At 38.0% G+C, this 115343-nt stretch carries 98 protein-coding genes and 1 tRNA gene (1 of these 99 cut by a window edge); 46 read left to right on the forward strand and 53 right to left on the reverse strand.

All coding sequences use genetic code 11. The features are described 5' to 3' along the window. The first annotated feature begins 235 nt into the window (after window positions 1–235). From ACZZZC_RS20285 to ACZZZC_RS20310, 6 genes are all read left to right on the forward strand, one after another. A complete protein-coding gene (locus tag ACZZZC_RS20285) occupies window positions 236–3265 on the forward strand; it encodes a ligand-binding sensor domain-containing protein (RefSeq protein WP_463483787.1) in 3030 nt (1009 codons plus the stop codon). Next, the gene (locus ACZZZC_RS20290; RefSeq protein WP_463483788.1) at window positions 3255–3905 is read left to right on the forward strand and encodes a response regulator; all 651 of its coding nucleotides are present in this window, start codon (window positions 3255–3257) and stop codon (window positions 3903–3905) included. Before ACZZZC_RS20285 ends, ACZZZC_RS20290 begins: the two co-directional genes overlap by 11 nt. Before the next feature lie 181 nt (window positions 3906–4086). Next, entirely contained in the window at window positions 4087–4578 is a 492-nt protein-coding gene (locus ACZZZC_RS20295) for a T9SS type A sorting domain-containing protein (RefSeq protein ID WP_463483789.1), read from the forward strand. Between the two features lie 29 nt (window positions 4579–4607). Then, on the forward strand, window positions 4608–5750 hold the full coding sequence (gene porV, locus ACZZZC_RS20300) for a type IX secretion system outer membrane channel protein PorV (RefSeq protein ID WP_463483790.1): 1143 nt from the start codon (window positions 4608–4610) through the stop codon (window positions 5748–5750). A 29-nt stretch (window positions 5751–5779) separates the two neighbouring features. Next, on the forward strand, window positions 5780–6034 hold the full coding sequence (locus tag ACZZZC_RS20305; RefSeq protein WP_463483791.1) for a hypothetical protein: 255 nt from the start codon (window positions 5780–5782) through the stop codon (window positions 6032–6034). Between the two features lie 106 nt (window positions 6035–6140). Beyond that, the gene (locus tag ACZZZC_RS20310; RefSeq protein ID WP_463483792.1) at window positions 6141–8330 is read left to right on the forward strand and encodes a tail fiber domain-containing protein; all 2190 of its coding nucleotides are present in this window, start codon (window positions 6141–6143) and stop codon (window positions 8328–8330) included. A 77-nt stretch (window positions 8331–8407) separates the two neighbouring features. Here the strand turns inward: ACZZZC_RS20310 and ACZZZC_RS20315 are convergent, their stop codons facing one another. From ACZZZC_RS20315 to ACZZZC_RS20330, 4 genes are all read right to left on the reverse strand, one after another. Beyond that, entirely contained in the window at window positions 8408–11323 is a 2916-nt protein-coding gene (locus tag ACZZZC_RS20315) for a DNA gyrase/topoisomerase IV subunit A (protein ID WP_463483793.1), read from the reverse strand. 160 nt (window positions 11324–11483) lie between these two features. Next, complete coding sequence (locus ACZZZC_RS20320; RefSeq protein WP_463488047.1) at window positions 11484–11912, reverse strand: EamA family transporter; 429 nt, start codon at window positions 11910–11912, stop codon at window positions 11484–11486. A 333-nt stretch (window positions 11913–12245) separates the two neighbouring features. Further along, window positions 12246–12749 carry a cupin domain-containing protein gene (locus ACZZZC_RS20325; RefSeq protein WP_463486284.1) on the reverse strand — a complete coding sequence of 168 codons (504 nt, stop codon included), beginning with the start codon at window positions 12747–12749 and terminating at the stop codon, window positions 12246–12248. A gap of 362 nt (window positions 12750–13111) precedes the next feature. Then, the gene (locus ACZZZC_RS20330) at window positions 13112–13606 is read right to left on the reverse strand and encodes a cytidine deaminase (RefSeq protein WP_463483795.1); all 495 of its coding nucleotides are present in this window, start codon (window positions 13604–13606) and stop codon (window positions 13112–13114) included. A 147-nt stretch (window positions 13607–13753) separates the two neighbouring features. Here ACZZZC_RS20330 and ACZZZC_RS20335 point away from each other — a divergent pair, with 147 nt between their 5' ends. From ACZZZC_RS20335 to ACZZZC_RS20345, 3 genes are read left to right on the forward strand one after another with little or no spacing between them, the layout of a single operon-like run. Then, window positions 13754–18751 carry a translocation/assembly module TamB domain-containing protein gene (locus ACZZZC_RS20335; protein WP_463483796.1) on the forward strand — a complete coding sequence of 1666 codons (4998 nt, stop codon included), beginning with the start codon at window positions 13754–13756 and terminating at the stop codon, window positions 18749–18751. Continuing rightward, a complete protein-coding gene (tamL, locus tag ACZZZC_RS20340; protein WP_463488048.1) occupies window positions 18735–21035 on the forward strand; it encodes a translocation and assembly module lipoprotein TamL in 2301 nt (766 codons plus the stop codon). Before ACZZZC_RS20335 ends, tamL begins: the two co-directional genes overlap by 17 nt. Before the next feature lie 8 nt (window positions 21036–21043). After that, window positions 21044–22075: a YihY/virulence factor BrkB family protein gene (locus ACZZZC_RS20345; RefSeq protein ID WP_463483798.1), complete on the forward strand. Its 1032-nt coding sequence runs from the start codon at window positions 21044–21046 to the stop codon at window positions 22073–22075. Window positions 22076–22139: 64 nt separating this feature from the next. On the opposite strand, the gene ACZZZC_RS20350 is transcribed toward ACZZZC_RS20345, so the two are convergent. Both ACZZZC_RS20350 and ACZZZC_RS20355 read right to left on the reverse strand, forming a co-directional pair. Further along, window positions 22140–24284 (reverse strand): ATP-binding protein, encoded by a 2145-nt coding sequence (locus ACZZZC_RS20350; protein ID WP_463483799.1) that lies wholly within the window; start codon window positions 24282–24284, stop codon window positions 22140–22142. Between the two features lie 41 nt (window positions 24285–24325). Further along, a complete protein-coding gene (locus ACZZZC_RS20355) occupies window positions 24326–26194 on the reverse strand; it encodes a DNA topoisomerase IV subunit B (protein WP_463483800.1) in 1869 nt (622 codons plus the stop codon). Between the two features lie 262 nt (window positions 26195–26456). On the opposite strand from ACZZZC_RS20355, the gene ACZZZC_RS20360 reads away from it, so the two are divergent. From ACZZZC_RS20360 to ACZZZC_RS20370, 3 genes are all read left to right on the forward strand, one after another. Beyond that, a complete protein-coding gene (locus tag ACZZZC_RS20360) occupies window positions 26457–27893 on the forward strand; it encodes an APC family permease (RefSeq protein ID WP_463488049.1) in 1437 nt (478 codons plus the stop codon). Between the two features lie 465 nt (window positions 27894–28358). Next, window positions 28359–29693, forward strand: a complete 1335-nt coding sequence (locus ACZZZC_RS20365) for an MFS transporter (protein ID WP_463488050.1) — start codon at window positions 28359–28361, stop codon at window positions 29691–29693. A 276-nt stretch (window positions 29694–29969) separates the two neighbouring features. Beyond that, entirely contained in the window at window positions 29970–31274 is a 1305-nt protein-coding gene (locus ACZZZC_RS20370) for a DEAD/DEAH box helicase (protein ID WP_463488051.1), read from the forward strand. A 901-nt stretch (window positions 31275–32175) separates the two neighbouring features. Here the strand turns inward: ACZZZC_RS20370 and leuS are convergent. Then, entirely contained in the window at window positions 32176–34962 is a 2787-nt protein-coding gene (gene leuS, locus ACZZZC_RS20375) for a leucine--tRNA ligase (RefSeq protein WP_463488052.1), read from the reverse strand. A gap of 257 nt (window positions 34963–35219) precedes the next feature. After that, window positions 35220–35642 carry a lipocalin family protein gene (locus tag ACZZZC_RS20380; protein ID WP_463488053.1) on the reverse strand — a complete coding sequence of 141 codons (423 nt, stop codon included), beginning with the start codon at window positions 35640–35642 and terminating at the stop codon, window positions 35220–35222. Window positions 35643–35822: 180 nt separating this feature from the next. Here ACZZZC_RS20380 and ACZZZC_RS20385 point away from each other — a divergent pair, with 180 nt between their 5' ends. The 10 genes from ACZZZC_RS20385 to ACZZZC_RS20430 all read left to right on the forward strand — a co-directional run bounded on the left by ACZZZC_RS20385 (window position 35823) and on the right by ACZZZC_RS20430 (window position 44959). Continuing rightward, complete coding sequence (locus tag ACZZZC_RS20385) at window positions 35823–36701, forward strand: cell division protein FtsX (protein ID WP_463483807.1); 879 nt, start codon at window positions 35823–35825, stop codon at window positions 36699–36701. Beyond that, the gene (locus ACZZZC_RS20390; protein WP_463483808.1) at window positions 36701–36931 is read left to right on the forward strand and encodes a DUF3098 domain-containing protein; all 231 of its coding nucleotides are present in this window, start codon (window positions 36701–36703) and stop codon (window positions 36929–36931) included. The genes ACZZZC_RS20385 and ACZZZC_RS20390 overlap by 1 nt, the downstream gene beginning before the upstream one ends. 36 nt (window positions 36932–36967) lie before the next feature. Next, entirely contained in the window at window positions 36968–37171 is a 204-nt protein-coding gene (gene vapB / locus ACZZZC_RS20395; protein WP_463483809.1) for a type II toxin-antitoxin system VapB family antitoxin, read from the forward strand. Then, window positions 37172–37558: a type II toxin-antitoxin system VapC family toxin gene (locus ACZZZC_RS20400; RefSeq protein ID WP_463488054.1), complete on the forward strand. Its 387-nt coding sequence runs from the start codon at window positions 37172–37174 to the stop codon at window positions 37556–37558. It abuts the gene before it with no gap. A gap of 15 nt (window positions 37559–37573) precedes the next feature. Next, window positions 37574–38374: an undecaprenyl-diphosphate phosphatase gene (locus tag ACZZZC_RS20405; protein ID WP_463488055.1), complete on the forward strand. Its 801-nt coding sequence runs from the start codon at window positions 37574–37576 to the stop codon at window positions 38372–38374. A gap of 27 nt (window positions 38375–38401) precedes the next feature. Next, window positions 38402–39133: a tRNA pseudouridine(55) synthase TruB gene (gene truB / locus ACZZZC_RS20410; protein WP_463488056.1), complete on the forward strand. Its 732-nt coding sequence runs from the start codon at window positions 38402–38404 to the stop codon at window positions 39131–39133. After that, a complete protein-coding gene (locus tag ACZZZC_RS20415; RefSeq protein WP_463488057.1) occupies window positions 39130–39990 on the forward strand; it encodes a YitT family protein in 861 nt (286 codons plus the stop codon). The genes truB and ACZZZC_RS20415 overlap by 4 nt, the downstream gene beginning before the upstream one ends. A gap of 131 nt (window positions 39991–40121) precedes the next feature. Beyond that, on the forward strand, window positions 40122–41132 hold the full coding sequence (locus ACZZZC_RS20420) for a bifunctional riboflavin kinase/FAD synthetase (RefSeq protein WP_463488058.1): 1011 nt from the start codon (window positions 40122–40124) through the stop codon (window positions 41130–41132). A gap of 456 nt (window positions 41133–41588) precedes the next feature. Next, window positions 41589–43802: a cation:proton antiporter domain-containing protein gene (locus ACZZZC_RS20425; RefSeq protein ID WP_463488059.1), complete on the forward strand. Its 2214-nt coding sequence runs from the start codon at window positions 41589–41591 to the stop codon at window positions 43800–43802. A gap of 122 nt (window positions 43803–43924) precedes the next feature. Next, the gene (locus tag ACZZZC_RS20430; protein WP_463488060.1) at window positions 43925–44959 is read left to right on the forward strand and encodes a DUF2157 domain-containing protein; all 1035 of its coding nucleotides are present in this window, start codon (window positions 43925–43927) and stop codon (window positions 44957–44959) included. Window positions 44960–45371: 412 nt separating this feature from the next. Here the strand turns inward: ACZZZC_RS20430 and ACZZZC_RS20435 are convergent, their stop codons facing one another. After that, window positions 45372–46025 (reverse strand): LysE family transporter, encoded by a 654-nt coding sequence (locus ACZZZC_RS20435; RefSeq protein ID WP_463488061.1) that lies wholly within the window; start codon window positions 46023–46025, stop codon window positions 45372–45374. Window positions 46026–46033: 8 nt separating this feature from the next. Then, a complete protein-coding gene (gene uvrA / locus ACZZZC_RS20440; RefSeq protein ID WP_463488062.1) occupies window positions 46034–48847 on the reverse strand; it encodes an excinuclease ABC subunit UvrA in 2814 nt (937 codons plus the stop codon). 258 nt (window positions 48848–49105) lie between these two features. Between uvrA and ACZZZC_RS20445 the strand changes: the two genes are divergently transcribed. From ACZZZC_RS20445 to recA, 5 genes are all read left to right on the forward strand, one after another. Beyond that, a complete protein-coding gene (locus ACZZZC_RS20445) occupies window positions 49106–49690 on the forward strand; it encodes an RNA polymerase sigma factor (RefSeq protein ID WP_463488063.1) in 585 nt (194 codons plus the stop codon). 87 nt (window positions 49691–49777) lie between these two features. Next, window positions 49778–49972 carry a hypothetical protein gene (locus tag ACZZZC_RS20450; protein ID WP_056851528.1) on the forward strand — a complete coding sequence of 65 codons (195 nt, stop codon included), beginning with the start codon at window positions 49778–49780 and terminating at the stop codon, window positions 49970–49972. 243 nt (window positions 49973–50215) lie between these two features. Then, entirely contained in the window at window positions 50216–51403 is a 1188-nt protein-coding gene (locus ACZZZC_RS20455) for an MFS transporter (protein ID WP_463488064.1), read from the forward strand. A 43-nt stretch (window positions 51404–51446) separates the two neighbouring features. Then, a complete protein-coding gene (gene nth, locus ACZZZC_RS20460; RefSeq protein WP_463488065.1) occupies window positions 51447–52112 on the forward strand; it encodes an endonuclease III in 666 nt (221 codons plus the stop codon). 133 nt (window positions 52113–52245) lie between these two features. Continuing rightward, window positions 52246–53259 (forward strand): recombinase RecA, encoded by a 1014-nt coding sequence (gene recA, locus ACZZZC_RS20465; protein ID WP_056094982.1) that lies wholly within the window; start codon window positions 52246–52248, stop codon window positions 53257–53259. A gap of 81 nt (window positions 53260–53340) precedes the next feature. Here the strand turns inward: recA and ACZZZC_RS20470 are convergent, their stop codons facing one another. Next, window positions 53341–53538: a hypothetical protein gene (locus ACZZZC_RS20470; RefSeq protein WP_463488066.1), complete on the reverse strand. Its 198-nt coding sequence runs from the start codon at window positions 53536–53538 to the stop codon at window positions 53341–53343. 145 nt (window positions 53539–53683) lie between these two features. Further along, window positions 53684–54685, reverse strand: coding sequence for a tRNA (adenosine(37)-N6)-threonylcarbamoyltransferase complex transferase subunit TsaD (gene tsaD, locus ACZZZC_RS20475; RefSeq protein WP_463488067.1), 1002 nt, complete (start codon window positions 54683–54685; stop codon window positions 53684–53686). Window positions 54686–54837: 152 nt separating this feature from the next. On the opposite strand from tsaD, the gene ACZZZC_RS20480 reads away from it, so the two are divergent. Beyond that, window positions 54838–59205, forward strand: coding sequence for a translocation/assembly module TamB domain-containing protein (locus tag ACZZZC_RS20480; RefSeq protein WP_463488068.1), 4368 nt, complete (start codon window positions 54838–54840; stop codon window positions 59203–59205). A gap of 97 nt (window positions 59206–59302) precedes the next feature. Here the strand turns inward: ACZZZC_RS20480 and ACZZZC_RS20485 are convergent, their stop codons facing one another. From ACZZZC_RS20485 to ACZZZC_RS20495, 3 genes are all read right to left on the reverse strand, one after another. Next, the gene (locus ACZZZC_RS20485; protein ID WP_056851522.1) at window positions 59303–60514 is read right to left on the reverse strand and encodes a bifunctional 3,4-dihydroxy-2-butanone-4-phosphate synthase/GTP cyclohydrolase II; all 1212 of its coding nucleotides are present in this window, start codon (window positions 60512–60514) and stop codon (window positions 59303–59305) included. A 139-nt stretch (window positions 60515–60653) separates the two neighbouring features. Then, window positions 60654–62078 (reverse strand): LptF/LptG family permease, encoded by a 1425-nt coding sequence (locus ACZZZC_RS20490; RefSeq protein ID WP_463483824.1) that lies wholly within the window; start codon window positions 62076–62078, stop codon window positions 60654–60656. Between the two features lie 29 nt (window positions 62079–62107). After that, on the reverse strand, window positions 62108–62488 hold the full coding sequence (locus ACZZZC_RS20495; RefSeq protein WP_029284154.1) for an START-like domain-containing protein: 381 nt from the start codon (window positions 62486–62488) through the stop codon (window positions 62108–62110). Between the two features lie 136 nt (window positions 62489–62624). On the opposite strand from ACZZZC_RS20495, the gene ACZZZC_RS20500 reads away from it, so the two are divergent. Beyond that, window positions 62625–62698 (forward strand) — tRNA-Met (locus tag ACZZZC_RS20500). Here ACZZZC_RS20500 and ACZZZC_RS20505 read toward each other — a convergent pair. The 24 genes from ACZZZC_RS20505 to ACZZZC_RS20620 all read right to left on the reverse strand — a co-directional run bounded on the left by ACZZZC_RS20505 (window position 62658) and on the right by ACZZZC_RS20620 (window position 82426). Beyond that, window positions 62658–64271 carry a recombinase family protein gene (locus ACZZZC_RS20505; RefSeq protein WP_090985752.1) on the reverse strand — a complete coding sequence of 538 codons (1614 nt, stop codon included), beginning with the start codon at window positions 64269–64271 and terminating at the stop codon, window positions 62658–62660. The genes ACZZZC_RS20500 and ACZZZC_RS20505 overlap by 41 nt on opposite strands. A 43-nt stretch (window positions 64272–64314) precedes the next feature. After that, window positions 64315–64509 carry a hypothetical protein gene (locus ACZZZC_RS20510; RefSeq protein WP_090985754.1) on the reverse strand — a complete coding sequence of 65 codons (195 nt, stop codon included), beginning with the start codon at window positions 64507–64509 and terminating at the stop codon, window positions 64315–64317. A gap of 139 nt (window positions 64510–64648) precedes the next feature. Further along, window positions 64649–65446, reverse strand: coding sequence for a hypothetical protein (locus ACZZZC_RS20515; RefSeq protein WP_090985756.1), 798 nt, complete (start codon window positions 65444–65446; stop codon window positions 64649–64651). Window positions 65447–65497: 51 nt separating this feature from the next. Next, window positions 65498–66307, reverse strand: a complete 810-nt coding sequence (locus ACZZZC_RS20520) for a DUF4099 domain-containing protein (RefSeq protein WP_090985758.1) — start codon at window positions 66305–66307, stop codon at window positions 65498–65500. 61 nt (window positions 66308–66368) lie between these two features. Continuing rightward, the gene (locus ACZZZC_RS20525; RefSeq protein WP_159435272.1) at window positions 66369–66857 is read right to left on the reverse strand and encodes a M23 family metallopeptidase; all 489 of its coding nucleotides are present in this window, start codon (window positions 66855–66857) and stop codon (window positions 66369–66371) included. 4 nt (window positions 66858–66861) lie between these two features. Next, the gene (locus tag ACZZZC_RS20530; protein WP_090985760.1) at window positions 66862–68820 is read right to left on the reverse strand and encodes a type IV secretory system conjugative DNA transfer family protein; all 1959 of its coding nucleotides are present in this window, start codon (window positions 68818–68820) and stop codon (window positions 66862–66864) included. A gap of 10 nt (window positions 68821–68830) precedes the next feature. Next, a complete protein-coding gene (traN, locus tag ACZZZC_RS20535; RefSeq protein WP_090985762.1) occupies window positions 68831–69670 on the reverse strand; it encodes a conjugative transposon protein TraN in 840 nt (279 codons plus the stop codon). Between the two features lie 6 nt (window positions 69671–69676). Further along, window positions 69677–70873 carry a conjugative transposon protein TraM gene (gene traM / locus ACZZZC_RS20540; RefSeq protein ID WP_090985764.1) on the reverse strand — a complete coding sequence of 399 codons (1197 nt, stop codon included), beginning with the start codon at window positions 70871–70873 and terminating at the stop codon, window positions 69677–69679. A gap of 10 nt (window positions 70874–70883) precedes the next feature. Further along, window positions 70884–71312, reverse strand: coding sequence for a hypothetical protein (locus tag ACZZZC_RS20545; RefSeq protein ID WP_090985766.1), 429 nt, complete (start codon window positions 71310–71312; stop codon window positions 70884–70886). Continuing rightward, complete coding sequence (gene traK / locus ACZZZC_RS20550; protein ID WP_090985768.1) at window positions 71290–71904, reverse strand: conjugative transposon protein TraK; 615 nt, start codon at window positions 71902–71904, stop codon at window positions 71290–71292. Before traK ends, ACZZZC_RS20545 begins: the two co-directional genes overlap by 23 nt. Before the next feature lie 17 nt (window positions 71905–71921). Then, the gene (locus ACZZZC_RS20555; protein WP_090985769.1) at window positions 71922–73070 is read right to left on the reverse strand and encodes a plasmid transfer protein; all 1149 of its coding nucleotides are present in this window, start codon (window positions 73068–73070) and stop codon (window positions 71922–71924) included. 11 nt (window positions 73071–73081) lie between these two features. After that, complete coding sequence (locus tag ACZZZC_RS20560; protein WP_463488069.1) at window positions 73082–73858, reverse strand: hypothetical protein; 777 nt, start codon at window positions 73856–73858, stop codon at window positions 73082–73084. Window positions 73859–73870: 12 nt separating this feature from the next. Next, a complete protein-coding gene (locus tag ACZZZC_RS20565; RefSeq protein WP_090985773.1) occupies window positions 73871–74536 on the reverse strand; it encodes a hypothetical protein in 666 nt (221 codons plus the stop codon). Continuing rightward, on the reverse strand, window positions 74533–75198 hold the full coding sequence (locus tag ACZZZC_RS20570) for a hypothetical protein (RefSeq protein ID WP_090985775.1): 666 nt from the start codon (window positions 75196–75198) through the stop codon (window positions 74533–74535). The genes ACZZZC_RS20565 and ACZZZC_RS20570 overlap by 4 nt, the downstream gene beginning before the upstream one ends. Then, window positions 75195–75857: a hypothetical protein gene (locus ACZZZC_RS20575; protein WP_463488070.1), complete on the reverse strand. Its 663-nt coding sequence runs from the start codon at window positions 75855–75857 to the stop codon at window positions 75195–75197. The genes ACZZZC_RS20570 and ACZZZC_RS20575 overlap by 4 nt, the downstream gene beginning before the upstream one ends. Before the next feature lie 13 nt (window positions 75858–75870). Beyond that, complete coding sequence (locus tag ACZZZC_RS20580) at window positions 75871–78336, reverse strand: TraG family conjugative transposon ATPase (RefSeq protein ID WP_463488071.1); 2466 nt, start codon at window positions 78334–78336, stop codon at window positions 75871–75873. Next, window positions 78314–78622 carry a plasmid transfer protein gene (locus ACZZZC_RS20585; protein WP_090985781.1) on the reverse strand — a complete coding sequence of 103 codons (309 nt, stop codon included), beginning with the start codon at window positions 78620–78622 and terminating at the stop codon, window positions 78314–78316. The genes ACZZZC_RS20580 and ACZZZC_RS20585 overlap by 23 nt, the downstream gene beginning before the upstream one ends. A 2-nt stretch (window positions 78623–78624) precedes the next feature. Next, entirely contained in the window at window positions 78625–78933 is a 309-nt protein-coding gene (locus ACZZZC_RS20590) for a DUF4134 domain-containing protein (RefSeq protein WP_090985783.1), read from the reverse strand. 69 nt (window positions 78934–79002) lie between these two features. Further along, window positions 79003–79299 carry a DUF4134 family protein gene (locus tag ACZZZC_RS20595; RefSeq protein WP_090985785.1) on the reverse strand — a complete coding sequence of 99 codons (297 nt, stop codon included), beginning with the start codon at window positions 79297–79299 and terminating at the stop codon, window positions 79003–79005. A 2-nt stretch (window positions 79300–79301) separates the two neighbouring features. After that, window positions 79302–79619 (reverse strand): hypothetical protein, encoded by a 318-nt coding sequence (locus ACZZZC_RS20600; protein ID WP_090985787.1) that lies wholly within the window; start codon window positions 79617–79619, stop codon window positions 79302–79304. After that, window positions 79616–79972, reverse strand: coding sequence for a hypothetical protein (locus ACZZZC_RS20605; protein WP_090985789.1), 357 nt, complete (start codon window positions 79970–79972; stop codon window positions 79616–79618). The genes ACZZZC_RS20600 and ACZZZC_RS20605 overlap by 4 nt, the downstream gene beginning before the upstream one ends. A gap of 12 nt (window positions 79973–79984) precedes the next feature. Continuing rightward, entirely contained in the window at window positions 79985–80623 is a 639-nt protein-coding gene (locus ACZZZC_RS20610; RefSeq protein WP_090985791.1) for a ParA family protein, read from the reverse strand. 17 nt (window positions 80624–80640) lie between these two features. Further along, a complete protein-coding gene (locus ACZZZC_RS20615; protein WP_090985794.1) occupies window positions 80641–81768 on the reverse strand; it encodes a relaxase/mobilization nuclease domain-containing protein in 1128 nt (375 codons plus the stop codon). Between the two features lie 247 nt (window positions 81769–82015). After that, window positions 82016–82426, reverse strand: coding sequence for a plasmid mobilization protein (locus ACZZZC_RS20620; RefSeq protein WP_316845006.1), 411 nt, complete (start codon window positions 82424–82426; stop codon window positions 82016–82018). Between the two features lie 1257 nt (window positions 82427–83683). Here ACZZZC_RS20620 and ACZZZC_RS20625 point away from each other — a divergent pair. Continuing rightward, on the forward strand, window positions 83684–84127 hold the full coding sequence (locus ACZZZC_RS20625; RefSeq protein WP_090985798.1) for a hypothetical protein: 444 nt from the start codon (window positions 83684–83686) through the stop codon (window positions 84125–84127). A gap of 67 nt (window positions 84128–84194) precedes the next feature. On the opposite strand, the gene ACZZZC_RS20630 is transcribed toward ACZZZC_RS20625, so the two are convergent. After that, window positions 84195–84470: a helix-turn-helix transcriptional regulator gene (locus ACZZZC_RS20630; protein WP_090985930.1), complete on the reverse strand. Its 276-nt coding sequence runs from the start codon at window positions 84468–84470 to the stop codon at window positions 84195–84197. Window positions 84471–84765: 295 nt separating this feature from the next. Between ACZZZC_RS20630 and ACZZZC_RS20635 the strand changes: the two genes are divergently transcribed. From ACZZZC_RS20635 to ACZZZC_RS20650, 4 genes are all read left to right on the forward strand, one after another. Beyond that, window positions 84766–85887 carry a hypothetical protein gene (locus ACZZZC_RS20635; RefSeq protein ID WP_090985800.1) on the forward strand — a complete coding sequence of 374 codons (1122 nt, stop codon included), beginning with the start codon at window positions 84766–84768 and terminating at the stop codon, window positions 85885–85887. A gap of 147 nt (window positions 85888–86034) precedes the next feature. Then, window positions 86035–86607, forward strand: coding sequence for a cyclic nucleotide-binding domain-containing protein (locus ACZZZC_RS20640; RefSeq protein WP_090985803.1), 573 nt, complete (start codon window positions 86035–86037; stop codon window positions 86605–86607). A gap of 136 nt (window positions 86608–86743) precedes the next feature. After that, on the forward strand, window positions 86744–87181 hold the full coding sequence (locus tag ACZZZC_RS20645) for a MauE/DoxX family redox-associated membrane protein (protein WP_090985804.1): 438 nt from the start codon (window positions 86744–86746) through the stop codon (window positions 87179–87181). A 107-nt stretch (window positions 87182–87288) separates the two neighbouring features. After that, window positions 87289–87675, forward strand: coding sequence for a hypothetical protein (locus tag ACZZZC_RS20650; protein WP_090985806.1), 387 nt, complete (start codon window positions 87289–87291; stop codon window positions 87673–87675). Between the two features lie 57 nt (window positions 87676–87732). Here ACZZZC_RS20650 and ACZZZC_RS20655 read toward each other — a convergent pair whose 3' ends face one another. Genes ACZZZC_RS20655 through ACZZZC_RS20665 form a run of 3 tightly spaced genes read right to left on the reverse strand, consistent with a single transcriptional unit; the run spans window position 87733 to window position 92948 of the window. Beyond that, a complete protein-coding gene (locus tag ACZZZC_RS20655; RefSeq protein ID WP_159435273.1) occupies window positions 87733–89091 on the reverse strand; it encodes a RagB/SusD family nutrient uptake outer membrane protein in 1359 nt (452 codons plus the stop codon). Window positions 89092–89116: 25 nt separating this feature from the next. After that, on the reverse strand, window positions 89117–92371 hold the full coding sequence (locus ACZZZC_RS20660; protein WP_316845005.1) for a SusC/RagA family TonB-linked outer membrane protein: 3255 nt from the start codon (window positions 92369–92371) through the stop codon (window positions 89117–89119). 10 nt (window positions 92372–92381) lie between these two features. Continuing rightward, a complete protein-coding gene (locus ACZZZC_RS20665) occupies window positions 92382–92948 on the reverse strand; it encodes a TlpA family protein disulfide reductase (RefSeq protein ID WP_090985812.1) in 567 nt (188 codons plus the stop codon). A gap of 610 nt (window positions 92949–93558) precedes the next feature. Here ACZZZC_RS20665 and ACZZZC_RS20670 point away from each other — a divergent pair. The 4 genes from ACZZZC_RS20670 to ACZZZC_RS20685 all read left to right on the forward strand — a co-directional run bounded on the left by ACZZZC_RS20670 (window position 93559) and on the right by ACZZZC_RS20685 (window position 96605). Next, the gene (locus ACZZZC_RS20670) at window positions 93559–93822 is read left to right on the forward strand and encodes a helix-turn-helix domain-containing protein (RefSeq protein ID WP_090985814.1); all 264 of its coding nucleotides are present in this window, start codon (window positions 93559–93561) and stop codon (window positions 93820–93822) included. Window positions 93823–93933: 111 nt separating this feature from the next. Next, on the forward strand, window positions 93934–94662 hold the full coding sequence (locus tag ACZZZC_RS20675) for a LytR/AlgR family response regulator transcription factor (RefSeq protein WP_090985817.1): 729 nt from the start codon (window positions 93934–93936) through the stop codon (window positions 94660–94662). Window positions 94663–94855: 193 nt separating this feature from the next. Beyond that, a complete protein-coding gene (locus ACZZZC_RS20680; protein ID WP_139222304.1) occupies window positions 94856–95992 on the forward strand; it encodes a sensor histidine kinase in 1137 nt (378 codons plus the stop codon). Window positions 95993–96041: 49 nt separating this feature from the next. Further along, complete coding sequence (locus tag ACZZZC_RS20685; RefSeq protein ID WP_090985821.1) at window positions 96042–96605, forward strand: hypothetical protein; 564 nt, start codon at window positions 96042–96044, stop codon at window positions 96603–96605. A 166-nt stretch (window positions 96606–96771) separates the two neighbouring features. Here ACZZZC_RS20685 and ACZZZC_RS20690 read toward each other — a convergent pair whose 3' ends face one another. The 8 genes from ACZZZC_RS20690 to ACZZZC_RS20725 form a co-directional block, all read right to left on the reverse strand. After that, a complete protein-coding gene (locus ACZZZC_RS20690; RefSeq protein ID WP_090985931.1) occupies window positions 96772–96951 on the reverse strand; it encodes a histone H1 in 180 nt (59 codons plus the stop codon). Window positions 96952–97195: 244 nt separating this feature from the next. Further along, entirely contained in the window at window positions 97196–97987 is a 792-nt protein-coding gene (locus ACZZZC_RS20695; RefSeq protein WP_090985823.1) for a PRTRC system ThiF family protein, read from the reverse strand. Then, window positions 97984–98700: a hypothetical protein gene (locus tag ACZZZC_RS20700; RefSeq protein WP_090985825.1), complete on the reverse strand. Its 717-nt coding sequence runs from the start codon at window positions 98698–98700 to the stop codon at window positions 97984–97986. The genes ACZZZC_RS20695 and ACZZZC_RS20700 overlap by 4 nt, the downstream gene beginning before the upstream one ends. Then, window positions 98675–99832, reverse strand: coding sequence for a hypothetical protein (locus ACZZZC_RS20705; RefSeq protein ID WP_316845004.1), 1158 nt, complete (start codon window positions 99830–99832; stop codon window positions 98675–98677). The genes ACZZZC_RS20700 and ACZZZC_RS20705 overlap by 26 nt, the downstream gene beginning before the upstream one ends. 19 nt (window positions 99833–99851) lie before the next feature. Continuing rightward, window positions 99852–100070: a PRTRC system protein C gene (locus ACZZZC_RS20710; protein ID WP_090985829.1), complete on the reverse strand. Its 219-nt coding sequence runs from the start codon at window positions 100068–100070 to the stop codon at window positions 99852–99854. Window positions 100071–100088: 18 nt separating this feature from the next. Continuing rightward, window positions 100089–100625, reverse strand: a complete 537-nt coding sequence (locus ACZZZC_RS20715) for a PRTRC system protein E (protein ID WP_090985831.1) — start codon at window positions 100623–100625, stop codon at window positions 100089–100091. A 264-nt stretch (window positions 100626–100889) separates the two neighbouring features. Then, on the reverse strand, window positions 100890–101975 hold the full coding sequence (locus ACZZZC_RS20720) for a DUF932 domain-containing protein (RefSeq protein ID WP_090985835.1): 1086 nt from the start codon (window positions 101973–101975) through the stop codon (window positions 100890–100892). Between the two features lie 68 nt (window positions 101976–102043). Continuing rightward, complete coding sequence (locus ACZZZC_RS20725) at window positions 102044–102499, reverse strand: single-stranded DNA-binding protein (RefSeq protein ID WP_090985837.1); 456 nt, start codon at window positions 102497–102499, stop codon at window positions 102044–102046. A gap of 382 nt (window positions 102500–102881) precedes the next feature. On the opposite strand from ACZZZC_RS20725, the gene ACZZZC_RS20730 reads away from it, so the two are divergent. Further along, entirely contained in the window at window positions 102882–103517 is a 636-nt protein-coding gene (locus ACZZZC_RS20730) for a hypothetical protein (protein WP_090985841.1), read from the forward strand. Between the two features lie 133 nt (window positions 103518–103650). Beyond that, window positions 103651–104988 carry a toll/interleukin-1 receptor domain-containing protein gene (locus tag ACZZZC_RS20735; protein WP_463488072.1) on the forward strand — a complete coding sequence of 446 codons (1338 nt, stop codon included), beginning with the start codon at window positions 103651–103653 and terminating at the stop codon, window positions 104986–104988. A 454-nt stretch (window positions 104989–105442) separates the two neighbouring features. Here ACZZZC_RS20735 and ACZZZC_RS20740 read toward each other — a convergent pair whose 3' ends face one another. Further along, complete coding sequence (locus ACZZZC_RS20740; protein ID WP_463488073.1) at window positions 105443–106228, reverse strand: hypothetical protein; 786 nt, start codon at window positions 106226–106228, stop codon at window positions 105443–105445. A 143-nt stretch (window positions 106229–106371) separates the two neighbouring features. Between ACZZZC_RS20740 and ACZZZC_RS20745 the strand changes: the two genes are divergently transcribed. From ACZZZC_RS20745 to ACZZZC_RS20770, 6 genes are all read left to right on the forward strand, one after another. Next, the gene (locus ACZZZC_RS20745) at window positions 106372–106584 is read left to right on the forward strand and encodes a YozE family protein (RefSeq protein ID WP_463488074.1); all 213 of its coding nucleotides are present in this window, start codon (window positions 106372–106374) and stop codon (window positions 106582–106584) included. Beyond that, window positions 106565–106855, forward strand: a complete 291-nt coding sequence (locus ACZZZC_RS20750; RefSeq protein ID WP_463488075.1) for a hypothetical protein — start codon at window positions 106565–106567, stop codon at window positions 106853–106855. Before ACZZZC_RS20745 ends, ACZZZC_RS20750 begins: the two co-directional genes overlap by 20 nt. 284 nt (window positions 106856–107139) lie before the next feature. Beyond that, a complete protein-coding gene (locus ACZZZC_RS20755) occupies window positions 107140–107463 on the forward strand; it encodes a hypothetical protein (protein WP_463488076.1) in 324 nt (107 codons plus the stop codon). Window positions 107464–108208: 745 nt separating this feature from the next. Beyond that, window positions 108209–108550: a hypothetical protein gene (locus ACZZZC_RS20760; protein ID WP_463488077.1), complete on the forward strand. Its 342-nt coding sequence runs from the start codon at window positions 108209–108211 to the stop codon at window positions 108548–108550. 852 nt (window positions 108551–109402) lie between these two features. Then, entirely contained in the window at window positions 109403–110050 is a 648-nt protein-coding gene (locus ACZZZC_RS20765; RefSeq protein WP_463488078.1) for a P-loop NTPase fold protein, read from the forward strand. Between the two features lie 315 nt (window positions 110051–110365). Beyond that, entirely contained in the window at window positions 110366–111292 is a 927-nt protein-coding gene (locus tag ACZZZC_RS20770; RefSeq protein ID WP_463488079.1) for a hypothetical protein, read from the forward strand. Window positions 111293–111588: 296 nt separating this feature from the next. Here the strand turns inward: ACZZZC_RS20770 and ACZZZC_RS20775 are convergent, their stop codons facing one another. Then, window positions 111589–115343, reverse strand: the 3' portion of a protein-coding gene (locus ACZZZC_RS20775) for a YobI family P-loop NTPase (protein WP_090985857.1). The gene runs 100 nt beyond the window's last position; 3755 of the gene's 3855 nt are visible here — the last part of the coding sequence; its start codon lies beyond the right edge, outside the window; its stop codon occupies window positions 111589–111591.

Raw genomic sequence — 115343 nt, forward strand, 5'->3', positions numbered from 1 at the left:
GTAATCTCAGCCTCTTGATTGCAACAGAAATTGCAGAACAAAAAGCACCCCTTTGAGTGACGCAAATATAGTTTTATTTTTCCCATGGCAAATAATAAAAATCACTAACCAAAGCAAGTAGCTGATTATTAGTACATAACTAAAGATGTAACATTATATTTTCTATATTTAAGATAGAAACCGATCAAATAAATTTAATATGCGATTTAATAACGCTCTCCAGAGATTAAATTTTATGATAAAGCTTTGTAGCGTTTTCTGCCTTTTCTTTGGTGGATTGATCGGCTATTCGCAAACTAAACCTACCCTTTTATTTAAACATTTAACCCTTGAAGATGGACTTAGCGATCCGACGATCAGAGCCCTGCACATCGATAGGAATGGCTTTTTATGGGTTGGAACTGAAAATGGTTTAAACCGCTTTGATGGAACAACTTGTTACACCTACAAAAACATCAACAATTCTAAAAACTTTCCTGGCAATTATATTACCAATATTATCGAAGACAGCGCAGGCGATTTAATCATAGGCTCGCAAAATAATCTGGTTAAATATAACAGGCAACAAGATAATTTTACCAGTTATAAATTTCCTGAAAATCCGAACTTAAAAGATAATTACTATTCTTTTCCATTTTACATCGATCATCGGAAAGATTTGTGGGTTTATCTTGCCGGAAATATTTACAGGTACAGTAATCAAACTAAGAAAACCAAATACATTACAACTTACTCTAACGGTTTTCAATTTGTTCCTATTCCATTCTATCACGAGTTAGATTGGTTTATAAGCCGTGGAGTAAAGGGAATTTATATCAATAAAGCTAACGATACAAAAGAAGAACATGTTCAGAAATTTTTGATGAATAACGATTCCCCTCCGTTAAATAGCCACGTTGAAGACGTTTACGTTGAAACCGACACGTCGCTTTGGCTTGGAACGGATAAAGGTTTAATTCTTCTCAATCCCAAAACTAAAAGCCATCAAATATTCAGCAATTGTAAAACAAACAAGAAAATAATCGCGACTGCAATTGCTAAATATCCAGACCAACCCTGGCTATTAGTTGGCACAAGAAACGATGGTTTGCTCTTATTCAATTTAGTATCAAGGAAATTTTTTGGCTGGTATAGCCACGAGTCGGACAATTCTTTAAGCCTTTCCGGTAACTATATCAGGAGAATTTACATCGATCAAAAACAAAATCTTTTTATTGGTATTGACGGCCATGGACTAGATTATACCAATTTGAATAAGGTGATATTTACTCGGCTATTAGAGAAAACGAACACTGTACCCACTGGATTTGATAATGATGTTGTGGCCATGCTGAGGCTTAAAAATGGACAGCTGTGGTGTGGCACAAAAAATGGAGGCTTGTACATCTACCTAAAAGATTTAAAGAAGCCATTTAAAAATGAATTTGCAAAAATAGGTATCTCAAAGCTTGTTGAAACGAGCAACGGGGATGTATTATTAGAGCTTGCCGATGGACGATTTTTTCTTTACGAAAGTAAGATTGATAGGTTCATCCCATTAAAAATAAAGTTTTCTGAAAAGCAAAATGGAAAGGTGCAGATTAACCAGATTGTGAAAATTAATAACACGCTATTTGCCGCTACAGAGTACGGAGTAGCTAAACTATCCATAAGCGCAAGCCATGAGCTTTTGTTTGCTGCAGACAAGGGTTTTAATCAGTCGATTACCTGGCCAAATATTCAAAGAATTATACCCTTTAATAAAGATGAGGTATTGGTTCAAACCTATTATACCTCGCTTTATTCAGCTAAATTAAAAGGTGATCGATTTGTTCTGGATCAGAAAATAGCGCCAACTCCATTCGGCATAAATGGAAACATTACTATTGATGAGACCATTTATTTAGGGACTAGCTCCGGGCTGATCAGGTTTAATACGGTTACTAAAACATTGGATAAGTACAGCCTATTGGATGCGAATTGCACCAGTATACTCGCCGATCGAAACAACAATTTATGGCTTGGAACCAATCATGGTCTTTATTTTTACGAACCTAAACAGGCAAATCAAACCCGTTATGTTACTGCTGACGGTTTACAAAGCATGGTTTTCAATATTAACTCAGCACTTTCCTGTAACGATGGTTTGCTCTATTTTGGAGGAATAAACGGCATAAATGTAGTGAACCCCTCAAAAGCGAAGGTTTACACCAGCGTTGCCAAACCTCAAATTACATCTATATTAATAAACGATAAAACGTCCTCGCTAGTTGGTATCCCAACTACAATATCCAAGCTAAACTTAAAACACAACCAAAACACGATTACAATTGCATTTAGTCCGATGGATTTCACCAATCCAAAACAAAGAAAAATTGTTTATCAAATGGTTGGTTACGACGATAAGAAGATCACTGTTATAGGCAGTAACAGTATTCGTTTTCCAAATATGCCATCCGGAAAATTCAAGTTAGTGTTAGTTGATGTGTATAGCAATAAAAGAACCGAACTACCCATCTACATCAGCGCTCCATTCTGGCAAAAGTGGTGGTTTTTGGTGATTTGTTTATTGAGTCTGATCATCATCTCTTTTATGGGCTTTGTTATTTATTTAAGGTGGATAAAACATCTACAAATACTTCAGCTTCGTCAAATGATCAATTTCCAAAAGGCAGACCGAAAAAGAATAGCTGATGATCTTCATGATGATGTCGGTTTGCGCCTATCATCGTTGAAACACTATCTTCTGGCAGGCGACATCAATAAAATGATAGATGGCGGTGAACTACGCAAACTTTCATCAGAATATATTGATCAGGCGGTTAGCGTATTAAGATCGACGTTGATCAACTTAAGCCCCAAAACTATTGATGAACATGGATTAATTACAGCACTTGAAGACCTGATTGAGAATATCAACAAACTCAAAATCATTACCATACATTTTGATTATGCAGGCTTCAACATCGCACTTAAAAGTACACAACAGTATTCGCTCTACAGAATTTGCCAGGAGTTGATTAACAACACCATCAAACATGCAGGCGCTAAAAACATTTACATCGCAATTATTAATCGAGATGAAAAAGTGATCATTTTATATGAAGATGATGGCATGGGTTATGATACTTTACTCGTAAAAAGAGGATACGGGCTTTACAATATCGAGGCTCATATCAAAGCTATAAAAGCAGATCTGGCTATTGATACGCAAATTGGAAAAGGAGTAGCGGTGACCATCACAATTAATTTAAAACAAATTTTAAAGTTTAAAAATGGCAGTTAAAATTTTGATAGCCGACGATCATAAGGTGTTGATTAATGGGCTCAAACTCATTTTGGCCGTAAGAAATGATTACGAAGTAGTTGCAATTGCAAATAACGGCATGGAAGTGATTGATTTACTACTACACCAATCTCCAGATGTTATCTTGCTAGATATCAATATGCCCATATTAAACGGTTATCAAACCATCAAGCTGATAAAAACGAATCACCCTAACATTAAAGTAATTGTGCTATCAATGCTTAATGATAAGCGAAGCGTTCTTAATATGCTCGAAGCTGGGGCAAATGGCTTCCTTTTTAAGGATACGGACGATAAACACCTCTTTAAGGCTATTGATTGCGTGATGAACGAGGAATACTATGTATCAGAAAGTCTTAATGATATTCTCGATGAATTTTTGAATAACATCAAACATAAAAAACCCAAAACGAAACACACACTTTCGGCAAGGGAGATGGAAATTGTTAACCTTATTGTTGAGGGAAATACAAATGCACAAATAGCAGACCTACTTTTTTTGAGTACGAGGACAGTAGATACTCATCGAAAAAATATTTTTCACAAGCTTGATTTAAACAATACTGCATCGTTGGTTAAGTATGCCATGGAGAATAAAATGTTTTTAGGCTACGAGTAAAATCCCTTCAAAAAATACCGTAAAAAGCGTATTGAATTAACAAATTGATTTATGTCAATTTGTATAGTTCGATCATTAACGCTGCTCTAAAAATCCCTAAAAAAAATAGAGAAATAGTGATTGGAAAATAAAAATCAGTAATTGATTTTACGAAAATTAACTAGTCAAACTCCTACGCTCTATGAAAACGGTATCTCTACTTTTGCTATTTTTATCTATTGCTATTTCAAATTCAAAAGCTCAAACCATGCTTACCAGAAATGTGGTGGCCAGTACTGGCGGCAGTGCGCAAGTAGGCAATGTTCTTGTACAATATACCGTAGGCGAAGTCGCAATACTCACTCAGCAGACTGCCGGTATTTTACTTACTCAAGGTTTCCAGCAACCAGAATTCACTATATCTAACATCATTGTACCCGCTGTAGGTAACATGAGGGTTTATCCAAACCCAGCTGTTGGCAGAACAAAGGTAGATTTCGATTTATTTAGTGATAGCAAGGTTCTAATCAACCTGGTTAATAACGCTGGTCAAATTGTACACTCCAGCACTGTAACGAGCCTGGCAGGAAAGGTAGAATACATTATTCCACTAAATGGATTGGCCTCCGGAATGTACCATGTAGTACTTTATGCCAACTTCAGAACCTATTCTGAAAAGCTTGTAATCCAATAAGACTTTAATCTCTTACTTAAATACTTTCCATGAAAACGCTTATCAAAACCTCATCAGTTTTATTGCTTTCGCTTTGTCTGGCAATTTATAGTAAAGCGCAGGTACAAAACCAATACCGCACAGTAACAACAGCTGCTTCTTTTTTATTAGTTAGTACTGATGCAAGGAATACGGGAGTGGCAGAAGCTGGAACAGGACTTGTTAGCGATGCAAATTCCAATTATGTAAATGGCGCCAAACTTTCTTTTGCCAATACAACTGGAATCAGCGTTTCTTACGTTCCCTGGATGCGTGAAGTAGATAAAAACCTGCACCTCGGCAACTTAAGTGCTTATCATAAATTTAGCGATAAAGATGTAGTCGGCCTTTCATTGAAATATTTCGATTTAGGGACTATAAATTTTCGAAATGACGCTGGAGGATTGCTTCAACAGTATCAGGCAAGTGAGTTTTCAATCGATGGCACTTATTCCAGAAAATTTGGAAATGATTTAGCTATAGCCTTGGCAGCAAGATACATCAGAAGCGATTTAGGCAACGGAATGTTTAATGGTTTGGAAGTGAATGCTGTAAATGGTTATTCTGCAGACATTAGTATTTACTCTGAAAAAACCTTAAATACCTCCAGATATGCTTGGGGGGTAAGTTTAACCAACATAGGTACAAAATTAAAATACTCATCAGTATCTGCCGGCGAATCATTTCTGCCAATGAATTTGAGAATCGGTGGTGGTTACACGATACTAAAAAGTCAAACCAATAGCATCACTTTTCTAGTTGACCTCAATAAGTTGATGGTACCAACTGCTCCAAGGTATAAATTGGATGCAAATGGAATAACAACTACAGAAATTGAAAAGGGAAAAGATCCAAGTAGAAGTGTTCCAAGCGGATTGTTTACTTCTTTATTTGATGCTCCCGGTGGATTTAGGGAAGAGATATCAGAATTCACCATTGCTGGAGGAATAGAATTTTCTTACCAAAATCAATTGTTTGTACGAACAGGATATTTTTATGAGGATCCAGAAAAAGGAAACAGGCAGCACTTTGCACTTGGGTTAGGACTGAAATTAAAGCCTATACAATTTGATATGAGCTACATAGCGCCAACTGCCAAGCGATATGTACTTAGAAATGGGATAAAGTTCACCTTAAGTTATGCCATCGATTAATCTATAACACTCAACTTAAAATTAAAAAAATGAAAACATTAATTTTCTTGCTTATACTGATTTTTATCGGTATCGCAAATGCAAAAGCTCAATCTACACCAAGCAGCATGCCTGTTCAACAAAATACAGATGTTAAAGTTGCCAAGACAAATGTTCACATCCCTGCAACAATAGCGGGCCAAAACCTGTCATCTGATCAACCCACCCTCGCTCCAGCTCAGAAAATGGCTAAAATAGATGCTATTAAACTGCCATTAATTCAAAAAGAACAAGTTAAACTATAAAATACTCCTACCCTGTCCAGGTATTCAAATTAAACAAGTGAATCTCTTTCAATCAAGTTATAGGAGCTCATGTATTATCTAATTGACCTAATCAAATTTTAGCAAAATGAAAAAAATTACGCTTATCCTTGCCCTAGCAACCTTTTTATATGTAGGCAACGTGCTTGCTCAAAGTGGTCTTACTGGAATAAATTATCAGGCAGCTGCCAGAAATAATGATGGAACAGTTTTGGCAAAACAAAATGTAAAAGTGCGCATATCTATCCTTGGCGGAAGTACCAATGGTACAGTTCAATATCTTGAAAACCATGATTTAACCACAAATACATTAGGTTTATTCACTTTGCAAATAGGTAAAGGGACACCCTCTCAAGGAACTTTAGCTGGAGTGCCTTGGCAAAATGCGAATCAATACTTAAGGGTAGAACTAGCCATTGGAGGCGGGAGTTTTACTGATTTGGGTACTACTCAATTAATGAGTGTACCCTATGCTTTATACTCTGCAAACGGAACGCCTGGCCCAATAGGACCAGTAGGCCCAGCCGGACCAACAGGTGCACAGGGCCCGATAGGATTAAACGGTCCTGCAGGGGCTACGGGGCCGATTGGTTTAACAGGACCCGCTGGACCTATGGGACTGCAGGGCTTGACTGGACCAATTGGCGCACAAGGCCCAGTTGGTGCAATAGGACCCGCCGGCCCACAAGGACCTATTGGCATTCAGGGACCGATTGGTGCAACAGGCGCAAAAGGAACGCAAGGACCAATTGGACTAACCGGACCAGCAGGACCAATTGGGATACAAGGCGTGCCGGGGGCAGCTGGACCTCAAGGAGCGGTTGGTGCAACAGGGCCTGCAGGTCCAATTGGACCACAGGGGATTCCAGGAACCATTACTGCATCACCCGCTGGTGGAGACCTTACTGGAAATTATCCAGATCCAGTTGTATCAAAAATCCAATCAGTTGCGGTTGCCAATACTGCCCCAACTTTAAACCAAGTACTCAAATTTGATGGTACGAATTGGAAACCAGACAATGTTTCTGGCGATGATTTAGGCAACCATACCGCAACCCTTCCGTTAAAATTAAATAATCAGCCTGTTACCAATAATGGCAGTAATGGATTAACATTAGAGGATAATGGTGCTTTAACGCTTAAGACTAGCATAAACAATACTATCAATACAGCCAAATTCGATAATTCAGGAGGCCTTGTACTACCTGGTAAATTTTTAACAGGTACAATTCCAGTAGAAGGACCAGGTACTCGCTTGATGTGGTACCCTAAAAAAGGTGCACTCCGAGTTGGAAATGCTGTTGCAACGGAGTGGGATGATTTGAATATCAAAGACTATTCTTATGCTTTTGGAAATCAGGTAACTGCCAGTGGATATGGCTCTGTTGCTTTTGGCGACCAAGTTAAAGTATTATCAACAGTTGGCGTAGGATTTGGTTCTGCCGTCACAGTTACTGGAACTGCGGGTTTTTCTGCAGGAGCGAGCAATACTGTTGGTGGATTTTGTGGGGTGGCTCTAGGTTATACCACTATAGCAAATGGTCAAGGTTCTGTTGCTATTGGTTACAGAGTAGAATCTCTGGAAGATTATGCCGTGGCTATTGGCTACAGAGGCTTAGCTAGACACGAGGGTGCGTTGGTATTGTCTGATGCATCTAGTTTGAGTGGAAACCGTGCGGATTATACTACTTCAAGTGCTGCCAACCAGTTTACCGCTCGTTATGCTGGTGGTTTTAGGTTATTTACAAACGATGATATGAATGTAGGTGTTTCTTTAACTCCTGGAGACAACTCGTGGAATATCATATCCGACTCCACCAAAAAAGAAAGATTTATATCATCTAACGGCGAAGAAATGTTACTAAAATTAAGACCTATGAGATTGGGATCCTGGAACTATAAAGTTCAGCGTGGTGCAAATCACCGCCACTATGGCCCAATGGCACAAGATTTTTATGCAGCTTTTGGTAAAGACAAATATGGAACAATTGGTAGCGATACAACCATCGCCCAGGCAGATATGGAAGGTGTTTTAATGATCATGGTTAAAGCCCTTGAAAAAAGAACTGCCGAACAATCGGTAGAAATTGCCAAACTAAAAACGCAGAATCAAGAGCTTGCATTATTACTTTCAGAGACAAAAAAAGCAAATGAGGAATGGAACCAGCTGAAAACGCTTTTAAGCAAGCAATTGGAAACGAAAGAATTAAGCGAAAAACTAAAAGCAATTAATAGTGAACCAAGAAAGAACAAGCCAGAAATAGCTAAGAGTAAATAGCCAATTCTACTTGAAACAAAAACAGCCGCCTGATTAAAATCAAGCGGCTGTTTTTGTTTGGAGCTGAGAAAATGCTTTTAAAATAAGCCTAATTGTCCTTTTTCATCAATTTCTATATCATCTGGATTGGTGATTTCAAAATCAACTTTCTTAATAGGCTTTTCTTCTTTTGGTTTCTCCGATTCTTTAGCTGACTGATTTTTAACCGTATCTGCTTTAGGTTCATTAACTGGTTCTTCAACAGCTTTGGCCTCATCGACTGCCTTTTGAGCCAGTGGCTTTTCCATCACGCTTGGCTTTTCAGCCGTCAAATCAGGCTTACGCTCAAATTTAGGCTTTTGCTTTTCCTGTGTAGACTCGTCACCTTTATTAGGACCTACGTTTTCAGGAGCCGCTTCCTCGTTATCTTCTTTTATCTCCACAGGATTCTCTTCAACCGAAGTTTCATCTTCTCCACTACCCTCATTTTCATTAGCTTCTTCTGCTTCAATTTCAGGCTCTTCTAAAACTACCTTTTGAACATCGTGAGGTGATAAACGATTGCCATTAGCTTTCAAACCTTTTACATCAATCAGGTCGGACAATGTTAAGTCAAGTGTTTCCGGAATTTGTGTCTTGCCTTTCAATACATCAAGCAATACTTTAGCGGCAGGATTTGACGTGAGAAATAACAGCTTGGATTTTGGTTCTTCGCTAATAAAAACGACTTTTTTACCATTCGTCTGTAATTCAAAATTGAAGCGTTTGATGAAATAATTTTGTGCTTTTCCTTCAAAATGAACAGCAGCAAATATCTTATCGGCATCAAACTTCTCAATCAAAATTAGCCCATCATCAAAGTGATTACTAAGTTCAAAAGAGCTTAGCTCGTAATATCCATCTTTATGAACCTGCAAAATTCTGTCATCGCCGTCAAATTCGCCTAGGTACTTACCTCGTCCATCAACATTTAAACGCTTCAGTAAATCATCGTACCAAATTTTTAGTCCTGATAAAGTGGATACCCCTTTGCTTTTCAGAATGATTTTCTTGACCGGATATTTGGAAATAATATTTCCTTGCGAACCACGACCTTTTATGGCAACTTCTGCAAAATCTTGATCAAATTGCAGTTTACGTAACTTTGAATGCGGCTTTAAAGCAACGTTAACCACTTCGGCCTCACCATTTGGATTAGCAGTGAAATATAAAACCTTCGAACCTTTCGAACCCTTAGTTAAATCGTATTCCTTATCACGGGTAACCCCAACAACCGCGAAACGTTTAATGTAAGACGTGCCAGAAGAACCATCTTTATAAACCATATTGTAAATTGTTCGCTCGTCGTTTTTCTTAAAAACCTGCGCATGGATAATCCCCTTGCCAACAAAAGTTTTATCAGCAACCTTAGTAATCATGCATTTTCCATCCTCACGGAAAACAATTACTTCATCAATATCAGAGCAATCGGCAATAAATTCATCCTTACGCAAACCTGTACCAATAAAACCATCCTCGCGGTTCATATACAACTTAACATTCGCCAAGGCCACTTTTGATGCCTCTACCCTATCAAATAAACGGATTTCTGTTTTTCGTTCTCTGCCTTTGCTATACTTATCTTTTAGTTTCTGAAACCAGGCGATGGCATAATCGGTTAGATGTTTCAAGTGATTTTTAACTACTTTGATTTCATCCTCCAGGTTTTTCATCTGCTCATCTGCCTTTTTCACATCAAACCTGGTGATGCTGCTCATCGGTTTATCGATCAGTTTTTTAAAATCCTCTGGTAATATTTCTCGATAGAGCGATGGCTTAAAAGGATCAAAAAGCAAGTGTAAAACTTCAACTACCGTATCAAAGTTGGCCGAATTTTCATATTCAGGATTTTTATACATTCCCTCCTGAATAAATATTTTTAAAAGCGAACTGAAGAAAATTTTCTCCTGCAACTCGTGCAGGCGAATCTCCAATTCTTTTTTCAATAAACTTTTAGTATGCTTTGTATTTTCAATTAAGATATCATTCACACTCATAAAGTGTGGTTTGTCACCTTGAATAATACACGTATTTGGAGAAATGGAAACTTCACAAGCGGTAAAAGCATAAAGTGCATCGATGGTCACATCCGGCGAAATACCCGGTGCTAAATGCACAATAATTTCTACATGAGCCGCTGTACTGTCCTCAATTTTCTTGATTTTTATTTTACCCTTATCATTGGCGGCCAAAATACTATCAATGATGGAACTTGTAGTGGTACTATAAGGAACTTCTGTTATAACCAGTGTCTTTTTATCCTTTTCGGTAATTTTAGCACGAACACGAATTTTTCCACCCCGCTGACCTTCATTATAGTTTGAAAAATCGGCCATTCCACCAGTAAAAAAGTCGGGCAAAATATTAGGCCGAACGCCTTTCAGGGCATCAATGGAGGCATCTAACAATTCGATAAAATTGTGAGGCATCACCTTTGTAGCCAAACCAACTGCAATACCTTCTGCCCCTTGTGCCAATAATAACGGAAATTTCACCGGTAAAGTAATCGGTTCGTTGTTACGTCCATCATAACTTAACTGCCACTCCGTAGTATCAGGATTAAAAACAACTTCATTGGCGAACTTGGATAACCGGGCTTCAATATATCTCGGTGCCGCAGCGCTATCGCCAGTAATCGGATCGCCCCAGTTACCCTGCATGTCAATTAGCAAATCTTTCTGCCCAATCTGCACCATCGCATCTCCGATAGAAGCATCCCCGTGAGGGTGATATTTCATCGTGTTACCAATTACATTCGCTGCTTTATTGAAACGTCCATCGTCCATTTCCTTAAGCGAGTGCATAATACGACGTTGAACAGGCTTTAATCCATCATGAATATGAGGAACTGCCCTGTCCAAAATTACATAAGATGCGTAATCGAGGAACCAATTTTCGTACAAACCGTTAATTGGTGTAATGGTGTGTTTATGCTCTTCGTTTGGATTTAGGTTTTGATCTGATTCTTCACTCATTTATCTACAGAAATTGGCAGCCGTAAATATAATAAAAATGATTGCACAGTGTAAAAACAGGTTATTCACATTTAAGTGCCTAGGAATATCGGCAAGGCAGGCTGTAATTAGGTTAGAAGTACATCAAAACCTGTAAAAAACTCGGTAAATTGTTTGAAGATTACTCAGCAGAATCTGATAAAGCGATAAGTACCGCACCGGCAATCATCACGGTGCCACCAACTACAATTTGCCAGGTGATTTTTTCTTTCAAAAAGATGATGGATAAAACAATAGCAATCACTAACGACGTTCTTTCAATAGTAGCCACATAAGATGCTGGGCCCATTGATAACGCTTTATAAGAAAACAAAGTTGACAATGATGTAAAAACCCCTGCCGAAAGCAGAAATATCCATGCATTTTTTTCGATTCCCTTCCAATCGCTAAAATTGCCCTGGTAAAAAACTACTCCCCAGGTAATGAGTAAAATCAAGACGGCTTGAATGGCAAAAGCCAAGCTGGAATCTACATTTTTTAATCCCGCCTTTGTTAGTACAATTACCAATCCAGCTGATATTGCTGCAAGCATAGCCCATAAAACCCACATAGTTATTTTTGTTTATAGCTTAACAGCAAAAATTCAAAATAGATTGTAACAAAAAACAATAGGCAAAACTTTATTATTTAGGTGATAATGACTTGCACTACGTTGGAAGTTGAAAGTTTAACCTGCGTTGCGCCACGCTCCTGTTTATAATCTCCTATTAACTCATAACTGCGTACTCCTGGAATTTTAACCGGCTGAGTGATCCGAATATAAGCTTGTGGCGTAAATTCATCAGTTTTTTCAAGTGTTACCTTTAAACCATTTTACGATTCTTATGGCCGCCACTCAGTTTATTTGGATGTGACTTTGAAATAAACCTTTCTTGCTCTTACACTACAAATGAACTTTATATTTATCCATGATCTCTTTTAACCTTGGCCAATCGAAAGTGATATCATATTGTTTCGCCAGTCGATCCAAATCACCAGGTTTTGGTCGTTGATTGTTAATAAACAAGTCAGCCAAATCGCTCATATATGCTTCGTGGCCAGCAGGACTGTACAATTCTATAAACTTTACGGTTTCTTTGCCAGTGTTCCAAAAGCTATGAACAATTCCTCGTGGACGTAAATGCCAATCACCAGCTTTTACCTCGAATAACTCATTGCCTACCATAATGGTTAAAACGCCTTGTGTCACTCTACAAATTTCATCGAAAGTTTTATGATAATGTGGCGGGGCGCCCAAATAACCAACAGGTAGTGTAGATTCAGTTATGCCAACATGGCCATCGGTTTGGCTTTTATTAAGTTTAAAACTGATGTCTCCATCACCGATTTTGCCTTTTTTACCAGCATTTTCAGGTACGAAGATAGGTTTCTTAATATCATCAAAAATATCTCATGGCGATTTAATATCGGCAAAAGCTTGAGAAGGCAGTGCAGCTGAACCAATCGAAGATATTGCAAGCAATTGTAACAACCTTCTCCGAGTTAAAATATTGTTCTGTTCATTCTCCATACTGATGATTTTTTTACTAATTTATTGAATATCAGAGAAGAAAAAGCATTTTATAAAGAATAATATTGTGGGTGGGACTTAACCTAACCCAAGAACATCAGCCGAAAAATATAAACCTGATTAAAGCGAAAAGCCCGCAGCGAATAAAAGCATTTTCTGCTTTTATAAAAGCGAGGACTTGCAGCGATAGCAGGGCTAAAATGCCGAAGGATTACAGAACTGCCAATTTCCAAATATTTTTAAGCTTTAGCCCCTAAGCGATCTTCTACAAATGAAAATGGCAACAAACTTTGTACACTGGGCACTTTTAAAACTTCGCCGTTTAAACAGTAAAATATTACTTCAATTGGCGATGCTTGCTTCCTTTCAAACTCGGCCATTACCTGCAAACAACCACCGCAAGAGGTAACTGGCTTCAAAATTTCAAAGGCATCGGTTTGCGCTGTAATGGCCATACTTTCGATCACTGCATCTGGATACGCCGAACCAATGGAAAAGAGTGCAACACGCTCGGCACATAAACCAGAAGGATAGGCCAGATTTTCCTGGTTGCTGCCCAATATTATTTCACCAGAAGCCAAACGGATAGCGGTTCCTACCCGGAATTTTGAATAAGGGGAATACGAACTTGCCAACGCTTTCTCCGCGTTTTCACAAAGTATGGCATCTTGCTCATTTAATTCACTAACTCCATTGTACTGTTCGAAGGTTATATTAAGATTTAATAATTTCATTTTTAATACTTTAATAAATCGCCAGTGTTAAATTTTTATAGCGGGCGAACAATTTAGTTTAATTTTTGTAGTATTTATAAATAACTGCCTTAAATTTAATTTTAATGGCATGCTTTTGGCATTTAACAACCACCAAACACATTCGCTTTGAATAAATACGTACGTAAAAGTTTAAAAATTTTGCTTTGGGTAATTGCATCTATCATCATTTTGGTGGTGGCTGTTGCCCTTTCGCTCAACATTCCTGCAGTGCAAAATTTTGTTAAGGGAAAAGCTATTGATTACCTTAAAACGAAAACAAAGACTGAAGTTAGCCTTGAAAGTATTAAAATCGCATTACCCAAAGATGTGGTTTTGAACAAGTTTTATATCGAAGATTTAAAAGGTGATACTTTGTTATATGCTGAAAAACTAGCCGTTGATATTAGTTTATTTAAACTATTGGACAATACTGTTGAGATTAACAGTGTTGAGCTAAAAAACATACGGGCTAACGTTAAAAGGATTGCGCCAGACACAACTTTTAACTTTTCTTTTTTAGTTGATGCTTTTATGAGCGATCAAAAAAAACCTGAAGAAAAGGTGGATAAGGATACCACATCTACTATGAAATTTTCTGTTGATAAGGTTTCTTTTGAAGATATAGGCATTAATTACCGTGATGATGTAGCGGGTAACGATGCCAAAATTTACCTTGGCGCATTTAAGGCAAAACTAAAAACTTTCGATTTAGCTGGCCAACATTACGTAATTCGCGATTTGGCACTGAATAATACATCGCTTAGATATTTACAGCAAAAACCTTTGGTAGAACTGGTCCAACATGTTACCAATAGTGTAGATAGCAGCCAAAAGGAAACTGGAAAACTGCCATTGATTGAGGTGGAAAAATTTGCTTTCAACAATGTAAAAGTGAATTACGACGATCAGATTTCTACTACGAAAGCAGTAGCTGATGTTAACGAATTGGGCCTGGTTAACCTTAAAGTTGATTTAACGAATAGTAAATATTCGGTAGAAGATGCCAAGTTAAATAAATCGAATATTCTTTTTGCTTTTAAACCTGCTCCAAGTAACGATTTAAAGAAGGTTAAAGACACCGTTGTTGCTGAAAAATCGGCGCTCGGCCTGATGATTAAAAACATTAGCCTGGCTGATAATAATGTGCAATTTGACAACCTAGGTGCAAAAGCTGCGCCGAAAGGAATGGATTTTAATCATTTAAAAATTACTGGTTTAAATTTTGGCGCTGGCGACGTAAGTTACAGTGCCGATGGCATTAAGGCCAATGTTAAAAATGGTTCGCTAAAGGAGAAAAGTGGCTTTGCTTTGAATGAGTTAAAAGGAAACGCTGTCTATAACGACAAGCAAATTAAGCTAAGCAACTTTGTTTTAAAAACACCAAATACCACCATTGAAAATGCTACGGAACTGAACTTCACTTCGATGGATGATTTAACTAAACATCCGGAAAGAGTGAAACTAGCATTAAGCTTAAAAAACACAACCATCGGACTAAAAGATGCGGGTTATTTTAGTGATGCCATCCCAGCGAATTACCGCAATGAAAAAATAAAAATAAATGCAGATGTGAATGGCTATTTAAATAACCTTAACATTCCTCGCCTGCAAATCACCGGATTAAAAAATACACAAATCGATATTAGCGGAACGGCTAAAGGTTTGCCCGACATAAATAAAACTTTCCTTGATTTAAATATTAAAAAGCTCTATGTTACCAAGAGTGATATTTTAGTTGCCGTACCAAAAAAATCCCTTCCACCTACAATCGAATTGCCAAATGTGATTAATGCCAATGGTAAATTTAAAGGTTCGATAACGGATTTTAACACCAACATGAATATTCAAACTGATATGGGAGGTGCAATTTTAACTGCAGCAATGAATGGACCAAAAGGGAGAGAGCGTTATAAAGCTGATGTTTCTTTGAACAATTTTAATGTTGGCCGCTTGTTAAAGATGCAACCAAAATTAGGACGAATAACGGTTAAAGCAAATGTGGCTGGAACGGGGCTTGATCCTAAAAAAATAAATGCCAAATTTAACGCCCGGGTACTAAACGCCTACTACAATAAATATACTTACCGAAACTTAAATCTGGCAGGAACTTATGCTAATCAGAATGTTACCATTAAAGGTAACATGCCAGATAGCAACGCAAATTTTGTTCTGGATGCCAAAGCAAATCTGGCGGGGAAATATCCTGCGGTAAAGGCCAATTTGAACTTAAAACAGTTAAATCTTCAGGCCCTTAACTTTAGTCCGACGTTGTTAAGCGCTGCTGGTTTAATAAAAGTTGATTTAGAAACTGCCGATGCAGATTATTTAAATGGTTCGGTAGATATTACAGGCTTACAGTTGGCTAAAGATGCGCAAAGAATTAATGTTGATACCATTTCAGTTCGGGCAAAATCGACAGCTACAGAAAACGAGCTTTCGTTGAAGTCGGAAATTATATCGGCAAAAATTGATGGGAAGTACGAGCTGACAAAAATCGGTAGTGCATTCATTAACGAAATCAACAAATATTATTCTTTTGGGCAGGTAACTAAAATTCCCGATCAAAGAATGCGGTTCGCTGTTCAAATTTACGATTCGAAATTACTGAAACAGTTTGTTCCAGAGCTGAGTGTTTTCAAGCAATCGCAGTTTTATGGTTTAATTGATACCCAGAAAGATAGTTTACAGATTAAAGGAAATTTCCCGCAGGTGGTATATGGAGATTTTAAAATTGATACTACTTCAATCAACATCAATAACGAAAACAATAAGCTCGATTATGCCCTAAGGGTGAAGAGTTTACAAAGTCCTTCCATTGCCTTGTTCAATACCGAAATAAGCGGTGAAGCACTAAACAACTTATTAGGTGTTAATATCTTCCTTCGGGATAGACAATTGAAAGATAAATATGTAATTGGCGGTAATTTTCAATCTATAAACAAAGATTTTAAGTTTACCCTTGATCCGCAGAAACTTTTATTGGATTATCAAAAGTGGGTGGTATCGCAAGATAATTTTATTCAATTCGGTCAATCCGGAATATTAGTTAATCAGTTTGCGATTAGCAATAGTGGTCAGTCGCTATCAATAAACAGTAATCCAACTCAGCCTAATGCACCTTTAAGTGTTGAGTTTAAAGATTTTCAACTGGAAACTTTAACGAAATTCGCAGAAACGGATACTACTTTAGTTGGAGGCCGTTTAAATGGAACTGCCAATGTGAAAGATTTGGCATCGACGCCAAAATTTGAAGCGAACTTAACGATAGATCAGCTCCGTTACCAGAAAGACCAACTTGGGACTTTGCGTGTGGCTGTTAACAACAATACACAAAATGCCTTTGAAGTTAATGTGGCTTTAGCAGGCGTTCACGATTTACGAGTGAATGGATTTTATTACACCGCCCCTCAAAGCGCCTTAGATTTAACGGTGAACATTGATAAAATTGAGATGAAAAATATCGAGAGTTTATCTCAAGGGCAGCTGAAAAATGGTACGGGAACACTAACTGGTGCACTAACAGTTAAAGGGGAATTAACTGCTCCAAAAATATTAGGCGATTTAACCTTTAACAACGCTGGAATAAATGTGGCTTATGTAAATTCCTATTTCCGTATGCCGAACGAGAAGATATCTTTTACCAATGAGGGCATTGCCTTTAATAACTTTACATTGATCGATTCTTTGAACCAGAAAGCAACCATAAATGGAAAGGTTTTAACTACAGATTATAAAAATTATCGCTTTGGTCTGGATATCAGAATGAATAATTTCCGGGCAATTAATTCTACTGCTGCTGATAATGAGATGATTTATGGTACGGTTTATCTAACCAGCGACATTAAAGTTCGTGGAGATTTAAATCAGCCAGATGTAAACATGAATATCACTGTAAATAAAGGCACTAAGTTTTTCTTTGCTTTGCCTTCGAGTGATCCATCAATCATTGATCAGGATGGAATTGTTCAGTTTATTGATGCAGATGCACCGCCTTTTAACGGTCAGAAAGCACTCAAGGTAGATAGCATTAGCAAATCGCCAATAAAGGGAATAAACCTAGTTGCTGCAGTGAAAATAGATCCTGAAGCAGAATTAAATGTAGTTGTCGATCCATCAAATGGTGATGCGCTTAATATCAAGGGAGATGCGGATTTGAATGCAACCATGGATCCAAGCGGAAAAATAAGCTTAACCGGACGTTACGAGGTGGTGGATGGTTCTTACAATTTATCTGTTGGACCATTAGGTAAAAAGGAATTCCGAATCGTGAAAGGTAGTACAATCATTTGGACAGGCGAACCAACTTCGGCTAATGCCAACTTAACGGCAATGTATGAAGTTAACGCTGCTCCAATTGATTTGCTTAACCAACCCGATTTAGTACAGGCCAAAACCAAAATTCCATTTCAAGTTTATTTAATGATGAAAGGTGAATTATTAAAACCTACTATTTCATTCAGAATTGATTTACCTGAAAATGAAAGAGCTACAGAAATCGGGAGCTTGTCTTATACCCGACTTCAAAACGTTAATCGTGATGAAAGCGAACTAAATAAACAGGTTTTTGCTTTATTAGCACTCAATCGGTTCATTGCTAATAATCCATTCCAAAGCTTGTCTGGCGGTGGTGGTGGTGTTTCTACCCTTGCCCGATCGAGCGTGAGTAAATTATTAACAGAACAATTAAATAATTTAACTTCGGATTTAATTCAAGGGGTTGATTTAAACTTTGGTGTAAATTCATCAGAAGATTATTCTACCGGATCTCTGCAGCAAAAAACGGACTTGGAAATTGGTTTATCTAAAAAATTATTGAACGATAGGCTAACTGTTACCGTTGGAAGTTCATTTGCATTGGAAGGACCACAAGCACCAGGAGAAAAATCTACCGATATTGCGGGTAATGTAAATGTAGAATATGCCTTATCTGCCGATGGAAGGTACCGTTTAAGAGCTTACAGACGCAACCAAAACGATGTAATTGTACAAGGACAGATTATTGAAACCGGATTAGGTTTTACTTTAGTGGTTGATTACAACAAATTCAGAGAAATTTTCCAGAAAAAACGCAATAGAAGAACAAGAAACATTGAACAGAAAGCACAAAATGAGAAAACTAACTAGACCTATTTTATTTGTATTGGCCTGTTTAGTTTATGCAGGTTGCAGTAGTACGAAATCCTTAAAACCTGGACAAATTTTATATACGGGAGCAGATGTGATCATCAACCCAGATTCAGCAGGAAAAATTGATGATGAGAAACAAGTTAAGGCTGATTTAAAAAGTAAAACCCGACCCCGCCCAAATAACAAACTTAAACTGGCTATCTACAACTTTGCTGGTGAACCTAAAAAACCTAAAGGTTTAAGAAACTGGATCAGGAAAAAAGGTGAGCCGCCGGTACTTTTGAGTGAAGTTAAATTGAAATACAATAACGATGTATTAACCAGCTATTTATTGAGTGAAGGCTACCTTCAAGCAGCTGTAACCGGAGATACAGTTGTTAAAGATAAAAAAGGAAAGGCAATTTATACTGCTGTTACTGGCGAGAGGTATAAAATTAATAAAATCACTTTTCCGCCTGACTCTGGCGTGTTAACTAAAATCATTAATGCCAATAAAGATAAAACGCTGTTAAAAGTTGGAGACTTTTATGATTTAGATGTTTATAAAAACGAGCGAATCAGAATTGATAACGACTTAAAAGAAAATGGATACTTCTATTTCAGTCCTGATTACTTGATTATGCAGGTTGATAGCACGATCGGCAAAAACCTGGTAAATGTTACCGTTAAGGTTAAAGATATTGCTCCAGACGCGGCGTTGAAGCCCTATACTATAAAAAATATTAAAATTTATCCGAATTACTCGATCCGTAGAGATAGCACACTTCGTAAATTGAAGCCTTTGGAATATCATGATTTCAATATTTACGATGACCGCAATACCTTCAAGCCCAGATTATTTGATCGATTGGTTTTCTTTCAAAAAGGGGAAGTATATAACCGCAAAGACCATAACCAATCCTTAAACAGGATGGTAAATATCGGTGCCTTTCAAGATGTTAGAGCTGAATTTTTACCGGTAGATAGCTTCAAGAATAATGAACTCGATTTGAATATTTATTTAACACCGCTAAAGAAAAATTCACTTACCTTCTCAGTAACGGGGACCAGTAAATCGAACAATTTCGTAGGTTCTGAAGTAAAGGTTACGCAAACTACAAGAAACCTTTTTAGGGGGGCTGAGCAATTGGATGTGAGCGTGAGTGGTGGTTTTGAAACGCAAACCAGAGGTACTTCATTAGGTAAAAATTCACTGTCTCTTACAGCTGAAGGAAAGTTGACCTTTCCAAGGTTTATTGTGCCGTTTTATAAGCCCAATAGTACAACAGCCTTTATCCCCAAAACAATTGCTTCATTGTCTTACCAGATGTTGAACCGAGGATCAGAATATACATTGCATGCTTTTAAAGGAGAGTTTGGCTATAATTTCAAAGAAAATCAATACAAAGAACATAATTTTAACCCAATTTCGGTAAGTTATGTTTCAACAACATTTCCATCTGATACAACAAGAGATCGGTTATTTGCTGAAAACCCTTTACTTAGAACAACATTAGAGAATCAGTTTATCATTGGTAGTAGCTACAACTTTACCTATACCAACCAAATGGAAACCAATCGCAGAAACAACACATTTTTCTATGGTGCGCTAGAAACTGGTGGTAACCTTTGGGGAACATTTGTTCCAAAAGATGAGCAAGGCAAACGTTCTATTTTCAACGTTCCTTTATCGCAATTTGTGAGATTAGAAGCAGACTTAAGAGATTACTACAAAGTGACCAGAAATGTAACCTGGGCAAATAGATTGAATTTAGGTTACGGTTATGCTTATGGAAATAGTACCTCACTCCCATTTGTTAGACAGTTTTTTGCTGGTGGAAGTAACGACATCAGGGCATTTCCGGCCAGAACCTTAGGTCCCGGAACATATAAAGTACCAGATGATGCCATTTTTGCTGATCAAGGTGGCGACATCAAATTAATGCTGAATTCGGAACTGAGATTTAAAATTGTAAGTATTTTATATGGCGCCTTATTTGTTGATGCTGGAAATATTTGGTTACGCAAAGAGGATATGGGCGTTCCTGGAACTTCAAATACCGGCAGGCTAGGTTCGGAATTTAAATTAAAAAATGTGCTTAACGAATTAGCTGTGGGTACCGGAGCAGGATTGCGTGTTGATGCTTCAATTTTTGTAGTTCGCCTGGATGTAGCATTTCCTGTTCGTAAACCGTATCTTGCAGAAGGTCAGCGCTGGGTGTTTGATGATATCGCATTTGGAAATAAGGACTGGCGCAGACAAAATTTAATTTTTAATATCGGGATTGGTTATCCTTTTTAACTTTTTAAATGAGATTAATCAAAAAAATCAAACAGTTTTTTATTGCACTTTATCATCTTTTTATAGCAGCTGGGAAGGGTTTTGCTGAAGATAGAATCACTAAATTAAGTGCTTCTTTAGCATATTATACCATTTTCTCCCTCACCCCACTAATCATCATTGTTTTATCTGCCGCAACCTTGTTTTTCGGTGATAAAATGAATACAGAAACCAGGAATAAGTTTTTTGCGCAAGTAAACGATATGGTTGGCCCCGATGCGGCGATGCAAATTCAAGGCTTTGTTGAACACGCTAACAAAAGCGGTCAATCTTCGATAGGACTAATCATCGGAATTGCAACCTTAATTGTTGGTTCGACAGCTATATTTATTGAAATTCAAGACAGTATCAATATGATCTGGAAGGTAAAAGCAATCCCGAAAAAAGGCTGGCTAAAAATGATTACCAACAGACTACTCTCCTTTTCTTTAATCGTTTCGATGGGATTTTTATTACTGGTTTCATTAGTTGTAAATAGTGTGGTAGTAGGCTTGGGCGATAAACTCATTTCATTGTTATCAAAAACTGAAATAGATAAAGTTGTTCCTGTGGCTGATGATACCATGGCATTAATCATTTATATTTTGAATAACGTGATTACTTTGGCCGCGGTAACTGCAGTATTTACGGTAATTTTCAAGGTTTTACCAGATGTGATCATCAAATGGAAATCGGCTATTATCGGCGCACTATTTACTGCAGTACTCTTCAGTTTAGGAAAGTACTTAATTGGCATTTATATCGAAAAAGGAAATCCAGGCTCTGCATTTGGTGCGGCCAGTTCCATTATTGTAATTTTACTTTGGATCTATTACACCTCTATTATTTTATATTTTGGTGCAGAATTTACCCAGGCTTACGCCGAAAAATATGATGGCGGAATTGCACCTAGTAAATATGCTGTTTTTACGAAAATTACCATAGTAGAAAAAAAGGTGGATATACTGCCTCCCCAACACCCTGAAGATACAGTTGATGAACCGGAAAAGAAGAGTCTTTAGTCTTTAGTCTTTAGTCTTTAGTCTTTAGTCTTTAGTGCAAATCTTCTTTGATAGAATTTGTTTGTTATTTGCGAATATATTTCAGAATTTTCTCTAATAATTCTTGCTCTAAAAATGGTTTGAGCACCAACTCATCCATGCCAGAAGCAAGGTACTTTTTGCGATCTTCCTGCATTACATTTGCCGTAACACCCAGTATTGATACGGATCTTTTGTTCATGTCTTCGCAGCTTCTAATTTTTTGAGTGAGTTCTATTCCACCCATTTCAGGCATTTGGATATCTGTTAATACCAAATCGTAATCATTTTCATTAAACAATTCTAACGCTTCCCTCCCATTATAGGCGGCATCAAAAGTAACTTTATATTTCTTTAGAATGGTACTGGCAAGCAAAATGTTCAGCATATTATCGTCGGCCAGAAGGACTCTTTTTCCTGCCAAGATTTGAAGTTCGACATCCCAGTTAGATACTGGTAAATCTTGGCTAATAGGTTTATTTGTAATTTGATATGGCAACTCAAATGAAAAAGTAGAACCTTTTCGTTCAACGCTTTTTACATCGATAGTTCCGCCCTGAAACTCTACAATTTTTTTGCAAATGGCTAAACCAAGCCCTGTACCCTGTTGCTTTTCTTTAGTAGAGGCATAATAAACTTGTGCAAACTCATCGAAAATAATTTTTTGGTCAACAGGGTTTATACCCATCCCCGTATCAACAATACTAACCTTTAAGCTTGTATTGTTTCTTTCAAGATGCTCGAGACTTGCGTTTAAACTTACTTTTCCTTCTGCCGTAAATTTTATTGCATTGCTTAATAAATTCATTACTACCTGCTTCAACCTCAACGGATCGCCCAAAATGTACAGGTTTTTATCAATATCCATATTCATAACAAAGCCGATTTTCTTTTTATCAGCTTGGATTTTCATGCTATCAAAAACATCTTGAATAGCCACAAAGGGAGAAAATGGAACACTTTCTAGAGTAACTTTTCCTGTTTCATATTTCGAAAAATCAAGTATATCGTTCACCACATCAAGTAGCATTACAGACGAATTTCTGATGGCGCCAACCTGCTCCTTCTGTTCGGCTTGTAATTCAACCTGCGTTAGCTGTTCAGAGAAACCAACAATTGAGTTCAGCGGGGTTCTGATCTCGTGGCTCATATTGGCTAAAAACCTACTTTTCGAAAGGGCATATAATGCGGCCTTATTGCTATAATCAATTAATGCCGTTTCATTTCTATAAAATTTATAAACCATGTAAAAAACGAATAGCAGTAAGCCTCCAGCCAAAGCAAGTAAAACCCAGGTAAATTTATCCAGGTTTTCTACCGTGCTAAACGCTGTTACACTAATAACTTGTTGTACAGATGAATAATAATCCTTCTCTGTGGATTTGTATTTCTTCAGCCCATCAACAATTGTCGAAATCAAGAGGTGATTTACATCGAGCAACTGTTTTTCCTTGTCTTTAAGTTTTTTATTGGTACGATAAAGTTTTAAATAGTAATCGTTAATGGCTTTAAGTTGCAATTTGTTGTATGCCAAATTGAGTGAGGAGGTATCGGCAGTAATAATGGTTTTAATAAATGTTGATTTAGAACTGTCGACACTATTTTTACCCTTATCATTTATGGCGGCAATAATTCGTCCGAAAAATTTCTTCTTTGGCTGTGCGGCAACACTTGGTTTTATCGTATCAATTTTTACAATGCTTTTGAATTGCCTTGCGGTAAAAAGTTTGCTCTGAGGATTTATCTTTTCTACGTCTTTATCTACCTCAACTGAAAAATTAATTAAGCTATCAGAAAGCCTTTTAAGCTGAATAAATTGGGCGGTACGAAGCTTTTTTTGAAGAATGAGTTGATCAAAGTTATCGGAACTAAAAGCTCTTTCGCTATTATTCTGTTTCTCTATTGTATCCATGATTAAGGAAATTTCCTTAATCTCTTTTACGAACTGTTTGTAATAGCTTCTCTCTCCACTAACAACATACATTCTACAGCTATTTTCTGCATTGTACAATTTAAAAATACAGCTATCTAGTTTTGTAAAATCACTTTGTACCTGAGCAATTTTATTTACCGATTTTAAGAGTGGTATTTTTGAGAAATTAACGAATAAACCTGCTGTTATTCCGAAAATGACTAAGATTAAAAATACGACTATTAAATACTTTCCTGCTGAACTTTTAGTGGGTTTCAATTTCGTTGATTTAATTTTTGCGATTACATCAACGCCGAATTTTATGCTACTTCATCAATAATTTTAGGTTCTTCCTGTACCTCGTCTTTTTCTACACGCAGATTTCTAATGATGTGTTGCTGCCTATCGGGAGTGTTTTTGCCCATATAATACTCCAGCAAACTTTTAATGGTTTGATCTTTCAAAATAACAGGATCTAGCCTAATATCTTTTCCAATAAACAAACCAAACTCATCAGGAGAAATTTCTCCTAATCCTTTAAAACGGGTTATTTCAGGTTTATTTCCTAATTTTTCGATAGCATTTCGGCGCTCTTCATCACTATAACAATAAATGGTTTCTTTTTTATTTCGAACCCTAAACAATGGGGTTTGTAAAATGTAAACATGTCCTGCTTTTACTAAATCAGGGAAAAACTGGAGAAAGAAAGTCATCATTAACAATCTGATGTGCATGCCATCCACATCCGCATCAGTAGCGATAACGATGTTGTTGTAATGCAAACCATCTAAACCATCTTCAATATTTAAAGCATGTTGTAAAAGGTTAAACTCTTCGTTCTCATAAACCACCTTTTTGGTGAGCTCATAACAGTTAAGCGGTTTACCCTTCAAGCTGAAAACGGCCTGACAATCTACATCCCGGGATTTGGTAATCGAACCCGATGCTGAATCTCCTTCAGTGATAAATAAGGTAGTTTCATATCGCTTCTCATGCGTAGAATTGAAATGAACCTTACAATCGCGAAGTTTTTTATTATGTAACGAAGCTTTCTTCGCTCTGTCATTTGCCAGCTTTTTGATTCCGGCAATATCTTTTCGCTCTCTTTCTGATTGATTGATTCTCTTTAAGAGCGCATCGGCTACATCCGGATTTTTGTGTAGATAATCATCAAGCTCTTTTTTAACAAAATCATTGATAAATGTTGCTACTGAAGGTCCTTCAGGCCCCATATTTTGAGAGCCTAACTTCGTTTTGGTTTGCGATTCGAAAACCGGTTCCTGCACACGAACGGAAATTGCCGCAATGATTGATGAACGAACATCGGCAGCATCGAATTCCTTTTTGAAAAACTCTCTAACGGTTTTCACCACCGCTGCCCTAAAAGCAGCCTGGTGTGTTCCACCTTGTGTAGTATGTTGTCCGTTTACAAAAGAGTGGTAATCTTCGCCATATTGCTGACCATGTGTCATCGCAATTTCGATATCGTTACCGATCATGTGAATAATCGGGTAACGGATTTCTTCAGGCTTATTGAATTTAGAAAGCAAATCATAAAGACCTCTCTCTGAAAAATATTTCTGGTTATTGAAATTGATGGTTAAACCCGTGTTAAGGAACACATAATTCCAAACCATGCTCTCTACGAAGTCGGGAATGTAGTGGTAATTTCTGAAAATAGTTTCATCGGGATAAAACGTTATGGCAGTACCGTTTCGCTGAGTAGTATCTATAACAGGTTGTTCATTTACAATTTCACCTTTAGAAAATTCTACTTTTTTAGTTTTCCCATCACGGTAAGATTGTACAGTAAAACTGGTAGATAAAGCATTCACTGCTTTTGTTCCCACGCCATTTAAACCAACCGATTTTTGAAAGGCGTTACTATCGTATTTTCCGCCAGTATTAATCTTGCTTACACAATCTATAACTTTCCCAAGGGGGATGCCACGTCCATAATCGCGGACGTTTATTTTTTGCTCAGAAACTGTAATTTCAATGGTTTTTCCAGTTCCCATCACAAACTCATCAATTGAGTTATCGACAATTTCCTTCAATAAAACATAAATACCATCATCTTGCGCAGAGCCATCACCAAGCTTACCAATATACATACCGGGGCGTAGTCTGATGTGTTCTTTCCAGTCTAATGAGCGAATGCTGTCGTCGTTATAAATTACTTCTGCCATAAATTTTGTTATTTGTTACCAGATTGATTGAACTTTGCACAACGCAAAGCAGCCATACCGAGGGATGGTTCGGAGCAAGCTTTAACAGTCAACATGATAAGTATTTAGGGATGATTTGATATTGAGTTTTTACGAGTTAACGTTGTTTGACTTCGCAAATCTCTAATAGCAAAAATTATTATACAATAATAGATTTATTCTGCGAGGCTAGCAAAAGAAAATTTCAACAAAACAAACGACTAAAATGTAGGAGTTAAAATGAATGATAGGTGAACACTCAAATCCATTTTCAGATCTCAAATCATACATCTTCTATCCAGCCTATTTACCTATCTTCACACCATTATTTTATTACGCCCTAATGCAACAAAAAAAGCAACTTTCGCTCTTCGATTTATCCATGATTGTGGTTAGCCTGGTAATCGGAATGGGCATCTTTCGGACGCCTGTAAACGTGGCTGCGAAAGCTCAAATTCCAGAATTATTTTATCTGGCTTGGTTTATTGGCGGTTTCGTAGCCTTTTGTGGTGCATTAACTTACGCCGAAATCGGTTCCCGTTACCCCGTAACCGGTGGCTACTACAAAATTTTCTCGCAAGCCTATCATCCTTCAATTGCATTTGCTATTAATTGCATTGTGCTTATTTCCAGTGCTGCATCGGTTGCGGCAATCTCAATAATTGGTGCAGAATACTTAAGCAAAATTGTGTTACCTACAGAAATGCAGAATGAAACTTATCGTGTAGCCATTGCCATCGCCACTATTTTAATATTTTACCTCATTAACCTGCTCGGCTTAAAAGCCAGTTCTAAAACTCAAAATGTTTTAACAGTTATCAAAATCGGCTTAATCTTAACCTTAATTTGTGCGGTATTTTTTGGCGGACAAACTCAGGATGTTGCTCCGGTTTTCAAAACAAGCAGTGGTGTATTACCAAGTTGGCAAGATTACGGCAAGGCTTTAGGGCTTTGCCTCATAGCGGTTTCATTTTCATACGCTGGATATGCACAAACCATTAATTTTGGTGGCGAAGTGAAAGACGCCAAGAAGATCATTCCGCGATCTATTATCATCGGCTTAACCATAATCGTAGCACTTTACCTGATCCTTAACTATGTTTATGTTAAAGTTATCGGTTTTGAAGAACTGAAAACCGCAGAAAGTATTGCAGCAATTTTGGCTTCGAAAATATTTGGCCCGGCGGGTTTCAAAATGCTTTCGGTTATCATTTTCATTTCCGTGATGGGTTATGTAAATGTAAACCTGCTAAGCAACCCGAGGGCAATGTTTGCTATGGGCGAAGAAGGTGCTTTGCCACGCTTTTTCAGTAAGATGAACAAAAAAACCGAGGTGATTACCTGGAGCTTAACTATTTTTACGGTAGTGGCAGTGGTGATCATTTTTTACGCCAAAACATTCGATAAGATTTTAAACTACACCATTTTTCTTGAAAGCATAAGTATGGCAAGTTCTGCAGCAACGATTTTTATCCTTCGAAAGCGAACTGCAAATCTGGACAAGAAAACCATTTATACCGTTCCATTATATCCTGTTTTGCCCATCATATTTATTGCTGCTTATACTTTTGTAGCGTTTAGCATTTATGCCGACGACCCAAATGCTGCATTAAATGGACTTTATATTTTTATAGGATTTTTAGTGATCTATTTCATATCGAGATTGTTCAACAAGAAATAAATTGAAATCTTTTTAGAACTTCTAACCTTCTGATGGAATTTGTCGCATAAAAATCAATATTAATGATGTTAAGAACGGTCGTCCTTGCGAGGCACGAAGCAATCTCATTTGATAAAAAGATACCATAAATGAGATTGTGCCAAAAGCATTCCTCTGGAGCTTCAATCGATGACAAATCCATTTCGCGTGCCTACCGCAGGAAGGGTATTTCATAGGCGGCAGATTCTTCGTGCCTCAAAATGACAGCTTATTTAAGATTGTGGCATTTGAAAAGCACCTAAGCTTCCGTTGGGCGTAAATATGATTTTAAAACCTTTATTAAATGATTTGTTTTGCGCTTTACCGTAAAATAATTAAGTTACCCTGCATAAAACAAACCTAACTGTAGTGAATAGGAAAATAAATCTTCATTCCCACTGAAGCATAGGGAAATGAAGAATAAATAATCTAGTTTTAACCAAATTAATGAATAAAACACTCTCGCTAAAACAAGAAATTGCTTACGCCGCCGGTATGATTGGTTGGAGCACAATGACGAATATCATCATTGTGATGCTGCCCTATTTTTATCTACCACCAAGTAACGCTGGCTTACCGCCATTGGTACCGCAGCTTGTTTTTTTAGGGTTGTTTAATATCTTATCCATTATTGCCGCTTCCGGAAGATTGGTTGATGCAGTTTTCGATCCCTTTATTGCTTCTAAAAGCGATGCAAGCACCAACCCGAAGGGCAGAAGAATGCCCTTTATGAAATGGGCAATTATACCAGCAATCATTTTCTGTGGATTAGTTTTCTACCCAATACAAAAAAGTGAAAGTTTACACAATGCCTGGTGGCTAACCATAACACTTTGTTTATTTTTTGTTTCAGTCACCACTTACATTATTCCGTATAATGCCCTATTGGCTGAGGTAACGAATACCCCTAGACAAAAAGTGAAATTATCCAGTTACCAGCAAGTAGGCTTTGTAATCGGGATTATTCTATCTGCCTGCACCAATAATTTTGCCGATCTGGTTCAGCAGCATTTTGCAATTGCAAACCGAAGCGAGGCTGTGCAAATAGCCATTTGGGGTTTATGTATTTTATCAGGATTGGTGATGTTATTGCCTGTTTTCTTTATTAACGAGAAAGATTTTTCGGTAGCTAAGCCTACACATATTCAACTTTGGCCTGCGATTAAAAACACCTTTAAAAACAGCAACTTCAAATATTACCTCGTTTCAGATTTTGCTTTTTATACGGCTTTGAGCATTATCTCAAGCGGATTATTATTCTTCTGTACAGTTTTATTGGGCTTGCCAGAATCAGAAGGCGGAAAATTTATGGGTGCCATGGTGATGGCTTCTTTACTTTTTTATCCGGTTGTTAATTTCGGATCAGCAAAAATTGGCAAAAAACCATTTGTTCTTGCTGCATTTGTAGTTCTTTGCTTAATCTTTGTCACTATCTTTTTTTTGGGAAAATTACCGCTCCTGCCACGTACTCAACTTTATATTTTAGTCCTTTCTGCTTCCTTTCCATTAGCTGCATTAGGGATTTTACCCAACGCCATTTTGGCTGATATTGCTCAAAAAGATACTATAGAAACTGGTGAAAATCATGAAGGGATGTTCTTTGCAGTGAAGTACTTGTTTGTAAAACTAGGGCAAACGCTTGGAATAGCCATTTTTGCCATGCTGACCATCTATGGCAAAGATCCTGGAAATGATTTCGGTTTACGCTTAAATGGAATTGTAGGTTTTGGACTCTGTTTAATCGCTTTAATTTGCTTTAGCAGGTTTAAGGAAGGGAAATGATTGAATTAGAGGATGACTGAATGATAGAATAAACCATCCTAAAATCATTCAATCCGCGTCCGACTCGTACATTCAAAATTAGTTGCTCTTCGCTGATTGAATCATTTAATAATTCATAGATTCGAAATTCACTCCTTCAATCATTTTAATTTACCTATCTTTGCAGCGAAGCAGGAATAAGGGCTTGCCATTCTGAATGGCATATTCTCTCCGCAAGTTAGTCCTTCAACAATTGATCGTTCTAGCTTCTTCGATAAATATTACAGAAAAAAATACATGTTATTCAAAGAATTAAACCTCATTGAGCCAATTTTAAAGGCCCTTGAGAAAGAAGGTTATACTCAACCTACGCCAATACAGGAGCAATCCATACCCACAATATTAAAAGGAAAAGATTTATTAGGTTGCGCACAAACCGGAACGGGTAAAACCGCGGCTTTTGCCATCCCAATGTTGCAATTATTACACGAAAAACACATCAATACTAAAGCGACAAAAAATATAAAAGCTTTGGTTTTAACTCCTACGCGTGAGCTTGCGATTCAAATTGAAGAAAGTTTTAAAGCTTACGGAAGCAACCTTAATTTACGCAGACTGGTTATTTTTGGTGGTGTAAACCAACACTCGCAAGTGGAAGCTTTGCGTAAAGGTGTTGATATTTTAGTGGCCACCCCAGGCCGTTTATTGGATTTAATGAACCAAGGTTTCATTAGTTTAAATACGATTGAACTTTTCGTTTTGGATGAGGCTGACCGTATGTTGGATATGGGTTTCATCCACGATGTAAAAAAAGTGGTGGCTAAATTGCCTGCAAAACGCCAGACCTTATTTTTCTCGGCTACGATGCCTGATGAAATTCAAAAATTGGCGAATACCATTTTATCTAGTCCGACAAAAGTGGAGGTTACACCAGTATCTTCTACCGCTGAAACTATTAACCAATCGATCTATTTTGTAGATAAGCCGGATAAAAAGAAACTTTTAATCCATTTGTTGGAAGACAAAGCGATTGAGACAGCTTTGGTATTTACCCGTACAAAACATGGTGCAGATCGTATTGTCAAAGATTTAGCCCATGCTCAAATTAAAGCTGCTGCCATTCACGGAAATAAATCGCAAAATGCTCGTCAAAGGGCTTTAACTGACTTTAAGGATAGAAAAATCCGCGTTTTAGTGGCTACTGATATTGCTGCCCGCGGCATTGATATTGATCAGTTATCTCACGTTTTTAACTATGAATTACCCAATATTCCTGAATCTTATGTACACAGGATCGGCCGTACTGGTCGTGCTGGTGCAAATGGTATTGCGATTTCATTCTGCGATGCCGAAGAGAATGAGTATTTATTAGATATTCAGAAACTGATTAAAATTACTTTACCTGTTGTTGATAACCATCCTTACCCCTTAACCTGGGAAAGTATGCTGGCAAAAAATCAGGTTAAACGTAAGCCACAAGCACAATCGAAAGGTGGCGGTGGTGGCAAAAGAGGTAGCAGTGATGGAAACATGAGCGGCAAACCTCGTAATGCCAGTAACAACCGCAGGTTCGGCGGAAATAGAAATAAGGCTAAAGCATAGTTTAAGCTGAAAGAATAAAGCAGAAAAGCTAAAGCCTTTCTTGCCAAATACATCAAAACCCGGGTTGTAAATTATAGCTCGGGTTTTGTTTTTATCCGTCGGCTGAAGCCGGACGGCAATGAATAGGCAAATTGCAAAATATCCGACACAAACGGTCGTCCTTGCGAGGCACGAAGCAATCTTAATGCGTTCGCTATGAAGCTCATAGTTGTAGGATTGCTTCTTTCCCAAAATGACGAAGCGCATAAGAACCTTGAGTTGAGTTTGCAATTCTTTTTTTATCCGTCGGCTGAAGCCGGACGGCAATGAATAGGCAAATTGCAAAATACTCGACACAAACGGTCGTCCTTGCGAAGTACGCAAGGAATCTTAATGCGTTCGCTATGAACCCCACAGTTGTAGGATTGCTTCTTTCCCAAACTGACGAAGCGCATAAAAAACCCCGAGTTGAGTTTGCAATTCTTTTTTAAGCCGCCGGCTGAAGCCGGACGGCAATGAATGGGCAAAATGCAAAATACCCATAACACAAATGGTCGTCCTTGCGAGGCACGAAGCAATCTTAATGCGTTCGCTATGAAACCCATAGTTTAGGATTGCTTCGTACCTCAAAATGACGAAGCGCATAAAAAACCCTGAGTTGAGTTTGCAATTCTTTTTTTATCCGTCGGCTGAAACCGGACGGCAATGAATAGGCAATTTGCAAAATACCCGACACAAACGGTCGTCCTTGCGAGGCACGAAGCAATCTTAATGCGTTCGCTATGAAACCCATAGTTGTAGGATTGCTTCTCTCCCAAAATAACGAAGCGCATAAAAAACCCTGAGTTGAAAATTCAACTCAGGGTTATCTTTTTGAAACTTTATAAAGCTTTCAGCTTTAGTCTTTAAGCTTTAGTCTTGATTAAACCACCACATTAATAATCTTGCCTTTCACGAAAATGATTTTTTTAGGCGCTTTGCCATCTAAAAATTTCTGGAACTGCTCATCTGCTAATAAAATTGCTTCCACTTCTGGCTGCGCTAATGTTAAGCTCAAATTCAGGTTCATCTTCATTTTACCATTGATAGAAACCGGGTACGCAAATTCATCCTCTACTAAATGTTCTGGATTGAAAATCGGAAATTCCGTGTAAGACAAGCTACCTGCTTCATTACCCAATTGAATCCAAAGTTCTTCGCAAATGTGGGGCGCATAAGGCGACAAAATAATCACCATATCCTGTAGAATGCTCCGTTTGTTGCATTTTAAATCCGTTAACTCATTTACCGCAATCATGAAACTGGAAACAGAAGTATTGAAAGAGAACCGCTCAATATCATCCTGAACTTTCTTAATGATTTTATGCAGCGATTTTAATTCGGCTTTGGTTGGTTCAGCATCAGAAACAGCAAACTCCCATGCTTCATTGTGGAATAATCTCCAGAATTTGCGCAAAAACTTAAATACGCCTTCAATACCGTTTGTATTCCAAGGTTTGCTTTGCTCCAGCGGACCTAAAAACATCTCATACATACGCAACGTATCAGCTCCGTAACGCTCAATCAAATCATCTGGATTAACCACATTGAATTTTGATTTAGACATTTTCTCGACTTCAACACCACAAATGTATTTTCCACCTTCAAGAATAAACTCAGCATTAGCATACTCTTCCCTCCAGGCTTTGAATTTATTTAAATCTAACGTATCATTTTCTACGATGTTAACATCAACATGCAATGCCGATGTTTTATATTCTTTTTTAAGGCCCGCAGAAACGTAAGTGTTAGTTGGCTTGCCATCGGCGTCATTAATTCTGTAAACAAAATTACTTCTACCCTGAATCATCCCTTGGTTGATCAATTTTTTGAAAGGTTCTTCCTCCTTGGTATAACCTAAATCTTTCAAAAATTTGTTCCAGAAACGACTATATAATAAGTGGCCGGTTGCGTGTTCTGAACCACCAATGTACAAATCTACATCCTTCCAGTATTCAATAGCCTCTTTTGAAGCGAAGTCAGCATTGTTATTGGCATCCATGTAACGGTACCAGTACCAGCTACTTCCTGCCCAACCCGGCATGGTGCTTAATTCATAATGTCCGCCCTCCTTCGGGCTCCATCCTTCAGCTCTTGCCAAAGGTGGTTCACCTGTTTCAGTTGGTAAATATTTATCAATTTCGGGTAGGATTAAAGGTAATTCTTCTTCCTGAATCAAGTATGGCAACCCATCTTTGAAGTAAACCGGAATTGGCTCTCCCCAATAACGTTGGCGACCAAAAATAGCATCGCGTTGGCGGAAATTAACTTTTGCTTTTCCTACTTTTTCTACCTCTAACCATTTATTTAAAAACGGAACAGCTTCTTTATAAGTCAACCCGTTAATAAAACCTGAGTTAATATACTTGCCCTCTTTAGTTGGGTCAGCTTGTATTTCAATATCCTGCTGACCATCCAAAATCTGGATAATTGGCAAGTTGAAGTGCGTTGCAAATAACCAGTCGCGTTGATCGCCACTTGGCACACCCATTACCGCACCCGTTCCATAACCGGCAAGTACGTAATCAGCAATCCACAATTGAACGCGTTCGCTATTTACCGGGTTAATCACATAAGTACCAGTAAATGCTCCTGAAACAGTTTTCGTATCCGCCATGCGGTCTAATTCCGATTTCTTTTTGGTTTGAGAAATATAATTCTCGATATCTTGTTTTTGTGCCGCCGTAGTTAGTTCGGCAACCCATTCATGTTCTGGAGCCAATACCAAATAGGAAACGCCGAAAATAGTATCTACTCGAGTGGTGAAAACTTCAATTTGTTTATCGCTGCCTTCCACCTGGAACTTCACACTCGCACCAACGCTTTTACCAATCCAATTACGTTGCATTTCCTTGATCGGTTCAGGCCAGTCGATAGTATCTAAACCTTGCAAAAGCCTATCCGAGTAAGCCGTGATTCTCATGCTCCACTGCATCATTTTCTTTTGTTCAACAGGAAATCCGCCACGCTCAGAAAAACCATCTTTCACTTCATCATTTGCCAAAACTGTTCCTAAAGCCGGGCACCAGTTTACGGTGCTTTCTCTCAGGTAAGTCATACGGTATTTTAACAACTCGATTTGTTTTTCCTCATCTGTAAAAGTAGCCCAATCACTCGGTAAGAAAGATTTCACATCATCATCGCAAACTGCCTTAACATCGGCTGTGCCTGACGCATTGAACTTTTCAATTAAGGTAGTGATGTCTTCTGCCCTATCATTTTCAATGTTATACCATGAATTAAATAACTGCATGAAAATCCATTGCGTCCACTTATAATAAGATGGCTCGCTGGTACGCACTTCGCGACTCCAATCAAAAGAAAAACCAATTTGGTCTAACTGCCGACGGTAAGTTGCAATGTTCGCCTCCGTTGTAATAGCCGGATGCTGACCGGTTTGGATAGCATATTGTTCTGCTGGCAAACCAAATGAATCGTATCCCATTGGATGCAACACATTAAATCCTTTAAGGCGCTTATATCTCGAAAAAATATCTGATGCAATGTAACCCAGCGGATGACCAACATGTAAGCCAGCTCCTGATGGATAAGGAAACATGTCTAACACGTAATATTTTGGTTTCTCAGAGTGGTTTTCGGCTTTGAATGTTTGATTATCGGCCCAAAACTTCTGCCACTTTTGTTCTATTTCTTTGAATTGGTAATCCATTGCAAGTTTTAATTTTTAAAGGGGCGAAATTACGGAAATTAAGGGGTTTAGAGAAACATAATTTTTGCTATGGAAACACAGATTTTCACTGAATTAGGATTTACATGTTTGTTCGATAGATCGTCATTGCGAGGCACGAAGCAATCCACTTTTTCCTTAAAGATTGCTTCGTGCCTCGCAATGACGAAAGACTTAAAAAAATGCGCCACTGATGTAAAACCAATGGCGCAAGCAAATAATCGGGGAATTATTTTTTTTTATCGTGTTAAAGAATAGATTTTAACAACGTTTGTTTTATCAAGTTTAGCAGTAAACTGCAATTGGTTTGTGGTCAACGCCGTAACGGTGCCATAATAATTGCCTTCAGCAAAAGAGATATTCAACTTGTTATCAACAATAACATAATTACCAATGGTTCTGTTACCCTTAATACTTTGTTCAACCTGATCATCATTATCTGCTTTGAAATCCATATAGTCGCCACTTAATCCAGTAATTGTACCATTAACTTTACTTGGATCTGCCAGTGCATCAGCAGCTGTGTAGCCAGATACCTCTATCTTCGCTATGCTCCATCTACCAGTAATACGAGCTTTAACAGACTCATCGTCTTTCTTACATGAAAATAGAACAGAGGTAAATACAATAATTAAACCGAGCAGGGTAATTTGTCTTTTCATTTGAATTTTAATTGGGTTATTAAGATAACGGCCTTTGAACAAATTTCGTACCGCACTGTTAGAATCGTCAAAATTTTTAAGGTATTTCCCAAACTAAATATTGGCCTGTGCCGTTAATGATGATTATATTGGTGTTTATCAGGTATAATTTATATTTTCGCAAAAACAAAAGAAAAATACATGGAAGAATTCGAAGTAAGTGACGCATCTAAGAAAACCAAAACCGTATATATCTCTACTATTATTAGTATTGCATTGGTTTTATTAATGCTCGGACTGCTTGGGTTGGTACTTGTACATGCCAAAAACCTATCAAACTATGTTAAAGAAAACATAGTTTTAAATATCATTGTAGATGAGGGTGCGAAAGAGGCGGATGTTTTGGCTTTTCAAAAAGAGTTAAATGCAAATAAAGCGGTTAAACAAACCCAATACGTAAACAAAGAGCTTGCAGCCAGAAATCTTACTCAGGATTTAGGCGAGGATTTTGTAAACTTTTTAGGCTACAATCCTTTAACATCAACCTTTGATGTGTATTTGAAAGCAGAATATGCAAATAACAAAAGTATAGAGGGGTTGAAAGCTTCTATTTCAAAAAACCCCGTGGTTAAAGAGGTTGTTTATCAAAGCTCTTTAATTGATATGGTAAACAAAAATATCAATACTATTGGATTGATTATTTTGGCTTTTGCAGCACTACTTTTAGTCATTTCTATTGCATTGATAAACAACACGATACGACTAGCTATTTATTCTCAAAGATTTTTAATCAAAAGTATGCAGCTAGTTGGTGCAACGAAAAATTTTATTCGACGTCCTTTCTTATTATTTGCTGCATTACATGGTTTAATAGCAGCGTTCATTGCAATCATTATTTTATTGGCTACCTTAATATATGCCAGAAAAGAAGTGCCTGAAATTATCATCTTAAACAATTACAAAGAATTCGGTTTTGTATTTGTTGCGTTAGTAATTATAGGCATATTTATAACAGGCATTAGTACCTGGTTTGCAGTGAGCAGATATTTACGTTTAAAATCTTATAACCTTTATAGATAATGGCATTAGAGAAAAAAACAAATCCGATTGCAAAGGATGTGAAAAACGAGTTGGTTTTCACGAAAAAGAATTATCAATTATTGTTAATTAGTATGGCTATTGTAGCTCTTGGCTTCATTTTAATGATGGGCACAACAGGCGACATTTACGATTTTAGAAGGACACTCCTTGCTCCTTTAGTGGTATTATTTGGTTTTGCCTTCGGCATTTACGCTATTTTAAAAAAATAATTTGGCATAGCTAGCGCATTTTTTTAACTTTAATTGATGACAACAACTAATTTGCAAATCGAGATAAATTCTCTGCCCATGAATCTTAGGCAGGAGGTTGCAGACTTTGTTGAATTTCTGAAATCAAAAAACAAAAATACATCGAGGCCAGAATCACGTGAATTTGGGTTTGCAAAAGGCAAAATAAAACTATCGGATGATTTTGACGAACCTTTAGAAATGTTTGCTGATTATATCTAAATGGCTTTTCTTTTAGATACACACGCATTTCTCTGGTTTGTGGCAGGCGACAAACAATTGCCTTTATCTATTAAATCCGAACTCATTGACATCAATCAACCTTGTTTTTTAAGCATTGCATCTCTCTGGGAAATAGCCATCAAAAAGCAAATTGGCAAACTAGAATTAAATATCGGTTTTAATGAATTATTTCGGTTTGCCGAGCGAAATCAGATCGAAATCATTTCTATTAATGAAGCTCATCTTTCTACACTCCTAGATTTAGAATTCATCAACAATGACCCTTTTGATAGAATTATTGTCTCGCAAGCTATTGCTGAAGATTTAGTTTTAATCTCGAAAGATCATAAATTAAAAAAATACAAAATAAAATTAAGGTGGGAATAATCCACTATTAAACCTATGAACGACTATTATCAAGCCATAATTCTAGCAATAATTGAAGGATTAACTGAATTCTTACCCGTATCGAGTACGGGCCACATGATTATCGGTTCTTCATTTATGGGCATCGCAAGCGATCCGTTTGTGAAATTATTTACAGTAGCCATTCAATTGGGTGCTATTTTATCGGTTGTGGTACTATATTTTAAAAGATTTTTTAAATCGATCAATTTTTACATTAAACTTTTAGTGGCCTTCATACCGGCGGCAATATTTGGTTTATTATTAAGCAAAAAAATCGATGAGCTTTTGGAAAGTCCGATGGCTGTAGGCATTTCACTTTTAATTGGCGGTGTAATTCTTTTGTTTGTAGATAAATGGTTTAACAAGCCAACATTTAACGAAGAAGAAGATGTAACTTATCTTACTGCTTTGAAAATTGGTTTCTTTCAATGCATTGCTATGATTCCTGGAGTTTCTCGCTCAGGAGCGACAATTGTTGGTGGTATGACTCAGAAACTAAGTAGAAAATTGGCAGCAGAATTCTCATTCTTTTTAGCGGTGCCTACGATGTTTGCTGCAACTGCTAAGAAGCTCTTGGATTTTTATCAAGATCCTAAAAATATCATTACTCCAAAACAAATTAACTTTCTCATAGTTGGAAATATTATTGCTTTTATTGTGGCGTTATTGGCTATTAAAAGTTTTATTGGCTATTTAAATAAACACGGTTTCAAAATGTTTGGCTGGTATAGAATTATTGCGGGTTTAATCATCATCATCCTGCTAATGACTGGCCATAACTTAGAAATAATTTAATCTGTATCTTTGCGCAAAAAAAGATTTGTGAGTACAGAAAATTCAAAGTTTAAAGATTTCAATTTTGCAGAAGGCGAACTGCTTCTAATAAATAAGCCATACAAGTGGACATCCTTTGATGTGGTTGGCAAGATTCGTAATTCTTTAAAGCCTCTAAAACTTAAAGTTGGCCATGCCGGCACTTTAGATCCATTAGCTACAGGCCTGCTCATTATCTGCACTGGCAAATTAACCAAGCAAATAGATACCTTTCAGGCAGAAGAAAAAGAATATACCGGCACCATGATTTTAGGTGCCACCACCCCTTCTTTCGATATGGAAACGGAGGTTGATGAAACTTTCGATATCAGTCAAATCACCAAAGAGCAAATTTATGCAGCCTGTAAACCATTTATTGGCGATATAGAACAATATCCGCCAGCACATTCAGCGGTAAAAGTTAATGGCGAACGTTTATACGTAAAAGCAAGATTAGGCGAAGAGGTAGAATTGCGAAAGCGTTTTGTAACCGTTCCTGAGTTTGAAATTACCCGTATCGAACTGCCAGAAGTAGATTTCAGAATCGTTTGCAGTAAAGGAACGTACATCCGTTCACTCGTTTCCGATTTCGGGAAACAACTCAACAATGGCGCCTATTTATCAAAACTCACGCGTACCCGTAGTGGAAACTTTTTGCTTTCCGATTCATTTGAGGTTTTAGAACTCGTTAATTATATTCGCAGTAAGAAGGAAGAGCCAAAAACCGAACCTCAACTATGAACAACATTAAAAATCGAAACACTAGATTTGTAAAAGAATTCTTTTTAATTGTTGCTGGTGTAACTTCAGCCTGTTTTGGTTTGAAAAGCTTTTTAATGCCAAACGAATTTATTGATGGCGGCGTCACTGGTATTTCACTGTTGGTAAGCACCTTAACCAAATGGAATTTATCTTACCTCATTGCCATCATTAACATTCCTTTCGTAATTTTAGGCTACAAACAAATAGGCAAAGCTTTTGCCATTAAAACAGCTATTGCCATTGCAACATTGGCCGTAGCATTGATTGTAGTTCCTTTCCAACCCATTACTCACGATAAATTATTGATTGCATTTTTTGGTGGTTTGTTTCTAGGCGGAGGAATTGGTTTGGCTATGAGAGGCGGTTGCGTAATCGATGGTACAGAAGTTTTGGCGCTTTACATCAGTAAAAACAGCATTTTAACGGTCGGCAATATTATCCTGATTTTAAACATCATTATCTTTGCATTTGCCGCTTATTTCCTCAACATCGAAACTGCGCTTTATGCCATTTTAACCTACCTCTCTGCATCAAGCACGATTGATTTTATTGTAAATGGTTTGGAACAGTACACCGGCGTTACCATTATCTCCGAACATCAGGAAGAAATTAAGGCCTATATTATTAACGATATGAAACGTGGTGTTACCATTTACAAAGGCGAAGGCGGCTATGGCGAAAAGAAAGATCTCGATATCATTTTTACCGTAGTAACGAAGTTAGAAATGAGCAAATTACAATCGGCTATCAGACAAATCGATGCAGATGCGTTCGTTATTCAGCAACAAATTGCCGATTTAAAGGGCGGTGTAGTAAAACGCCATGCATTACATTAAAATATAAATAATAATTAGGGCATGCCCCCAAGCTGCGCAAGGGGCCGGGCTGTACGCTAAATCCCCGATGTAAAATCGGGGTATACCGCTTCCATCCCTCATGCAAAACCCATAACCATAAAACATTCCCATTGAAAATATACCACAACCTTTCAGACTTTCAAAAACTGGATAATGCCGTAGTTACCATTGGCACTTTTGATGGGGTACATTTCGGCCATCAAAAAATCATCAAACAATTGGTTGCCAAAGCCAAAGCCGACAAGGGTGAAAGTGTTATTTTAACCTTTTTTCCGCATCCAAGAATGATTATTGATCCTGAAAACCAGGATCTGAAAATGATTAACACCATCAACGAGAAAGCAGAAATTTTGAGAAGTTTAGGTGTAGATCATTTAATTATTACCCCTTTTACCAGAGATTTTTCGAATCAAACGCCTGATGAATACATCACAAATACACTAGTTGAAAACATCGGAACCAAACACATTATAATTGGATACGATCATCGCTTTGGAAAAGACCGGTCTGGTAATCTAACTGACTTAAAAGCTGCAGGCATCCATTTCGGTTTTACGGTAGAAGAAATTAAAGAGCAGGATATTCACGATGTTGCAGTGAGTTCGACTAAAATCCGCCAGGCACTTTTAGCCGGTGATGTAAGCTTAGCCGCCGATTACTTAGGTTATCCATTTTCAATTTTCGGCAGAGTAATTAAAGGCGATAAAATTGGCAGAACGATAGGCTTTCCAACAGCAAACCTATTTGTAGAGGAAACCTACAAACTTATTCCTGGAGATGGAATCTATGCAGTTACAGTAGAAATAAGTGAGGAGTTTGAAGAAGGAAGTGTAGATTCAGAAAGCAGACTCCGGACTTCGGACTCCAGACTTCGGACTTTCAAAGGAATGGCTTACATCGGCCAGCGGCCCACCATAAATGGAATGACCAGAAATATCGAGGTCAATATCTTTGATTTCGATCAGGAAATTTACGGACAGGATATCAAAATGAACTTCCTTAAATTTTTACGCCACGATGTAAAGTTTACAGGGCTTGAAGCATTAACATTACAACTTCATCAAGACAAAGAAGCTACACTCGCATTTTTTGCATCATCTGCAACACATTTAAAAAAATAATTCCTCCAAAAAAGGCCTCAATTCGTTATATTAGCGGCAATGAGGCTTTTTTACATCATCATATTCTTTTGTATACCTTGTTGTTTTGTGAGTGCCGCATCACAAATAAAAACAGGTTATGCTGTAATTAAATCCACGCCTACAAGTTTTCAGCCTTATCATAGTCAGGTTAAATTCCATCAGCAAACGGCAATGGAAAACGAAAGTATTGAAAAGGATCTCCTCAACAATTACCAGCATCAAAATTTCACCGGCATACTATCGCTGTTATTTTTCACTACTATTTTTTTGAAGTTTTATTTTTCTATTTCCAAAAAAATAGTACAAACTATCAGGCAAAATTATTGGTATTCGTTTAAAATGCTTTACCCAAAACATGTATTTTGGTAATTAAGTTGGCAATTCGTAAAAACCGAAAGTCCAATTTATTTAAATTTTAAATTACCATCATTATCAATGCATTTACCAGACTTAATAGCCGATTTAGGATTAATACTCGCCGCAGCAGGAATAACAACGCTCATATTTAAAAAAATAAAACAACCCTTAGTACTAGGTTACATCCTGGCGGGACTATTGGTTGGCCCACATCTCGATTTTTTTCCTTCAGTAACTGATACAAAAAGTATCAACATTTGGGGAGAAATTGGAGTAATATTCTTGCTGTTTAGTTTGGGGTTAGAATTCAGTTTCAAAAAACTGGTAAAGGTTGGCGGCTCGGCTTCCATTACAGCTGTTGTAGAAGTTGTTTTTATGTTGCTCATTGGTTTCGCCGCCGGCAAGTTAATGGGCTGGAAAACGATGGACAGTATATTTTTAGGCGGTATACTTTCTGTTTCATCAACCACAATTATTATCAGGGCATTTGAAGAACTCGGTGTAAAGCACAAAAAGTTTGCTGGTTTAGTTTTCGGTGTGCTGATTGTAGAAGATTTAGTGGCCATTTTATTGTTGGTGTTATTATCAACCTTAGCAGTAAGCCAGCAATTTGCAGGAAGCGAAATGCTCATTTCAATTTTAAAACTTGCATTTTTCCTGGTGCTTTGGTTTTTAGGCGGAATCTTCCTCATTCCAACATTTTTAAAGGCCACCAGAAAATTAATGAATGATGAAACGATGCTAGTAGTTTCATTGGCACTTTGCTTAATCATGGTTTTGCTTGCAGTTAAAGTGGGCTTTTCTCCAGCTTTAGGGGCCTTTATTATGGGCTCAATTTTAGCAGAAACAACACAGGCAGAGAAAATAGAGCATCTCACAAAATCAGTTAAAGATTTATTCGCAGCGGTGTTTTTTGTATCTGTAGGCATGCTCATTGATCCAAAAATTCTGGTGGATTATGCTTTGCCAATTGTTATCGTAACCCTGGCTACCATTTTGGGTAAGTTTCTAAGCTCAAGTCTTGGCGCATTATTATCTGGTCAGCCGCTCAAAACATCGGTACAGGCCGGAATGAGTTTGGCGCAAATTGGAGAGTTTTCTTTTATAATTGCCACTTTAGGCCTTACGCTTAAAGTAACCAGCGATTTTCTCTATCCTATCGCCGTAGCCGCATCAGCAATTACTACGTTCACAACACCGTATCTCATTAAATTATCAGAACCTTTTTATCAGTTCCTAACCAGAATATTGCCAAAGAAATGGATTGATGGGATATCAAGGTACAGTTCCAGTACGGCTGGAATCACCACTTTAAGTGACTGGAAAATCCTACTGCGCAGTTATGCGTTTAACACCATTATCCACTCGGTAATTATCATTGCCGTGATCTTTTTAGCTTCGCGATATGTGCAACCGTTTATCGCTAAAAACGTGGTTAATGGTCTAAAATCTACTATCATTAGTTTAGTTGCATCGTTCATTCTAATGGCTCCTTTTTTATGGGCATTATCCATCAGAAGGATACAGAAAACGGCTTATTCTCATTTGTGGTTAAACAAGAAATATACCCGTGGACCATTAATTGCAATCGAAGTATTTAGAATTGCACTGGGAATATTTTTTGTCGGGTTTTTGATGTATGAATTTTTCGATACATGGGTCGCCGCTGGAATTGCATTAGCTTTAATTGTGTTAATGATGGTCATATTTTCGCGAAAACTTCAATCCTTCTACAACAAGCTGGAAAAACGTTTCATGCTAAATTTGAATGCCAGAGAAAACCAAAAGCCTGATATTTTACCTTGGGATACCCACTTAACCGAAATTAAGGTATCACCAGAATCGGATGTGGTTGGAAAAACGCTTTCAGAACTAATGATTAGGGAAAAGTATGGGGTAAATATTGCCTTAATTGAACGTGGTAGAAACAACATTCCAACGCCTGGCCGCGATGAGAGACTTTACCCGAATGATAATTTATTGCTGATTGGAGCTGATGATCAGCTCGCCTCAGTAAAGGCACTCCTTGATGTGGATATACCGCATCATGAAGAAGAAAAATCTTTCCCCGATAAGGAAATGACACTGCAGAAAGTGGTTGTCAATACCGATTCACCGGTGTATGGCTTAAGCATTCGAAATGCTGGCATCCGTGAAAAAGCACAAGCATTAATTGTTGGCATTGAACGGGGTACCGAACGCATCTTAAATCCTTCATCCGATTTCATATTTGATAAGGGAGACGTCATTTGGATCGTGGGGAACAATAAGAAAATTAAGGAGGTAATATAATAATCCCAAGTCAACAGTTTTAGTTTAGAGCATAGTTGATTATTTACGATATTATTTTTTTTGCTTCAGACTGCCGACTCCATACTGAGGACTTTTTTATATATTCGTGTATAACCTAACCTATGAAAGTTGATAGAGAAAAGAGTGAATTTTTAGATGACCTGATTGAACAGTGGCAAACCACTGGCTTAATTACTGAAGACACTGGTAGCAAACTTCGCAAAAGCTATGAGGCTAAAAATTTCGATTGGTTGCGTTTAGCTCAGTATGCTTTTTGGGTTGCCCTTGCTTGCGGGTTTATCGCACTCGGTTCATTATTAATAGATAATTCCATCCTCAACTATCTTAAAAGGGTTTACAACACACCGAATATTGTTATTGCAATTGTTTCAGGAGGTTTGGCTGCCTGGCTTTACATGCTAGGATTTAGAAGAAAAAAGAAAGTGGCTCATTTAAAGTTTAGCAATGAGGCCATCGTATTTTCAGCAATATTACTTACGGCAAATGCAATTGCCTATTTCGGAAAGGCAATGGACAATGGTTCCGGAAATTTTTCAATTTTAATCTTAATCTCCGTTTTCATTTATGGGGGGTTAGGGTACTTTTTCAATTCCCGGCTCATCTGGTTTTTCGCACTAATCTCTTTAGGCGCCTGGTTCGGAACAGAAACAGGTTATTTAAGCCGTTGGAATTATTATTTCCTGGGGATGAATTATCCTTTGCGCTTCGTTGTTTTTGGAGCGGGTTTAACGGCAGCTTCGTTCATTATGAAAGCAGTACCCAAAACACAACATTTCTTCCAGGCAACTTACATTGCCGGAATGGTTTACTTATTTGTCTCACTTTGGGCATTATCCGTTTTCGGGAATTTTGCCAGTTTAGAAGAATGGTATTCGGTAAGGCAATTAAGCTTATTTTATTGGGCATTAATTTCGGCAATAGTTTGTGTGGCAAGCACCCTATTTGGCTTAAAATATCATGATGATATTGCCCGTGAATTCGGGATCACCTTTTTGTTTATAAACCTCTACACCCGTTACTTCGAATACTTCTGGGATAGCTGGCATAAAGCGTTGTTCTTTTCGGTACTTGCAGCATCTTTTTGGTTAATCGGCAGGAAGGCCGAGAAAATTTGGAATGTTGAGTTTCTGAAATAGGAATGAACACGGGTTATACTCACAAAACCAATTCTACGGCTTTTTAGATATTTTGCAGCGCAAAGACTGTGATACCTGGGTCAACGTGGTCCCTCCCATACTACCTGTCTACCGCAGGCGGTCAATCTTTGATTTAAGTTTGGGGAAGATGAAAGTTTCGAGCAATCAAAAGGATTTTCGTTATGTCGGGGCTATTTAACTTATTTCAGAACTGTTTTGGTGGTTTTATGCACAAACGTTGTATTTAAACCCGACATAAACGAACACGGAACGCAGTGAAGTAAAGTGTTTGGCGGGACTGAAAGCCGCCATTAAAACAGCGCTTTCATTTCTAAATATTTAAATTTAAACTGAAGGAAATCCTGAGAACCTCCAAATAACTACGGCTAACTTCATACTGGAATAGTTTCTTTTACAACAAAATTACCAACTGTTTGATCACCAAATAAGCGGCCAGCACGTATAAAAATATGGCGATCGATTTATTGATGATCAGGCTGCTTAGCGCAAATTTTTCCTGAATAAAAGTGGCAAAATGCGCATAAACATATAATGCTACTGCAGAACCTACACCAGAACCTAAGCTAAAAATAATCAGCGAAAGGTAATCGGTCTCAATCCATTCGTGCAAGATTACATAGTTGCCAAAAAATAACCAAAAAGGAATCTGTACTGGATTTAAAACACCTAATATTAATCCGTAAAGTACGCTACCACTACGTTTATCCTCTTTTTTATTGCTGGTAATAGGTACTTTTTTTCTGTTTACCCATGTGATTGTGCCCATGGTAATAAACATCAAAATCATAAAGCAATCTACTAATGTGCCTAACCTAACTTCACTCACGGCCTCATTAGGATTGATGTCGCTCATTGCCCAGCGGGCAAAACGCATCATTCCAAATGTAAAAAACACCTCTACGCAAGAGAAAGAAAGGATGAAATACCAAACCTGGCGCATACCTTTATTAATGGCAAGTTGCGCAACCGTGAGGTTGATATTACCAGGAGGGATATACCCCATGGCGTTGAGAAGAATGCCTATTAAAAAGGTGAGAAAAAGCATTGCCGAAATTATGGATTTAAATTCAAATGCGATGCTAAATATTTTCCTGTGTAAGAAGTCTTTTCTTTCACCAAATCTTCAGGGATACCCTCAAGAACAACTTTACCTCCACCATCTCCACCTTCCGGACCGATATCGATCACCCAATCGGCACACTTAATCATATCCATATTGTGCTCAATCACCAGAATAGTATTTCCCTGCTCAATCAACGTATTTAAAGCCTTCAATAGCTTTTTGATATCGTGGAAGTGTAAACCCGTAGTGGGCTCATCAAATATGAATAGTGTTTTGCTGGCGTTATTTCCTTTAATTAGAAACGAAGCCAGTTTAATTCGCTGGGCTTCACCACCTGATAAGGTATTAGATGATTGGCCTAAATGAACGTAACCCAAACCAACATCAACCAAAGGGTTTAATTTATTCAGAATTTTAGGTTCATCTTTAAAGAAATCCACCGCTTCATCGATAGTCATATCGAGAATCTCCGAAACATTTTTCTCTTTATAAACTACGTCTAACACCTGCTGCTTAAAACGTTTTCCTCCGCAAGCCTCGCATGGCAAATAAATATCTGCCATGAATTGCATTTCGATTTTCACCTCACCCTCACCCTGGCAAACATCGCAACGGCCACCTTCTACATTGAAAGAAAATGCTGCTGGCTTTAATCCAGCTGCTTTTGCCGATGCCAAACCAGAAAATAAAGCACGGATATCATCCCAGGCTTTTACATACGTTACCGGGTTAGATCGGCTTGAACGGCCAATTGGGTTTTGATCGACCATTTCTACGGCGCTGATCAAATCATAATTACCAAAAATCCCATCGTAAGCTCCGGTTTGTTCGCCAGCATAATTTCCAATGGCTTTCTGCAAAGCGGGATATAAAATCTTTTTGACCAAACTGGTTTTACCCGACCCTGAAACCCCACTAACCGCAGTAAAAACACCCAAAGGAAATTTAACATCGATGTTTTGAAGGTTGTTTTCTCTTGCACCTTTTATAAGGATATGATCTTTCCACTTCCGGCGCTTTTCTGGGATGGCAATTTTTTCTACCCCCGATAAATAGCGTCCGGTTAAACTGTTTTTATCTTTTAATATTTCTTCGTAATTCCCGCTAAAAACAAGGTTACCCCCGTGTGTTCCCGCCTCCGGACCGATGTCAATAATATAATCGGCAGCCCGCATCATTTCTTCTTCATGCTCCACAACTAAAACAGTATTGCCGACATTGCGCAAAGAAATTAATACTTCAATCAGTTTATTTGTATCTCGTGGATGCAAACCAATACTTGGCTCATCCAAAACATAAATAGAACCAACTAAGCTACTTCCCAAAGAAGTTGCCAAATTGATTCTTTGCGATTCTCCTCCTGATAAGGTATTTGATAAGCGATTTAAGGTTAAATAACCTAAACCAACATTATTTAAATACAGAAACCGGTTATCAATCTCGGCTAGTAAACGTTTAGCCACCTTAGCATCAGTTGCATTTAATTTCAACTCGTTAAAGAAAACTAAAGCTTTCGCTAAGGGCATTAAAACCACATCGATAATCGATTTTTCTGCAATCTTTACATAAGATGCATCCTTGCGCAATCGAGATCCTTTACATTCTGGGCAAGTGGTTTTCCCGCGGTAGCGAGACAACATTACCCGGTATTGAATTTTATAGGTCTGCTCTTCCAGCTCTTTAAAAAAAGCATCAAGGCCAGCAAAATATTTATTGCCCGTCCACAGTAAACGTTGCTCTTTCTCAGTTAGCTGACTGAAAGGACGATGTATGGGGAAATCGAATTTTGAAGAAGCTTTGATAAAGTTCTGCAACCAAACACTCATCTTCTCTCCTCTCCATGGCGCTATGGCATTATCAAAAACGCTTTTGCTCTTATCTGGAATCACCAGATCTTCATCAATACCAATTACGTTTCCATAACCTTCACAGCGTTTACATGCACCATAAGGATTATTAAAAGAGAAAAAGTTTGGCGTTGGCTCCTCGAACTTCATTCCGTCGAGCTCGAAGCGATCGCTGAAATGCTTGGTTTTACCATCAGCCTCAACATAACAATCACCCTTACCTTCAAAAAAGGCAGTTTGAACAGAATCGGCTAAGCGGCTTAAAGTTTCTTCTTCCTGATTAGCAACTATTCTATCAATTAAAATCTGAACCGTTTTATCATCGGTTAATTCAGCATCTTTGAAATCAGCATCATCTAATACAGATTCAATTTTTAAAATTTTATCTTCAATAAGTACCCGTAAAAATCCCTTTTGCAATAAAATAGCAAGTTCTTCTTTTATCGTGCGGTTGTTATGCGGGTATAAAGGGCAAAAAATTGTTACGGTGGTATCTTCAGGCAAAGCGCTTACATAATCAACCACGGTACTAACCGAATCTTTTTTCACTTCCTTTCCCGAAATCGGAGAAATCGTTTTCCCTATCCTCGAAAAAAGAAGTTTCAAATAATCGTATATTTCTGTGGAGGTACCCACTGTAGATCGAGGATTAGAAGTAATGACCTTTTGCTCAATGGCAATGGCCGGAGCAATACCCTTAATATAATCTACATCAGGTTTATTCATCCTACCCATAAACTGACGAGCATAAGAAGACAAACTTTCTACATATCGGCGTTGGCCTTCTGCGTATAAAGTATCGAAAGCCAGAGAAGATTTTCCCGAACCAGACATGCCAGTTACTACAACCAATTTATTTTTAGGTATGGCAACATCAATGTTTTTCAGGTTGTGCACACGAGCACCTTTTATAATAATATTTTTATGCGGATCTTTTTCGGCTTCTTTTTTGCTCATGTATGGTTATGATTTTAAATATAACCCATAGAATACTGTTGGGTTTTTAAAACATACAAAAATAAGGTACTGATGCGGTTAATTTATTTTTTAACATTTTATTTTTTGTTTTTTGATAAAAAAATAACTTTCTTTGAATATTAACAACCTCAGAACCAAACTAACACAATCTAAAAAACATAGGAGAGACGCTATAGAAATTAAACTTCTACAAATTAATTTTTAGCAAACAGTACGGGATTTAGTGTAGGTAAACCTATGAATTTACAATCATACAGTGACCAAGACCTTGTAAAGTTATACATTGCAGGGGATGAGAATGGGCTACAAGAACTTTTAAGAAGGCATAAAAGTAAAATTTATACTTCCATCTACTTATTGGTAAAAGACCAATATTTAGCAGAAGATATTTTTCAAGATGCTTTTATAAAAGTAATTAATACGCTTCGTTCGGGAAGATATAATGAGGAGGGCAAGTTTCTGCCTTGGGTAATGCGCATTGCCCATAATTTAGTAATTGATTATTTCAGAAAAGAAAAAAGAACTCCAATCATTACGAGTTCGGATGGGATGGATGTATTTAATATGCTACACTTTTATGACGAAAGTGCAGAGGAAAAAATGTTACGCGATCAAACCCATAAAGATTTGAAAGAGATGATTCATTTACTGCCTGATGAGCAAAAAGAAGTGCTTTTGATGCGCCACTATGCAGATTTGAGTTTCAAAGAAATAGCTGATTTGACAGATGTTAGCATTAATACTGCCCTTGGACGGATGCGTTATGCATTAAGCAACTTGCGCAAAATGCTTAAAACTAAAGAGATGACCCACAAAGGGTAATAAAAAAGTTACATTAAAAATTTTAGGGCTCGAAATAAAGCATCTGAACTATCGTTAAGTTTATAAACTTATCACATTTAGTTGCTTATGACAAAAACCTCTACATCAAAAAACAATGTAAATTTACCAACCCACAGTATGTTTCAGCCTAAAACTGATATTGAATCTGACGCGGAAATCGACTTATTTTACGATCAAATCAAAAGTAAATTAGATCGTCTGGCTAAAAATCCTCAAGATGAAACCATCAACAAGATTTTAGCATACAGCAAATCGAAGTAAATTTTACACCAGCCTAAAGCTGCCTTTCATAAAAGGCAGCTTTTTTTTAGCAGTAATTTTAACAAATTTTTTATTCTTTCTTCACTTAACTTACAGTCTATTTTCCATTTCCTTATTCACTATTTTCTATTCCCTATTCCCAGCCTCCATTTTCCATTCCCAAACTCCCCTTTTCTTTTTTACATTTCATTAACTCAAAAACACCTACCTTTACATAGTGTAATTTTAACACTAAGCACAGGTATGAATAAGAACTTACTACCACTCACCCTAGGAGGATTAGGCATTGGCATAACAGAGTTTGTGATGATGGGTTTACTACCAGATATTGCAAAAGACCTAAAAGTTACCATTCCACAAGCCGGACATTTGATTTCTGCCTATGCCTTAGGAGTAGTGATTGGTGCGCCCCTATTAATAATGATTGCCGGGAAATATCCACCTAAAAAAATATTAATGGCTTTAATGATCATGTTCACTGCCTTTAATGCATTCTCCGCTTTTGCACCAACTTTCGACACTTTGTTTATTGCCAGATTGCTTTCTGGCTTGCCACATGGGGCATTTTTTGGTGTAGGATCAGTAGTTGCAAGTAGAATTGCCGAAAAAGGTAAAGCGGCTCAGGCGGTTTCGTTAATGTTTATGGGTTTAACCATTGCAAATATCTTAGGTGTTCCGCTGGGTACTTTTATAGGCCATAACTTTTCCTGGCGAATTTCATTTGCCGTTGTGGTGGTGGTGGGTTTGGTTACTTTATTAAGCTTAAAACTTTGGCTGCCTGCATTAGAAGCTGCCAAGAACAGAGATTTAAAAGCTGAATTAAGTTTTTTCAAGAAGAGGGAAGCATGGATTATTATCATGATGATCTCAATTGGTACAGGCGGCTTATTTACCTGGTACAGCTACATTGTCCCTTTAATGACAGATGTAGCTGGCTTTTCTGCCGATGCGGTAACGTATATATTAATGCTCGCTGGCGTAGGCATGCTGGTTGGAAATTACATTGGAGGAATATTAGCCGATAAGTTTTCTCCTGCTAAAGCTTCGGCTGCGTTACTTCTGGCTATGGCTGTAACTTTAACTATTGTACATTATATCTCGTTTAGTCAACCCCTGGCTTTAATAATGACTTTTATAACAGGGGCCGTTGCTTTTGCTCTTGCTGCGCCAATCCAGATGTTGATGATACAATCGGCCAAGGGATCTGAAATGCTGGCCGCTTCGGCGAGTCAAGCCAGTTTTAACATTGGGAATGCATTGGGTGCTTTCTTTGGCGGCTTACCTTTGGTTTACGGGTTTGACTACACCTCCCCGGCGTATGTTGGTGCAGCAATGGCTCTGGTCGGTGCATTTTTCGCCATTTGGCTAATCAAAAGCAAAGCCACAAAAGGTGTTGCTTCATCGAAAGAAAAATACGCCATGATGCATTAATCTTTTGGCTCACGAGTAAAAGGATCAATTTCTATATTTGCTCATGCTAAAGAAAGAACGTTATAAACTTTTTGTAGAGCACTTTTCAGCAAAGCAGCCCGATGCAGAAACCGAACTACATTATAATAATCCTTATCAGCTTCTGGTTGCCGTAATTCTTTCGGCTCAGTGCACTGATAAGCGGGTAAATATAGTTACCCCCGCCCTTTTTCAACGATTTCCGAATGCGAAAACACTAGCTGAAGCCACTCCAGATATTGTATTTGATTACATCAGAAGTATCAGCTATCCAAATAACAAAGCCAAACATCTTGTAGGTATGGCCAATATTCTGGTAAATGAATTTAATGATGTTGTTCCTTCGGGAATAGATGATTTACAAAAAATGCCGGGAGTTGGACGTAAAACTGCCAATGTAATTGCATCGGTAATTTATAATGCACCGGCAATGGCTGTAGATACACATGTTTTTCGGGTAGCCAACAGATTGGGATTAACTAATGGCAAAACGCCTCTGGCAGTAGAAAAAGACTTGGTTAAACATCTTCCTCAACATGATATACATATTGCGCACCATTGGCTAATTCTTCACGGCCGTTATGTTTGCGTGGCCCGAAGTCCGAAATGTGATGTTTGTGAAATTACCTACATGTGCAGATATTTTGAACGCCTGACGGCGAAAAATGAGCGGGAAAAGCATGAAGCTTAAATTATTTTTTAATTACTATTGACATTAGCTAAAAAACAATTAACTTAGCTAAATATTTTAGTAAATAGTTATAAACATTACACGCATATTAGCTCATAATTCAATTATATTTACGAAATCAAATTACAAGAAAATGGCAAGCGCAAACCCCGACAAATTAAAAGCTCTACAGCTTACTTTAGATAAATTAGAAAAATCATATGGTAAAGGTACCATAATGAAACTTGGCGATACGGCTATTGAACCTATAGATTTTATTTCTACAGGATCAATCAGTTTAGATATTGCTTTAGGCATTGGTGGTATTCCGAAGGGAAGAGTAATCGAAATTTATGGCCCGGAATCGTCTGGTAAAACGACTTTGGCCACTCATATCATTGCAGAAGCGCAGAAAAAAGGTGGAATAGCTGCTTTTATTGATGCAGAACATGCATTCGACCAGTTTTATGCTAAAAAACTTGGCGTAGATACGGATAACCTGTTAATTTCTCAACCAGACAATGGCGAGCAGGCATTAGAAATTGCTGATAACCTGATTCGCTCGGGAGCAATTGATGTAATCGTGATTGACTCCGTTGCTGCATTAGTTCCAAAAAGTGAAATTGAAGGCGAAATGGGTGACAGTAAAATGGGCTTGCATGCCCGTCTGATGAGTCAGGCATTACGTAAGTTAACTGGTACCATTTCAAAAACCGGCTGTTGCTGTATTTTCATCAACCAATTACGTGATAAAATCGGTGTGATGTTCGGTAACCCCGAGACAACTACCGGTGGTAACGCGTTAAAGTTTTATGCTTCAGTACGTTTAGATATTCGCCGTATTTCTCAAATTAAAGATTCTGATGAGGTTTCTGGTAACCGTGTTAAGGTTAAAATTGTTAAAAACAAGGTAGCACCGCCTTTCCGTATTGCAGAATTTGATGTGATGTTTGGTGAAGGTATTTCGAAAAATGGCGAAATTGTAGACTTAGGTGTTGATTTTGGCATCATCAAGAAAGCAGGTTCTTGGTACTCGTACGGAGATACTAAATTGGGTCAAGGTAGAGATGCCGTGAAGCAGCTTTTGAGCGATAACCCAGAATTAGCAGAAGAATTGGAAATTAAAATTAAAGCCGAAGTAACTGGCGATAAATTGGAAGAAAAATAATTTCGATACTCAAAAACATAAGAAGCGCTTTGTTAGACAAAATCTGGCAAAGCGCTTTTTTATGATTTCATGGCAATAGTTTTAACCCTGGCTAAAAACTGCGTTAAAATCTTTTGTTACGTAAACAATTACCAACAAGGCAGCAATTACCAAAGCACCTAAAATAATTATCCCCCAACTTCCGCTTAATTTATTCTTATCTTTTCTGATCAAATAATATAACAACCCGATAAGCGGTACCGCACAAACAATCCAAAATATTAATGATGCTCCAGTCATAAAAAAGTATAAAGTTAAAAGTATAAAGTCAAATAGTTAGATTAGGATTTGCACGATTTAAGGATAAAGCAAAAAAAAATTTCAATCTTAAAATATTTATTAAAAACTACATCCGTGTAATCAAATAATCTGTGTAATCATCGTCTTAAAATTCCATTCTCGCTTTGGGCGATACCTCTTGGCCAACAAAGTCGTTAACCAAAAACTTTTGGTATCCGGCAATAGCAATCATTCCGGCATTATCAGTACAATATTGAAATGCAGGAATATAAACCTTCCAGCTCAGTTCATCAGCTGTTTGCTGCAAGCCATCTCTTAATCCAGAGTTTGCAGAAACACCACCAGCTATTGCAATCTCATTAATATTAAATTGCTTTGCTGCTTTTTTAAGCTTGTTCAACAATATCTGAACAATGCTATGTTGAACAGATGCACAAATATCATCCAAATTTTCGGTAATAAAATTGGGATTCTCTATCTCTTGCTTTCTGATGAAATAAAGAATGGAGGTTTTGAAACCGCTGAAGCTAAAATTTAAATCAGCTATCTGGGGCTCGGCAAATTTATACGCTTTCGGATTTCCGTTTTTAGCATGTTTATCAATTAAAGGACCACCAGGATAAGGCAGCTGCAAAATTTTGGCCGTTTTATCGAAGGCCTCCCCCGCCGCATCATCCAACGTTTCACCCACAATTTCCATATCGAAATAATCTTTCACCAATACAATTTGTGTATGCCCACCAGAAACGGTAAGACACAAGAAAGGGAAATTGGGTTTTGGCTCATCAATAAAATGCGCCAATATGTGCGCATGCATGTGATTGACAGAAATTAAGGGTATATTTAAACCCAATGCAAATGATTTTGCAAATGAAACACCTACCAAAAGTGAACCCAAAAGGCCCGGACCTTGCGTAAAAGCAACAGCACTAATGTCCTGTTTTGTAACCTGTGCATTTTTTAAAGCTTGCTCAATGGTAGGCACAATATTTTGTTGATGTACCCTAGATGCTAATTCAGGGATTACACCACCATAATTTTCATGAATTGTTTGGTTTGCAATAACATTGGCCGTAATTTTGCCGTTGTTACATATAGCGACTGAAGTGTCATCGCAAGAAGATTCGATAGCAAGTATAACAGACAAATTATTTATTTTTAAGCTGCAAAATTATTAAAAAACTATTTAAAATACTCCTTTGGGTAATTGCATCAATAATTTTGCTGCTGGCGCTTATTATTTTTTCACTACAGTTTAAGCCTGTCCAAACTTATATTGCCCAAAAAGCAGCGGCATATTTGTCAAAAGAGCTCAATACTAAGGTATCAATTAAAAGCCTTTACATCAAACCTTTCAAATCTATCGTATTGGAAGATTTGCTTGTTCTCGATCTTCAGAAAGACACCTTGTTGAGCACTCCAGAGTTCATGGTTGATATTAATCAATTTTCAATCGACAAAAAGATTATTGATATCAATACCATTCAAGTCAATAATGGCCAATTTTTCCTAAAGGATTTCAAAGATAAGTCTTCTAATCTCGATTTCATTATTAACTATTTCGATTCTGGTAAACCTACTGTAAAGAAACCGAAAAGTAAACCTTATGATATCAATATAGGTCGGGTGATTTTAAATAAATTTGCTTTTAGATACAAGAACTTTGCCGCGAAAGATACTGTTCAAGGTAAAAATGTAAATTTCGATAATGTTGATGTTAAGGATTTAAGCGGAATATTTGAAGGACTAGACACCAAAAACCATCTGGTTAAAACCAATATCAAAAATTTAACCCTTCGCGAAAGAAGTGGCTTCTATCTAAAAAATTTAACTGCTGAAACAACTATCGATAGTAACGCGATAGAACTAAAGAAACTGTTATTGGTAACCGAAAATAGCCGCTTAACCGATTACTATCAAATGAAGTTTAAAAGCTATCGGGACTTTAACCACTATGTAGATAGCGTACGGATGAAAGCCATTTTCAAAGAAAGTCATCTTTCCTCCAAAGATGTTGCTTTTTTTGCTCCTGAGTTAAATTCAATGAAAATTGAACTTGATATAGATGGCCAGATTACTGGATTGGTAAATAACCTGAGAGCCAAAAAACTTTCCATTCGATCAGGAAAAGCTACGCACATTAAAGGCGATTTTATCCTTAAAGGTCTTCCGAGATGGAAAGAAACCTTTATGGATTTAAAGATCGAAATGGCTGGTACGAATAAAAAAGATTTAGATGAAGTATTAGCTGGAATCACAGGAAACAAAAAACCGATGATTCCAATTATCGTAAGCAAATTCGGCAATATCAATTTCAATGGAAATTTTACTGGTTTTCAGAACGACTTTATTGCTTACGGGGAGTTTAAGACGAAGTTAGGCAGAATTGTTTCTGATGTGAATATGAAAATCGACAAAAATGATGTTCCCTCTTATACAGGTAATGTTAAAACGTTTGATTTTAATATCGGCAATTTGTTAGATGAGAAGAGTTTGGGCCGAATTAGTTCATCACTGTATGTAAAAGGAAGAGGTACTGAATTAAAGGAACTAACCGAAAAACTTAGCGGAGATGTTGAATACATTGACTTTAACAATTATCGATATAGAAACGTTAAAATTGACGGAACTTTTGAGAAGAAAAATTTCGATGGGAAATTAAGTATCAACGATAAAAATGTGAAACTTCTTTTTGATGGAGGTGTAAACTTAAATCCGAAACTTCCGGTATTTGCCTTTAACGCCACCATCACCAGGGCAAGGTTAAAAGCATTAAAGCTTTTAAAAGATTCGTTGTTGGTTGACGCAAAGTTTAGCACAAATTTTTCAGGAACAAACCTAAACAATATTGAAGGCAGCTTGCTTATCCAGGAGATTAGGTTGCAAAATCCGAAGGGAATTTATAATGTCGATTCACTTCAATTGATGGCGAAGGGTACAGGAGTAGATCGGACATTGGATATCAGATCTGATATTTTAGATGCAAGTATTCGCGGTGAATACGATTTAAACTCCATCGTGTCCTACTACAAAGCCATCGCCAAAACATACGTTCCCTCGCTTAGGGCTGATATTTTCAAATTCAAAAATCAAATATTCAAGTTTAACTTACAGGTGAAAAAATTTGAGCCATTAGCTCAGTTTATTTCGCCTGGTTTGGAAATGGAGGAAGGTGCCACGCTTATTGGAGACTTTGACTCGCGAAATAATACCGCTACCTTAAACGGTTTTGTAAGGAAATTGAAATACAATGGCATTGTAGTAAATAATATCATTCTGGATGAAAATACGACCAAAGAACAGTTGCAACTGATCGTTACTTCAGACCGTGTTCAGCTGAATGATAGTTTATTCATTAAAGATGTAAATATTTCAAATATTCTTCGGAATGATAGTCTTTCATTCAACGTAAAAATGTCCAATTCTGATGAAGCTAACCAGCTCGATCTGAATGGCTTGGTAGAGTTTACTAAAAATCAGGATACTGTTGCACGCCTAAGTATTTTACCATCGATATTAAAAATAAATAGTGAAGAATGGCGCATTCAGGAGAAAGTACGCATCGCGTTAAATAATGGCAAAACTTTGATCAGTAACTTCGATCTGACGAACGGAATTCAACAATTAACTATTGATGGTTTAATTTCCGAGGATCAAAAAGATCTGCTCGCGGTAGGTTTTAAAAATTTTAATTTGAAAACGCTGAATCCTTTTACTAAGGGTTTCGGTGTAAAACTAAGCGGAAATGTGAATGGAACAACTAATCTGTACGGCATTCTGAAAGCTCCAAAAGTAAACGATGACCTCAAAATCGATTCGCTTACCTTCAATGATATTTATATTGGAACCCTTACCGATACATCATCTTTCGATAATCAAAGCAATAAAGTAAACGTCTTCACCCGCATCATGGCCGAGGATTCAGAAACTTTTAAACTCACCGGAAATGTTGATTTAAAAGAGAAACTGATTGATTTGAATGTTAGAATGAACGACAGCAAATTAACGATTCTAGAGCCATTTGTGAAACAACTCGTTTCTAATCTTAAAGGTGATATTTCTGCCGACCTAACCGTTAAGGGAAAATTAGATAAACCTGAAATTAATGGCAGTGTAGCTTTTGATAAGGGGCAGTTGATGGTGAATTACCTTAAAACTACTTATGTAATTACTGATGAGGTAAAGATAGAAAACAGTGTTGTCCTATTAGATGGCGAATCATCAGATGGTTTTGTATTGGCCGATCTGGAGGGCCATGAAGCAACTGCGAGAGGTACAGTAGACCTCAATAACCTCGATGATCCTACATTGAATGTAACGGTGAATGCAAACAGTTTGATGGCTTTAAACACCACTTCAAAAGACAATTCAGTTTATTTCGGAAAAGCCTATGGAACAGGTGTGTTTAAGTTTACTGGTCCTACCAGTAAAATGAAGATCGATATAAAAGCCAAAACTGAAAAGGGTACAGTTTTCAATCTTCCACTAAATAGTTCGGAAACGGTTTCGGATAAAGATTTTATTAATTTCATCAGTAGAGATTCGAGTAAGGTGGTAAAGAAAACCACCAATTTCGATGGCTTAACGTTAACATTTAAGCTTACTATCGACCCGAATACAACAGCAAATATTTATACAACGCTTGGCAATTTGAGTGGCAAAGGTAATGCCGAGTTAAACCTAAACATCAATAGCTTAGGTGATTTTGAAATGTCTGGTGATTATATCATTGAAACGGGAAGTTTTGACTTCACGGCTCAAGAAGTAATTAACAAGAAATTTGAGATCAGGCAGGGAGGTACGATACGATGGACGGGTAACCCGACCGCAGCGCAAATCAATTTAAAGGCCGTTTACGCCTTACGGGCGAACTTGAACGAATTATTTAAAGCTGCGAATAGAGATGCCAGCAGTAATGCTAACCAGCGTGTAAACACAGAAGTGGAAATGGGTTTAACAGGATTGCTGTTACAGCCAGATATTAAACTGGATATCTTTTTTCCTGCGCAACCCGCAATTAAAGAAGAACTTCAAACTTATTTTAGTGATCAAAATAATTTAAACTTACAAGCTTTCAGTTTAATTATTAGAAGAAGTTTTGCTCCAGGAAATGGTGGAGAATCTATCGGAAACCAATTGAGCTCAACCGCCACAAGTACGGCGACCGAGTTGGTGTTTAATCAATTTAACAATGTGCTTTCTTCATTAAACTTAAACTTTGTCGATCTTAACGTACGTTCATTAAGTGAAGCCAGCGCATCTGTTAAACTTTTTAACGACCGTTTAATTATCAATGCTGGTATTGTAGATCGAAATAGCTTAAATGATTTTACCATTATCGATTTTAACAGAAGCAATGTTGGCGGCGAGGTTGAAGGTTTATTTTTAATCAGAAAAGATGGAAGCTTGTTGGGTAAAGTGGCCAATAAACCACCAACTATCCAAAGTATCTTTGCTAATCCTGGTATTGATCAAAATAGGAACGTAACCTCATTTGGTTTAGTTTACACCCAACAGTTTGATACGTTTAAAGAGTTTATTCAAAAGATTACCGGAGCTTACCGCAGAAACTTGAAAAGAAAGCAAAGTGAATCGCCTGTTAAAACGAATAAATCAATTAATAAAGAAGCGATTATTAATCAAAGTAAGGGGAATCAGCGGAGGTAGGTTTTCGGTAGGAGTTTTTATTAAGTTACTAACAACTGCAGAATTTAAATGATAGTTGGCAATTTTATTAACTGAAAATTGCCAACCAAAAATCAACCTATCCTTTCATGATAGAATGACCCATTTTATCTCTTTTTGTTTTCAAATAGCGCTCATTGTGAACATTACTTTCAATTTCGATTGGAATGTTTTCTACTGCTTCGAGGCCATAGCCGATTAGCCCAGCTCTCTTTGTAGGGTTGTTAGTCATTAAGCGCATTTTAGTTACACCCTCTGATCTTAAAATTTGAGCACCAACGCCATAATCTCGTTCATCGCCTTTGAAACCCAATTTAATATTGGCCTCAACCGTATCAAAACCTGCATCCTGTAGATTGTAAGAGCGAAGTTTGTTTATGAGTCCAATACCTCTACCTTCTTGATTCATATAAACCACGATTCCTTTGCCTTCCTTTTGGATCATTTCCAAAGCTTTGTGCAACTGAGGTCCGCAATCGCATCTACAAGAACCAAAAATATCACCAGTAACACATGAACTATGGACACGAGCCAGAATCGGTTCATCAGGGCCCCATTCACCTTTTGATATGGCCAAATGTGTAGCACCATTGTCCAATTGCGTATAAGCACTCATTTTAAAATCGCCCCACGCTGTAGGTAAATCAATAGTAACTTCTTTCTTGATTAAACTATCAATATTTAAACGATAAGCAATTAAATCTTCTATTGAGATAATTTTTAACTGATGCTGCTCGGCGATTTTCATTAAATCCGGAAGTCTGGCCATTTCGCCATCTTCTTTCAAAATCTCTACCAACAAACCCGCAGGCTTCATCCCGGCAAGGCGGGCTAAATCGACTGCGGCTTCAGTATGACCAGCACGGCGAATTACCCCACCATCTTTAGCTATTAAAGGAAAAATATGTCCTGGTCTACCCAATTCTTCCGGATCGGTTTTAGGGTTAACAAGTGCCAACATGGTTTTTGATCTGTCGCTGGCAGAAATCCCTGTGGTACAACCATGACCAACTAAATCTACCGATACTGTAAAATTAGTTTCGTAAGCGGCGGTATTTTTGCCCACCATTAAATCAAGTTTTAATTCTTTACAACGCTCTTCAGTGAGCGGAGCGCAAATTAAACCTCGCCCATAGGTTGCCATAAAGTTGATCACTTCTGGCGTGGCATTCTCTGCTGCGGTTAAAAAGTCACCTTCGTTTTCTCTATTTTCATCATCTACAACGATGATCACTTTACCAGCTTTGATGTCGGCTATCGCCTCTTCTATGGTGTTTAATTTTGTTTGCATTTGTATAAAAGCATATAGGTAATAACATTAGCTTCGCCCAAAACAGGTTATTTCGCTAATGTTTTACAGGTACAAAGGTACAATCTAAATGAGCAATTTGATGAAATAAATATCATCTGGAAGTAAATGATATTTGGGCTTATTTCTGTTTAATTCGAAGGAGTTTTTTGAAAAACTGTTTATAATAGTTTACGTCAAACAGTGCAGAATCAACAGTGGCTTTATAAGTTAAAAATGCAGCCAATGGCGATAGCACAATAACGGCAATCCACATGGCAAATATGGGGTTCAAATTACCTTCCCTAGCAGATTTCTCCGCCACCGTCGTGATGATATGATAGACCAAAAAGAAGGAAATAGCAATAACCACAGGTAATCCCATTCCGCCCTTTCTGATAATAGCACCCAAAGGAGCACCAATAAAGAACAGCAGGATACAAGAGGCGGCAAGCGTAAATTTACGTTGATATTCTACCCGGGTAAAGATAATTTCACCCATCAAATCATCATATCTGGGAGCCGTGTTCGAAAGATTTTGCACCATCCCGGAAACGATGTTCGATGCATTATCAACTGCTGTTTTTCTACTTCCGTTAGGAATAGATTTTAAAGTAATCTCGCCAATAACAATAGGGGCAATTTTTACTTTTGTATATCCTTTCGTGGTATTAAATTGTTTGAAGGTATTGCTTGCCACACGGCTTGATTGCCTGTTAAGTGTATCAAGTTGCTTCGTTAATGAATCTCTTTTTCTAACAATGCCTTTCAAATTTAACATTGGGGTGCTGTTTCCGAAAGCATTCGGATCAGTCCTGTTCATTTCAAAAGATGACAAGTCAAATTTCGGCGCTGTTTCTTTAAATCTGCTTCGATATAAAACTTGCCGGGGATTGTAAGCTCCGCTGGTATTAGATTGCTCTTCATACTGAACGCCATCCTTAAGCTCTAAGACCAAAAATTTGCCGTCAGTAGTTTTATTCATCTGCCCTTCTTTGGCCATGATCACTTTTGGAATGCCGTTGGTACCTTTATGATCATAAATCATGATGCCATGTAGCGTTCCATCCTCATCTTTTGCATCCACGCGAATGGAATAATTAGGAATGCTATTATTGAAGACCCCGGGCTTGATCAAGAAGGCCAACTTTTTATTTCTAACATCGTACAATAATGAGCTAAATTTCAAATTGGCTTTTGGAAGCATATAATTTGAAAACAGAAAAGAGCCGATGGTGAGCATAATAATCACCACAAAGAGTGGCCTCATGGCCTTTTGAAGGGAAATTCCTGCAGATTTAATGGCGACAAGTTCGTAATTCTCACCCAGCGTTCCGAATGTCATGATAGAAGAAAGCAGTACAGAGAGCGGCAACGCCATGGCTACATTGGCTGCCGAAGCATAACACATCAGTTCCAAAATGGTGTACCATTCGAAGCCTTTACCAATCAGATCATCAATCCACTTAAATAGAAAAAACATTAAAAGAATAAACATCACCACAAAAAATGTGGCAAGGAAAGGCCTAATGAATGCTTTAATAAGAAGAAGATGTATTTTTTTCACCCTACAAAGGTAAGCAATGCAGCGTTAAACTATGCACCTAAAACGCTAATCAAATAGTCAATTTGGTTATCCCAAATCAATTTTTTCTCAGCCAACAAATCATCGGTGGTAAAATCGGTTATGGCAAGAGCAACATCATTAGTAAGTTCATCCTGCACAATTTCCATTTCGAAATAGCACTGCGGCTCATCATCAAGCCATTTAAACTTCACTAATTTATTCTCTTTGATAGACACAAGCTTTGCTTTAAGCTGTTCGTCGTCCCAAGTGAAGGTGTAAACCTGATCACGGAAATTTACATCATCGGCAAACCATTGCGATAAGCCATTTGGCTCACTTATAAAGCTATACAAAATTCGTGGTGAAGATTTAACCTCGTACTCAAGCGTAAATTTTTTCTTTTCTGCCATGTTAATTCATTACCAGAATATATCCGGACGTATTTTTTTTATTTTATTTTTCTAAAGAAAGGTAATTTATTCTATATTTGCAACTCCAAAAAATAACCACCTAAATATTTGATAATATAAGCAAATATTTTTACCCGGCGGGGTAGCTCAGATGGTTAGAGCGCAGGATTCATAACCCTGAGGTCGGCAGTTCGATCCTGCTCCCCGCTACCGAAGCGGCAAAAGAGGCATAATTCAGATCCAATTCTGGTATGCCTCTTTGCTTTTTAAGGACAACCTGCTGAAAATAAGCTATATACAAAAACACAAAATTGATTTCCTTGGTTCGAACTTTATCATTTTTCTTATCATAACTTATACCCTTAGGGAATAGTAATGATTGCAATTGTTGCTTAGTATGATAATCACCAGAAACCCACTTAGAAGGCAGTTGAGTGGCATATTCGATCGCTAATTCGACACATTTTACTAGGTTCGAACTTTTATTTGATAGCGTCATTAAATTACGCTCAATTTCATATTTTTCTTGAGAATATTTTTCATGATACTTAGTATAAAGTTCATTACTAACCTCCTCCTCAATATACCTTTCTTCAAGACGATCTACTTTACTTTTAATTTCTCTATAGCTATTCTCCAACTGTATAAGGTCTGTCTCCTTATGTTTAGTTAATTGGTTAAAGGTTGCCACCACTTGATTTTTTATTAATTCTAAATAGTCTTTTGCCGTTTCTATTTTAAAAAATTCCAAAACCCTTTCGAACCTTCTGTTTAAATCATTAGCATTTTTATTATTACAACATGCTTTGGTTTTACACTTATAATAATGAATATTTTTTTTACGTGCTAAATACCCACTTAAAGGCCTACCACATTCAGCACAGACCATAAACCGTTTAAGTGGTATATCTACATTTTCCTCATTGATTGAGAATCCATGTGACAATGTATCTAACAAACCATTAACTTTTAAGAATAATTCTCTAGGAACGAGTTTTTCATGATTTCCCTCAACTACTTTACCTTCCAGCATATTATGAACCATTAAACCACAGTAAAATGGATTCCTAAAAATTTCAGATATCCGCTGATGGATCAATTTTAATCCCCTCAGCGCCAAACGGTCACGAATAACTTCGTTGGAGACATTTTCATAGGCCTTCCACTCAAATGCCTGACGTAATAACCTACCTTTTGCATTGACCACTATCTTTCTTCGATTTCCTGATTTATCAATATCAAAACCAAGAGGGGGACTGGTTGGCCAATCGCCACGTAGCAGCATTTCCCTTATACCTGCTGTACACTTTTGCTTGCGTAACTGGTTGTCAAATTCCCCAAAAAGAAAAAGTAATTTTTGTTGCATCTGACCAGATGCATTTGAAGTGTCAATTGGCTGCGTTACAGAAATAATTTCAATCCCTAACCTCCTGAGTTCACCACTTAACCAAATAGAATTGTCATTTCTAGAAAAACGTTCAAGACTATAAACTAATATGGCGGAAATTTTTCCTTTATATTTTTTAACAAAAGATAACATTGCTGTAAATTGTTTTCTTTCATCATTCTCCGCACTCTCATAGGTACCTCCGAATTGGGCCATGATATCGAAACCAAACTTTTCAGCGTACGACGTACAGGCTTTAAGCTGAGTACCTAGGCTGAGGTTATCAACCTGGTCTTTACCACTCACTCTGGTATAAATAACACATTCTTTACTCCGGGTTACTTGCTTATGTTGTTTTCCCTTGGCGAAAGAATCAAAAAATAAAACATCTGACATATAATAATTTTACCTTAATGTATATCACTTAATATAGTAATAATCAATCGCTTTTTCCATCATCACTCTCTAACTTTTGATGGGCATTAAATACAATAATCGAAAATTTTTTCACAGTTAATATTAGATCTTCTGCTTCATCAACAGTAAAATTTGCGAATAATGGTAGTGACAGAACTTCTTCAACCGTAAGATCGTGGTGTCTTAGAATCATTTCAACAGTTAATTGACTTTCCATACTGATTAAGTTATAGTAGCTAGCTACTTCATTAAAATATTTGTTTCAACAGATAGGATACCATGATATTAAAAAACATCATATACAACAAGACAGGGGACTAAAAGCCCCCTGCATTATTACAAACCTGAATTAGTGATTACCTACCCCGACCCTTTTTTTCTTCGACTTTTGGCTCTATTGCGCCTTCGAGAGCATATTCTTTTTCCTTTTCCTCTTTTAATACCGGTTCCTTGCGGTCTACAGCTTTACTGTAGATCTCCCCTAAATCACGATCATAGAAATCAAGTGTTTTAAACTTAGGATTAGCTGTAACAAAGCCAGTTACTTCCTTTCCATTTTTCATGAAGGATACCTCATGAAGATTACCCCGTTCAAGACTTTTGAGCAACTGATCTTTAAATCCTAGCTTTTCCATGTTAAGTATGTGAAAAGTTTCTACTGTTTCTTTAAGACTAAAGCCATAATTTTTACCATAAGGATCTATTGCGTAACCCTTCTCTGGAGTATGTTCGGTAAAATCTAACTTAAGCCAAAGGTTCGCTTTTTCGCCACTCTTTAAAACAACATCTTTATTTACAGCACGTCCCGACAGCAGGTTATAACTTTCTTTGGCTGTAACTCCTTTCCCTTTATTGATATAAAAGGTCTGCGAAATAAGATCCTTTGTGTCCGCTTTTTTCAGTGTTGCCTCATAGCTATTAAAAAAATACATGTCGGTTTCCTTACTTTTTGAAAAACTAAGTACGTATGTCATCTTATCACCAAACTCCGGCTCATATCTTTTAGCCGGATCTGGCATCTCCTTGGTGGGAGACTGGATTTTAAAGCCCACGGGGCCATGTGCAATTGACTCCTTTAGATCTGCATTAAGAGAATCTCCAAAGCCTAAGTACTTCAATGTATTCTGTAAGTACTCCAAATTATTCTCATTCATAATTGAAAAAATTAAGGTTAAAATTCATTTAATTATTTTGTTTGAACAGGATTATCTCGACACCCCTGATCTGCCGTATCCACGTGAATACTCGTTATTATTGGATATGGCTGAGGTTGTTTCTTCAGGGTTCTTAACCGTAGACTTCTGCGCGGCCGCTGCCTGAAGGGCCTTATGATAATTTTCATTCCGCTCATCTTTCTGCGGCAACAGTCCCCGATCGCCAACCATGGCTTTTAGACCTGTTAGCAGAAGGTAGGATATTCCACCGTCCATCAAAAGAGAGACGACAAGCGCCAACCTATTGGAACGGATTCCATCCGGAGTAGCGCTACTGGCCTGAAAGGTAGTCCCATCAGGCATTTCAATCTGGCGGCCATTGGCATAACGCTCTTTTTGATAAGGTGTTAGTGGTATACCATTCACCATTTCGGGAACGCGTAATCTTGAAGTATCAGTCACAATGAACTCCCTTGTGTCCCAGTCATATTCCACCATCAGTTTTTTATTCTGTCCATTTTCAACGGTTTCTTTGATAAGGTTTGCTTTAAGTCCGGTAATCAGATCATCTGCCTCCGTTGATGAAATAATTTTCGGCGCAATTGATTGTTTGTATACCGGGTGAACTAAAAGCTCCGCTTTTCCATCTGAATTTTTGGCAAGAGAAAGCTTTACGTTCATCTCCTGCACTTCGACACCACTGTGAATGACATTATTTAGCTTGATTAAGCTAGTCCTCATGCCAGAGAGCAATGCATCGATATCGTTCTTGGGAAGATTAATCTCCCCATCCTTAAATAGTCCGAGTTCGCGCAAATCCTCAACAGGAAGATCGCGCACATTCAAATTTGAATACTGCATATGGGTGTATTTAAAAGTTTGGGTTAAATTATGTGGGCAGCAACTGCTGCAATTTTTTGAACTACAGATTCAGATACTGCTCAAGCTCATTATCATTTCTAAAAAGTATATCTGCTAAGAAATAAAGTGGATTGATCGGCAGACCTTTATGCTGCACTGTTAAATGCAGGTGTTCGCCAGTTGTTCTTCCAGTCGATCCGCTTAAACCGATTGGAAATCCCGTATAAAGGTTTTGGTTTACCACACAATATAATTTTGAAAGGTGTGCATAGTAAACTGTATAGTTACCATATTTCACTGTTACGAAGTTTCCCATTATCGGGGTATATCCAACCTTAACAACCTGTCCATCTAGAACAGAACAGACAATTTCATTTTTTGCTGCGATGTCAATCCCTTTATGAAATGATTTTTTTTCGCCGGTAACGGGATGAAGCCTAAAGCCAAATCCAGAATTTAGCTTAAACACTTTAAGCGGAAGTGTCGCATAACAATTTTTAGAAGAAACAGTATCCTGAATGGCCCCGTATCCATTAGCACTGATAAACATAACACTACATAAAACCAGCGACCAATAATTCGATTTCTTTATTGATCCGCAAAAAATTCCGTGTGAGGATTTCTTCCTTCTTTCCTCCAAAATCGTAAAAATCCGGCAGTTCAACATATCCTTCTTCCTCCTTTTTAATTTCTTTGAGATCCAGGTTTATTTTGCAGTTTACAGCTGAGGTTTCATACTCACCCGTATATTTATCATCCGCATCCGTGGCAAGTAACCCCACAAGCTCTCCTGCGCCAAGGGTAGTGATTTTGCCAGCTGGGATTAAAACTTCCAGCTTTTCGCTGATTGATTTCGACACTTTGCTCCTATCGATAGAAATGCTTTCTCCGATCTGTTTCGATTTACCGAAAATTCTTTCCAGCCAGTCAAGCGTTTCTTTGTTCCTCGCCGAACCGGACAGCACATTGCCAACTACGGAAGTGATGGTTGTTGCGGTATCTTTTCCATACTGTTGTTTGAACTGGGGCAATTCCTGCATTCCTATTAATACGGCTACTTTATTGGATCTACCCGTTGCAATCAGGTTCTCGATCCGGTGAACAAAAAGCGTGGGACCTTCATCTAGTAAAATTGCAGAAGGAAGGTTGCCTTTCGAATTAATCAGCCGTGTAAGGCGGTTGATTACCACCGAATAACATGCAGAATTGATATTCTGTGTATTGGGATCGTTAGCCATTACTAAAATTCCCGGAGATTTCGGATTCGAAATTTTTAGATCAAAATCATTCCCGGAAAACACCCAAAATGTTTCCTTTGTAGCCATACGGCTCATAAATATTTTTAGCGTTCCGATCTGTCCCTCCAGCTGATCAAAGGCCTTCGCGGCGAATGCAGACTTAAAAGGTGATAGTAATGAGACCAATTCAGGATTGGTAAAAAGTACTGAAAAAATCTCTTGATAAGAACGGTTTAAAAAAGCCATCACATGTGGAAGACTGGAATATTTTCCGTTTTCATATCTGCTCATAAAATAAATGCATGATGCAAGAAAATTGATTGCTGATTGGGTAAAAAAAGCGTCACTCCCGCTGGCCTTATCGCCTTTTTTTAATGCTTCCACGGTTCCTTCTGCTGTCTCTGAAGCGTCCGCCAACATAGTAATATAATCGCACCGGAATGGATTTATCCTCCGGCTTTTTTCGACATCCGTCAGGTTGATGACATGAAAACTAAAATCCTTCAACAAGCCTTTTTTCTTTCCCTGCAAAAAGTGGTAATATGCGATCTTTGCTAGATCTGGAAACTTAAAATCGTATAAACAGACCGTAAACGACTTGGCAATCAGCTGCCTGATAAAAGGGTTTACAACCGAAAAGGATTTTCCTGACCCAGGTGTCCCGATCAAAATCGTTGCACGAAAAACGTTCACCAGATTTAGCCACCCCTTTCTTACTTTTCCTTTGTAATAGAAAAGCATCGGTATATTTACCGAGTAAGGATTCTCAATCTTTTTGGTCTGTTGCATGAAACTTTCAGCTTCAACATTCCATTTATCCTTACCAAGTCCCGATCTAATGATTTTTGAGATATTATCCATCGACACACTGATCATTACCGCCCCAATCAACGACAGAAACATATAGGTCAGGTTGGTTACCGTAGTATATGAAAATACTAAGCTGCTAGGTCTTCCATAAAAAAATATGCTGCCAAAATAAAAAAGGAGTCCCAAGGTTAAAGGATAAACAACTTTTGTTTTAGGATCAAAATCTAACTCTTTTTTGGATAGCGTACCAATACTGACCAGACAGATCAATGACAGTACAGAAAGTTTGCTGTAAATCAGTTCTTTGTATATAATGATTGATTTCACCTTCTCTAAACCCATATTGAATATCCCCCAAAATGGGGCGCCCAGATATACGAAAACGCTTATCTCTAACGCAATTGCAAAATAGATCAGACACTGCAGGAAACCATGTAGTTTCTGAATTTCCTTCGACTCTTCCATACTCCGTTTTTTACCTGCTGATCTTCTTTGCCTTTAGAATGTCGGAATAGCGGATATTAAAGGCAATAGATCGACCCGAGATCTGTTTTTCTGATAATTCAATATTAAGTATTTTATGATCCGGGAAGGTCAATTTGCGCAAGACAAATATATTCCGGTAGCTTTTTTCAAAGATTGGAATATCTCTAAAGCTGGATATCGGAACAACATCCAATGACTGAACAGTTGTTGCCTTGTGCTGTTTTCGGTCTTCAATGTGCATCCTTAACACATCAATCTCGTATGGAATTTTCGTCGCATTATCAAAGCTAATATCCAAAAGCAGGTACTGTCCAACAGTGGTGATGCCATTCAGTATTGCCCTGATTCCATTTTTCTTTTCTCTTACTTCCGCATCGAATGGCTTGTGCTCGAACATTTTTTTGGAAATACTGTCAAGTTCGGCACTAGAGATTATTGAACTTTTCGCTTCAACTGCCCTCATCTCGCCAAAGGAGATATCAATCAAAGAACTGAAAGCCGTTTCCGGCCGATCATCAAAGATGATTGCATACTGTTTGATCCTTTTTTCTCCCATGATAGTTAGGACACCCATATAACCATCTTTAAACTTGGTTGAATCTAGCATCTTAATTCTTAGCAGGTTCTTATCAGGAAGATCACCAACGAGCCCCTTTGGAATATCCACATATGTTATTTTTTCCGGAGCAAGAAAATGTAGCGTTAATGTTCGTTTGATATAAATTTTTGGGACCTCAATGGATGCTCCAATTGTATTGCCCATAGATTGGGCAGAAAGCGTCCCTGCCATCAAGAATAACAGGACAATAGTTAGAATATTGTTTTTCATGTCTTTTTAATTTTTTTCTTGCAGATCATGTGGATCGACAAGGAATACCTGATTATTGAATTTTAATTTGGCTCTGTTTTTTCTAACCAGATTGGCAATAGCCGATGAAGTAGACTGGAACAGTTTATCCACTGTACTCATTACGAATTCATTTTGATTCTGGGAACTGCCCATGGTGTTAAATCCCTGAACAGGGCTTGAGCCCAGGCCTTTGGAAAACTCCCTGAAAGCTGATGCAGGAACATATAGACCAGGTAAACCATCCGTATCATAAACCAATAGTTTTATCGGCAAGATCTTTCCCGAGCAGATCACAGAACTGATCTCTAACTGCACACGTTGTTCAGAGAAACCGCTGATCCTGGCATATAGATCAGTACCTTTTGGTAAAAGTGATTTTCCTGCATAAACCTGGTCAAGTAACCTGAGCCTTATCCGTGAACCGGAATAACCAGTTATATCCTCATCGATGATCGCAGTGATCATTGGCCGGTTTTCGAAAGCTGTTAACGTGTTGAATTCGGTTGTAGGTGCAGAAATCTTCGAAACCTGAAGAGTTCTTTCTTCTTTAGCCGATCCGGCCACTGCTATCATTTTCTCTTTTTGCCGGGCAATATGGTCAGGATCATTCACTTTCTGAAGGCTGTCCACATAAGCCATCTGTTTTTTGAAAAGATCCATAGGATCTGTTTCCTTTGATATATTATTCGGCGATGGTTTCTCCCTACTCCTGGCCTCCGCCAGACTTGCCAATGCCTGTGCTACTGCCCGATCCTCAGGCTTGCCACCAACACTATATTCTGACCTACCTGCAGAATAAACAGGATATGATTTATTTTCCAGTTGCCTGGGCATGTAAGCTTGTCTTTTGATCGATTCTTCGATTGAATCAAGTTTTTGCTTTTCCCGATCAGAATATGAACTGGCCATCGTTGCCTGTGGCAATTGCTCTTCACTAACTGTTTTAATCGCTGAATAACCATCTGCCTCTTTGTAACTGTTCTTATAAGCCTCTAATTTATCGGATAAGCCCCGTTCGCGGACCTGGTCTGATATTTCAGTGAGATTACCATTCATATCCTCCTTCAGGTTGCCCGACTGTTTTTTAGATGCACTCTGTTGGTATACATAAAAGAAAAGGCATAAGAAGGGGATGGAAATCAATGGGATTATATACCGTGGTTTTTTAAAATTTATTTTCATAACATTGTGATTAACGAAGCCTCTTTAGCTCCTCTAGTTTAGCTTCCAAAAAAAGCGTATCCATATTGTTCAGCTCAGCCCTCTCCAATACTGAATCGACCTGTTTTTTGATCTCTACCGTTTTTCTCAGTTTTGCACCCGTACTACTGATCTTTGACAATCCGTCGTCAATAGACTGCGGATTTTTTCCACTCCCATGCTGGCTGTGGAGATTATTAGCTTTTGCATCCAACTTATTGTCAGAACTGAAAAGGCCAAAGGAAAACAGCAATGAAAAGATAATCAGGGCAACCATCAGAGTAAATACCAGCCTGGGGTGTGCCCGTAAAAAACGCACCGTTTTTCTGCGGATTAGTGTCAGGTATGGCCTGAATTCTTGATAGAGTTCGGCAGAAACCGTTATGCCGGGGTCTCTGTTAGATCGGATTTTTCTGAACATTTTCTACATCTTTATTTTCAAGCGTTTTCCAGGAAAGGATAAGCACTCCATATAGATTATTGTCGCTTTTCGGAATGTCCCGTAGATACCCTTCGGTAATTAGCGATCTGGTAACAATTGAGCTTCTGCGCTCAATACGCTGCTTCCCATAGTAGCGGAAAAATTTCTTTTTGACATCTATAAAAATAGAATCAGTCTGTAAAGTGAGTACTGAACTACTGGAAAGTATAGAGCTGAAATAACCTTTTTCCTTGAGGTTTAGGTACTGTTGCATTCCCGATTCATCAATTAGATACATGGCCTTTTTCATCTGGTAATCGATATAACGATCATCTGGTGTTAGAGAAAAGAACAGTGAATGAAAAAGCTCTACATGTCCCCTATAGATTGCCGGCCTGATCAGTTGTTCATCAGTCTGCCTGGCCAATACTGGTACATTATTTTCAAAGATGTAAATACTCTTTCTTGCGACTTCAATCTGTTTATAAGCGAAAAAAGCAATGGAAATACAGATCAGAAAAGCACAGGCCAGACTTCCTATAGATACAAATGTTGCCAGCCGGATCTTAGATTCGATATTTTTAATGATCATAGTTGGTGGATTTAGATTTAAAAGAATTTGCCAGTGGCTTTTTTAGCAATACCGACAACGGTCTGTGAACCACGGCCAAAATTTGATGCGGCTGAACTGATACCAGATGTCGAGATAATCCAGGTGGAGATACTAGGGACAGTAAACATACAGATGGCACCGATCAGAAAACTTAAGATCACGGTACCAAAGGATAGAATCCCATTCCCTGCAAACCAGGCCATTTTTTCTAAATTGGCGGCATCTCCGTTTTCTCCGATCAGCTCCTTATACCTGCTGATCTCAGAGGTCATAGCGTATTTTTGCAGCAACGCTACCAGATACATAATCAGATATGCAATTCCCAAATAAAGGTTAACAGACACGAAACGAGCGATCCAGGTACTCAAAGAATCCCGAAAAGCGGGAAGTATGCTTACTGCAACTGCAAATGGTCCAAGAATAATAAGAATGGTGGAATAAATAATCTGGATCATAAAGATCACATAGGTTGCCAGCCGTAGTATCCATATCCCTAACAGTTCAAGCAATTGGGTAAGCAGCAACTGCATACCAATTTTTAAGCGGTTTTTCAGTTCTATTACCGGACTGACCACTGTCGACATCCCTTCCTTGACCGTACTGGTCACGGAATCCCAAGCCCTCCCCATCCAAGTATCGGATTCTTTTTCTGCCATTTCTGTCTCAGCCTGAAAACTATAGAGGGAATTGGCAACCTTCTGCATATAATCGGCCCGAATGAGTCTAAGCGTGTTTACCTCTGCCTGCTCACTGTTGAACATAGTTTCGGTTCTCGCAGCTACCAGATCAGTTGGGAAAGCGACCATTTTGACAAACGCCCCCCACCAGAGTATGATCATCACCAGTCCGAAGGGCCGCAATAAGGGCATAATCTCCAGTTTTTTATCTCCAGCGATCATCTCATAAGATTTGATTGCAAAAAAAATGATCATGAATATCGCCGCTAGTGCTTTTGCATCGGCAATGAACATATCGAAATGTGTCCATATAGATTCCTTAAGCCCTCTGAGTATAACCATCACTCCTTCTTCATACACTCCGTTACCCTGCAGAAACTCAAAGGATCTGCGGTAGTCGGTAGTTTGTCCCATTGCAAAACCAGTGGCCAACATCATGACCACTCCAAACAATAAAATCTTTTTCATTTTCCTTTGATTTAGTACTTTCTTTTCTGAAGGATCTCCCGCGCAATCCTGATATCGGATTCCGGTGTCCAGTTTTCTATCTTTACATCTTGCCCGATAAGATCCTGTCTTACTTTAACTTTTGCAGGTTCCCGGGCAGTGGCAATTACTTTATCGGTCCAGAGCGCCGATAGTTTGCGGAATTCACTGAGCAATCGGTGATAAGATAAGATCCTAGCGCCCCTTTCGAGCGTTGTCGATCGTGCCGCTTCCAGTCTTTCAGCAAGGATACCGATCTCCCTGCTATACCAGTTGAGGCTTCCGCTGGCAATGATCTTTTCTCTGGCATTTGGAGGAACCCTACCTAAAAGTTCTTTTGGATCGAAGTCAGTTACCCCTTTCAGCTGCCTGGAATAATAGAGTATCCACAGAGGATCGGTTGTGGAAAGGATTCCCGACATCCCCGCAATCTGTAATAGGGCAGTTTGGGCAAGGGTATCAGAATGAAGCTCATATTTTTTATCGATCCCTTGCATACCGGTCACGGCTCCCAACCGCTGGGTCTGTGGCCCAAATGGGCCTAATGGCCTGAGATCCGTTTTGGGATAGTTGGGATGTAACCCCCAGGTTAGCCAGTAATAAGGATTTAGCCCTAAAAAACCAGATGTGGGTGTAAACTTTTTTCTATCCCACTGCTTAAAGACCATACGTTCCTGCTGGTTAACGATACTTTCATCCTTGATCTGTTTCTGTGAATATGCTATCATGTTTTCACACAACAGCAATGTTAAAACCAATAACTTCTTCATTATATCTAAGTGTTATTTTTTGAGATATTTGGTCTTTGAGATGATATCGGCTACAATCTGCCGGTCGCGGTTAATGTAACCTTGAAATGGATTGAGCATACTCATCACTCCCTTAACCTTTGCCCAGTACATTGCTTTCCATGCACCGTATGCCAAGCCGCGAATAATCTGTAGATCGCTTCGGATACCCGTAAGCAGATTATCCCTGCTATTGTAATCCATCAGAATATTTTGATCTTCCTTGAGCACAAAGTCTGAAACTTCTGTCATCATTTTGGCACTGCGTGTTCCTACATCTTTGATGATCTGCTCACTGAACAGTACAAGATAAGGTTCGTTTACGGCTAGCTTACTCATTTCCCTGCCATAGCCAATGATCTCCTCACACACTGAATACATATCCCTTAAGGCCAGTCCATTTTTCAATGCAGAATTTACGTTGGAAAGAGAAGAATAGATCATGCTCTGTGCAATTACAATGCTTGAACTATTGGTATTAATGTTGTCCAGGGATTTATTGATCTTGTTCAGCAGTTCATTATGGCTGACTTCAGCGGCATTTCTGGCCACAGCGTTTTCGCTTACTGTTGCAAGATGCCGTGTATCGATAACTATCCGCTGCGCTGAGAGCCTAAATGAACTCAGGCCAAAAAGCACTATATAAAATATTCGTTTCATTTTTTGAGGTATTTAGCGTTTTGGAGAATATCCTTAACAATTGCCCTATCCATTTCGACGTAACCAGAAAAGGGATTAGCTTTACGAATTGAAGCGAATATATTTCCATAATTAAAAGTTTGGACCAGTCCGACTGCCAGATTTCTTAAATTTGAGAGTTCCGAAATTATATGGTCAAAGAGGATTCTCCTGTCCGATGACTTCATTTGATTTACTGCACCAAGACTGGCCGTAAGCCCTGCTAAATAATAAAGCAGATTTCTCGATTTTTCGAGCAGATCAATTTCTGTCTGGAGCACGAATGGTAAAAGTTCAGGCGTTTTTCCAGCCAGTTCATATAAACTATACTGATCCTTTGCAATCTGACTGACCATGGGTGCCGCACGGGTTCCGATGTCAAGCAGATCAATGGCAGTACCGATGGAATTAAAATGTGATTGTAATTCCCGGTATCTATTTTTGAACCGCGCTAAAAGCGTTCTATTAGCTTCTTCGTTAATACTGTTTACCGCCTGCCTATCCCTTGCCGTTGACTGCCGCTCATGCTCATTTTTGGAATCAGAAACCAGCTGATGGATTGCGGGAATATTAAGTGCTTTTTGTTGAGCTTCGCTAATCTGTATACAGAAAAAAGAAGCTAATGATAGAATCAGCGCCCTCATCTTTTCAGGTATTTAGCAGTCGACAGAACACTATTGGCAATCCGGACATCCATATTGACCCAGTCAGACCACGGGTTTAGGGAAGCAAAAATCCCCCTCACCTTTGCCCAATACATTGCCCGGTGCATTCCATAAGAGGTGCCCCTAAGAATACGCATCTCTGATGCAATATGGTTTAGCAATTTGGAACGTTCACCAGCATCCATTAGGTTATCACGGCCACCTTTGAGCACAAATGCACCAACTTCCGAACTTAGCCTTACTGCCCTGGTTCTGAACTCGCGCGCATTTTGCTCGGCAAAGAGTAATAATATGGGATTGGACTTTCCAAGTTCCATGGCTTTCTCTACATCGGTAACGATATCGAGTCCAATATCTGTAATCTCCTTTACCGACATTAGGTTGTTAAGTATTGTAGATACCTCGGTCAATCCCCTGTAAATCCTGTCCTGCATATCATTGACTACAACCAATTGACCTGTTACCAACAGCTGTCCCCTGGAAATGAGGCTCAGATTATCATTTGTACGGTCGAGCTGCCTATTTATTACGCCTGAATGGCCTGCAATGGCCGCGGAAGTAACCGGATCAACATAAAGAGTCTGTGCATTTATGCTACCGCATAACAAAGCACAAAAAATAATTAGAAATACTTTCATGATTTTAAGTTGTTTAAGCGTTTGTTAATAATCCAGACGCACCCGAGTTGACCCGTTTAACGAAATCACCAAGGGAAAGTCCGGAACCTTTAAAATCACCAATAAAGGCTTCGAGCGCATCAGGATAGGAACCGAACCTTGCTAGATAGTTTTCCACCGCTAGTTTTTCAGGTTTCTCGGTGGTATAGGTCAGGTATTGGGGAAGCGAAGCCTCTACACCATAAACCTCTCCAATGTCGCCCCTTCTGATATACACTTCCTTGAAGGGGCTTCGGCCTTCACGGTTGTCCAGTTGATTGACACTAAAAATCTTGTTCCTTTCACTTTTAGAAATAGAGAGCATTGCTGCAATTTCATCATAATTGTCCCGAAATTTGGCTTGGTCTAGCAGAATTACTGTATCAGAACTGCTTACAATCGTATCTTTTACTATTGCATTACCTACAGCATCGGCAAGATCTTGGGTAACCAATATCAGTTCCCCCCAAAATTTTCTGACCGTTTTATCTACATAGACCAGAAAGCCTACCATTAGGGGTGATGAAATGGCTTTCCAAGCTTCTTCGATGACCAATGATTTCCGCTGAAAATTCCGGTAACGCATTTTCTGGATGAAAATGTCCATTATATTGAGCGTGACAATTGCAAAAAGTAAGGCATTTTCCTTAATGCTGTCAATTTCGAAGACAATCAAACGCTCCTTGAGGAGGGATTTATCCGCATCCTCGTTGAGTATAGTACCAAATTCGCCACCACTGCAGAACTTTCGCAGGATGAACCGGAAAGCCTCAAAATCAAAAGGCACGGTATTCTCTTTCATAATCAGCGGGATCTTTTCAATTGCATAAGCATAGAAAGAATCAAAGTTGAGCTTTTTGATCCCTGAAGATTCTCCCATCGAAAACCATTTGGCATAATAGGAAGTAATCACTTCAGAAATCACATCCCTTTCCAGCTGGCTGGCATCCCCCTCAGGCCCCTTTAAACAGACTAGGATCAGTACTAGGATAAATTCCTTCTTTTCGATGTTATATTCTTCCTCACTAATAGCAAAAGGATTCATCGTAATTGGACTATCATCGCTATAGGTGATATACCTGCCACCGGCATAATGGCACAGCCCTGAATATGAGTGACCTGTATCAATGACCACGGTATCCATATTATATAACAGATACTGTTCCATCAGGGAATTCATGAAAAAGGACTTACCTGTACCAGACGGACCAAGAACGAATTTATTCCGGTTTGTGATCCTTCCGGAAGACATCGGCAGATCCGCAAGATCAATAGCGATCGGGATTCCAGACCTGTCAGTAAAACGGACCAGAAATCCTGACTTCTCGTCCCTGGGTAGGCTTTCCTTCAAAAAAAGACATATCGCTGCTTCAGCAGTGGTTAGAAACCAGTCATACTTCCGGAGTTCAGCAGCATTGCCAGGGAGCGCCGTCCTGAACAGCTCAAGCTGGTTATATGCATTCCTGCTAGGGATAATCCCGGCCCGGAACAGCGCGCTTTCGATATAGTTATAAGCCCTGTTGAGCAGTGTTTTTTCTGCACATACAATAATATTAAAATGTGCGTTGATGATTAACCTGCCATCCCTTGCAACCTCGTCCAGCAATAAAGAAATATCTTCTACGCAAAGATTATTCGCAGGGTCTGGTATTCCGCTGTGCCGTTTCCGCTTAAGCTCCATCTGCCGGACAGTTGTAGTCTGCGAAGGGATTTCGAAGACCTGGTTATAAAGAATATTGGAGCAGTTTGGCACTTTAAAAAGAAAAGAAAGGATATCCGTTGGAAATCCCTTTAAGCTTTCTTTATCCGATAGCTTTCCAAATGTCGGAAGCATCGCAGGCAGATCAACCTGGTCGATATTGATCAGCGGTACACAGCGGAAAGAACGCGTTCCGATATTTACTTCGGTATCCGTAGGATTATAATTGTCCAGCGAAATACTTTCTTCCCCGAACTGCATCGCCATGATCTTCATGATAAACATATTGATCTCTCTTTCCCTCATTGCCCTCGGCACCATACCGGAACTGTCAAGCATACCGATAACCTTGGCAACAGTTACCTTAAACTCAGCAAGCGATTTTTTATCGTGTACAAACAATGCCCCTTTTTTTACCTGTCTGGTAATGGTGAGCACCGTTTGGAGCTTGACATATGGCCTTCCTTCAAAGTGCCGGTTGTAACTGTCCTGAAGATATTCTTTTGCAACTTTATATTCATATTCGGCCCTATAAATAATATCCTGCTTCTGGAGGACATGGCCTTCACCGATCACCCGGGCAAGATTGGTGAAAATCTCATGAAAATTATCATAAGCCCGGGGGTCTCCACCAAACCTGAGCACTGGATTGGTAATATCGATCAACACGGAAAATTCTCCGTTGAGTCCATATAAAATATCCAGCTCTGCACCGATATCGATCCCTAAATAGGGTACCCTAAATTCTTTTTGTCTTACCATAAAGATTGATTTTTGAAAGATGGTTGGTCTGGAGATAGATCCCAATAGATCGGGTTTTGTTGTGAAGTCCCTTTTTCTGCTGGATACCGATGTAAAAAAAACCACCTAAGATTAGCGTGAGCATAATTACCGCCCCCACATACATATTGATAAGTGCCATACTTAGCGCACCAATAACTAACGAGAGTAATAGGATGCCTACGCCCCAATAAATAAAACGCCCCTTAAAACCTTTGTAGGTCAAGGGCCGCTGTAGTCCCCTGTAGACCGGAAAAAGCCTTTCCATTGTTACAGCCCGAAAAACGCCTTCACGATAAGGGAGGATAGAACTAGAAAGAGACAGGAGCCTCCCCAACCCATCAGCTCCTTGTTAATGTCCTGATCACCGCTGTTCCACTTGGAATATACGCGGATGCCACCTACAATACCGACCAGTCCACCGATCACAAGGGCAATATTAGTCGCCGGATCTACATAGGTCTTAAGCGTGCTGGTTGCAGTATTCAAACCGTTAACCCCACTCTGTGCCATAACATACCCATTGATTGTGCACAGGTACAGAAAAATGATGAACCTTAGATTTTTGATCTTTCTCATTTGATTGGATTTTAATTGTGAATTATTGGGAAATAAAAAAACCGCCGTTAGCGGTTACAAGAATGTGGATCAGAGTCCGAAAACATGGACCAGAACAATATTGATTACTATAATAAAGAGTGCGGAAAAGAACCAAGCAGGAATGTCAGCACTTACATCCTTTCCCATCTGCATTTTATGGTAAACATGTACTGCGCCTATTATGGAAATAAGAGCAGCCAGTACGTAGGATAGATCGGACATGGAAAAAAACGACTCCCTGATGAAACTCCTTGCCTCTCCCATCTCTGCAATACCAGGTTGCGCCATAGCCCTTGTCAAAATCAATATGCAAACGACCACGGTCAAAAAAACTATATACCTCATGATCAGAAGGATACTGAAGAAGTGTACTCGATAGACTCGGAACGCGCCAGGGCAAAAAGCTCCTTTATCGATACCCCTCCAGAAAAAACAATGGGAGGCTCTTCCATTTCTCCATCACCTAGGAAATAATCGATTTCTTCATCTTCGATTTCCTTGAGCGATACCTTTTCAGCAATAGGAAGATCAATTATGACAGTTGTTTCACTTCGGTTCTCTGTATCTGCCAGCTTCCTGTTTCTCGAAAGATCGAAAGCGATAAGCCCGGAATAATAAAATGCATAGATGCATAATAGCCAGGAAAGAAATTGTATCCAAGTCATAGTTCAAAATTTTCTAACGATGTTTTAATAAACTTTTTAATTTCCGGATGCTGATCGAAGAGTCTATGAAGCGCAAATGCTATCACTTTGTTCATATCAATACCAGAGGCCAGCTTGAGCCGGTTGAGCAACTGCACGGTGTGGCGGTTTAGCCTTGGGTGTAACATGTGCGTATTACCGGTACAATCAAATTCCCGGATAAGCTCAATAATTAGTGTCTCTTTATTTGTAGCTTTTTTCTCAACATCGGGCTTTTTTGCTTTTATTACAGGGTCTTTATTTGATAGATTTACATTCTGGGGGCTGATGGTTTTTCTCAGCGCATCAGCCATTGTTGTTATCTCTACTTTCATATCTGCTATTTTTTATATTTTGGATGCAGTCTCTTCAATATGATCCGAATAGATCTGATCAAATACCGGAAGAATGACGGGGTAAAGGGATAACGGTGTCTGAAACGTGTCCGTCCGTTGGAAATCTACGCGGTCAGAAATCACCGGGGTGATTTTTCCGAATTTGGAAAGCTGGGTTTCTACATCAGAGGCAGTATCATACCTTACATTTCCCTTGATCCTATTCGGGATAAATACCAGTTGTCCGCTTGGATTGATCTTCTTAAGCACGACGGAGAACAACACAGTTGAATCAAAACTGAACTCATCGTAGGCAAAAGGACAAAGGATCAGATCTGCGGCGCTGAATACAGGGATCAGCCCATCATCATCAAGCTTCCCGGGTAGATCGATAATTACGATATGCTCTCTGCTTTTGCTGAGAACTGTGTACATAGAAGGAAAATGTTCCAGACCTGCCGCAATAATTTCATAGTTTTCCGGGTTTTCAGCAGCCTTGGTCTTTTCATATTTTTGGGCCAGCGACTGCTGGTAGTCCATATCGATAACGGTTACCTTCCGCTTTTTAACTAGCGTTAGAAAGTTAGCCAGTAATAGAGTGAGCGTACTTTTCCCCGCTCCACCCTTTTGGTTTCCAATAATAATCAGCATAAAATAATATTTTAAGTTTAACGTGTATTCGTTCGGGCTTTGCCCTTCCGCTGACGGTTACGACCATGGATAGCCTCGTCATCAACATCATCTTTAAGTTCAATCTCCCTTACAGCCTCTTCTATTAAGCCTCCACCCTCCAACTCGGAAAGAATATAATCAACCTCAATCCTGGGATCTGAAAAGGATATTCTATATTCGACAGGTTCAGATTGAATCTGATTATTCGTAGACAGGCCATTCAGTATCTCCCTAATGGGCATTACTTCAGATCCTTTCATTACTGATCTGTTGGTATGATCAATTATGGTATATCCGTATGGATGCTTCGCATCTTTAGAATGAAACTCCAGCTCAATTCCAGATCTCTTGCGCATCATTTTTGAAAGGAGCTCCAATTTTGAGCTGAGATCATCCGTTTGCGAGACTTCATAATTCCCCTGTATATCCACTGAAAGTACTTTTTTGAAAATAGCTTTTAATTGTTGTGCTCTTTTTTTATCAGTACAATACTGATCACAGTTATTTTCAATATCTGCCAGCTTAAATTCACGGACGCTCTTCCCATAATTTAGTATCTGGAAAAGATCTTTTTCTATCCGGACTTCAAACCCCACTTTTTCAAGTAATGTCCTCATCTGGGCAACGGTAGAATGTCGGTAGTGAAAAAAATTTTCTAAATTTTTAATATTGGACTTTTGTTTTTTGCAGACGGTGGATAGCGCTCGTACTGAACGGATTTTCTCAAACGCCGAGGAAATCTTTTTACCACACTTATCAATTCGGGTAGATACAATGTGAACATGATTATTCTCTGTATCATTGTGAAAAATGATGAGATATGGATTCTGTCCATAACCCATTTCCGCAAGCCACTTTCCTGCTGTATCCAAAAGTTCTTCTTTCGAAACCGTTTTGCCCTTAGCAGAGATTACCGCATGAAACTGGGGCTTACTCACCCTTTTGTTAACAGATGATACAGCTTTGAGATAGTTGATATAATCCTGTGAACCAATTTTGTCCAGCCCCATTAGGCTTCCGAAATTTCTGACCTTTAAAAGTTCCCCCTTTCCGGAACGCATCTTCTCATGGTTATATCTTACCCCGGCGAAAGTAGCAGAAGAGCCAAGTATCTTTACGATCATAAAATTTAGGAACTAGGTAACCTGCTCACCAGATCACAGAATTACTACAAATCACTGTAACTGGCATCATAGTTATGCCGTTCTGGTTGAAACCTGTTAGCAGTATCGCAAGCTTTTGAGCTACAGTCATAACCAGAGATCAAAGTATGCGACGAAATAGCTATACAGCTACTGTTGAACTTGCTAACAGCATAACTAGGTAATAGGCTAACGAGTTATAGAAGTAGTCCGGTAACTTTACATCAGTTTAGCTCCCCATCAACTTTAATATTTTTTTTATTTCCAGGTTAAGATTTTTTAAAAGAAGAGAATGCTTATCAAGTTCTTTACTATACCGTGTAAAAATTACCGGGGAGAGCACCCGCTGCTTGTTTAATATATTTGCATACCTGGCAAGCTGATTAATATTATTTCCGGTTCTGGAAAGTTCAAGTCCTATCTGATCAATGCTGGCTAAAACTGAACGCCCGTCAAAAATTAGGGCTACGTTAACTTCAAGCACTCGTTTTCTGATTATATCAGTCCTCTTTAGCCCAAGAAGTTTTTCAAGGGATAAAATGAAGATAAATTCTTCCTCCGAAAACCGCACGCTCAACCTTTTGTTTCTCTTACCGTCTTTGAGAAAAGGCCGACCAACCTGTTTGTTCTTTCTTTCCATCCTGATATCATCTAAAAGAGAAAATGAGTTGCGAGTTTTCTCAGCCCCCAATAGCTCCGCTATGGGGCAAGATTCTTTTTGTGGGAATAATCCACAGGATTATTGTCAGACAAAAAGACATCTTGCGGGTATAAAAAAACTAAGATTTTAATGGCAAACCAAACCAGCAGTATTAGGTGACCACTAAGATGGCGCACAACTTTAGCTGATCTGATTTGACATCATCATTTCCTAGATTGATAGGTCTTACTTTAACATAAATCCGTATTGCATGAATTTGAAGCCCAAACATACTTGAGGCGTCCAAATTCCGGGACCAGCGAATGATTCTTAAAATCAAGACACAAAAAAAGGGGCCAGATGGCCCCTCCTACCTAAACTAAAAACTAAAACAAAAAACAAAGTTTTTAAAAACGGTATACCGGGATTACTCACGTAAGTCCATACGGACCTGGCCGTCGCCTGCCTCTGCGCTTTCGTATTATTGATACAATCTCAACTTCGCAAGAATTTTCCGTTCCTCACGGAAAAATGCTTCATCCCACAATTTCAAAGAACCGATGCTATGCACCTATCTATCTGCCAACGGCAGATAGAACTAATATCGAAAGCAGCTATAAAAACAGCTTCCATAAAAGCAATGCTCAACTTGATCGATTCTGACGAATCTCACTAAGCAGGGCATTTGCTCTCTAGTTATTTCGTTAGTGGCAAAACGGGTTATTCCGTTTCATTGACCAAACGTATCCAGTAATTTAGAGTGATAAAATTTTTGACCTGAATTGGCCTAAATTGGCCGCTAAATGAACCTAAAGTGACCTAAAAGTTCTTTTTCCCCGTCGTGCCATAACCTGTAATTAACATTGTGGCCGAGGTAAACTGGGAATAGATCATCAAGAATTCGGTAAGTGGACCTTTTTAAATCGCAGTGCTAAGTGCACAAATTGATTGATATCATAAGCTTATAAATTTTTCAAACCTTAGCCACAGCTAATAAAATTAGCTCTTTAGAATGTCAGATATATTCATTTTGATCCGCTATTCACGGATGCCAAGGATCTATTCAAACTGATTATTCTGGAAGAATTAGGCTAATAAAAACCATGGATGGAAAGTGAAAAAGACAAAGCTTGATGCTAACAAACGCGCGCATTTGATCTATATTTTTTTTATATTGCATCTGAAGGTTACTATATAACAATATGGCTTTTCTACTTTAATACGAAGGGAAAATTATTTAATCTATAATTAAATGTTATGGGTACATTCAGACTACGTTTTGAAAAAGGAAGGGATGATTGGGAATACGGCTATATCACCCTTAAGATTCTGCAAAACACCAATATTATTTCCGGATCTAAACAAGGTGTGGTAGTTGTTACCACCTATGAAATTCTAGATAAGCAGGATGAACTTAACGAACAGCTTTATAACGGTGAGGCAACCTTAAATTATAGACAGACCCTTTATTTTATCCAGGCGACCGATCATATCTCAAAAATACTCGTTTCAATGGGTGAACCTTTATACTCAAACCTTTTTTCCATCGTGAATGGATTCACTGATCGCTTTAAAAACTTACAGGAATTTGAAACATATTACCTTGACTATTCTACCGGCCTGTTGGCTTTGGTAAAAAGAGAATTTGATAAAGAGCCAGAACTCAAGGGCGCACTGGAAAAATTGCTTAACGACGAATAATCTAGGATTACCACCTAGCTAGATCTCGCCTCAAACTTAAGAACTTTCTCAACTGATACGTAGTTACTTATACCCGCCCCCTCCTTTTACTTTCCAGGAATTCCTCTTGCAGTTCACTTTTGTAGAATCTATCTCCACCGGGAAGCTTGCTGGGTTTTAAAATTCCTTTCCTGACCTTTCTCTTGTAAGTACTATCACTTATCCCAAGATACTCCATCACTTCAAGCCGCGTTAGCATTTGATCCTCGGGCAGTGTTAGGTTGCCATAGGACTTGGAATATATAAGTTGCATAATTTCATAAATTTTCAGCAAGACGTCAAGGATTGCATTCAATTTTTCCATATTAAGTTCCATTAGTTTCAGAAAAAAACCTTTATTTTTATAACCAATTTTTGTTACAAAAAGAAGAAACTATGTCTAATACGTCAAGTTCTAGAAAGGTGGTAGAAATTACCACCCCCCACTAATTTTGATCTAAAACAGAAATCTTGAAAATTAATTATAGAGCTTGAAAGTCTGTTCGTCACGGCAATAATTACCTTCTAAACTTCTACCATTATCCCTGGTGTAAAACAATTTCAATTATTAGAAGTATCAGATAATTTTAGGTTTTTATAACCTAAATGCATTCTCATCCATGAATATCGAACTCGGCTACCTCTATCAGATAATTGATTCAATAACGAATAAATCAATAGCGTTTGCACCAGAAGACAATAGTGAATCTGATATTTTGAATGAGGTAAACAGATTAAAACAAAAAATTCATTCCTGTGTACCGGAGAGCAAATGCGGTTTACAAGATTTTATTCATCTACAGTTAACATCCATTGGCAGAATGATAAACCAGATTGAGGATGTTTTGAAACAAGGGATTGAAAGTGAAGATCATCGCAAGCTGTTAGAAGTTATGTTGTTTTCACTTGAAGAACTCTTAAATTATCTATGGAAATACTATCCTTTAGAATTTGATCTTTCGATTCAGCCATCAACCTCAGCAATGGAAAAGTATCAGCAGGAAAATCAGGAAAAAATTGATGCTGCTCTACATTATATAAATTATCTTGAAATCAGTCAGGATCTAAAAGGAATTATCAGAGATACTCTTTATCTTAAGCTATCAGGCACTACGACTTATAAGTGGATTTCATTTAATTTAGAGCTTATAAATTATCTTTGCGACAACAATGATACCCAGCTTTCAGAAGAAGCTATCATTGGAAGGCTTATTTCAAGACAGTTCAACCATCCCCGTTTCTACGAATTCTGCCACACAGTTGTTATCGAAAAACTCAATAGCCTATCAGCAATATCTGATCACTACCGGGAACTAATTTACATGCGTAAATCCCTAATTCAGATCCCTGCATTTGCTGTTTCCCTATATTCGCCTTTCTCTGAAGCAATAAAAGATTCGCTCTTAAAATTGTTTGATTCTGAGCTTGAGTTTCTAAAAGAATTAGATTTTATAAATACTGAACTGGTAAATTCCGGACTCTTGGATTCAACATACAAAGTGTCACTATCAGTAAAGCAATTGGCCTTTTATATCTTTCTGAATGTTGAGGCTGGAATTATCATAGAGCAAAAGGCGACACGCATACATCAGTATGTCATATCACATGTAAGCACTGCTGAAAAGCCTGAAATTTCAGAAAAAAGTTTTAGCAATGGGTATTACGTACATAATCCTGAAGATATCCGTAGAGTATCTGAAAAATTGGCAAGAATGCTTGCGATCGCTCAAGAAAAATACTAAACTTATTAAAAACTGCTCCAGCTTGCTAAAAATTATGTCTGTAGAAATAAATTTTATTGCGTTCTAGTACGAATTAACAGGCAGGTGGTGGGGGTGGTAAATTCTACCACTTGACCGGTAGGCTTCATGTTGTATAATTTTACATTTATGAATTTTACAACATTTTGCAAGCATCTTGAAGGTTATGGCCATGTTTCCTCTGCCCTAAAGGCCTATCTTAGAATTGCTTTAAAAGACCATAAACTCAAAAACAATGAGTTGCTTGATGGAAATTTGCGCAATAGTTTTCCAATTATATTTGTGAGACGAGGATTATTAAAGACTGAGCTTGAAAGCAAATTAGATCCAGGAAAAAAAATGCTCAGATTTCATTTCGAAGGGTCAATCGTCCCGAATTTGATTGAAAAAAACTTTAATGATTTTAAACTAGAAACCTCTGGTCTGGACGACACCACAATTATGGTAATTTCTAAAGGTCATACACAGAACTTATTTAAACTCTTTCCCGAATTCAATCAGCTGATTACAAATTTATTAGATGAAGTAATATTGGAACATTTTCATCAGACATTTGACACACATCATCTGAAAGGCGAGGAACGGCTGGAGTACCTGTTAAGAAAACATCCCGACATTTTTCAATTGGCCCCGGTCAATGATATTGCAGCATTTATTGGGATGCATGCCAATACGCTCAGCGGGTTAAAAAATAAAAGCTAAATTAATTATGTGCATTTCAGGCATTTTTCTAATGCAGATTAGGTTATTTATTTAAAAAGATAGCTTTTTTCTAATTATCGTTAGCTGCCTTACCAACTTTAACTTATGAGATTTGCTTTACAAAAAGAAGCAAATCATGAAAGATCAATATATAAAGATCGCAACCAGCTTATTAATAATTCTCTGGATTTACACTGCAGGATCTAAGCTTATAGATTACCAGGATTTTAAGCACCAGTTGAGGCTCCAGCATTTTTCATCAACAATGATCAGTATACTGCAGTGGGCAATCCCATTTATAGAGATAATAGCTGCAGCCCTATTGACCTTCTTGCAAACGCGAAGAATTGGTCTTTACCTTTCTACGATTCTATTAATTGCATTTACCGGATATATAACATTAATACTAAGTGGATTTTACATAAAAACACCATGTAGCTGTGGTGGCATTTTAAAATCAATGGGCTGGCGTACACATTTGGTATTTAATATTTTCTTTCTCCTGCTAAATATTGTAACCGTCTACTTTATACATTCTAAAGAAAGGAGGCCAGGAAAAGGATTTGCAATTTGAAATGATTACAGTCTGGAAGCCTTTCTGTTATCGATTACAATAATTTGAACCATAATTCAACTAAACTTTTTTGGATATTTTTTCAAGCAAAAAATACCTACTAAAATATGAATACATTACGCAAAATAGGCTTTGGAGCCTACGCATTACTGTTAGGTTTAACAGTTTTGTTCACGCAGTCTGCATTTAAGGCTGCGAATGGTAAAATTTCAAAATTTGAAGCTTTTACCTTTTATTATCATGGTCCAGCAACTTACACTATCAGTGAGGTTGAGGATGAAAACAATTGGAGCACTACTCCTCCAGAAGACGAATGCAGTGGTAATGATAAAGCTTGTGAGATCACTATTGATCGTAGTTATGTGAATAATCCAGACACTGCGCCAACAGTAAAATCCACTTTGAACCTGACTGCGGGTTTAAGTTCAGCCAGTCTTGCCCGTGTAACCGGGTCTTCGGACGGGTCAATGACTTACGCCAATAATCAGCAGTAAATGAAACTAGGGCAGGACTATCCAGTCCAGCCCTGTTTCCACTATCAATTAACTAATCTAATTTTGTTGCAATCCCTGCTCAATGATGTCAGTTGGCAATGGCAAAGCATAAAACTTGGAATTTGGCTCAAGAGAATATATAACTCCATTTAATGCCCGCTTAAGTGTAATCCCAGCACCTTCCACGTTATATCTTTTGATGTCAGCCCATCTAATATTCCTCATAAGTAATTCCTTCCGCCGCTCTTCCCTGACTTTAGAAAGTGCATCAACTTTCCCTATCGCTGTGACAGGTATAAAAGGAACTGAGTTCTTCCATCTTTTTTTCCTTAATAAATTCAGATCTGTCAAAGCTGCTTCTATATTTCCAAGGTAAGCATTCGCCTCTGCTCTATTTAGGATCATCTCATCCGTTGCCAAACCACTAAAAAAAGTTGTTGAACTTGAGGCATAACTGCCCTTGAATTGCTGATACTGACCATTCGGCCTAAAAAACGCTTTTTTGCGCAGATCATCTGCACTATAGGAGTTGTATAACAGGGTATCAATTTTCCCTCTTGAAGTTGAATGAATTGAAAATCCGAAGTTAAGTTCTGTGTAGAAAATAGTTTCTTTATTAAACCGCTTAAACGGGACATTTAGATCAATCCCCAATAAATCAGTATCTGAATTATAATCTATCAAACTTGACTTTATTTTCAGGCATTCATCGGCATATTTAAATGCGGCAGCGTAATCACCCATGTAGAGCTTCACCCTGCTCAATAAGGCAAACGCAGCTGCCCTGGAAGGCCTTAAGGTATTCTCTCCTACATTTGGCAATAACAATAGCGATTCTTCAATATCCGAGATAACCCTATCTAAGCATTTTTTTACCGTAGCCCGCTCCGATTTGACATTAAAATCGGACGATAGTCTCAAAACAATTCCCAGATCCCTTTCTGAAGTTGCCGGGTTATATGCTAAACCGAATGTTGTAGTCAAGCAATAAAAATAATAACTTCTAAAAAAAAGCGCTGATCCTTTAATATTATCCCACTGTTTTGAGTTTAAGTCATCTCTAGGAATGGTGGGTAGTATCTCAAGACATAAATTGGAATTATACACTGGGAGATAGGCGTCTGACCAGTCATTCCCAAATCTATAGTCTATAGATTTCCAAAGATATACGTCTCTTAGTGTCTGGTTAAATCCACTAAGTGTTGTTGGGAGTAGAAAAAAATCATCTGCTTCGCTTTCTCCATAAGATGGAGTTCTCATCAGGTTCATAGTAGCGCCATCGTCAAGCATTCCCTGGAGGTCGTCTACAGTTTTTGGAACGATTAGTTTGGCATCAGATTTTTTATCGAGGTATTTGTCACAACCAGACAAAATGTTCATGCCCACTAGTATCAATAATATGCTGAATCTGTACATAACGTTTATTTTAAAATTTTTAGCATTAAAAACTTCCCCTGATCCCAAATGTGTAACCCTTAAATGGGTTGATGCGCCCAACATAATCAGGATCGATACCATCCTTGTTTGCCCTCCAGATTATCCCAAGAGATGTGGCATTAAAAAAAAGATCAAAAGTTCGAAACGGAAATCTCCATTTACCCGCATCGAACCTATATCCAAGATTGACATAATCTAACCGGATATTATCACCGCGAATTATGTTGACCTCTGAATTTTGGTAAAAAGAATCACTTAGACCATTTATTGGATAGATAAATGCGGGAACATTGGTGAACGATTCATCCCCCGGCTTCTGCCAGCGCTTCTCATAATCAGCATTTCCAATTCCAGAATTCACTAGAGAATTATAGGAAATAGTCTCTTTTCGCGCGAAATACCCAAACCTATAACTCAGGTTAAAAGATAAAGTTATGTTCTTGAAATTAAACGAATTGATCAAAGAGCCAAAGTAAACTGGACTTGCTGGGCCTATGTACCTGATATTGTCGCCATTTAGATTTCCTTCCGCAGAAATTGCAGCATAATCTGTACTTACGGCTCCCTTTAAGTAACCTTGTGGCAGGCCGCTGGAATTGAGTCCTGCCCACTTATATGCTGCTATTGCATACAAGGGTTTTCCCTCAATGGGTGTAATAGACTGTCCAGCACCCAAAAGCCCAAATATCCCTGTCACACTCTGCCTGTAATATTTAACAGTTTTATTTTCAGAGTAATTAAAATATAGGTCCGTATCCCATTTAACATTACCCGATTGAACATTGAGGGAATGAAATTCTGCATCTACACCATAGCCTTTCATATCAGCCACATTTCTGGTAACATCAGCGGCTCCGCCCCAAGCCGTATAATCGAATGGAGTGAGTCCATATAGATCAGATCCCCTTTTTATGTAATAAGCAATTGAACCTTTAATTCGATCCTTTCTGGTTGCAAAATCAATTTTTATATTTAACTGGGAAAGCTGTTCCCATTTGAGATCGGGATTATTGATCGTTCTAATCCTGACGTATGGTAGTCCAGTAATCGCATTAGAACCATAAAGCCCCACAGGTGATGCCGTTCTTGAAAGGTCTACATTGCCACTATACCCAAATGTTGATGTTAGCCTTAGTATGGGAAGCTCTCTTAAATTATAAAAATTCTCGTCAGAAATAGTCCATCCTAATCCAGCTGACCACAAAGGCTTCCATTTATCATTGGTATTTGCCCCAAAAATATTTGAGCCATCTTTTCTAACACTTGCAGATACTGTATATTTTCCTTTCAGAGAATATACAGCATTTCCGTACAGACTAATAAAACGATAATCAAGTTTTGTGAGTACGTCACCAGAGCTAATCTGATTGGTACTTCCAGTAATAAAATTGGGAAAACTATTAATGTAATCTACGTTCCCGTATGTCAAAGGATCGCCATTATACCCGTAAAATAAATTAGTATTACCATCGGTTCCACTGTTTCTCGCCTCTGCGCCGACAATAATATTAACAGAATGGACACCAAAATTTTTAATTCCATTCAATTGGAATCGGTAGGTCGCAGAGTTAATGTTATTCTGTGCAACCCGTGATATACCTCCCTTGGGAATATTATATTTCACGATACCTGTAGATCTGTTTAATTGGGAATAACTGTTAACAAGATTTCTTGCGTAATAACTGTTTACTGAATAGTCATCTGTTGAGATTTCCTGCTGAAACTGCTGCTGGTATGTAAGATCGGCCGAAAGGAAGGATAGAATTTTATAGTTCAATGATATTGATCCATAGATTTCCCTCCGCTTCTGTTTAAATATTGTATTTTCATATTCATTAGCAGGATAATATTTCCAATCCAACAATTTACCGCCGCCGGCAGTATCAGTATATATTTGCCGATAAACCTGAGCCAACGGAATAGCATTACCCAATTCATCTTCAAATTTCAGATATGTCGGTTGCCTACCTGCAGAACTTAAGCTGCCATAAACGGGTCTTCCATTTTGGAAAGAAGCGGCTGTGAGTAAGATATTGGTTGATAAGGTAAGCTTTGAGCTAACCTTATAACTATGCGCAAAACGTAAGTTAGTTCGCTGAGTGGAGGAATAGCTTTCATCAACCGTCTGATCATGACCTGCTGAAAGTGAGTAAGAATTATTAATAGCTCCCCCCCTTATTGATAATGCATACTGTTGGGTTACGGCGTGTCTGTAAAATGATTTCAGATAGCTATCCCTAACATCTTTGCTTCTTAATAAATCAAGTTGCTTAGTAGCCTCTACATTTGTTAACTTATTAGATCTCAAAGCCAATAATATTTCTACAACAGGGGTCAAAGCCTGATATCCAGTATTAATACGATTGTCAAAAAACCCTTTTTCAAATAACATTTTTTCGACGTCTATATAATCACTCGAGCTCATCGTCCTAAACGAACCTAAATTGGGTTTTTCGTTAACTGTCGTGTTTGCATTGAATGAAACTACGATATCCTGATTATACCGACCTTTTTTGGTAGCGATAACTATAACGCCATTTCCTGCTCTTGCACCCCAAATAGAAGCCGCTGATGCATCTTTAAGAATGGAAATATCCTGAACATCAAAAGGATTAATGTTATTGATATTACCCTCATATATAAATCCATCAACCACGATCAGAGGATCAAGAGGACCATTGATGGTGCCCAGACCACGGATGGATATTCCGGTTGTATTTTGTGGGTTCCCATTAGCTTTCCCAACATTCAGTGTTACACCTGAAGTCTGACCTATAATTCTGTCCAGAATATTGGTTCCCGTTCTTGCATTTAACCTTTTCTCATCGATTACAGAAACACTGCCATTTACCTCATTAGGTCTTACCCGTTGATAACCTGTACTAATCTGCACATCACCAAGATCACGGATTTCAGGCACCATTTTAACTGAGAGATATCTTTTACTTTCTTCAGGATTTCGGATTATTCTACTAACTGTAATATATCCGACTGCATTAAATCTTAACGTATCTGGCAATCTTCTCAACTCAACAATAAAACGTCCAGTTGAATCTGCAGTACGTGTACCGCCTGAACCAGAGCGCAAAATGACATTAACGCCTTTCCCATCTGGAAGAAACACCTGGCCTTTTATTATGTTGCGTCCATCCTGAGTCAGGGGATTCTGAGCAAATACAGAGGAAACTGAAAGCAGGGTCATCAAAAATGCCATGATCCATAGTGCTTTATTACTTAGTCTGTAATTACTAAAATTCATCTTTACCATATTATCTCTCCTTTACCGGTAAATGAAGATTCAACCCAGCGATTAATCTTGAAATGTTTTCTTCCTTCAGTTCGTCTGGGCCAGTAATTGCTTTTATTCGTTGATCTGCACCGATCCATACATAATGAGGAAATACATTATGAGGAAACCATATCCTTGTGTTTTTTGGTTTTAGAAGAATAGGTAATGTTATTTCCCGGCCCTCACTTTTTCTTTTTTCCAGAAAGTCCATCAGGATTTTCTCAGTATCCCTTTTGGCATCATCCACTAAGATAATGGCTAGCCTATCCCCATATTTCTTTTGAAATTCCTGCATGTGGGGAGTATATTTAAGGCATGTACTACACCATGTTCCCCAGAAATCAAGAATAATAGCCTTACCCTTATAATCCGATAATTTTAAAGTTTTCGAAATATGGTTGTAAACTGAGTCGAACATAAGATCAGGAACCTTATCTCCGATTACAAAGGCTTCATTTTTAACATTTTGTTGGTATTTAAGCTGAGCATTAGCTTTAAAAAATAAGCATAGCGTAGCCATAGCGATAAATAATATCGTTTTTTTCATGATTTGTTAGTTAGTTGATTAAATGAAACTTTTCCGGTGAATCCGGAAAAAATTAAATGCTCACAGGAGGCCAAGAACCAATACTAAACCTATATTAAATTAAGCACTGCCTCCTGTAGGCACAGGGGGATCACTCAGGGTTTTTAGGCTTTAATGCATACATCCTATTAAAGGGACAGTAGCATAAGACAATTGAAAAATTTAATAAAAATTTTAGAAAATAGAGGACAAAACCATACAATCCATTCTTAAAACAATGGTTAGTTAGTTCTGAATTGTGATTGTCTATTTTCATCCTCGTATTGGTTATACGAGTCTTGGTGATTGAGTTCAATAAATGTGAGAACTACCAACCGTGGTGCAATAAAGTTTCTGACGCCTTAAGTGACACGGAATTACAGCAGTTCCCACATCTATTTCGAAATACAAATATATTGATTTCTACACATAGATATGGGTATTAAACTGCTGTCCTACGTCACGGCGTCAGAAATTGCGACCGCAAGACTCTTATTAATACCTAATTAATATATCTCAAATATACGAAAAATATCAAAAACCCTACTATAGTAGGGCAAACATTTTTTTGTTTATTCTTTACTTAGTCAAAATGGGTAAAGCGTCTGAAATAGAGCAGTTTGTAATTGATAAAGTGAGGGAAATCAGGCTTTTAAAGAAGTATGGTCAAAAGCAATTATCGCTTGAAATGGGGCTGAGCGGAAAATTTGTTGGAAACGTTGAGAGTACGAAAACCGATGATAAATACAATTTAAACCATTTAAATAAAATTGCCGAAATCTTGGAATGTTCCATAAAGGATTTTTTCCCTGATGAACCGTTCGCAGGAGACCTGGAACGAATTTACCCTAAATAAATGATCATTTAAATTGTAAATTAAACCGCTCTTCGACTATCCTTATTGTTTAATCAGTAAAACTAAATCAATGAAATAAAAGAAAAATTAAACCATCCCAAACTACCGCTTATGAAAAACAAAATCAGATGCGTCATCATTGATGATGAACGCCATGCCATTTTGCTACTCACCACTTATATCAGTTCTATTCCCAATCTTGAACTGGTCAAAACATTCAACAACCCTCTAGAAGCATTATCCGGAATATGTATTGAAGATGAGATCGACATCATATTTCTAGATATTGAAATGCCCTATCTTACTGGACTGGAACTGGCTCTCGAGCTAAAACCTAAGGTCAGGTCGATAATTTTCACCAGTGCATTTGACCGATCTCTTGAAGCTTTCGAAGTTAGGGCTACACACTATTTATTGAAACCTATCAAACTAGCCAAATTCACCCAAATAGTTGTTGGAGTGATGGAGAACGAACTCTCCTTAAAGCAACAACCTGGAAAAAATATCAAGTTTTATAAAACGGGCGAAAAGGGGAAACTTACACGATTGAAAAAGCAGGACATCCTGTACTTTGAAGGTGCAAAAAATTATGTTACAATGGTAACTTCCAAAACTGAACAACTTGTTTATCTGACATTGAAGGATGTTGAAAAAATATTCAGCAAAGATCTTTTTTATAGGGTCCATCGATCACATATAATCAATGCAAGAAAGATCCAGAAAATTGTTGGAAATACGATAAACCTTGGACAGGGCCATCAGGTTCAAATGGGCGAAACCTATAAAAAAGGTCTCATAAAATTTCTTGAAGAAAAAACTTTGCTTACCGGCCGGATTTAGCAAGATTGATCAATTAACGGTTTGCATCTGCGATGCCTCCAGTAATAGTAATGAGGATACTTGATGTAGTCGGATCAGTACCATGGGAATTTCGGTTCCCTGCCGAGCTAAAGACAAAAACTGTTTTTTTCTTCAGCCGCTTTTCGGTGCGTTTCATAGCTTTTTTTTTATGAAACTAGCCGTGTTTTAAAGCTTGAAAGAAGTTATTACACCAGCAGTATTAGAGGTTTTACCAAATTATATTATGGCCGTGATGAAGCACTTTACGATTTTACTATCCAGGTATAAAATCCACTTTCTGAGCTGGGCACTTTTCATCAGTGCCGAGACAGGTATAATCGGGTTGGCTACTGGAGTATTCGGGGATGCCAAGAGTTATATCTATCATTATATACAGAACATAGGCTTATTCTATCTATGTGCGCTATGGCTGTATCACCGGATTTTTCAGGTTAGAAATAATTGGATATGGAAGCTGCCAACTTTTTTGGGGGCCGTCTATTTTTTCTACCTATTTACGAGCTATGGCATAGACACGTATCTTCTGAAAGAAACCACTTGGTACAGTTATCACAAAATAAGCATAGGTAAACCGTATATTTTCAGCCAGCTATGGAGATCGTTGATCTTTATGGGAGCAGCAGGATTTTATTACCTCTTTCTTGTGCATCTAAAAGAGATAGAGGTTCGTAAGAAAACGGAAACGGAATACTACCAGAGCATTCTTTCCGAACGCGAACTTCAGATAGAACTGGCAAACGCGAAAAACTCATACCTTAAAGCGCAGATCAATCCCCATCTACTGTTCAATGTCTTAAATTTTATCTATCAGGACGTTTATGGTAAATTGCCGAAATCAGCAGAAGCGGTTATGCAGCTTTCCGATATTATGCGTTACAGCATTAATTGTGAGTTCAGTGAGCAGACCGTCCCTTTAAAGGATGAACTGGAACAGATAGACAGGCTGATTATATTGCACCAAACCCGGTTTGAAAATGATATATGCATAAATTTTACTTATCCTGCGGAGTTGGTATCCAAGAATTTTATTCCACTGGTGCTCGTAACGCTGGTAGAAAACATCTTTAAACATGGTATTTTTCAGGACCCTGAAAATCCGGCCAATCTTGATATCGGCCTGATAAATGACCAGATCGTAATTACTTCTAGAAATCTTCTCAATAGAAAAAAAACGTCACAAAGTATGAATAAGGGACTGGATAATATCAGACAGCGGCTTAAACTGATCTATGGTAGTAAGGCATCAATGGAATACAGCACTTCTGAAGGGATATTTGATGTACGGATTATCGCTCCCCTATTAGATTGATTTATCAGGAACCTCCATCTGTCAATAATACATTAAAAAACACCACACCATGAAAAAATATATCATACCCACCGTTTTATTTTTGCTTCCATTTTTTGCAAGTGCGCAATTGCCCGCAACCCGGGTAATTAACTTTACCTTGCGGACGGTCGAAGATGGGCTTATCCTGGTACCACCAAAAGGAAAATATAATCCTGTTACCGATAGTCTTGATAAGGTTCTGAAAAAATCACCAAAAGACACAACCGCCCTCCTCTACCGATCACTGTTATATTATAGTTATAACCAGATGCTTGCTGCACCCGCGCAAAGGACTAAGGGAACTTTAGAGAATCTGACAATAGCAAAAGATATGATTGAGCTGGCAATCAAAGAAAAAATACTTGATTCACGTGCGAAACTCTTACGTGCACAGATCTATAGCGAACTTTGTTTCAGGTTTAGTGGGGATGAAAGCTGGATGTTCAGTGCCACACAAATTGCATCAAGAAAAAAGCTGTTCAACACATATAAGTTAGCTGCGAACAAATATTATGATGAACTTGGCATAGCTGATAAGAACCATGCCTACGAATATTCCAAGAAGAAAGTGAATTACAATTATCCTTTATGATATTATGCTTTCCCACATTCTATTGCATTGCTAATTTTCACAAATTATCGTGCTGGATTATGATCTAAAATTGGCAATATTTTAAATATCACAAAGAAGGTTTTTATTAACTAAACAAAAAACCACTGATGCTGATCAGTGGTTTTTATCCCAAAACAGTTATTGTTTATTTTTCGCTGTTTTTCTTTTCTGTTACTTCAGTTCTGATATCCTGAGCTAAAACCTTTAAGTCCTGCATTGCTTTGCGCACCCGTGTACCGGCAGCTGCATTTCCATTGTCATAAAATTTTGCAACATCAGCCTCAACTGAAGCGATCACTTCCTGTACTTTTTTGAATTTATCCATTACTTTTCTTTTTTTGCGGTCAAAGACCTCACTGTTAATTGTTTTATCTTTCAGAATTGATTCCAGGGCCAAAACTAAACATTTCATCCAAAAAACCAACGGCCGACAAATGTCACTATTATGTGTATCACGGGTAAACTGATTTTTTCACACGGCAGTCTGTTTAGCCTTGAAATGTGGGGGGCAAAAACAGCTGCCGAAAAACGGGCGGGCGTAGCCCGCCGCCGGGCGATTTGGAATAAGTTTATACCGCTATCGGCTGTGATCTGAAACCTCCCAAACTGAGAAAACACCCTCTGTGTTCTATGATGCCCACCCTTAGCATCTGCCACAAAAGAGATGCGGCCATATTCACGAGTGCAGAATTTATAAAAAGATCCTGCTTTCCAAGGGCTTCGGCTAAAGAGCAGCTTGGTTGATTATCCAGTTCTTCTCCATTCTCTAACATTACTTTATACTCATTTACCATAGAAGGTAGCATTCCAACTGTCTCGAAAGTTAAAGATTTAGCTTGCTTAATTTCTCCAACGGTGGATAGCACAGCCTGTCCCGAATCCCTGCCATTACCAAGATCAAGCAGATAAATAGCGGAATCACGATCAATGTGGTGTTCTTTCCCCGAATGGAGACTTTCTTCTATTTCAAGCCTGGCCCCAATAGTATCAACGCAAGAAACGGTAATATTAGCCAAACGTTTTTTCGCAGTGCTTATATTATACCCGTAGGGCATAGCCTTCCAATCCGTCCCAAAAAAACGGTTAACACGGTTGATGAGTGCAACTCCTTTATTCAATCCTATCTCATTTTCGGTAAAAAGCTGCCTTGCGAGATTGGCTCGCTGAACTGTATCATGGTCAAATACGTAAACATTCAGCCCTGCATGCCCAAGCACATTTAGAGCATGGTTGATCCTTGCAAGGGCTGTAAGCATCTGACTGCCACTTCCTCCTGCACCGATCAGGTTAACTGAAATAGGATTGGTAGGATTTAAGAGGTAAGGGTAAACAATGTGTACCCGTTTTTTTATGCCATTCATGATAGGATATCTTTAAGTTTTCTGCCATTTTTTTTGAGTATTGAAATAGGAAAATCTGTGACTTTGCCAACCTGCCTTTTCCATAGCTGCACGATGTTACCTTTTACTGGTGAAACCTGCTCTAATAGATGGCTAAAAGCCGATCCGAAAAAATACTTTTCCCACTCCGCCATAAACCGCTCCAATCTACAGTCCTTTGGCACATTGATGTCCACATTGCCCATACATACCCTTCCATCTATGTAACAATTGAAAAAGGGGGCGAAGTATAACGGTGCAGATAAATCAGGTCTGTTTTCTTTGCCCAACGCCCAAACCCACAAATGATTTTTGGTAGCCCTCCACAAAAGGGGCGGCAACATGGCTTCTCCGTCACCGATGCCAAGTTCCTTTTTAAAAAGTAGATGCTGCCTGCACCTTGGAGTAAACCAAACTGCACAACCGTCTCCTGCGGAACTGAAGTAAAGAATATTCTCGGGAATAAGCCCCTCGGGCTGTAAAAAAGCAGTATGTTTTTCTTTATCACTTTTTTTAAGTGATTCCGCTAGTTGCCTGCTCTCCTTTATTGACAACGGATGGGCATTTATTGGTCTGCCTAAGCTGTCCATATCATAACTCTCTACATAATGACTGCCTTCGGCCTGTGACGAGTAGAACAGCAACGCTTTATAAGGCATAAAAATCTGATCAAGAAGTGGTGTTATATTTTTCATTGTGAAAGTCATTTAGATTATCGGATATTTCATTTAAAAGATCAAAGAACTCCTTTTCAAAAGAAAGGTCGTGAACAGGCTGATCCTGCTGCAAATCGAAAAACTGAACGCTTAACGGTTCATCGATAGAATCAAACTCGTTAAGTTCTGCATTGACACATTCAATAATTTGATCGTATAAATGATCAGAATTACTCCACATAAAGGAGATATACTGGTCGGCCATGATTATGTTTTCCCCATCATTACCCTTACAAAACTGATCACCATAAATACTGTCCATTATTGAGCGGTTAGGGTAATCATTCATCATTTTACATACCCTTTGGGCAATGCGGTGAAGTGTGATTTCTGCACTGGTTTTAGGAATGAACTGCTCTTGCCTTTTTTTTAAGGTTTTTAAATTCACCGGATTTTTGAGCCTTTCCAACAACTTTAACCCCTTTTTACGGCTCTGCAAAATCTCATTAAGATAGACTTCCTGTTGACCTAATTCTTCGAAATACTCCGGTTCGCTGCTCCACTCTGTTACATTATCGTAGATATAATATAGATAGCTGCTATCTTCTTCATGATAGGGAACTCCTCCTATCTGATAAAGATATGCGCAGACCGATAACAGCAGTTCAGCCGTTTCCTTTCGGGCTTTATCTGCCAGTAGAGTATTGAGCGGTTCAACTGGCAGATAAAAAAGGGTCATCCCTGTATCAAACTGCTTAACTGTAGTTAAACATGCAAGGCTTTCCTCGATGGATATAATCTTAAGGGAAAGGCTATCATCCAATAAGGCCATTTTTTTGTTCAGTTCAGCGAATGCCAATGCTATATTTTGCGGATATGGACTTTGATTATGGTAATCTATTGCAATACCATATAAGGCACACAGATTTTTAGCGGACTGAAAAAAATCCTTTTCAAATTTCCTCCAATTTTTCAGTTCATGGGGGTAGCTTTTAAGTACAGGTAAGAAATGGTGGTTTAAAAAACCATTTCCGTTAAAATCGGGGGTGCAGGCTTTTTCGGATTGTTTTTTATATCCGATAGATCGGGCGTGCGGTCTAGGTTCTGCGCAAAGCTTGCTAGCTGTTGGTGCAGGTAGTAAGCTTTGGAGTGTGGTGTAGTTCTGAAACATTTTACCCTCCTTTTCATAATTATCCCTTGGTGCCGAGTGTGGTGATAAATCTATATTGCATTTCGTCACCAGTTATTTCGGGGCCTTCAATTTTTGCAGTTGTCAAGATCGGGTAAGTTCCCGAGTAAAAATCCATGACCTGCTCGGGGCTGAATGCTCCCGAGGGGTCGGATAAACGGATGTCCTGTTCCCTAGCTTTAAGAACAAATACCCTTGGCAATATCGTTGCTGTCATCATAACATTATTTTTATGCGTTTACAATAAGGTCAGCTGTTTGCTTTTCCATTCCAATTCTTTCCTCAATTTCTCGATCTCCGCCTTTTTTTCGGGAAAACTTTCTACAACAGGGAGCAGGGCGAGGGCTTCCGAATACTTACAGCCTGCATTGAGTTTGTTGATTTCCGACAGGATGTCCTCAAATTTTGGCCTATCTTCGGTTGACTCGTGTATACTTTCAGTTGCCCCCTTTTTATCGGCAGATTTTTCGATCTTCGGTTTTACCATAATCTTGGCCTTTGCATCCTCAAGCCCTTTATTGTAGGCAGTAAGGTTGGCGAAGAGGTTCTTTGTTTCTTCGATTGGGTGAACAAGGGCATCGAAAATCCCCTCATCAATCTCCTGTGGAGTTCCCCTGTAGACCATCGGCGGGAGTGTGTTTTTATCGTCTCTATTTCCCCCATCTTTTACCACAACCGAAACCACCACTTCGTTTTCTGTTGAAAAGCTTACGTTGAATATCCATACTCCTGTACTATGCAGGCGTTGTATGGCCTGAAAAAAATTAGTCCTCATGACCTGCCCCCCTTGTCTTTACGCAGGGCTATGCCCCTGCTCCGTGAAATAGTATGGTAACCGTTCTGCGCGATTACATCCCTGATAATATTTTCTGCATGACGGATACGTACTGCATCCCCTGCTGAAATACCCATAAGGGTAAGATTTTCAAAATGCTTTAAAGTCTGTGCGATTTCCGCAAGCACCCTTCGTTCTGTTTTTTCTGTCAATATGCTCATGATAAGTGTTTTTTATGGGAGCGGAAGAACCGCTCCCGATGATTTAATTTAACTGAAAGTCTACATTGCCGTTTTTCCCAAGGTCAAGGCAAAGGTCAAAGGCTGACTGTCCCCTCTGCTTTGCTGTTCCCTCAATGATGGATTTAAATTTCGCCTCGCTGTCCTTGAATTTTCGGGCATTCTGATAATAGCCCGTCACGGCATTATATGCCCCGAAAAGGGTGCCTTTGGCGGTATCGATCAGCTGTGATGGTGCGCTCATCGCATAGCTGTAAACGTCATCCACAATATTTTTATAAACACTCGAAGCTTCATCCAGTAATCCCCTTTGCAGTTTGTCCAACACCTCTCTATTTGGAGCCATTGCAACCTGTACCAGTTTTTTAAGGTCTGCATCGGTGATACGCACCTTTGCCCAATGGTTGAAAATCTGCTCCATTTCATCACCTATTCTGCCCGAAATACCCATAAGCGTGTGTGCCTGTTTTAAACGGTCGTTTGCACCCGAAGAATGACGGATTCGGATTGAACTGCTTGAGTTTTTTATGGCAGCATTAAGCGTGTTATTGCATACAATTCTTACAGGGGTAAAGGCAGCTGTAATGCTTCCAAACCCATCGTGAGAGGTGGTGAGAAATAAATATTGTTCAATAAGATCATCTTTGCCCACTTTGATATAGGAGGGCAGTTTGGCGGTGATAAAAATTCGCTCACCTTTTCCCAAAGCCCCTGCGGTTTCATAAAGGATACCCTCGCCTCCCCCAACAATGCTATCGAAGAAAGAAAATGCCTCTGTATTCTGAACTACTTTATAATCCCTGCCCACCACTCCGAGGACTTCCTCTGTATCTGTCCGTACTGTAGAATAAAAATTCGGCACTAATATATCGGGCATAAAGGCATCATTCAGCCCCCCTGCATCTTTGCTCTGAAAAGTAACGAGGTTACGGGAATCAACAGTAAATAGCGGACGTTTCTCTACGTTATAGTCCAAACCCGCAAATTTTAGCGCTTCCGCTGAAGTGGGATAAGATTCCACTATTATACCCAACCCGTGCCAAGCTTTTTCCTTTACCGAAAAAAAACTGTATTTATCTGTTCTGCTGTTATAATTAAGGTTATGTGCCATGATAAAAAATTCTTAAATAATTAATGATGAATAAATTGTCTGTAACTGTAGTATTAAAGCTAAAAGGCTTAAAAAGGCAGGTCACCCTCTAGCCCGTCGAATGTGTCCGTAGGCACAATTTGGACACCCACCCCTTTTACATTTTCTCCTGCTGAACCGTTAGGATTTCTACTGCTAACGGTAGCGCCTTTATTTCTACTGCTGTTACTGCTAACTGTGACAACAGCCCCTAACAGTTTTACCTCGGTAGTATGAAAGGTAAGCGAAGCTTTTGCCTCACCGCCCCCATTGATATAGGCATTTACGCCCACTCTGCCATAAATCTGAACCCAACCTCCTTTTTTTAGGTATTCTGCAATACCTGTGTTCAACCAGTATGAACAGTCAAAAAATGTAGTAATCTTCTTTTGTTCGCCACCACTGCGGTAGCTGTCATTAATTGCAATTGAAAAGTTGACCACTTTCCGTTCTCCGTTCAACGTCTTTACCGTTGCATCTCCTGTTAATCTTCCTGTAATTTCCATGATCAAAAAATTTTAAGTTTTACTTTGTTTTTGTTTCCTTTCCCTTTTTCCAAAAAATCTTTTCAAAAGAAAAAACGGAAAAAAAGAAAGTCCGGAAAAACGGGTGCAGAGAAAACGGAGAGCTATAAGTCCCGGAGGGTGTTCTGGCACAGCCAGAACATTATGCGCTCGCAGAGAAAGGAGCGCCCGAAATTCACGGCCTTTTTATCCGTTTCGATTGGAAAGATTCAAACGAAGATTAACATACTGCAGTCTATCTATGAATACCACTATGTTCTTGGAGATGGTTTACTAGCAATAGCGAAAACCATCTAAATAGAAAAATGAGCAATACCTGTTTGATGTAACATTTAAATTCGGATATTGCAAAAAAACTAATTAAATGGAATTATTACGCTCTCAACTTAATGAACTATATACTTTAATCGTAGATACGGGATATTTTTCCCCAACCCAGTTTGATAAGTCAGCAACAGGTACTGAATTTCGGCTTACAGGAACAGCTTTTTATTTTAAAATATTTGAGAATAGTGGATATGCGAACTCTTTAATAGTTAATTTTTCACCCGGCGAAATACTTTATAAAGATGCATCCTCTTCTATCGTTTGGAAAGATGTAAAAGAATATTTTAAAAAATGGCTAAAATACCTAAAAAGAGAAGTTTCGTCTCCAGATAAATGGGGACGCGCGTTTGATGAAGCACAGTATCTAATAGGTGGTACAGTCGATCAAAATTTGCATTTCACTCACGATGAATATTTGTTAATATCTTCTCAAATTCAAACTATAAAAACATCTTTAGATCGAATTCCGTTATTGCAAGAACAAACTATTGCTATAAAAAATCAGCTCGATCATCTGTTGGAATTAACCGCCCAGCTTAATAAATTTGATTGGCAAAATTTATTGATCGGTACTATCATCAGCATAGTGGTCCAACTTGGTGTGTCCAAGGATAATGCGGTACTTCTTTATGAGTTGATTAAAAATACGTTTCACAAAATATTCCTCAAATAAATCTCATACTTATTGTTAGAATTACCAAGAAGAAATATATAAAACAAAGATGCCACTGCCAGCCTTTGAACGATTGTTTGCAAAACAAAAATTAAAACCTAATCCAAAAAATTAGATAATTTGTATAAATAAAATGGATGCTCAAGAAATTGTAATAGTTGATATTGTTTATAGAGCATATTATCATGCCTATCAAAAAAATGAAATGAGGGGTATAGTAGATATTGCAAATGAAAATGGGCTTTCACTGGAGGATGTTAAAAGATCAATTTTATTTCTAGAAGGAGAAAATCAAATAAAATTCGACAATAAAGGTTATGACCCCGTAAAAAGTGGTGCAGTTTATAAATTAACTAAATCTGGTTATTCATGGTTTGCCAAAACTTGTTATGAAAATGAATTATTAAATAGAACCAAACCACCAGTAACAACGAGAAAGAATCAAATGAAAATTTTTATTTCCCATGCAAGTTCCAATAAAAAATATGGATCTGCTCTTGTAGAATTGCTCCTCGGTATAGGTATTAAGGATGAACAGATCGTTTTCACCAGTAATCCTGCTTATGGTATTCCTATTGGAAATAACATTTTTAATTGGCTAAAAACACAAATTAGTGAAGAAAGTTTTGTAGTCTACTTATTGTCACCCGACTACTATAAAAGTATCGCTTGCTTAAATGAAATGGGTGCGAGTTGGATTGTTGAGAATGAACATGCTGCCATTTTTCTACCTGGCTTTGATTTGTCAGATAAATCCTTTCAAAGCGGAGCTATTGATCCGCGGGAAATAGGTTTTTTTATAAATGACGAAGATCGCTTGACTCAATTTTGCCAAATGTTGGAAAAATATTTTTCAATCACTACGAACTATGTGATCTTGGCACAACGCATTAAAAAATTCCTTAGTGAAATAGATGCGTTAGCTGGGGAATTAGAGCCAGTGAAGGCAGAAAAAGCACCAAGTAGCGAAAGAACTAAATCTGAGGTGACAGAAATAGAACGATCTTTACGCGAGGGCGTTGAGTTGAAACGTAAAATAGACGACATACCAATTATTTCTGGAACATATGGACTTTCCAAGCAATCAGAAAAATTTCTAAAAGACATTTTAGCCGACAAAGCTTCGGACGCAGAGTTATTAATGCTCAACTACATCATTTCCAGAGCTAAATTCAAATTAGGTGTCGGGTGGCAGATGCAACATGAAATAAGCACTATTAACGATTGGGAAGATGTTGTTGAACTAAATCACATGCTTTCCAGGGACTACGAAACTGTGATTAGAAAATTTGATATTAGAGGCCTAACGGAGGTTTCAGCAGTTACAAGTTATGACAATCCCAAAGAGGTTAGTTTAAAGAATGATTTGGCTAAATACATGCTTAATTTACCTCAAGACTTGGTCGACAAAATAGAGGATTCCGTAAATCGGAATAGGAAATACTGGAAATTCTGTCGTGGAAGAACTTGATGATCTACCTTTCTAATTTAAAGATGATCCTGAATTGCATTCCAAACTCACACATATGTAAAGGGCCCAAGTCGATAAAATAGAATTCTATTCTTCTTATGAATGCTAGAGGCACCTATTAGCACCAGAGATTTGTTATAACTGTCGTAGTTTTCTATAGTTACTAACAGGAAATGTATTTTTCCTGCAATGAGCCATTCAATAATATTGCGATAAATTGAAAAGCATGAAAAGCTATTTATTCTGATTTTGGGGTTGTTTTTTTGCATATTTAACACCAGTTGCCCCAACGCTGAACGCTTTTGTAGGACTAAGGTTTATTCGGTTTACCAACTTATCTCTTTTAGCGAAGCAAGATTTGGTTCCGATAACTTGCCCCGTTTTGCTGATTAGGTAGGTAAACTCCCATTTCCCTTTAGTATTGTAGATAAAGTAAATCTCTGAAATATCAATTTTACTTTTTTAAATCCTGCACTTTCTGGTAAATTTTAACCAGCTTCTTGTCTGTAATTGAATTAATAACCGTGCTCGAGCTGTCGGATTTGATTTGCAATTCTATATATGGCTCTCCAGGTATCTCAAAGATAGTCAATAATACCTTATTTTTTGGAATCATACTATTCCTAGTGATTTGTATTGCGTCAGCAACTTTCACGAGTAACTTCTTTGATAAACCATAGATATCTTCACCAATTCCTTCCGCGATCTTCTCGCCAAGCTTAGACATTAGTGGCTTTACAAGTGGTTTGAATAACATATAATATCCAGCGAGTGTAATAACAAGTTGCGGGTCAGGAAGTAAGCTTTTCCGCATTGAAGTATCAAGGCTGGCTTCTCCATCAAACAAATCCATTAATGATTTTCCGGCTCTTTCAAATGATTCAAACGATTTGAAATTGTTCTTATCAACTGTAATGCAGATTTGAGTGATTTCTTTGTTTCGGCCGACCAGCATAAGCGGTATTCCTGAATCCTCTACGACCAATTCGTCATCCCACTCAACCATTTTTCTATTTGCGAAAACGATGGGCTCAGCCAATGCATGATGAATCTGTCCTGCTTGCTTAACTTCGGCATTATCTAAATAACCCAATGGCGGCAAGTCACGACGATGATTAGCCAGATAGCGAAGTTTTAGGTTGCCGTTTACTACATTTACATAATCTTGAAGTTGCTCTAACCCGATGTAATCGCCGTGTTTGTCTACTGTAGTTGATCTTAGAATTGTTTTCTGTGTCATTTTAAAGCGTTAAAGTATAAAATTACTGATTTCTTTAGGGACTAATGTATTGTTAATAATGTATATTCACTTGATGATACGATGATTCCCCTTTGAGGAAATTCTTCATGCTTTTAAACTATTTATTTTTACATATGACTTTATTGGAATTCATAAAATCCCTTGCTTCTGAAGATTCTGCATTAGGTACACTTGCCGATGATGTAATGGGTGATAAAAACTTTCCGTATGATCAGGGGGAAGAAAGGATTATTTCCTATTTACAGTTTATGCTGCACAAGAAAGGAAATGCAGCAATCTTTAAAGAATTCATGGAGGCTTACCAATCACAAAAGGATGTCGAAATCAGAATTTAATGATCTGGATACAAAATATGCACCGATGAGGGCCGAACGGTGGGATTTTTTGAAAGCAAATTTTTCCTGTGACAGAGTGATTAGTGTCGGAGAGCCAGAGGACATTTACAGAATTTATGCTGTTGACTCGACAGGAGGTGAAGCAATAAAGTTCGATGTTTATGGGAAGCGAACCTTGACCGATGTTGCTGTAGTTGAAATCGAAAATATTGTCATTGGCGATTTGACGAAAGAACTGTCCGTTGGCCGAGGCATTGGCTGCTTTAGGTGATAATAAATTCGAAGGTACACGCACTCCAACCCAACCAAATTATTCGGAGATGATCGATTATTTTAAATAGTCATCTCCAAAGCAATAGATGATGAAAGACCTACTTACAGATTATCCAGAATGTCTTTACAACAGTGCTAAAGACCTCAACCTTGGGGCTATCTATCTACGTTATCTGGATCTCTCCATCCCGCCACTAATCACTATTTTCGAAATGGAAAGACCCGCTGTCCTTGCTTATAACCAGTTTCGTAAGATTACTGATAGTCTAGAAAGCCAACCTGATGATGAGTTTTCTTGTAAGGGATTATTTGTACTCGGGATGTGCTCAGTTTGAAACGATGTTAAACGATCTGATGATCAAGATTCTTCAATTTTATCCGCAAAAGTTGTCCTTGCTGAAGGGTGTGTATAGTGACGAAAAGGCCCAAGGACTCGCGGTTGGCCAGGAACGATTGCTAAAAGGAGAAGTGATAAACCAGATTATTGAGGCTAGTGTAAACCGACTGGCTTATAGTAGTTTGGATAATTTTTTAAAACTCTTCACCAAACTTTTTGCAATTGACCCCAAAGATTTGAAATTGCCGCGAATTTTTACGATGAACTAATTGAAATTAAGGAAACCAGAAACCTGTTACTACATAACAACCTGGTCGTTAACGAGCTATACATAAGAAAGACTGCAGCCGTCAAAAGAAGTATTGAGCCTGGTAAAAAATTAATTGTTAACAGAGATTATACATTAAAATCGTTGACTTTAATTACAGACCTTATTTACGCAATCATTCTTCAAGTGCGTGAAAAATATGGCCATTTTACAGTTTTGCCGCTTTTGAAAAAGCTTTTCGCATATAATTTTAAGAGTCCAATTATCAAATTTGAAGAATTCTGCACACTCAGTGATGACGACGATATTTATGATGGGCCATTCAATTTGCCTGTTGGGAGATCGAGTTCGGAAAATTTTTTCCTTGAGTTCTGGCAAGCGCAGAGAGATGGAACTGCGCTTAACCGAGCTGCAATGGTGCACTTAGGCGGAAGCATAAGAAATTTGGCATTTTTAACTGAAGTTTTTGGTGAGCTCCGGTTCCCATATTGGCAGTATAGCATAACACCGAAAAAGACAAAAAGGATCCCTATATCGAAATTTTCTTAAAAATGACGTCGGGCGAAACGTAGATTTTGACCATTCTTCAATGCATATTTTATCGAAAAGGTGACGCATATAGTTTAGGATAAATTGACAGCTAATATAATTGCCAGAGGGGGTGATCCTAAAGGCGCGTCATTGAAAAAAATATGTTATTTTGTGCATAAATAATTATATCAATAATGTACTAGATAGGGGCATAAATGGACAAAAAATTCGCTACTCAGCAAAAATACTTCGATCTATTTACAAAGGATTTTTTGCCCAATCCTACTCCAAAATATCATGAGGTTGAACTCAAACGTGGAATTAAAACGGTTTACATCAAAGATTTTCCGATAGAATCCATAAAGCTAAAAAGATCACCATATATCGTCTTTATAATATTTGCAAAATTGCTTAATTTCAAATTTCTGGGAAGATGGGAAAAAACACTTTGGGAAATCCCTGTTTTATACGAAGGAATTCCGTTTATGCTTTCACACCGCAAATTCGGCTTTCAGTTTACATCATTTCAAAAGGGAGGCAAACTTCAACTAAATTAGCAAAGGAAGCTATCAAAAACATTGATAACGCAATTCCATTTGCAGAGCAATTATTTCAGGAGGAGATAAAGCAAAAGGTTATTGATGGAAGAATATCACTCTCCAATGAGTATAGACCTATAAAAGAGCGGTATGATTTCTTTAGAAGGAAGAGCCGCAGCAATATACAAGAAAATGAACTTCCCTACTCCTACAGGCGACGCGTTAAGAGATTACGAAATGTTAATCATGCAGAATTTGTTAACGCCACCAGAAGCATCTTTACTATACTGTGGCCATGCTAGATGCTTTTTTCAGCCTACTAGAGCATTCCCTAGTCCTAATCATTCCTTTTTTGAATCATGGGTTTCCCGAAAACAATAATCTGGAACAATTTATTGGAATGAATTGGAAAGGGAAGTACCAGTATGTATTTTCAGAAATCTGACCCAAAAACAGTAGCTCACCAACTAAATGCCCTTATAGACATCAAAGAAGAATATCGAAACCCCATTTCACATGGTCATTTTCATAAGAATGGGAATTCCTTTAATGTGCATATGGAAAATCTCAGGTGCAATTCCTATGTCACTATCAAAAAACAGGGGTAATTTAAGTTATGGATTTAAATTGCCAGGTGATAAATTAAACAGATCTGCAATGTTCTGGACTGCTTTGATGACTTCATAGCAAAAAATAAGGAAACTAAATATGGGATACAATATATCAAAACTGGTTTTATAGTGGCTTTTGACAAGAGTTCCATGAAAAATACATGGATGCGATGAGTTCGGAGAAAGCTTTCGGGAATTTTCTTGATTATACATCGTATCAAATTGAATCTTCCGCAAACATAGACTGGTAAAAAATTAAATGAAAGAGAAAATAGAAAACCCAGATATAACTCAGGATCTGATTATTGATTATTTGTATAAGCAAACAAACTATGCATTAATGCTTACTGCAAGCTGGGGAGCAGGAAAAACATATTTCCTAAAAAACCCAGTCTTTAGCAAAGTATTCAAAGTGAAACTACAAGCCCGTAATTATCTATCGCTGTTTGGCATAAGCTCTATGGAAGAGCTAAAAGATAAAATTTTCGTTTCGGTGTATCCATTAATTGAGAATAAATACTTGAAAGCTGGATTTCCAATTGTAAAGCTGCTTATGAAGGCAGCAGATATTACAAAACTCTGGGGCGGAGAATTGCTTAGCCATCTTGCAGATGGTGCCGATGAAGCCAAAAACGAGCTAAAAACTCAACGATTTAATTTTCTGGCATTAGAAAAACTGCTTATTTGTTTTGATGATCTTGAGCGAATTGATGCAGAAATGCTCAAAGACAACTCGGTGCTTGGTTTTATTAATTCCTTGGTTGAGCAAAGTAATACCAAAGTTATTATCGTAGCAAATGAGGGAAAGCTTCCTCCAGACCTTTTTGGCGAAATAAAGGAAAAAACTATTGGCAACACCCTTCATTTTCAGGCAAACTTTTTCGCCCACATTTGCCAACATAATTGAAAATCTGCAGAATACAACCTCCCATTATAAAAGCTTCCTCCAAGAACACTGCAAAACTATCGAAAACCTGTTAAAATATGAAAATGAAAAAAGACGTTAATTACCGTACGCTAAATTATCTTTATCCTATTATGCACCTATTTTTCAGTTCATCAAATCAGAGCTTAAAAATGGAGAATGGAAAGATTACCAGGAAAAATTACTTTATAGTACATTGAGGTTTAGTCTGATGATCTGCGTTGAATTTAAAAAGGTCGCATTGAATATCACAAGAAACAGGGGCTTGAAAAAGGTATTGAGTATCAGATCAACAGAATGTATGATGAGATAAAAAAGGACAGGATTGTTGAATATGGGGAGGAAACAATAAATAAGTATTTTCCAAATGAAGACTATGATTATTATGAAAGTATATTTGATTACCTGACAGGTGGCAATATATTCAATGGCACCACTTTCAAAAAAGAAGTCCAAACGAACTACAATATGGTGGATGAAAAAACCCCTCCTGCCTATAAAGTATTTAATCAGCTGGCAGCAGCTAATTATAAGAATCTTTCAGATAAGGACTTCATTTCTCTTAATAGACAGTTATTATCTTATGCAAAACAAGGGGAATTTCTATTGCAAGATTACCTCACAGTGGCCTATCATGTAATGAGACACGAAAACGTTCTGAATTTAAAACCGGAAAAACTTGCTGAAGATCTAATCAAAGGGATGAAGAAAAGTCTCCCACGCCAAAAATATTCCCCAATGATCGATAAATATTTAGGCCTTTCAGCAGTTACACCAAATTATTTATCACTAAAAAAAATATCTGATTTTATTAAAAGTGCAAATAAGAAGCTTGGAGAAACTGGAGAGATCAATAAAGATAAACAGCTTGAAGATGAGTTTTTAAACAACTACGATAGTTTACATGCTAAAATGCTTTCTGAGATTGACACAGCACATTATCAGGTCACACTCTCTGGATTAAGGCCAAGCCTATTTCTAAAAACATTTTTAAAAGTAGAAAATGCTAAGAAAAACAAAATAATTACGCTGTTTACAATTATCTATCATTGGAACAGGGGAAATGACACGGAAAAAGATCGCCGCTTCTTGCTCGACCTTAAAAACCTTATTGAGAAGTATAAGGAAGGAAAAAAATTCAGAAATTTGAGTGGAGAACTTCTCCTAGAACTTGACGAACAGGTAAATAAAAAACTAGAGTCGCGAATCAGCTATTCTCAATAACTATTGGCATTGATTGTATGATGTTTATGTTATTTTTTATAACATAACTTGAAAAACTTGTTGTAATTACCTATCAGAATTAATTAATATGCATTATTTGCAGATAGGTTAATAATTTTAATTCTTTAATATATTTTTAATCTTATTTTGTCTCAAAAAATCCCTAACCTGAATGAAAAACAATCCATTACGCTACAAATTTCACCAAAAGTGGCGAAGAATAACTCGGTTCGTTAATCGGATGTAAAAACACCATACTTCACCAAACTACGGTCAAAAATCATCAGCACGGGATTCTAATTATGATTGGCAAAAACCCTAAAAAGACACTCATCTTTCTTATCAACTTCAAATCTATGTATCAACTTTCTTCTCTCCAGCACTCTGAAAAGCCAATCATGATATGGCGTGCGTTGAAATTTTGGCTTGTGCCTTTTGTGAAATAATTCGGGGTAATCGCCTTTGAGTTCTGTTATCAGTGCAACTACCTGATCGTTAGAAAGTGTATCTGATCTTTCGTTGAGAAGCTTGATGCGGTTCTCTGCTGAAGATGAAGACTTAAACATACTTTCCATCACAGCAAAAGTTACTGGTACATTTCCCATATCACAAATTAAATTGCAGGAAAGATTAGAAATCTCTCTGTTCGACACAATGGTATCCTCATCCAATAAATTATAGAGCACAAGTTTGTTTTCTACTGTAAAGGTGGTTGATTTTAAAAGCTTAACGATATCCTGTTCGTCCACATCATAAGAGGTACCAAATGTTTTATAAGAAACCTGTCTAACTTCTAAAAGAGTAATGTGCAGGTCCGGAAAATCCTTCTTTAATCTATCGTAGTTTATTTGGGTCATTAATACTGCGCCACTCTTTACCAACCACTCGATCTTATCTCTGGTCATCCCTGTAGTTACCAGTTTAGTGATAGCTAGCCTCTGTGCTTTAAACAATGCCTTGTAAGCCTCAATATCAAGCTCATTGATAGCAAGTAGCGTTTCTATGAAGGTTTTAACAAACTCCTGTGATCGGGAAGGTGCATCTAACATTTTTGTTTTCGACAATTCTTGATAATTCTCTTCTGCATCCAAAAACATCAGAAGCGTTTCATCTAATTCTTTCATTTGACCCTCCTCGGCATCCGGGAGCTGATCATAGTAGGTAAATACATTTTCCCAAGAAGGGAAAACCTCACTATAGTCCATAACTTCCTTCCTGATCTCGAGTTCATCAATAGCCGCCAAATCACTAATCTCAACAAATCCTCTTTGTATGACCTCTGATTTTAAGTCGAAAATTAGGTTTTCATCATTCAAAAGTGCAACCATTTGTTCTTCTTCCTCTTTATTTTGAGAAAGTTTAAGCAATACGTTCTGCACATATTCATTTACATTTGCAGTAATATAATCGTGAAGATTTTCTGCCATAGAAACCATTATTGAAGTGTAATTAGCATTTGATTCCAATCCTATTTCTGAATGTCCCTTTTCTTTAAGCATTTGAACGATATTGACCTCATTTAATTCATAAAGATCATGCTCGTAAACAAAATCAAACAATGTCTGACTATTTTGGTTAGGAGGATCAATGGCTATAAATTTTACATTAAGTTTTTCAAGCAAACCCTTTGCTGGATTTACCTCAGCATCCCCAATAAAAAGTGAGAGAAAATTTGATCTTTTTGCAATATATTTTGCCATATCTCCCTTTAGTGCTGCAACAATATCCAACCCTGCATCAATGGTTAAAAATTTCAAATATTTATCCATTTTGCCAGCAGGATAATTACTCTTGGTTTCTAAAAAAATCCAAAAACCCAGCCAGGCTTTGGCTAGTTGCTTGATAAATAAACCCGCATGCTCAGGTCGCTTTTGCACAAATTCATCAATAAAAGAATTGGTTTGGGTTCGCCCCTCACTTAGGAGTTGGAGAATAGCCTGACATTTTGCTAAAACCTGGTCTCCTGCATTTAGCAGGTAGACAACCAAATCAAGATTGAGAATCACTTCTCTTTTAAAATATTTAACATCAAGTTTTTTAACTACATAATCAGCATGTGTAAGCTGATGTTCAACCGGTAGCGCTGAACCACTTTTGATTTTTCGCTCAAAAACTGAATCCTCCGCAGTCATATTTACTTCATGAAAAAGCGAAATGTAATCATCATAATGTTCGTCGATATAGCCGTTGATCAACAAATTTCTAATTAACTGATTTTCGCCAAATGGTTTCAGGTATGGGTCAATTTCTATACGCTCAAATATTTCACTGATACTCCAGTTTGCAATTGTATTTTTTTCGCTCCTTAATTCATCAATCTCCTTTTTGAGCTGTTCGATGGCACCACCATTTTTTTGGTCTATTAACTGCTTTCGCTGTTTAAAGCTTTTATTCTTGTCAACTAAACGTTCTAATTCGGCAAATGAAAATCTTTCGTCTTTAGTGTGTTCATGATATGTACTGCCGGAATAGTGGTTGAAATAATAATAAGTAAATGAGTTAAGCTTGGATAGTTCTTCAAATGCGGCTGGAGCTACGAGTTGGGCAAATGTTTTTTTACCTCCAGCTTTAACACTTGCAGCATCTGGAAATTTGACTTGTAAGGCATTTACGTACACTCCGATTAGCTCATTTAAGTCCTTAAACTTTAACTCTTCAAGTACTTTTACCTCTCCTACCTTAGCCACAATCTGTTCATCGAGATTTTTTATGAGTTCTTCGATATATCCCGCTTTATTTGCGATGAATTTGTACAATTTACCTTTTCTGCTATGTAGTTTTCCAAAATCCTCTGGGCAAATATTTTTGTAAGCGATCATAGCGAAAAGTTTATCCTGTAAAAGAACCTGCGAAAGGCTTGTCCGATAAAGCTGGTATTCATGAAAAATATTAATCAAAAGCCGCATATCTATATCATCGATGAAGGTTACTACATCTTCGGTAAACTCTTTTGATAGCACATTTTCAAGACCGGCACCTGAAATCAATTTCGCCAGTTGTTCGCCTGCATTTGAAGGGTTAATGAAAGGAATTACTGGAATGATATACTCAAAGAACTTAACTCTTTCATTCTTATCCTCAAATATTTCATCCCTTATCGCATATAGAAACACAATTTCCTTATGATTTTTGCGGGACTTGATGGAAAGCGAATTGTTTAAAAGCGTATTTAGCTCACGAAGTTTGGAAAAGATATCTGTACTTTCAAATCGGTCAAGATCTTCAATAATGACCAGGTTAAAAGGTGTCCTCTCAAAAAAATATAGGATTTCTTCCAGGTGCTCATTAAAAACAGATTTGTCCAGCTTGTCGCCAAGTTCTAGTTCACCTTTAATGGTAACCTTATTAATTTTTGAATTACCAAGCAACCTGATAATACTTTTTGCTGTGAGGCCAATTCCAACAAAAAACACCATGAATATCGGAAATGCCGAATAATCCAACGGGAGTTTCCAATGCCAGCTTGCGGGATTAATCCGATTAATATAATCAAATTTAAAAAGTAGCAGTGCGCTGGTGATCCATAAAATTAATGCACCAGCAATTGAATAAATATGTCGATCAGTAATATTGGTGATTCTTTTAAAACGAGAATCGGGAATGTCAGATGGCTTGACATGATAGAAAATCTGTTGCAGGATACTGATCTCAAGCAAACGCTCAAGTTCTTCTTTTTTGTCTTTAATGTGTCCTTTGTTCAAAGATTTCTTTTTCGTCCTTTGCTTTTTTCCTTTCACAGGGCTGAGGACTGAACCATTTGCTGTTGGGATTTCTACAATTTCTTCATCAAGTGTTTCTTCTAAATCTGCAACTTCCTTAGCAACATCGCCAAATGAGGCAAGGGAAATCCGAAGGTATTCATATTCCTTATGCTGGGATTCAAAGGTATTGATAATCGTACTTTTCCCTGAACCGTAGCTTCCTGTCAGCGCAATATTGGTAATCTTTGGTTCATCAATTGTGAGTTTTAATAAATCAAGGTAGGGCTTAACCCGTTCTAAATCTTTAGGATCAGTTAAAACTTTTGGAGCTAGCGAAATTACATTTTGCG

The sequence above is a fragment of the Pedobacter sp. AC212 genome, from assembly GCF_979258625.1.

Excerpts from the sequence above, each read along its gene's own strand:
- ACZZZC_RS20585 (WP_090985781.1), bottom strand. The coding sequence starts at position 78,622 with ATGGAAAGGCTTTTTCCGGTCTACAGGGGACTACAGCGGCCCTTGACC.
- recA (WP_056094982.1), top strand. The coding sequence starts at position 52,246 with ATGGCAAGCGCAAACCCCGACAAATTAAAAGCTCTACAGCTTACTTTA.
- ACZZZC_RS20385 (WP_463483807.1), top strand. The coding sequence starts at position 35,823 with ATGGAAGAATTCGAAGTAAGTGACGCATCTAAGAAAACCAAAACCGTA.
- ACZZZC_RS20675 (WP_090985817.1), top strand. The coding sequence starts at position 93,934 with ATGAAAAACAAAATCAGATGCGTCATCATTGATGATGAACGCCATGCC.
- traK (WP_090985768.1), bottom strand. The coding sequence starts at position 71,904 with ATGATCATTAAAAATATCGAATCTAAGATCCGGCTGGCAACATTTGTA.
- ACZZZC_RS20400 (WP_463488054.1), top strand. The coding sequence starts at position 37,172 with ATGGCTTTTCTTTTAGATACACACGCATTTCTCTGGTTTGTGGCAGGC.
- ACZZZC_RS20665 (WP_090985812.1), bottom strand. The coding sequence starts at position 92,948 with ATGAAAAAAACGATATTATTTATCGCTATGGCTACGCTATGCTTATTT.
- ACZZZC_RS20700 (WP_090985825.1), bottom strand. The coding sequence starts at position 98,700 with ATGAAAAATATAACACCACTTCTTGATCAGATTTTTATGCCTTATAAA.
- ACZZZC_RS20750 (WP_463488075.1), top strand. The coding sequence starts at position 106,565 with ATGTCGAAATCAGAATTTAATGATCTGGATACAAAATATGCACCGATG.
- ACZZZC_RS20565 (WP_090985773.1), bottom strand. The coding sequence starts at position 74,536 with ATGAAACGAATATTTTATATAGTGCTTTTTGGCCTGAGTTCATTTAGG.
- ACZZZC_RS20365 (WP_463488050.1), top strand. The coding sequence starts at position 28,359 with ATGAATAAAACACTCTCGCTAAAACAAGAAATTGCTTACGCCGCCGGT.
- ACZZZC_RS20760 (WP_463488077.1), top strand. The coding sequence starts at position 108,209 with ATGGACAAAAAATTCGCTACTCAGCAAAAATACTTCGATCTATTTACA.
- ACZZZC_RS20525 (WP_159435272.1), bottom strand. The coding sequence starts at position 66,857 with ATGTTTATCAGTGCTAATGGATACGGGGCCATTCAGGATACTGTTTCT.
- ACZZZC_RS20635 (WP_090985800.1), top strand. The coding sequence starts at position 84,766 with ATGAATATCGAACTCGGCTACCTCTATCAGATAATTGATTCAATAACG.
- ACZZZC_RS20770 (WP_463488079.1), top strand. The coding sequence starts at position 110,366 with ATGTATGATGAGATAAAAAAGGACAGGATTGTTGAATATGGGGAGGAA.
- ACZZZC_RS20510 (WP_090985754.1), bottom strand. The coding sequence starts at position 64,509 with ATGGAAAGTCAATTAACTGTTGAAATGATTCTAAGACACCACGATCTT.
- ACZZZC_RS20765 (WP_463488078.1), top strand. The coding sequence starts at position 109,403 with ATGAAAGAGAAAATAGAAAACCCAGATATAACTCAGGATCTGATTATT.
- ACZZZC_RS20455 (WP_463488064.1), top strand. The coding sequence starts at position 50,216 with ATGAATAAGAACTTACTACCACTCACCCTAGGAGGATTAGGCATTGGC.
- ACZZZC_RS20290 (WP_463483788.1), top strand. The coding sequence starts at position 3,255 with ATGGCAGTTAAAATTTTGATAGCCGACGATCATAAGGTGTTGATTAAT.
- ACZZZC_RS20600 (WP_090985787.1), bottom strand. The coding sequence starts at position 79,619 with ATGACTTGGATACAATTTCTTTCCTGGCTATTATGCATCTATGCATTT.
- ACZZZC_RS20530 (WP_090985760.1), bottom strand. The coding sequence starts at position 68,820 with ATGGAAGAGTCGAAGGAAATTCAGAAACTACATGGTTTCCTGCAGTGT.
- ACZZZC_RS20545 (WP_090985766.1), bottom strand. The coding sequence starts at position 71,312 with ATGTTCAGAAAAATCCGATCTAACAGAGACCCCGGCATAACGGTTTCT.
- ACZZZC_RS20355 (WP_463483800.1), bottom strand. The coding sequence starts at position 26,194 with ATGGCAGAAGTAATTTATAACGACGACAGCATTCGCTCATTAGACTGG.
- ACZZZC_RS20625 (WP_090985798.1), top strand. The coding sequence starts at position 83,684 with ATGGGTACATTCAGACTACGTTTTGAAAAAGGAAGGGATGATTGGGAA.
- ACZZZC_RS20710 (WP_090985829.1), bottom strand. The coding sequence starts at position 100,070 with ATGATGACAGCAACGATATTGCCAAGGGTATTTGTTCTTAAAGCTAGG.
- ACZZZC_RS20450 (WP_056851528.1), top strand. The coding sequence starts at position 49,778 with ATGACAAAAACCTCTACATCAAAAAACAATGTAAATTTACCAACCCAC.
- ACZZZC_RS20370 (WP_463488051.1), top strand. The coding sequence starts at position 29,970 with ATGTTATTCAAAGAATTAAACCTCATTGAGCCAATTTTAAAGGCCCTT.
- ACZZZC_RS20755 (WP_463488076.1), top strand. The coding sequence starts at position 107,140 with ATGATGAGTTTTCTTGTAAGGGATTATTTGTACTCGGGATGTGCTCAG.
- ACZZZC_RS20605 (WP_090985789.1), bottom strand. The coding sequence starts at position 79,972 with ATGAAAGTAGAGATAACAACAATGGCTGATGCGCTGAGAAAAACCATC.
- ACZZZC_RS20580 (WP_463488071.1), bottom strand. The coding sequence starts at position 78,336 with ATGGTAAGACAAAAAGAATTTAGGGTACCCTATTTAGGGATCGATATC.
- ACZZZC_RS20610 (WP_090985791.1), bottom strand. The coding sequence starts at position 80,623 with ATGCTGATTATTATTGGAAACCAAAAGGGTGGAGCGGGGAAAAGTACG.
- ACZZZC_RS20640 (WP_090985803.1), top strand. The coding sequence starts at position 86,035 with ATGAATTTTACAACATTTTGCAAGCATCTTGAAGGTTATGGCCATGTT.
- ACZZZC_RS20735 (WP_463488072.1), top strand. The coding sequence starts at position 103,651 with ATGGATGCTCAAGAAATTGTAATAGTTGATATTGTTTATAGAGCATAT.
- ACZZZC_RS20560 (WP_463488069.1), bottom strand. The coding sequence starts at position 73,858 with ATGAAGAAGTTATTGGTTTTAACATTGCTGTTGTGTGAAAACATGATA.
- ACZZZC_RS20360 (WP_463488049.1), top strand. The coding sequence starts at position 26,457 with ATGATAGGTGAACACTCAAATCCATTTTCAGATCTCAAATCATACATC.
- ACZZZC_RS20615 (WP_090985794.1), bottom strand. The coding sequence starts at position 81,768 with ATGATCGTAAAGATACTTGGCTCTTCTGCTACTTTCGCCGGGGTAAGA.
- leuS (WP_463488052.1), bottom strand. The coding sequence starts at position 34,962 with ATGGATTACCAATTCAAAGAAATAGAACAAAAGTGGCAGAAGTTTTGG.
- ACZZZC_RS20730 (WP_090985841.1), top strand. The coding sequence starts at position 102,882 with ATGGAATTATTACGCTCTCAACTTAATGAACTATATACTTTAATCGTA.
- ACZZZC_RS20690 (WP_090985931.1), bottom strand. The coding sequence starts at position 96,951 with ATGGATAAATTCAAAAAAGTACAGGAAGTGATCGCTTCAGTTGAGGCT.
- ACZZZC_RS20445 (WP_463488063.1), top strand. The coding sequence starts at position 49,106 with ATGAATTTACAATCATACAGTGACCAAGACCTTGTAAAGTTATACATT.
- ACZZZC_RS20315 (WP_463483793.1), bottom strand. The coding sequence starts at position 11,323 with ATGAGTGAAGAATCAGATCAAAACCTAAATCCAAACGAAGAGCATAAA.
- ACZZZC_RS20505 (WP_090985752.1), bottom strand. The coding sequence starts at position 64,271 with ATGTCAGATGTTTTATTTTTTGATTCTTTCGCCAAGGGAAAACAACAT.
- ACZZZC_RS20655 (WP_159435273.1), bottom strand. The coding sequence starts at position 89,091 with ATGTACAGATTCAGCATATTATTGATACTAGTGGGCATGAACATTTTG.
- ACZZZC_RS20720 (WP_090985835.1), bottom strand. The coding sequence starts at position 101,975 with ATGGCACATAACCTTAATTATAACAGCAGAACAGATAAATACAGTTTT.
- ACZZZC_RS20590 (WP_090985783.1), bottom strand. The coding sequence starts at position 78,933 with ATGAGAAAGATCAAAAATCTAAGGTTCATCATTTTTCTGTACCTGTGC.
- traN (WP_090985762.1), bottom strand. The coding sequence starts at position 69,670 with ATGAAAAACAATATTCTAACTATTGTCCTGTTATTCTTGATGGCAGGG.
- ACZZZC_RS20430 (WP_463488060.1), top strand. The coding sequence starts at position 43,925 with ATGAAAGTTGATAGAGAAAAGAGTGAATTTTTAGATGACCTGATTGAA.
- ACZZZC_RS20310 (WP_463483792.1), top strand. The coding sequence starts at position 6,141 with ATGAAAAAAATTACGCTTATCCTTGCCCTAGCAACCTTTTTATATGTA.
- ACZZZC_RS20650 (WP_090985806.1), top strand. The coding sequence starts at position 87,289 with ATGAATACATTACGCAAAATAGGCTTTGGAGCCTACGCATTACTGTTA.
- traM (WP_090985764.1), bottom strand. The coding sequence starts at position 70,873 with ATGAAAATAAATTTTAAAAAACCACGGTATATAATCCCATTGATTTCC.
- ACZZZC_RS20320 (WP_463488047.1), bottom strand. The coding sequence starts at position 11,912 with ATGTGGGTTTTATGGGCTATGCTTGCAGCAATATCAGCTGGATTGGTA.
- ACZZZC_RS20515 (WP_090985756.1), bottom strand. The coding sequence starts at position 65,446 with ATGAATGAGAATAATTTGGAGTACTTACAGAATACATTGAAGTACTTA.
- ACZZZC_RS20725 (WP_090985837.1), bottom strand. The coding sequence starts at position 102,499 with ATGGAAATTACAGGAAGATTAACAGGAGATGCAACGGTAAAGACGTTG.
- ACZZZC_RS20740 (WP_463488073.1), bottom strand. The coding sequence starts at position 106,228 with ATGACACAGAAAACAATTCTAAGATCAACTACAGTAGACAAACACGGC.
- ACZZZC_RS20285 (WP_463483787.1), top strand. The coding sequence starts at position 236 with ATGATAAAGCTTTGTAGCGTTTTCTGCCTTTTCTTTGGTGGATTGATC.
- ACZZZC_RS20645 (WP_090985804.1), top strand. The coding sequence starts at position 86,744 with ATGAAAGATCAATATATAAAGATCGCAACCAGCTTATTAATAATTCTC.
- ACZZZC_RS20620 (WP_316845006.1), bottom strand. The coding sequence starts at position 82,426 with ATGGAAAGAAAGAACAAACAGGTTGGTCGGCCTTTTCTCAAAGACGGT.
- ACZZZC_RS20595 (WP_090985785.1), bottom strand. The coding sequence starts at position 79,299 with ATGAGGTATATAGTTTTTTTGACCGTGGTCGTTTGCATATTGATTTTG.
- ACZZZC_RS20695 (WP_090985823.1), bottom strand. The coding sequence starts at position 97,987 with ATGAATGGCATAAAAAAACGGGTACACATTGTTTACCCTTACCTCTTA.
- ACZZZC_RS20425 (WP_463488059.1), top strand. The coding sequence starts at position 41,589 with ATGCATTTACCAGACTTAATAGCCGATTTAGGATTAATACTCGCCGCA.
- nth (WP_463488065.1), top strand. The coding sequence starts at position 51,447 with ATGCTAAAGAAAGAACGTTATAAACTTTTTGTAGAGCACTTTTCAGCA.
- ACZZZC_RS20705 (WP_316845004.1), bottom strand. The coding sequence starts at position 99,832 with ATGTTTCAGAACTACACCACACTCCAAAGCTTACTACCTGCACCAACA.
- ACZZZC_RS20405 (WP_463488055.1), top strand. The coding sequence starts at position 37,574 with ATGAACGACTATTATCAAGCCATAATTCTAGCAATAATTGAAGGATTA.
- ACZZZC_RS20630 (WP_090985930.1), bottom strand. The coding sequence starts at position 84,470 with ATGGAAAAATTGAATGCAATCCTTGACGTCTTGCTGAAAATTTATGAA.
- ACZZZC_RS20555 (WP_090985769.1), bottom strand. The coding sequence starts at position 73,070 with ATGAAAAAGATTTTATTGTTTGGAGTGGTCATGATGTTGGCCACTGGT.
- ACZZZC_RS20305 (WP_463483791.1), top strand. The coding sequence starts at position 5,780 with ATGAAAACATTAATTTTCTTGCTTATACTGATTTTTATCGGTATCGCA.
- vapB (WP_463483809.1), top strand. The coding sequence starts at position 36,968 with ATGACAACAACTAATTTGCAAATCGAGATAAATTCTCTGCCCATGAAT.
- ACZZZC_RS20295 (WP_463483789.1), top strand. The coding sequence starts at position 4,087 with ATGAAAACGGTATCTCTACTTTTGCTATTTTTATCTATTGCTATTTCA.
- ACZZZC_RS20470 (WP_463488066.1), bottom strand. The coding sequence starts at position 53,538 with ATGACTGGAGCATCATTAATATTTTGGATTGTTTGTGCGGTACCGCTT.
- porV (WP_463483790.1), top strand. The coding sequence starts at position 4,608 with ATGAAAACGCTTATCAAAACCTCATCAGTTTTATTGCTTTCGCTTTGT.
- ACZZZC_RS20390 (WP_463483808.1), top strand. The coding sequence starts at position 36,701 with ATGGCATTAGAGAAAAAAACAAATCCGATTGCAAAGGATGTGAAAAAC.
- ACZZZC_RS20715 (WP_090985831.1), bottom strand. The coding sequence starts at position 100,625 with ATGAGGACTAATTTTTTTCAGGCCATACAACGCCTGCATAGTACAGGA.
- uvrA (WP_463488062.1), bottom strand. The coding sequence starts at position 48,847 with ATGAGCAAAAAAGAAGCCGAAAAAGATCCGCATAAAAATATTATTATA.
- ACZZZC_RS20520 (WP_090985758.1), bottom strand. The coding sequence starts at position 66,307 with ATGCAGTATTCAAATTTGAATGTGCGCGATCTTCCTGTTGAGGATTTG.
- tamL (WP_463488048.1), top strand. The coding sequence starts at position 18,735 with ATGAGAAAACTAACTAGACCTATTTTATTTGTATTGGCCTGTTTAGTT.
- ACZZZC_RS20660 (WP_316845005.1), bottom strand. The coding sequence starts at position 92,371 with ATGAATTTTAGTAATTACAGACTAAGTAATAAAGCACTATGGATCATG.
- ACZZZC_RS20670 (WP_090985814.1), top strand. The coding sequence starts at position 93,559 with ATGGGTAAAGCGTCTGAAATAGAGCAGTTTGTAATTGATAAAGTGAGG.
- ACZZZC_RS20330 (WP_463483795.1), bottom strand. The coding sequence starts at position 13,606 with ATGAAATTATTAAATCTTAATATAACCTTCGAACAGTACAATGGAGTT.
- ACZZZC_RS20485 (WP_056851522.1), bottom strand. The coding sequence starts at position 60,514 with ATGCAAACAAAATTAAACACCATAGAAGAGGCGATAGCCGACATCAAA.
- ACZZZC_RS20575 (WP_463488070.1), bottom strand. The coding sequence starts at position 75,857 with ATGAAAGTATTTCTAATTATTTTTTGTGCTTTGTTATGCGGTAGCATA.
- ACZZZC_RS20495 (WP_029284154.1), bottom strand. The coding sequence starts at position 62,488 with ATGGCAGAAAAGAAAAAATTTACGCTTGAGTACGAGGTTAAATCTTCA.
- ACZZZC_RS20380 (WP_463488053.1), bottom strand. The coding sequence starts at position 35,642 with ATGAAAAGACAAATTACCCTGCTCGGTTTAATTATTGTATTTACCTCT.
- ACZZZC_RS20415 (WP_463488057.1), top strand. The coding sequence starts at position 39,130 with ATGAACAACATTAAAAATCGAAACACTAGATTTGTAAAAGAATTCTTT.
- ACZZZC_RS20345 (WP_463483798.1), top strand. The coding sequence starts at position 21,044 with ATGAGATTAATCAAAAAAATCAAACAGTTTTTTATTGCACTTTATCAT.
- ACZZZC_RS20435 (WP_463488061.1), bottom strand. The coding sequence starts at position 46,025 with ATGCTTTTTCTCACCTTTTTAATAGGCATTCTTCTCAACGCCATGGGG.
- ACZZZC_RS20570 (WP_090985775.1), bottom strand. The coding sequence starts at position 75,198 with ATGAGGGCGCTGATTCTATCATTAGCTTCTTTTTTCTGTATACAGATT.
- ACZZZC_RS20685 (WP_090985821.1), top strand. The coding sequence starts at position 96,042 with ATGAAAAAATATATCATACCCACCGTTTTATTTTTGCTTCCATTTTTT.